104 protein-coding genes (2 of these 104 running past the window's edge) are annotated in these 112,733 nt (G+C 66.0%); 51 read left to right on the forward strand and 53 right to left on the reverse strand.

What is annotated here, in order from left to right; genetic code table 11:
• Together V3B30_RS00760 and V3B30_RS00765 are read left to right on the forward strand one after the other, a co-directional pair.
• Positions 1–316 carry the 3' end of an ATP-binding protein gene (locus V3B30_RS00760; RefSeq protein ID WP_262082481.1) on the forward strand. 2,354 nt of this gene lie to the left of the window's left edge, so the window shows 316 of its 2,670 coding nt (coding positions 2,355–2,670); the start codon falls outside the window, past its left edge; it ends in the stop codon at positions 314–316.
• Between the two features lie 32 nt (positions 317–348).
• Entirely contained in the window at positions 349–3,732 is a 3,384-nt protein-coding gene (locus V3B30_RS00765) for an ATP-binding protein (protein WP_262082482.1), read from the forward strand.
• A 23-nt stretch (positions 3,733–3,755) separates the two neighbouring features.
• Here V3B30_RS00765 and V3B30_RS00770 read toward each other — a convergent pair whose 3' ends face one another.
• A complete protein-coding gene (locus V3B30_RS00770; protein WP_100472594.1) occupies positions 3,756–4,409 on the reverse strand; it encodes a response regulator transcription factor in 654 nt (217 codons plus the stop codon).
• Between the two features lie 89 nt (positions 4,410–4,498).
• Here V3B30_RS00770 and V3B30_RS00775 point away from each other — a divergent pair, with 89 nt between their 5' ends.
• The 12 genes from V3B30_RS00775 to V3B30_RS00830 all read left to right on the forward strand — a co-directional run bounded on the left by V3B30_RS00775 (position 4,499) and on the right by V3B30_RS00830 (position 16,181).
• Positions 4,499–5,164, forward strand: a complete 666-nt coding sequence (locus V3B30_RS00775) for a response regulator transcription factor (protein WP_100472590.1) — start codon at positions 4,499–4,501, stop codon at positions 5,162–5,164.
• Positions 5,157–5,477, forward strand: a complete 321-nt coding sequence (locus V3B30_RS00780) for a hypothetical protein (RefSeq protein WP_201116209.1) — start codon at positions 5,157–5,159, stop codon at positions 5,475–5,477. Before V3B30_RS00775 ends, V3B30_RS00780 begins: the two co-directional genes overlap by 8 nt.
• Before the next feature lie 167 nt (positions 5,478–5,644).
• A complete protein-coding gene (locus V3B30_RS00785; RefSeq protein WP_262082483.1) occupies positions 5,645–6,013 on the forward strand; it encodes a hypothetical protein in 369 nt (122 codons plus the stop codon).
• 249 nt (positions 6,014–6,262) lie between these two features.
• The gene (locus V3B30_RS00790) at positions 6,263–7,165 is read left to right on the forward strand and encodes a hypothetical protein (RefSeq protein ID WP_262082484.1); all 903 of its coding nucleotides are present in this window, start codon (positions 6,263–6,265) and stop codon (positions 7,163–7,165) included.
• A 76-nt stretch (positions 7,166–7,241) separates the two neighbouring features.
• On the forward strand, positions 7,242–7,925 hold the full coding sequence (locus V3B30_RS00795) for an outer membrane beta-barrel protein (RefSeq protein ID WP_262082485.1): 684 nt from the start codon (positions 7,242–7,244) through the stop codon (positions 7,923–7,925).
• A 165-nt stretch (positions 7,926–8,090) separates the two neighbouring features.
• Entirely contained in the window at positions 8,091–8,639 is a 549-nt protein-coding gene (locus V3B30_RS00800; RefSeq protein WP_262082486.1) for a fimbrial protein, read from the forward strand.
• Positions 8,640–8,703: 64 nt separating this feature from the next.
• Positions 8,704–9,456: a fimbria/pilus periplasmic chaperone gene (locus V3B30_RS00805; RefSeq protein WP_262082487.1), complete on the forward strand. Its 753-nt coding sequence runs from the start codon at positions 8,704–8,706 to the stop codon at positions 9,454–9,456.
• 90 nt (positions 9,457–9,546) lie between these two features.
• Positions 9,547–12,093: a fimbria/pilus outer membrane usher protein gene (locus tag V3B30_RS00810; RefSeq protein ID WP_262082488.1), complete on the forward strand. Its 2,547-nt coding sequence runs from the start codon at positions 9,547–9,549 to the stop codon at positions 12,091–12,093.
• A gap of 63 nt (positions 12,094–12,156) precedes the next feature.
• Positions 12,157–13,179 carry a fimbrial protein gene (locus tag V3B30_RS00815; protein ID WP_262082489.1) on the forward strand — a complete coding sequence of 341 codons (1,023 nt, stop codon included), beginning with the start codon at positions 12,157–12,159 and terminating at the stop codon, positions 13,177–13,179.
• A gap of 178 nt (positions 13,180–13,357) precedes the next feature.
• A complete protein-coding gene (locus tag V3B30_RS00820) occupies positions 13,358–14,134 on the forward strand; it encodes a molecular chaperone (protein WP_262082490.1) in 777 nt (258 codons plus the stop codon).
• Positions 14,135–14,248: 114 nt separating this feature from the next.
• Positions 14,249–15,268 (forward strand): fimbrial protein, encoded by a 1,020-nt coding sequence (locus V3B30_RS00825; protein WP_329809590.1) that lies wholly within the window; start codon positions 14,249–14,251, stop codon positions 15,266–15,268.
• Positions 15,269–15,815: 547 nt separating this feature from the next.
• Positions 15,816–16,181, forward strand: a complete 366-nt coding sequence (locus V3B30_RS00830; RefSeq protein ID WP_262082492.1) for a hypothetical protein — start codon at positions 15,816–15,818, stop codon at positions 16,179–16,181.
• Between the two features lie 143 nt (positions 16,182–16,324).
• Here the strand turns inward: V3B30_RS00830 and V3B30_RS00835 are convergent, their stop codons facing one another.
• Positions 16,325–18,523, reverse strand: a complete 2,199-nt coding sequence (locus V3B30_RS00835) for a TonB-dependent siderophore receptor (RefSeq protein ID WP_262082493.1) — start codon at positions 18,521–18,523, stop codon at positions 16,325–16,327.
• 239 nt (positions 18,524–18,762) lie between these two features.
• Here V3B30_RS00835 and V3B30_RS00840 point away from each other — a divergent pair, with 239 nt between their 5' ends.
• Together V3B30_RS00840 and V3B30_RS00845 are read left to right on the forward strand one after the other, a co-directional pair.
• Positions 18,763–19,362, forward strand: a complete 600-nt coding sequence (locus tag V3B30_RS00840) for a TetR/AcrR family transcriptional regulator (protein WP_262082494.1) — start codon at positions 18,763–18,765, stop codon at positions 19,360–19,362.
• A gap of 77 nt (positions 19,363–19,439) precedes the next feature.
• A complete protein-coding gene (locus tag V3B30_RS00845) occupies positions 19,440–20,528 on the forward strand; it encodes a crosslink repair DNA glycosylase YcaQ family protein (protein WP_262082495.1) in 1,089 nt (362 codons plus the stop codon).
• 172 nt (positions 20,529–20,700) lie between these two features.
• Here the strand turns inward: V3B30_RS00845 and V3B30_RS00850 are convergent, their stop codons facing one another.
• The 5 genes from V3B30_RS00850 to V3B30_RS00870 form a co-directional block, all read right to left on the reverse strand.
• A complete protein-coding gene (locus tag V3B30_RS00850) occupies positions 20,701–20,979 on the reverse strand; it encodes a DUF3325 domain-containing protein (protein WP_262082496.1) in 279 nt (92 codons plus the stop codon).
• Positions 20,976–22,586: a PepSY-associated TM helix domain-containing protein gene (locus tag V3B30_RS00855; protein WP_262082497.1), complete on the reverse strand. Its 1,611-nt coding sequence runs from the start codon at positions 22,584–22,586 to the stop codon at positions 20,976–20,978. The genes V3B30_RS00850 and V3B30_RS00855 overlap by 4 nt, the downstream gene beginning before the upstream one ends.
• The gene (locus V3B30_RS00860) at positions 22,583–22,882 is read right to left on the reverse strand and encodes a DUF3649 domain-containing protein (RefSeq protein ID WP_100472551.1); all 300 of its coding nucleotides are present in this window, start codon (positions 22,880–22,882) and stop codon (positions 22,583–22,585) included. Before V3B30_RS00860 ends, V3B30_RS00855 begins: the two co-directional genes overlap by 4 nt.
• Positions 22,883–22,934: 52 nt before the next feature.
• Positions 22,935–25,112 carry a TonB-dependent siderophore receptor gene (locus tag V3B30_RS00865; protein ID WP_262082498.1) on the reverse strand — a complete coding sequence of 726 codons (2,178 nt, stop codon included), beginning with the start codon at positions 25,110–25,112 and terminating at the stop codon, positions 22,935–22,937.
• A 195-nt stretch (positions 25,113–25,307) separates the two neighbouring features.
• Positions 25,308–26,144, reverse strand: coding sequence for a siderophore-interacting protein (locus V3B30_RS00870; RefSeq protein WP_262082499.1), 837 nt, complete (start codon positions 26,142–26,144; stop codon positions 25,308–25,310).
• Positions 26,145–26,312: 168 nt separating this feature from the next.
• Here V3B30_RS00870 and V3B30_RS00875 point away from each other — a divergent pair, with 168 nt between their 5' ends.
• Entirely contained in the window at positions 26,313–26,921 is a 609-nt protein-coding gene (locus tag V3B30_RS00875) for a TetR family transcriptional regulator (protein WP_100475201.1), read from the forward strand.
• A 59-nt stretch (positions 26,922–26,980) separates the two neighbouring features.
• Here the strand turns inward: V3B30_RS00875 and V3B30_RS00880 are convergent, their stop codons facing one another.
• The 3 genes from V3B30_RS00880 to V3B30_RS00890 form a co-directional block, all read right to left on the reverse strand.
• Positions 26,981–27,907, reverse strand: coding sequence for an ABC transporter six-transmembrane domain-containing protein (locus V3B30_RS00880; RefSeq protein WP_100472544.1), 927 nt, complete (start codon positions 27,905–27,907; stop codon positions 26,981–26,983).
• Positions 27,908–28,107: 200 nt separating this feature from the next.
• Positions 28,108–29,184 carry an ATP-binding protein gene (locus V3B30_RS00885; protein ID WP_262082500.1) on the reverse strand — a complete coding sequence of 359 codons (1,077 nt, stop codon included), beginning with the start codon at positions 29,182–29,184 and terminating at the stop codon, positions 28,108–28,110.
• A gap of 3 nt (positions 29,185–29,187) precedes the next feature.
• Complete coding sequence (locus tag V3B30_RS00890) at positions 29,188–29,904, reverse strand: response regulator (protein ID WP_262082501.1); 717 nt, start codon at positions 29,902–29,904, stop codon at positions 29,188–29,190.
• 276 nt (positions 29,905–30,180) lie between these two features.
• Here V3B30_RS00890 and V3B30_RS00895 point away from each other — a divergent pair, with 276 nt between their 5' ends.
• Together V3B30_RS00895 and V3B30_RS00900 are read left to right on the forward strand one after the other, a co-directional pair.
• Positions 30,181–31,362, forward strand: coding sequence for an efflux RND transporter periplasmic adaptor subunit (locus V3B30_RS00895; RefSeq protein ID WP_262082502.1), 1,182 nt, complete (start codon positions 30,181–30,183; stop codon positions 31,360–31,362).
• Between the two features lie 2 nt (positions 31,363–31,364).
• Positions 31,365–33,308, forward strand: a complete 1,944-nt coding sequence (locus tag V3B30_RS00900; protein ID WP_262082503.1) for a MacB family efflux pump subunit — start codon at positions 31,365–31,367, stop codon at positions 33,306–33,308.
• Between the two features lie 49 nt (positions 33,309–33,357).
• Here the strand turns inward: V3B30_RS00900 and V3B30_RS00905 are convergent, their stop codons facing one another.
• Both V3B30_RS00905 and V3B30_RS00910 read right to left on the reverse strand, forming a co-directional pair.
• Entirely contained in the window at positions 33,358–33,759 is a 402-nt protein-coding gene (locus V3B30_RS00905) for a hypothetical protein (RefSeq protein ID WP_087922672.1), read from the reverse strand.
• A 486-nt stretch (positions 33,760–34,245) separates the two neighbouring features.
• On the reverse strand, positions 34,246–35,955 hold the full coding sequence (locus V3B30_RS00910) for a diguanylate cyclase (protein WP_262082504.1): 1,710 nt from the start codon (positions 35,953–35,955) through the stop codon (positions 34,246–34,248).
• A gap of 231 nt (positions 35,956–36,186) precedes the next feature.
• On the opposite strand from V3B30_RS00910, the gene V3B30_RS00915 reads away from it, so the two are divergent.
• Positions 36,187–36,594 (forward strand): hypothetical protein, encoded by a 408-nt coding sequence (locus V3B30_RS00915; protein WP_262082505.1) that lies wholly within the window; start codon positions 36,187–36,189, stop codon positions 36,592–36,594.
• A 49-nt stretch (positions 36,595–36,643) separates the two neighbouring features.
• Here the strand turns inward: V3B30_RS00915 and V3B30_RS00920 are convergent, their stop codons facing one another.
• Together V3B30_RS00920 and V3B30_RS00925 are read right to left on the reverse strand one after the other, a co-directional pair.
• Positions 36,644–39,301, reverse strand: coding sequence for a hypothetical protein (locus V3B30_RS00920; protein WP_262082506.1), 2,658 nt, complete (start codon positions 39,299–39,301; stop codon positions 36,644–36,646).
• Positions 39,302–39,433: 132 nt separating this feature from the next.
• Positions 39,434–40,078 (reverse strand): TetR/AcrR family transcriptional regulator, encoded by a 645-nt coding sequence (locus V3B30_RS00925; RefSeq protein ID WP_262082507.1) that lies wholly within the window; start codon positions 40,076–40,078, stop codon positions 39,434–39,436.
• A 123-nt stretch (positions 40,079–40,201) separates the two neighbouring features.
• Here V3B30_RS00925 and V3B30_RS00930 point away from each other — a divergent pair, with 123 nt between their 5' ends.
• Positions 40,202–42,490 carry a TonB-dependent receptor gene (locus V3B30_RS00930; RefSeq protein ID WP_262082508.1) on the forward strand — a complete coding sequence of 763 codons (2,289 nt, stop codon included), beginning with the start codon at positions 40,202–40,204 and terminating at the stop codon, positions 42,488–42,490.
• Between the two features lie 17 nt (positions 42,491–42,507).
• On the forward strand, positions 42,508–43,410 hold the full coding sequence (locus V3B30_RS00935) for a tyrosine-protein phosphatase (RefSeq protein ID WP_262082509.1): 903 nt from the start codon (positions 42,508–42,510) through the stop codon (positions 43,408–43,410).
• Between the two features lie 100 nt (positions 43,411–43,510).
• Here V3B30_RS00935 and V3B30_RS00940 read toward each other — a convergent pair whose 3' ends face one another.
• From V3B30_RS00940 to V3B30_RS00950, 3 genes are read right to left on the reverse strand one after another with little or no spacing between them, the layout of a single operon-like run.
• Positions 43,511–43,768, reverse strand: coding sequence for a hypothetical protein (locus tag V3B30_RS00940; RefSeq protein ID WP_100472512.1), 258 nt, complete (start codon positions 43,766–43,768; stop codon positions 43,511–43,513).
• Positions 43,765–45,117: a hypothetical protein gene (locus tag V3B30_RS00945; protein WP_100472509.1), complete on the reverse strand. Its 1,353-nt coding sequence runs from the start codon at positions 45,115–45,117 to the stop codon at positions 43,765–43,767. Before V3B30_RS00945 ends, V3B30_RS00940 begins: the two co-directional genes overlap by 4 nt.
• Positions 45,118–45,137: 20 nt before the next feature.
• On the reverse strand, positions 45,138–46,277 hold the full coding sequence (locus tag V3B30_RS00950; RefSeq protein WP_100472506.1) for an SPFH domain-containing protein: 1,140 nt from the start codon (positions 46,275–46,277) through the stop codon (positions 45,138–45,140).
• A gap of 747 nt (positions 46,278–47,024) precedes the next feature.
• On the opposite strand from V3B30_RS00950, the gene V3B30_RS00955 reads away from it, so the two are divergent.
• The gene (locus V3B30_RS00955; protein WP_262082510.1) at positions 47,025–48,518 is read left to right on the forward strand and encodes a helix-turn-helix domain-containing protein; all 1,494 of its coding nucleotides are present in this window, start codon (positions 47,025–47,027) and stop codon (positions 48,516–48,518) included.
• Between the two features lie 61 nt (positions 48,519–48,579).
• Here the strand turns inward: V3B30_RS00955 and V3B30_RS00960 are convergent, their stop codons facing one another.
• The 15 genes from V3B30_RS00960 to V3B30_RS01030 form a co-directional block, all read right to left on the reverse strand.
• Complete coding sequence (locus V3B30_RS00960) at positions 48,580–48,993, reverse strand: hypothetical protein (protein WP_238381571.1); 414 nt, start codon at positions 48,991–48,993, stop codon at positions 48,580–48,582.
• A gap of 29 nt (positions 48,994–49,022) precedes the next feature.
• Positions 49,023–50,102 (reverse strand): hypothetical protein, encoded by a 1,080-nt coding sequence (locus V3B30_RS00965; protein ID WP_262082511.1) that lies wholly within the window; start codon positions 50,100–50,102, stop codon positions 49,023–49,025.
• A 20-nt stretch (positions 50,103–50,122) separates the two neighbouring features.
• The gene (locus V3B30_RS00970; RefSeq protein ID WP_100472496.1) at positions 50,123–50,470 is read right to left on the reverse strand and encodes a hypothetical protein; all 348 of its coding nucleotides are present in this window, start codon (positions 50,468–50,470) and stop codon (positions 50,123–50,125) included.
• A gap of 47 nt (positions 50,471–50,517) precedes the next feature.
• The gene (locus V3B30_RS00975; RefSeq protein WP_262082512.1) at positions 50,518–51,105 is read right to left on the reverse strand and encodes a RebB family R body protein; all 588 of its coding nucleotides are present in this window, start codon (positions 51,103–51,105) and stop codon (positions 50,518–50,520) included.
• Positions 51,102–51,338 (reverse strand): RebB family R body protein, encoded by a 237-nt coding sequence (locus V3B30_RS00980; RefSeq protein ID WP_100472490.1) that lies wholly within the window; start codon positions 51,336–51,338, stop codon positions 51,102–51,104. Before V3B30_RS00980 ends, V3B30_RS00975 begins: the two co-directional genes overlap by 4 nt.
• Before the next feature lie 70 nt (positions 51,339–51,408).
• Positions 51,409–51,681, reverse strand: coding sequence for a RebB family R body protein (locus V3B30_RS00985; RefSeq protein WP_005416651.1), 273 nt, complete (start codon positions 51,679–51,681; stop codon positions 51,409–51,411).
• A gap of 60 nt (positions 51,682–51,741) precedes the next feature.
• Positions 51,742–52,008, reverse strand: a complete 267-nt coding sequence (locus V3B30_RS00990) for a RebB family R body protein (RefSeq protein WP_100472488.1) — start codon at positions 52,006–52,008, stop codon at positions 51,742–51,744.
• A gap of 26 nt (positions 52,009–52,034) precedes the next feature.
• Positions 52,035–52,304, reverse strand: a complete 270-nt coding sequence (locus tag V3B30_RS00995; RefSeq protein WP_005416649.1) for a RebB family R body protein — start codon at positions 52,302–52,304, stop codon at positions 52,035–52,037.
• Positions 52,305–52,347: 43 nt separating this feature from the next.
• A complete protein-coding gene (locus tag V3B30_RS01000) occupies positions 52,348–52,638 on the reverse strand; it encodes a RebB family R body protein (RefSeq protein ID WP_005416648.1) in 291 nt (96 codons plus the stop codon).
• 299 nt (positions 52,639–52,937) lie between these two features.
• A complete protein-coding gene (locus tag V3B30_RS01005; RefSeq protein WP_100472486.1) occupies positions 52,938–54,230 on the reverse strand; it encodes a transporter in 1,293 nt (430 codons plus the stop codon).
• 49 nt (positions 54,231–54,279) lie between these two features.
• Entirely contained in the window at positions 54,280–55,029 is a 750-nt protein-coding gene (locus V3B30_RS01010; protein WP_262082513.1) for a hypothetical protein, read from the reverse strand.
• A gap of 13 nt (positions 55,030–55,042) precedes the next feature.
• Positions 55,043–55,747 carry a C39 family peptidase gene (locus V3B30_RS01015; RefSeq protein ID WP_100472481.1) on the reverse strand — a complete coding sequence of 235 codons (705 nt, stop codon included), beginning with the start codon at positions 55,745–55,747 and terminating at the stop codon, positions 55,043–55,045.
• A 99-nt stretch (positions 55,748–55,846) separates the two neighbouring features.
• Positions 55,847–57,163 (reverse strand): adhesin, encoded by a 1,317-nt coding sequence (locus tag V3B30_RS01020; RefSeq protein ID WP_262082514.1) that lies wholly within the window; start codon positions 57,161–57,163, stop codon positions 55,847–55,849.
• Between the two features lie 43 nt (positions 57,164–57,206).
• Positions 57,207–57,776: a hypothetical protein gene (locus tag V3B30_RS01025; protein WP_262082673.1), complete on the reverse strand. Its 570-nt coding sequence runs from the start codon at positions 57,774–57,776 to the stop codon at positions 57,207–57,209.
• Positions 57,777–57,817: 41 nt separating this feature from the next.
• Positions 57,818–58,348, reverse strand: a complete 531-nt coding sequence (locus V3B30_RS01030; protein ID WP_100472477.1) for a hypothetical protein — start codon at positions 58,346–58,348, stop codon at positions 57,818–57,820.
• 396 nt (positions 58,349–58,744) lie between these two features.
• Between V3B30_RS01030 and V3B30_RS01035 the strand changes: the two genes are divergently transcribed.
• A complete protein-coding gene (locus V3B30_RS01035) occupies positions 58,745–60,100 on the forward strand; it encodes a sigma-54 dependent transcriptional regulator (RefSeq protein ID WP_262082515.1) in 1,356 nt (451 codons plus the stop codon).
• Between the two features lie 19 nt (positions 60,101–60,119).
• Here the strand turns inward: V3B30_RS01035 and V3B30_RS01040 are convergent, their stop codons facing one another.
• The 3 genes from V3B30_RS01040 to V3B30_RS01050 form a co-directional block, all read right to left on the reverse strand.
• Positions 60,120–60,662: a hypothetical protein gene (locus V3B30_RS01040; protein WP_315973617.1), complete on the reverse strand. Its 543-nt coding sequence runs from the start codon at positions 60,660–60,662 to the stop codon at positions 60,120–60,122.
• Positions 60,663–60,724: 62 nt separating this feature from the next.
• Positions 60,725–61,606 carry a hypothetical protein gene (locus tag V3B30_RS01045; RefSeq protein WP_262082517.1) on the reverse strand — a complete coding sequence of 294 codons (882 nt, stop codon included), beginning with the start codon at positions 61,604–61,606 and terminating at the stop codon, positions 60,725–60,727.
• Positions 61,603–62,643, reverse strand: coding sequence for a hypothetical protein (locus V3B30_RS01050; protein WP_262082518.1), 1,041 nt, complete (start codon positions 62,641–62,643; stop codon positions 61,603–61,605). Before V3B30_RS01050 ends, V3B30_RS01045 begins: the two co-directional genes overlap by 4 nt.
• A 91-nt stretch (positions 62,644–62,734) precedes the next feature.
• Here V3B30_RS01050 and V3B30_RS01055 point away from each other — a divergent pair, with 91 nt between their 5' ends.
• Entirely contained in the window at positions 62,735–63,661 is a 927-nt protein-coding gene (locus V3B30_RS01055) for a LysR substrate-binding domain-containing protein (protein WP_262082519.1), read from the forward strand.
• Complete coding sequence (locus V3B30_RS01060) at positions 63,658–64,119, forward strand: AraC family transcriptional regulator (RefSeq protein WP_100472464.1); 462 nt, start codon at positions 63,658–63,660, stop codon at positions 64,117–64,119. Before V3B30_RS01055 ends, V3B30_RS01060 begins: the two co-directional genes overlap by 4 nt.
• Positions 64,120–64,161: 42 nt before the next feature.
• Here the strand turns inward: V3B30_RS01060 and V3B30_RS01065 are convergent, their stop codons facing one another.
• Entirely contained in the window at positions 64,162–66,639 is a 2,478-nt protein-coding gene (locus V3B30_RS01065) for an aminotransferase class V-fold PLP-dependent enzyme (RefSeq protein ID WP_262082520.1), read from the reverse strand.
• Between the two features lie 244 nt (positions 66,640–66,883).
• Here V3B30_RS01065 and V3B30_RS01070 point away from each other — a divergent pair, with 244 nt between their 5' ends.
• Together V3B30_RS01070 and V3B30_RS01075 are read left to right on the forward strand one after the other, a co-directional pair.
• Positions 66,884–67,303 (forward strand): VOC family protein, encoded by a 420-nt coding sequence (locus tag V3B30_RS01070; protein ID WP_262082521.1) that lies wholly within the window; start codon positions 66,884–66,886, stop codon positions 67,301–67,303.
• Positions 67,304–67,305: 2 nt separating this feature from the next.
• Entirely contained in the window at positions 67,306–67,536 is a 231-nt protein-coding gene (locus V3B30_RS01075; protein ID WP_100472457.1) for a hypothetical protein, read from the forward strand.
• 7 nt (positions 67,537–67,543) lie between these two features.
• Here the strand turns inward: V3B30_RS01075 and V3B30_RS01080 are convergent, their stop codons facing one another.
• On the reverse strand, positions 67,544–68,239 hold the full coding sequence (locus tag V3B30_RS01080; protein WP_262082522.1) for an HAD family phosphatase: 696 nt from the start codon (positions 68,237–68,239) through the stop codon (positions 67,544–67,546).
• A 131-nt stretch (positions 68,240–68,370) separates the two neighbouring features.
• Between V3B30_RS01080 and V3B30_RS01085 the strand changes: the two genes are divergently transcribed.
• Complete coding sequence (locus V3B30_RS01085; RefSeq protein WP_262082523.1) at positions 68,371–69,276, forward strand: hypothetical protein; 906 nt, start codon at positions 68,371–68,373, stop codon at positions 69,274–69,276.
• Between the two features lie 18 nt (positions 69,277–69,294).
• On the opposite strand, the gene V3B30_RS01090 is transcribed toward V3B30_RS01085, so the two are convergent.
• On the reverse strand, positions 69,295–70,035 hold the full coding sequence (locus V3B30_RS01090) for a DNA/RNA non-specific endonuclease (RefSeq protein WP_262082524.1): 741 nt from the start codon (positions 70,033–70,035) through the stop codon (positions 69,295–69,297).
• Between the two features lie 311 nt (positions 70,036–70,346).
• Positions 70,347–71,360, reverse strand: coding sequence for a hypothetical protein (locus V3B30_RS01095; RefSeq protein WP_262082525.1), 1,014 nt, complete (start codon positions 71,358–71,360; stop codon positions 70,347–70,349).
• Between the two features lie 160 nt (positions 71,361–71,520).
• Between V3B30_RS01095 and V3B30_RS01100 the strand changes: the two genes are divergently transcribed.
• Positions 71,521–73,095, forward strand: coding sequence for an alpha/beta fold hydrolase (locus V3B30_RS01100; RefSeq protein WP_329809595.1), 1,575 nt, complete (start codon positions 71,521–71,523; stop codon positions 73,093–73,095).
• Positions 73,096–73,303: 208 nt separating this feature from the next.
• Here V3B30_RS01100 and V3B30_RS01105 read toward each other — a convergent pair whose 3' ends face one another.
• From V3B30_RS01105 to V3B30_RS01115, 3 genes are all read right to left on the reverse strand, one after another.
• On the reverse strand, positions 73,304–75,151 hold the full coding sequence (locus tag V3B30_RS01105; RefSeq protein ID WP_262082527.1) for a hypothetical protein: 1,848 nt from the start codon (positions 75,149–75,151) through the stop codon (positions 73,304–73,306).
• Between the two features lie 50 nt (positions 75,152–75,201).
• Positions 75,202–76,203 carry an NUDIX hydrolase gene (locus V3B30_RS01110; protein WP_262082528.1) on the reverse strand — a complete coding sequence of 334 codons (1,002 nt, stop codon included), beginning with the start codon at positions 76,201–76,203 and terminating at the stop codon, positions 75,202–75,204.
• A 289-nt stretch (positions 76,204–76,492) separates the two neighbouring features.
• On the reverse strand, positions 76,493–78,133 hold the full coding sequence (locus V3B30_RS01115) for a fatty acid--CoA ligase (protein WP_262082529.1): 1,641 nt from the start codon (positions 78,131–78,133) through the stop codon (positions 76,493–76,495).
• Between the two features lie 127 nt (positions 78,134–78,260).
• Here V3B30_RS01115 and V3B30_RS01120 point away from each other — a divergent pair, with 127 nt between their 5' ends.
• A complete protein-coding gene (locus V3B30_RS01120) occupies positions 78,261–78,935 on the forward strand; it encodes a response regulator transcription factor (protein WP_100472436.1) in 675 nt (224 codons plus the stop codon).
• A 4-nt stretch (positions 78,936–78,939) separates the two neighbouring features.
• Here the strand turns inward: V3B30_RS01120 and V3B30_RS01125 are convergent, their stop codons facing one another.
• Genes V3B30_RS01125 through V3B30_RS01140 form a run of 4 tightly spaced genes read right to left on the reverse strand, consistent with a single transcriptional unit; the run spans position 78,940 to position 85,902 of the window.
• Entirely contained in the window at positions 78,940–82,275 is a 3,336-nt protein-coding gene (locus V3B30_RS01125; protein WP_262082530.1) for a PAS-domain containing protein, read from the reverse strand.
• 35 nt (positions 82,276–82,310) lie between these two features.
• Positions 82,311–82,796, reverse strand: a complete 486-nt coding sequence (locus V3B30_RS01130) for a MaoC family dehydratase (RefSeq protein ID WP_262082531.1) — start codon at positions 82,794–82,796, stop codon at positions 82,311–82,313.
• On the reverse strand, positions 82,793–83,671 hold the full coding sequence (locus V3B30_RS01135) for an alpha/beta hydrolase (protein WP_262082532.1): 879 nt from the start codon (positions 83,669–83,671) through the stop codon (positions 82,793–82,795). Before V3B30_RS01135 ends, V3B30_RS01130 begins: the two co-directional genes overlap by 4 nt.
• 32 nt (positions 83,672–83,703) lie before the next feature.
• On the reverse strand, positions 83,704–85,902 hold the full coding sequence (locus V3B30_RS01140) for a TonB-dependent receptor (RefSeq protein ID WP_262082533.1): 2,199 nt from the start codon (positions 85,900–85,902) through the stop codon (positions 83,704–83,706).
• Positions 85,903–86,099: 197 nt separating this feature from the next.
• Here V3B30_RS01140 and V3B30_RS01145 point away from each other — a divergent pair, with 197 nt between their 5' ends.
• The 4 genes from V3B30_RS01145 to V3B30_RS01160 all read left to right on the forward strand — a co-directional run bounded on the left by V3B30_RS01145 (position 86,100) and on the right by V3B30_RS01160 (position 89,597).
• Positions 86,100–87,104: a PHB depolymerase family esterase gene (locus V3B30_RS01145; RefSeq protein WP_262082534.1), complete on the forward strand. Its 1,005-nt coding sequence runs from the start codon at positions 86,100–86,102 to the stop codon at positions 87,102–87,104.
• A gap of 201 nt (positions 87,105–87,305) precedes the next feature.
• Entirely contained in the window at positions 87,306–87,914 is a 609-nt protein-coding gene (locus tag V3B30_RS01150) for a hypothetical protein (protein ID WP_262082535.1), read from the forward strand.
• 172 nt (positions 87,915–88,086) lie between these two features.
• Positions 88,087–88,902, forward strand: coding sequence for a trypsin-like serine protease (locus V3B30_RS01155; RefSeq protein ID WP_262082536.1), 816 nt, complete (start codon positions 88,087–88,089; stop codon positions 88,900–88,902).
• A 125-nt stretch (positions 88,903–89,027) separates the two neighbouring features.
• Positions 89,028–89,597 (forward strand): hypothetical protein, encoded by a 570-nt coding sequence (locus tag V3B30_RS01160; RefSeq protein WP_262082537.1) that lies wholly within the window; start codon positions 89,028–89,030, stop codon positions 89,595–89,597.
• Here the strand turns inward: V3B30_RS01160 and V3B30_RS01165 are convergent.
• From V3B30_RS01165 to msuE, 3 genes are read right to left on the reverse strand one after another with little or no spacing between them, the layout of a single operon-like run.
• Positions 89,554–90,588 (reverse strand): methionine synthase, encoded by a 1,035-nt coding sequence (locus tag V3B30_RS01165; RefSeq protein ID WP_262082538.1) that lies wholly within the window; start codon positions 90,586–90,588, stop codon positions 89,554–89,556. The two genes, V3B30_RS01160 and V3B30_RS01165, sit on opposite strands and share 44 nt — an antisense overlap.
• Before the next feature lie 39 nt (positions 90,589–90,627).
• Complete coding sequence (locus V3B30_RS01170) at positions 90,628–91,605, reverse strand: DUF1852 domain-containing protein (protein WP_262082539.1); 978 nt, start codon at positions 91,603–91,605, stop codon at positions 90,628–90,630.
• Positions 91,606–91,661: 56 nt separating this feature from the next.
• A complete protein-coding gene (gene msuE, locus V3B30_RS01175; protein ID WP_100472419.1) occupies positions 91,662–92,243 on the reverse strand; it encodes an FMN reductase in 582 nt (193 codons plus the stop codon).
• 175 nt (positions 92,244–92,418) lie between these two features.
• Between msuE and V3B30_RS01180 the strand changes: the two genes are divergently transcribed.
• Positions 92,419–93,333 carry a LysR family transcriptional regulator gene (locus tag V3B30_RS01180; protein WP_262082540.1) on the forward strand — a complete coding sequence of 305 codons (915 nt, stop codon included), beginning with the start codon at positions 92,419–92,421 and terminating at the stop codon, positions 93,331–93,333.
• On the forward strand, positions 93,333–94,202 hold the full coding sequence (locus V3B30_RS01185; RefSeq protein WP_262082541.1) for a methylenetetrahydrofolate reductase: 870 nt from the start codon (positions 93,333–93,335) through the stop codon (positions 94,200–94,202). Before V3B30_RS01180 ends, V3B30_RS01185 begins: the two co-directional genes overlap by 1 nt.
• Here the strand turns inward: V3B30_RS01185 and V3B30_RS01190 are convergent.
• Positions 94,184–95,290 (reverse strand): serine hydrolase domain-containing protein, encoded by a 1,107-nt coding sequence (locus tag V3B30_RS01190; RefSeq protein ID WP_100472410.1) that lies wholly within the window; start codon positions 95,288–95,290, stop codon positions 94,184–94,186. The genes V3B30_RS01185 and V3B30_RS01190 overlap by 19 nt on opposite strands.
• A gap of 238 nt (positions 95,291–95,528) precedes the next feature.
• Here V3B30_RS01190 and V3B30_RS01195 point away from each other — a divergent pair, with 238 nt between their 5' ends.
• The 11 genes from V3B30_RS01195 to V3B30_RS01245 all read left to right on the forward strand — a co-directional run bounded on the left by V3B30_RS01195 (position 95,529) and on the right by V3B30_RS01245 (position 108,561).
• Positions 95,529–96,056: a DUF6622 family protein gene (locus tag V3B30_RS01195; protein WP_100472407.1), complete on the forward strand. Its 528-nt coding sequence runs from the start codon at positions 95,529–95,531 to the stop codon at positions 96,054–96,056.
• 213 nt (positions 96,057–96,269) lie between these two features.
• The gene (locus V3B30_RS01200; RefSeq protein WP_262082542.1) at positions 96,270–96,680 is read left to right on the forward strand and encodes a hypothetical protein; all 411 of its coding nucleotides are present in this window, start codon (positions 96,270–96,272) and stop codon (positions 96,678–96,680) included.
• A 556-nt stretch (positions 96,681–97,236) separates the two neighbouring features.
• Positions 97,237–97,923: a sigma-70 family RNA polymerase sigma factor gene (locus V3B30_RS01205; RefSeq protein ID WP_262082543.1), complete on the forward strand. Its 687-nt coding sequence runs from the start codon at positions 97,237–97,239 to the stop codon at positions 97,921–97,923.
• Positions 97,920–98,963, forward strand: a complete 1,044-nt coding sequence (locus tag V3B30_RS01210) for a FecR domain-containing protein (protein WP_262082544.1) — start codon at positions 97,920–97,922, stop codon at positions 98,961–98,963. Before V3B30_RS01205 ends, V3B30_RS01210 begins: the two co-directional genes overlap by 4 nt.
• A gap of 108 nt (positions 98,964–99,071) precedes the next feature.
• Positions 99,072–101,528: a TonB-dependent siderophore receptor gene (locus V3B30_RS01215; protein ID WP_262082545.1), complete on the forward strand. Its 2,457-nt coding sequence runs from the start codon at positions 99,072–99,074 to the stop codon at positions 101,526–101,528.
• A 46-nt stretch (positions 101,529–101,574) separates the two neighbouring features.
• Entirely contained in the window at positions 101,575–103,458 is a 1,884-nt protein-coding gene (locus V3B30_RS01220) for a PepSY-associated TM helix domain-containing protein (protein WP_262082546.1), read from the forward strand.
• Positions 103,459–103,627: 169 nt separating this feature from the next.
• Positions 103,628–105,823 carry a TonB-dependent siderophore receptor gene (locus tag V3B30_RS01225; RefSeq protein ID WP_100472390.1) on the forward strand — a complete coding sequence of 732 codons (2,196 nt, stop codon included), beginning with the start codon at positions 103,628–103,630 and terminating at the stop codon, positions 105,821–105,823.
• Positions 105,824–105,893: 70 nt separating this feature from the next.
• Complete coding sequence (locus V3B30_RS01230; RefSeq protein WP_262082547.1) at positions 105,894–106,175, forward strand: hypothetical protein; 282 nt, start codon at positions 105,894–105,896, stop codon at positions 106,173–106,175.
• Entirely contained in the window at positions 106,162–106,461 is a 300-nt protein-coding gene (locus V3B30_RS01235) for a hypothetical protein (RefSeq protein WP_071227836.1), read from the forward strand. The genes V3B30_RS01230 and V3B30_RS01235 overlap by 14 nt, the downstream gene beginning before the upstream one ends.
• 11 nt (positions 106,462–106,472) lie before the next feature.
• Positions 106,473–108,083, forward strand: coding sequence for a PepSY-associated TM helix domain-containing protein (locus V3B30_RS01240; protein WP_262082548.1), 1,611 nt, complete (start codon positions 106,473–106,475; stop codon positions 108,081–108,083).
• 244 nt (positions 108,084–108,327) lie between these two features.
• Positions 108,328–108,561 carry a hypothetical protein gene (locus V3B30_RS01245; RefSeq protein ID WP_049422290.1) on the forward strand — a complete coding sequence of 78 codons (234 nt, stop codon included), beginning with the start codon at positions 108,328–108,330 and terminating at the stop codon, positions 108,559–108,561.
• A 6-nt stretch (positions 108,562–108,567) separates the two neighbouring features.
• Here V3B30_RS01245 and V3B30_RS01250 read toward each other — a convergent pair whose 3' ends face one another.
• The 3 genes from V3B30_RS01250 to V3B30_RS01260 form a co-directional block, all read right to left on the reverse strand.
• Complete coding sequence (locus V3B30_RS01250; protein WP_100472383.1) at positions 108,568–109,137, reverse strand: isochorismatase family cysteine hydrolase; 570 nt, start codon at positions 109,135–109,137, stop codon at positions 108,568–108,570.
• A gap of 3 nt (positions 109,138–109,140) precedes the next feature.
• Positions 109,141–109,779 carry a DUF6766 family protein gene (locus V3B30_RS01255; protein WP_262082549.1) on the reverse strand — a complete coding sequence of 213 codons (639 nt, stop codon included), beginning with the start codon at positions 109,777–109,779 and terminating at the stop codon, positions 109,141–109,143.
• Between the two features lie 99 nt (positions 109,780–109,878).
• A complete protein-coding gene (locus V3B30_RS01260; protein ID WP_005409707.1) occupies positions 109,879–110,067 on the reverse strand; it encodes a hypothetical protein in 189 nt (62 codons plus the stop codon).
• Between the two features lie 148 nt (positions 110,068–110,215).
• On the opposite strand from V3B30_RS01260, the gene V3B30_RS01265 reads away from it, so the two are divergent.
• The 3 genes from V3B30_RS01265 to V3B30_RS01275 form a co-directional block, all read left to right on the forward strand.
• A complete protein-coding gene (locus V3B30_RS01265) occupies positions 110,216–111,379 on the forward strand; it encodes a zinc-dependent alcohol dehydrogenase (protein WP_262082674.1) in 1,164 nt (387 codons plus the stop codon).
• Positions 111,380–111,389: 10 nt separating this feature from the next.
• Positions 111,390–111,896 carry a hypothetical protein gene (locus V3B30_RS01270; protein WP_262082550.1) on the forward strand — a complete coding sequence of 169 codons (507 nt, stop codon included), beginning with the start codon at positions 111,390–111,392 and terminating at the stop codon, positions 111,894–111,896.
• A 102-nt stretch (positions 111,897–111,998) separates the two neighbouring features.
• Positions 111,999–112,733, forward strand: the 5' portion of a protein-coding gene (locus tag V3B30_RS01275) for an acyl-CoA dehydrogenase (protein WP_262082551.1). 207 nt of this gene lie beyond the right edge of the window; 735 of the gene's 942 nt are visible here — the first part of the coding sequence; the start codon lies at positions 111,999–112,001; its stop codon lies off the right edge, out of view.

Here is a 112,733-nt window from a genome sequence, read left to right on the forward strand (position 1 = left end):
CGGGCCATGGCGTGGGGAGCTGGAAAGGCGGCTGCGCAGCTGGGGCGCGTACGTGCATCCCATACAAAGCCCGGCGGCGGATGCGGCGCCCGCGGCGGCGTGGGTGCTGTTCGAGGCGCCGTACGAAGACGCCCGCTGGGTGTGGCGCAGCGGGCAGCCCTGGGTCCGGGTCTGCCGCGAGGGGCCCTTGCGCCCGCAGCCAGCGCACGGTGGCTGGGCGGTGTCCTGCTACGCCAGTGAAGCCCTGCGCCAGGCACTGCTGCAGGCGCTGCGCCGAAACGAGTCAGATACGCCAGCTACTGACGCAATCGGATAAATTGCATGGGCACCCACCTCAGGATCACGTTTATGGCAGGTACTGAAGCCGCGCAGCGCCCCGGCGGTCCGGCGGTTGCCGCGCGCCTGGACGACCTGCGGCGGTTGCGCCGCCGCCTGCTGTTCGGCGGCGGTGCCCTGATCACGGTGCTGGTACTGTTGGCCGCCATCGTCAGTTCCATTGCCGATGTGGAAGAGTTCCATGCCCGCGAACGGCAGTCCTTCCTGGAGGCCCGCGCGGCGCTGGACTACTTCCTCTACCAGCGCGACCGCGCCTACGCCACCTCGGTCAATGGCAACGACGTGCTGTGGCGCGACCAGCGCCCCGCGCTGACCGCGGTCGGAACCCCCCTGGCCGAGCGCTTCCACGCCCAGGGCGCGGAAGTGGTGGTGCGGGCCGAAGGGCGTACCGCCGTGCCATGGCTGGTGCTGGGCGCCCGTGACAATCCGTTGCCGCCCGAGGAGCTGAAGGCCTACCTCGGCATGATCGACATCTACTCGGCCTACACCGCCGATTCGATCACCTCGCAGGATGCGCCCGGGCCGGTGGCCATGTTCGCCTACGAGCCGCAGGGGCGGCTGCTGGCCGTGTCCAACATCCGCGACGAGGCCCAGCTGCTGCAGACGCTGGGCGTGGCCACCCGCCAGCAGGCCTTCGCGCGGTTGCTGCGTGACGAGCCCGAGGTACGCAAGCTGCTGCCACGCCCGGGCCCGATCCGCTCGGCCTCGCGCGAGGGGCGGTTGCTGTCGCGCTTTGCAGTCAACCCGCTCAACGGCCAGCGGTCGCTGGTCGGCGTGGTGACCATGGCCGAAGGCACCACGCCGTACTTCCGGCGCGTGGTGTTCGAGTCGATCGACACCATCAAGGCCCGGCTGGAGGCGCGCGAAGAAGGGCGCTACCTGGTGATGGCCGGCAATCGGCAGGTGGTGCTCAGCAGTGGCGGCTTGACGCTCCAGGAGCAGGCGCTGCTGTTGGGGGCGCTGCCCGGCGCAGCGGCGACCAAGCCCGCACGACAGCATGCGCAGGGGCGCTTCATCCTCAGTTGCAGCCTGCCGGGCGTGGACTGGACCCTCAGCCACGTTTACGACTGGTCGGACATCTGGAAAGCGCAGGGCCCTTATCTTCTGGCGCGCAGCCTCAGTGCCCTGGTGATCATCGGCCTGCTGTGGTGGCTGCTGCTGCGCATCGACCGCCGCGTGTTCAAGCCCGCCCTTGCCGACGCATCACGTGTGTATGAGAGCGAGGCGCTGAGCCGCGCCATCATCGGCACCGCGCCGATCGGGCTGGCGCTGATTGCCCGCGACACAGGCATGCCGCTTCTGCAGAACGAAACTGCACGGCAGCTGGTGGGCGACCAGGCCGATGAAGACGGCAACGCAATCGCAACACTGTATGCGCGGTTGGCCGAGCTGGGGCGCAGCAGCCACGGCGAGGAGGCGTTGGAACTGCAGTGGTCACCCGAGGAAGAGGGCGCCGGCACCCAGCTGCAGATCAGCATGGCGCTGGCTACCTACCACCACCAGGCCGTATGGGTCTGTGCCCTGCGCGACGTCACCGCCCAGGTGGAACTGGAAGACACGCTGCGCCGTGCCCGCGAGGATGCCGAGGCTGCTCGCCAGGCCGCCGAAGCGGCCACGCGTGCCAAGTCCGCCTTCGTCGCCACGATGAGCCATGAGATCCGTACCCCGCTCAACGGCGTGCTGGGCCACCTGGAACTGCTGGCCCGTTCGCCCCTGCAGCCGGGCCAGCGCGAACGGCTGGACCGCATCCGCTTCTCGGCCGACGCACTGATGCGGATCATCAGCGACGTGCTGGATTTCTCCAAGATCGAAGCCGGGCAGCTCGATGTGGAGCCGGCACCGTTCGCGCTGCGCCCGCTGATCGAAGGCGTCGCACTACTGTATGCGCCCGATGCCCTGCGCAAGGGCGTGCGCCTGTTCTTTGCGGTGGACGCGCCGGCCGGGCAGGACTGCATTGGCGACGCACACCGCATCCGCCAGATCCTCAACAACCTGGTCAGCAACGCGGTCAAGTTCACCGAATCCGGTCGCATCATCCTGCGGGCCGAAGTGCAGAATGTGGACGGCAAGGGCACGCTGCTGCGCGTGCAGGTGGTGGACTCCGGCATCGGCATGAGCCCGCAACAGGCCGGGCAGCTGTTCCAGCCGTTCCAGCAGGCCGATGCCAGCGTCTCGCGCCGCTACGGCGGCAGCGGCCTGGGCCTGGCGTTGTGCCAGCAGCTGGCGCAGGCGATGGGCGGGCAGGTGGCGGTGGAAAGTACCGAGGGCGTGGGCAGCAGCTTCAGCCTGCTGTTGCCGGTGCGCCTGCAGCCCGCCGCAAACCCGGCGTCGCAGCCGCTGCGTGGGCAGCGCATCACCGTGCTGTCGTCCACGCCGGAGTGGCGCAACGAGATCGGGCGGCTGCTGACGGAGTGGGGCACCGAGCCCGTGCTGCTGGACGCCCCGCAGGCCGACGCGACGGGTGACGTGCTGCTGATCGTGGGCGACCACCGGCCGTGGACCCGCGAGGAGGAACAGCACCTGTCCGCGTCCCATCGCCACGTGGTGTTCGCCCATGCACAGGGGCCGTTGACCCCCGAAGTGCGCGGCGACCGTACCGAAGTGACCTGCTATGCCAGCGACGCCTTGCTGGCCGCCATCGGCACGGAACCGCACAGTGCATCCTCGCTCCCGCCAGTCGAGCAGGCGCCAGCACCACGCTCGCGCGGGCGCGTGCTGCTGGTGGAAGACAACGCCGTCAATCGCGAACTGATCCAACAGCAGCTGGAAGAACTCGGCTACGACGTGGATGCCGCCGAAGACGGTGCCGCCGCACTGGCGGTGTGGCGCAACGACGCCTACGTGGCGGTCCTCACCGATATCAACATGCCGGTGATGGACGGCTATGCGCTGGCGCGCGCGCTGCGCCAGCGCGGGCAGTCGCTGCCGATCCTGGCCATCACCGCCACCGCACTGGCCAGCGAACGTGAGCGCTGCCTGGCGGCGGGCATTGACGACCTGCTGCTGAAACCGCTCAATCTGGATCGGCTGGAAGCCGGGCTGGGCAAGGCCAGCAAGGCGGCGGTTGCGCCGGTTTCCCCCGCGCCAACGCGTCGTGCACCCAGCAGGGTATCGGCGGCCATCCGCCGCCTGTTCGTGGAAACCGGCGACAAGGATCTGCAGGCCATGACCGAAGCGCGTGCCGGCAACGACATGCAACGCCTGCTCGATCGCGTGCACGCCTTCAAAGGGGTGCTGCAGATGCTGGGCGAGCAGTCGCTGGGCGAACACTGCGGCGAGGTGGAACAGGCGCTGCGCGACGGCCTGGCAGTACCGCCATCGCAGCTGGATGCATTGCAGGCGGCGTTGCGGGCATGCCTGGATGACTACCGGCACGAACTGGAGCAGGAATCGTGACCTGCCCAGGAAAGAACGTACGCTCAGCGCTTCGGGTCAGTCTCCTTCAATCCAAGATCGGCAGCGAACGAGAAGATCTCAGAATCCTTCACGATGCCGAGCTTGCGCATGGCGTTGACTTTCTGCGTGCTGACGGTCTGCTTCTTGCGTTTCAGGCGTTGCGCGATCTCGGTGACGGTCAATCCGTCCAGGAACAAGGCCACAACCTCCAGTTCCTTCGGCGAAAGCGTCGTTACCCGGCGCTGCTCCCTGTGCCGCATCATGTCCATCACGGACGGGGAGTAATAGCGGCGATGCGCATAGGCCGCCATCACCGCTGCCTTTATCTGAGAGGGGTCGTCGGACTTGCTGAGGATGCCAGCCACACCGCTGTCATCAAGCCGGTGGATCAACCCGGGTTGATCCAACCCGGTCATCACCACAATGCGCAGGGAAGGGAAGTGCAGCGTCAGGTAGCCCAGCAGTTCCAGCCCATCGCCGAACGCACCGCCGGGCATCGCGTAGTCGGTCACCAGCACATCGCAGGGCTCACGTTCAAGCAATGCCACCAGCTCGGTCGAGTCGGCCACCGCACCGATGCATTGGATGGCCGGCGCTTCCTCAAGGGTCCTCCGCACTCCCAGGCGGATCACCGGGTGATCGTCAGCAACGGCAACGCGAATGGCCAGCGAGTTCATCAAGGCGGGTATCCGATGGAAGCAGGAAGGAACGGCGTGCCGGCTACCGGCACCGACAGAACAGTGAAGAACCGCAAGGACATCATGTCATGAACATCCGCATTGTCATCGCCGATGACCATCCCGTCATTCTTGCCGGGGTGCGTGAATCGCTGGCCCAGGAGCCTGGAATCGACATCGTCGCCACTGCCGGCGATTCTACGGCATTGGTCGAGGCCCTGAGCAAGCATGGCGTGGATGTGGTCGTGACCGACTTCTCGATGCCGGGCGGCGAGTATGGCGACGGCGTGGCGATGCTGGGCTTCCTGCGGCGGCGCTTCCCGAAGCTGCCGCTGGTGGTGCTGACCAGCATCTCCGGCGTGCAGGTGCTGGCCAGCATCGGCAAGGCGGGCGTGGATTGCATTGTCGGCAAGCTGGATCCTGCAGCGGACCTGGCGCTGGCCATTCGCGCCGCATTCCGCCGCGACGGCTATCTGTCCGCCAGTATCGTGCAGCAACTGGAGCAGTTGCAGGACGTCGCGTTGACCAAGCGCGAAATCGAAGTGCTGCGCATGATCGCCCATGGCATGAGCCAGAAGGAGATTGCCGAACAGCTCAAGCGCAGCCGGCAGACCGTCAGCACGCAGAAGCACTCGGCCATGCGCAAGCTGGGCCTGAAGCGTACCAGCGAGATCTTCGACTACGCGCTGGACCAGGGCATGGTCTCGGCCTCGCAGGTGGCACGTGGCCTTCCCGAGGGCAGCGATGATGGATGAGCACCTCGCAACCCGACATTGTCCGATGGAATCGCAGGATGAGGGCGCTACGGTGGACGCATCGATTGCCGACCTGCGTGGAGTCGCCGTGCCGTCACTACTTGATGCCCATATCGCGTCGCTGATGTGGAGCTTTGCCCAGCTGACTCCGAGCAGGCAGAAGCGCTTCATGGAGCTTCTCAACGATTATCTGTATGCCTCGCCGCTGAAGCGCAGGCAGATGCGGGGAGAATGGGAAACCGAACTGGCGGCGCCGTGTACCTGTGGGCATGAACCACACCCGATGCCATTGCGCACGCGGCACAAGGCGTGAGCGCAGATTGGGAATGGGACAGGTCAGATAGCATCATTGAGTGATTCGGCGCACGTTGGCGATGCCGGTGGCAGCACAGGTACGTCGTGGCGTCTGGCGGCCGGCATCCCCTCAATGGAGCCGTCTTGACGAAGAGCACACGTTGCACTGGCCTGGCTGTGGCGTTGATGGCAAGCCTGTCCCCAGGGCTGGCCTGGGCTGCAGACGTCCATCTGACGCCTGCAAGCAAGGACGGCAGTGGCGCCTCCCGTGCGGCCGCACCGGCGTGCCTGGATGCCGCGGACTCAACGCTCCCGGCGCTGGAGAAAATGACCTCGCGCCCGCTGACGCCCGCACCCGACGAGCATGACGCGACCCTCCAGGCGCGCGGCCTCACCCTCATCCAACTGCACGACAAGGGAGGGGCGCACACGGTGCTCAGGCTGCCGGTGCAGGCACCCGCCGACGCACAGCCTTCGCCCGGCGGCACCGAGCGCAACGACATCGAGCTTCGAGACGGCAGTGACGCGGCGGGTCGTCGGCGGTGCCGCGAGTGAGCAGCGGAATCCACGCCCTCCATTTCGATGCCCGCAGGAAAATCTGGATGCTTCAGCCGAAGTAGGGGCGTTGGCGCACGCAGGCGTGGCCGTTCCTGGTGCCGCCTGCATGCAGTGAAGATCGGGTGAAAATTCGGACGAGTCAGACAGCTTGAAGGGAGGGATTCGGCCATCGTGGCCGGGCTGTGCACTGCTGCACGCGCTGCGTCGCAGAGTGCCGGCCTATCCCGTATCGAGAGAACTGTTCTGATGAAGAATTCGCGTCGCAATAACCTGCTCGCCGCCCTGCTGGTGTGCCTGGCCCCGGCCGCCGCTTCGGCCGCGGAAGGCTACCTGACCCCGTCCACCAACAACGGCAGCGGTAACATGCCGTCGGGCTACACGAAGCTGTACTTCGAGCTGGCCTCGAATGACTTCGCTGCCGAACTGGCGCTGCCCGCCAATCCCCGTGACCATGACAGGGTCATCCTCAGCACCCTGGCCGATCGCAATAGCCGTCTGAATGCCAAGGGTACGTCGGTGGAAGACCTTGTCTACATCCCGGTCGACTCGCTCAGCAACTTCGAACTGATCAAGACCACCTACGCCGGATGGGGCGCGGCGGGTGGCCTGAGCGCCGGCCGCGTGGTCCTCACGAGTGGTGAGCACGGCGTTGCACCGATGACGGAAAAGCTCATGACCGACATCAATGTGGGCGGCAACGTAAAGACTGTCCAGCTGCCGGCCTCGGCACCGGCAGGCGCGGTGGCCGGCGTGCAGAGCTTCAACGGCCAGGACGTCACCATCACTGGCCTGGCCGGCGGCGCTTCGGTCTGCCTGCAGTCCACGACCTGTGGCTTCGTGTTCGACGCTGCGGATGGCCGCTGGCACGCTCGCCGCGGCCGAGCACATTACCAGCCGACCACTTCGCAACTGCCGAAGATGGAGCAGCGCTGGACCGACATCGTCACCGGCAGCCCGGCCGAGGATGTCACGACGCCGCAGCACATGGTGCTGCCGACCTCGGCTGTCGAGGGAGACATCATCCAGCTGACCGATCCGTCCAATTCGCGGTTCTATACCGTCAATAATGCGACCTCCTATCTGAGCTCGCAGCCGCGGACCTACCGCTACAGCTCCCAGGCCGGTCGCTGGATTTACCAGAAGCCCTGAGTTCCCTTGAATCGTACCCAGGCCGGGCGCATCAGCGCCCGGCTTGCTGGCCGTTTCTATTCCGCAAGGATCCCCCATGAAAATTCGCCTGTTGACCCTTCCGGTCATGGCGGCCTGCTGCCTGCCGCAGTTGGCCAGCGCTGAAACCCCCAACGATTACTACGCCACTGCCCGCATCATCGATGCCGACCACCGTGCCAACAACATGGATGCCAGCGCCCGCCCGGGCATCGGCCGCTTTGTTGCGGGCGACGAGCACCAGCGTTTCGTCACCGGCGCCATCGGCTTCGGTCATGCGCATGGCAATGGCTGGCGCACCGAAGGCGAATACACGCTGCGCCGCAACGATACCTACACCAGCGGCTCCAGCCTGTTCGCCACCAGCTTCAACAACCATGAAGTCAGCTCGCAGCGGCTGATGCTCAATGCGTATCGCGATTTCGCCATCAACGATGCGTGGTCGGTATACGGCAGCGCCGGTGCCGGCCTGGCCCAGCTGAAGTCCGGTGGCTGGCAGGGCAACACCAGCCGCCGCTACGACACCACCACCCGCACCGGCTTGGCGTGGTCGGTCGGCACCGGTGTTTCGGTGGCCGCCTCCGACCGCATGACGGTCGACCTGGGGTACCGCTATGTGGACATGGGCACGACCGAAAGCGGGTGGAACACCTTCGGCAATGCCCGTGGCCTGCAGGACGAAAAGATGCGCCTGGACCTGACCTCCAGCGAGTTCCACCTGGGCGCTCGCCTGGCTTTCTGAACGGCCTGCCGTGCATGGGCAGGTGCGACATAACTCGTCGTTGTCCTATGCCTGCCCACGCGCGGCATCCGTAGCATTTCCTCTCGAAGGGAATGCCCTTCGCTCAAGCCCACGAACGCGCGGCTTGAACGCAAAACCACAAACCCTAAACAGGAATTCAACAACATGAACAAGCTTGCAATTGCTCTGTCCGCCGCGCTGTCGCTGGGCGCTGCTGCTTCGGCCAATGCCGCGGATGGAACCATCACTTTCACTGGCCGTATCGTTGCCGCGACTTGCGCCATTGACTACTCAGCAGGCAGCACGATTGCTCTGGGCCAGATCAGCTCGGGCAACCTCGACAGCAACGCAGATGCTGGTAATCGCACCTTTGACGTGACCCTGAAGGCCGGTACGGGTGGCTCCAGCGCAACGTGCTCGAAGGATAACGCCAAGCTGCACATCGACACCGCCGCCAGTGATCTGGATTCGAACGGATACATCGCGAATACGCACACCGATGCCGCAACCATCGCTGTGGCGCTGTACCGCACTGATGGCGGCTCCGAGGAACTGTTGGACCTCGGCAGCATCACCGATGAGCTGGACCAATCCAAGAGCGGTGGCGAGTTCAAGTACTCGTTCCTCGCCCGCTATAAGAAGACCAAGACTGGTGGTGATTTCGTTGAAGGTGACTTCGAAGGAAAGCTGGTCTTCGACATCGAGAACTACTGAGCCTCCTCATGTTGGGGGCGGCGATCCGCCCCCATCAGCCACTTCACCCATTGGGAACTTCCTCATGAACATGATCGCTCGCAATGCTCTATGGCTCGCGCTGTGTACGTCGGCGGCCATCGTCTCGCCGCAGGCAGACGCACGAATCGCTATCGAGTCGACACGCGTGATCTACCCTGAAGGAGCAAAGGAGGCCAGCGTTCGAATTGAGAATGCGGGCAGTGCGCCTTCGCTGGTTCAGGCCTGGGTGGATGAGTACGGGGCCAAGGGAAATCCGGCTACCTCGAAGGCCCCCTTCGTGCTGCTTCCACCGGTGGTCCGTGTGGATGCCGGGAAGCAGCAGGTGTTGCGCATCCGTTTTACAGGTGCCGGCCTTCCGCAGGATCGCGAGAGTGTTTATTCCCTGAACGTATTGGACGTTCCGGCGCGTGGTGATGCAGCACGCGAGGGCGGATCGATGCTGAACATCGCGGTCCGCAATCGAATCAAGCTGTTCTATAGGCCGCAGGCGATAAGCAAGATCAACCCAACGACGGCGGTCGACAGCCTGCATTGGAGCATCGCCCGCAGTGGCAACGCTTGGGTGCTGCGGGCCCGCAACGAAAGTCCGTTCCACATCAGTGCGGTGGCGGCCACCGTCGTTGCAGGTGATCGCAGCGTCGAGGTTGCAGACATCAGCATGATTGCGCCGAACTCCAGCAAAGATTTCCCTCTTGCTGGCGGCTCTTTGCAGCATCACGGCGCACTGGTCAAGTTCAAGTTCATCTCCGAGTACGGCTCGGTCATCGAGCGCACCGCAGATCTCCAGGTCGATTAATCGGCCGTCGAACTTCGCTCAAATCCGCTCGAACCACGTGCTGGCCCTGGCCGGCAAGGGCGAGCTTTACCCAATCTTTGGATGACTGTCATGAATCGACATCGCCTGCATCTAGCTCCTTGCCGCGCCCCTCTGGCGGTGGCAGTCGTGGCTGCGCTGCTGCCCATGTCTGCAGTGGCTGCGCCCAAGGTTGAGTTCAATGCCGATATGCTGTTTGGCGGGAGTGCAGGGTTGGATCTGGCTCGTTTCGAACGAGGCGACCTGCTGCCTGGCACGTACAACGCTGACATCATGATCAATGGTGCTCTTGTTGGGCGTCAGGATCTGGTGGCCCGATTGAATGAGCTCGATGAGGTCCGCATTTGCCTTGATCCCGCATTGTTCGAGCAGATGGGGCTGAATCGAGCCCGCCTGGACGCCTTGCGGGAGTCCGGTGCCGCCGAAGGGGGCACCCTGCTTCCGTTGCCCGAAGAGGCTACGTGCCGTCCGCTTTCGGCTTATGTGCCGGGTGCGAGCAGCGAGTTCGACGTGGCCGAGCAGACCCTGCGGCTGACCATTCCGCAACTGTACCTGAGCCGCAATCCGCGCGGCTGGGTCGACCCGGCGCTGTGGGAACATGGAATCACCGCCGCAACACTGGGTTACAGCATCAGCCACAGCCGCCAGCAAAGCGGTGGCCAGGAGCGCGTGCACACCAGCATGACCGTGGATGCCGGTCTGAACATGGGCCAGTGGCGCCTTCGCCACAGTGGCTACCTGCAGCATACCGCCGAAGGAACGAACTACTCGGCCGGCAATACCTATGTGCAGCGCAACCTGCCGAAGCTGGGGGCCCAGCTGCGCCTGGGCGATTCGTCCACCCAGGGCGACATGCTGCAGTCGGTCAACTATCGCGGCATCAACATTAGTTCGGATGCGCGCATGCTGCCGGAATCGCAGCGCGAGTTTGCGCCGGTTGTGCGCGGCGTGGCGCAGACAAATGCGCGAGTTACGGTCCGTCAGCGTGACCATGTCATCTATGAAACCACCGTTGCGCCGGGGCCCTTCGAGATTGACGATCTCTATGGCACCGGCTCCAGTGGCGATCTGGAAGTGGAGATCACTGAGGCTGACGGCCGTGTGGAGCGATTCATCGTCCCGTACACGGCAATGCCGCAGCTGCTGCGGCCCGGCCAGCTGCGCTACAGCCTGACGGCTGGCCAGCTGCGCGACGAGGCCTTTGGCGACGATCCGGGCTTCGTCGAGGCCACGCTGCGCCGGGGTCTGAGCAATCAGTTCACCGGCTATGCCGGTGGCACGGTGGCGCCAGGCTACAGCGCACTGGTGCTGGGCGGCGCCTGGAACACGCCGGTCGGTTCACTCTCGGGTGACGTCACCTTCAGTGATGCCCGACTGCCTGGCAACGATTCGGTTTCGAGCGAACGCCGACGTGGTCAGTCGTATCGCGTTGCCTTCAACAAGGCGCTGTTTGGTGACAGCACCAACATCACGCTGGCGGCCTACCGCTACTCGACCAGCGAGTACCTGTCGCTGAATGATGCGATGCGCCTGCGTGCGCAGCCGCGCACTGAAGACTATGACCTGACCGGCCGGCAGCGAAGCCGCCTGGATCTGACAGTGAACCAGCGCCTGAGCGAGGGCAGGGGCAGCCTGTACTTCAACGGCAGCACCACGGATTACTGGAGCGACAACCGCCGCCAGACCAACTACTCGCTGGGGTATAGCAACCGGCTTGGCCGTGGCAGCTATTCCATCAGTGCCAGGCGCACGCTGGAGTCGTCGTTGTTCTCAACGGGTAAGGCAAAGGCCAGCAACAGTGTGTATCTCAGCTTCAGCATGCCGCTGGGAACGCCGCCGGCTGCGCCACGGGTGAGCGCCAGCCTGAGTCGCGACAGCGATGGCCGCAGCGGCCAACGCCTGGGCGTGACGGGGGCGATTGGTGACCAGTGGCAAGGCAGCTACAACGCCTCGTTGGCCAGGGATGATGGTCGCACCAGTTTCGGTATCGGGGCGAACTACCAGTTGCCGACGGTGAATCTGACCGGGTCCTACAACCGGACCACGTCGTCCAGCCAGCTGGCCCTTGGCGCGTCTGGCGGCCTGATGTTGCACAGCGGCGGCTTGACCCTGGCCCAGCGCATGGGCGAGACCATGGGGCTGGTACATGTTCCCGATGCAGCGGGGGTAGGCGTCGGACAGATGACCAACGTAAAGACCAACTCGCGTGGCTATGCGGTGGTGCCCTATCTGAGTCCGTTCCGTCGCAATGAGTTGAGTGTCGACCCGACCGGCCTTTCGATGGATGTAGAACTGAGTGCCGCGTCGGTTTCGGCGATTCCGAATGCCGGTGCCATCGTGAAGATGGTGCTGCCGACCGAGAGTGGCCGCAACGCTTTGATTGAAGCATTGCTGCCGGATGGTGCACCGCTGCCGTTCGGTACAGACGTGACCACGGCCGACGGCAGGATCGTTGGTGTGGTTGGGCAGGGGAGCCGGTTGTGGGTGCGTGGCATCGATGAGCAGGGTGAGCTGTTTGTCCGTTACGGAATGGAGGAGGGACAGCAGTGCCGCATCAATTACGACCTCACATCCTCGGCGTCCGGTGACGTACTCATGAGCATGTGCGCGGTGCAGTAGAAATTTTCCAGTATCCGTGAGGAATGCCGCTGATCAACGCCTCACATCCGGGAGGAACTCCTTATGAAGAACAAATCCAATCGTCTGCGCCGATCTGTGAAGCTTCTTGCAGTGTCGATGCTTGCAATTTCCTTTACCGGCACCGCATATGCAGCGTGCTCCAACTATGGATCGGCTTTCAGCTTCACCATCTCCGATTTGCGATTGGTGGGGAACGCGGCAGACATCGGTGAAGCGATCTCGCCCTGGTATTACTCCAACCGAACCGAAACCATGGCTTGTGGAACCATGGGTTCGTATATTCAGTCAAATACCTACACCGGGCTTCCGCCTGAGATTGGAACGCACACCATTGGATCGACAACCTACGGGCTATTCCAATCATCCGTTCCTGGTGTCGCCTTCATCCTGGCTGCGGACGTTGCAACTGGAGCAGTTAATCATTTCGTGCCTGTGCGAGGAGCGATTGAATCAAGTAAAAAGATGTTGGAGGATGATACGCTGATCTATGGCGCGATAGCGGTCCGCTTCATAAAGGTAGGTGATACCCAGGACGGCTCCTACTCCGTGGCGGGCTTCCCGGCATTTACCCTCAAGCACTATCAGCCGGCGTCGACCAAGAAATTCGAGCAGCAGCATACGCTGGAGCCGTTCAATATTGAGGTGGTGCATGTGCCGCTGTGCCACGTGCAGAGCAAGACCGTCTATATGGGACTGGCAAACCTTGATCAGTTCAAGACTCAGGGGGCGGCGGCTCCGAGCCGTCCCTATTCGGTTGAGATCGACTGCGAGGCCGGCGCCGGTCGGGTCAATTACTATCTGGAACCGAGCTCTGTGGAGGTGTACGACCGCACTCGCGGAATTCTGGAGGTCGAGGGTGGTGCGAAGGGCATCGGCCTGCAGCTGTTGGACGAACATGACGTTCCAGTAGCAATCGGGCCTGCGCACCCATTTGGCAGCAGCACAGCGGACGGAGTGCGCAGTGAGACATTCCGCGCACGCTACATTCGTACCGCCGGCAGAACGGACGATCTTGAAACCGGGCCGGCCAACGCCAGGATTCGCTACCGCATTGATTATCCGTGAGGGTTGTTGCCCGCCAGGCTGTTAGTCGCAGAAGCGTGCCGTCCCCGGAGGGCGGATGGCTCCGAGCATTAGTTTGACCTTCGTCAGGCAGCCTGTAATGTACTTGAGCCAGCTGGGGTCTTGCCGCAAGTGGGCCTCTCTGCTGGCGCTCACAACATGTAACTGAACCGAGCGGCCCATGAAGAGCAGATTGTTCCGAGAATTGAGTACATTGCCTTTCAATTCGGGCATTCGGCGTATCTGTGCCTGCGCTCTATTGATCGGCGCTTCCATTGCGGGAATTGCCACCGTGCAGGCGCAGATTGCCATTCCCTCAACGCGCGTGGTCTACGCTGCCCCGCAGAAAGAAGTGGTCGTTCCGATCAGAAATATGGGCGACGCTCCAGTGCTGGTGCAGGCCTGGATTTCGGATGGCGATCCAGACCAGCCGCCGGAAGCGTCGAAGGCCCCGTTTGTGCTTGCGCCACCTGTAGTGCGTCTTGACGCCGGAAAGGACAACCACCTTCGCATCCGTGGCATTGAAGGCGTTGCCCCCAACGACAACGTCGAGCACCTCTACTGGTTGAACATTCTGGCCATTCCGCCTCGCGTAGCAGATGCAACACAGGGCGTTCTGGAGCTGGCGATTCGCAGCCGCTACAAAGTGCTGTATCGACCCAAGGGCCTTCCGGCGCCCGGGTTGGACCGGACGGGGGAGTGGGACTTCAGCCTGAAGTCTGACGGGGAGGGTCGACGATTACATATTGCCAATCGCTCTGCGTACGTAGCGAACCTTGGTACGTTGACAGTAGTGCACGATGGGCGCAGCATGGAATTGGATAATCCCTACGTGCTGCCGATGGCAGGTGTTGACGTTGAACTGCCTTCCCGCGTTGAACCGCCGTTGGAGGTCCAGTTCCACTGGATCGACGATGAAGGTCGGCTTCACCCAGGCGCCCGGTCTATTGGGCGCTGAGTTGCGGCAGGGAGGCTCGGGCCTGCCCGCGGATGGGAGGCAACACTGAGGCTGGAGGATTTGTAGCGATTTACGGAACATAGGGACGTTCGCAGAGCACCTGAAGGGGCAGTCATGCGCGGTCATCGTGAGAGCTGGGTACTGCTTCCTCCAGTGTCGATCATTGCCATCCTGGCCGGATGCTTCCTGTCAGTGCCAACCATGGCGGCTTGCTTTCGCGATGCCTATGGACGGTCTGAATTCCAGATCAGGGGGCCTGTACGGTTGGCGCCGCGGGGAATCGCAGTGGGGGCTGCACTGTCGCCATGGCTGGATACGGACCGCATCTATTCGCCAGTGTCCGACCTGGTGTGCGACAGCGCGAGCGACAACGTCGAGTTCGGAGTGGAGGGCCAGGCTGGCGCGGTGGGATCCTACAGCGAAGCCGGTATTCCCTACAGCGTCTACTCCACCGGCGCGGCAGGAGTGGGGATTGTGATCCGCGCTCGCCCGATTTCCCATGCAGGCCGATCGGGTGGATTCGAGTCTGGAAGTCTTCAGTCGCTGCTGGTTGGAACTGGCATCACCGGAAATCTGCTGACGGTGGTGCAGGTGAAATTTGTACGGCTTGCTGGTTCGCTGTCTGGTGGCCAGTTGATGAGATTCCAGATCGGCCGCTTCTACGCCAGGTACTCAGGCACGCGATTCGCCTATAAGCCCGCCTTTCTTGAGCAGGCGTCGCTGGCCATCCAGGATGAGCCGGCGTGCTACGTGAACAGCCAGTCGGTCTATATGGGCGAGATCTCGGTCGGGCGATTCAAGGGTCTGGGTTCATCGTTGCCTCCGGTTCCCTACACGGTGACTCTGAACTGTGACGCAAGCGTTGGCCGGGTGGACTATCAGATCAGCTCCGTCACGCCGGTGATGGACGAAGCAGAAGGCATCGCAGAGGTGTCCGGAGGCGCGTTGGGGGTTGGTATCCAGTTCCTCGATGATAAAAGTGCACCGATGTCCTTCTATCGAACGCACACTTTTGGAGACGCGCGACTTGGCGAGACCAGCCGAATGTTTCAGGCGCGATACCGCCAGACAGGGGGGCACGTGGAACCTGGCGAAGCCAATGCAATGCTGACGTTTGTCTTTACCTATCCCTGACGCACGTCGGAAACGTGATCAATCCTGGGGGCGAACCAGGGGAAGAGCGGGAGCGCCATCAATCGGGGCCGCAGGTTCTGTTCTGAGGACTGTCGTGGTTGGCACACAGCGCCGCGCCTTTCACCTGGAGCCGGGATGACCGGCGGTGTCGCGAGCAGGCGAGGCCGACGCGTTCTGGGCCTTGAAAACAAGGGGTATTTGCGGCTTCGGCAGTGTGCGACAATGCCGCCCGCTGCAACGATGTCTCCGTCTGAATCTCGCGCTGGCTTTGCTTCTGCCAAGCAGTCTTGTACATGATGGGGTGCCACCGAAAAAGGGTGGCCGGGCCTGGAAACCCGTAGTGACTGTAGGAATACGCTTGCCAGCCGGCGTCGCCTTGTGCGGCGCCGGCTGGCAATCCGTCTGCGCGTTATGGCGGGGCGGTGCGTGGGGGTGCGTGCAAGCGCGCCCGCCGGCAATGACTACAGTCCTCCGGTTTCCAGCCATGCGCCGTCCCGCCGCCTTTGTTAAGGCGGCTGGCTCCTTATGCCTTGTACGGAGACCTGCCATGAACGCATCGGATATTCCCCATCTGCGCGCCCAGTACGCCCCGGCCAATGCCGAGGAGGGTGGCGCGGCAACACCTGATCCCAACAACCTGATCGCGTTGCTGCACCAGATCGGCCGGGGCGCGGCGGCTGACGGCCAGCCTTGGCCAGAGCGCCATCAACTGCCCGGCCGATGCCTGGCGCTGGCCGATGCCGATGGCGCGTTGGCGGGCCTGCGCGTCGTGCAGGAAATTTCGCTGGCGGCCGAACGCGCCCGGCAGAATGGCGGCCCCGAGCAGTACGTAGGCGACCGCGTGATGGAAGGGCTGAAACTGGCCGCGTTGGCGTTGACGAACCACGCCATCTACCGCCTGCACCCGGAATGAAATGGGTGGCCCAGGTTCTGTAGAACCATGCCATGCGTGGATGCTTTCGGTGGATCAACGTGTTGGAAGCCAGGCATGGCCTGGCTCTACCGATGAGCGAGGTGGCGCGTATCCAGTAGATCCACGCCATGCGTGGATGCCTTTCAGAAATCCATCGTGGCCGACAACAGCACCGTCCTCGGTGCCCCCAGCGCCAGGCTGGAAAGCAACGGCATGCCCCAATACGCCTTGTTGGTCACGTTGTTCACGCTCGCTCTCAGGGCAAGCGGTCGGCCCGCCACCGTCGTGCTGTAGCGCGCCCCCACATCAAACAGCGTGCGCCCCGGCACCGACAGGCGGTTGTCGGCACTGATGTACTGCTTCGACATCGCCGTGGCATTGCCGGTCAGGGTCACGCCTTCCAGCGCAGGCACATCCCATTCCACACCCAGCTTGGCCTGGCGCTGCGCAACCGCCGTGGCGATGCGGCCTTCATTCACGCCGCCGGCCGTGCGGGTCAGCTTCGGCTGCACGTAGGCCACGCCGCCCAGCAGGCGCACGCCGTCCATTGGGGAACCGAAGAAGCCCCATTCCACGCCGCGGTTACGCTGCTCGCCACCGAACGAGAAGATATTCGTGACCGGGTCGGTGTAGCTGCTCGGGCGTTTGATCTCGTACACGCTGAAGGTGTGCGCGAAGCCGCCCAGGTCCAGCTTCAGGCCCAGTTCCTTCTGCTTGGTACGGAACGGTGCGAACACATCGCCGGCATTGGCGGCGGTCATTGGCGCGGTGGCGCCCTGGCTCAGGCCTTCGATGTAGTTGGTGTAGACCGAGAGCGTGTCGGTGGCCTTCACCAGCAGCGCGGCCGCCGGGGTGGTGGCGCTCTCGTCATAGCGCGAGGTGCGTGCGCCGCTGGCCACGTTGAAGGTCTCGCTGACCACCTGCTGGCGGCGCACGCCCAGTGTCAGCTGCACGCGGTCATCGGCAAAGGACAGGGTATCGGCGACGCCGAGGCTGTCCAGCCGCAGCTCGGTGTGCGAGATATGCGGTGCAACGAAGGGTGCGGCCGGGCCCCACACCGGGTTGTACAGGTTGGTGGTCCAGTCCCAGCCCGGCACGCTGCGGCGGCCATAGTCGTTCTGGGTGTGCTGGTAGTGGGTCACGTTGGCAGCCCACTGGTGGCCGACAGCGCCGGTGCGGAAACTGCCGCGCAGGCCGGCGTCACCGGACTGCTTCTTGATGTCGAAGGCCAGCTGGCCCATCACCGTGGTGAAGTCACCGGCCGGGTTGAGGATCTGCGCGCTGATCGAACCGTTGTAGCGGTAGTCGGTCTTGCTGGTGCCATAGGCCAGGTAGGCCATCAGGTGATCGTTGATGTCCAGCTCACCGCGCAGCATCGCGCCCTTGTCCTGGCTGTCCACGTAGGCCCAGTCCGGGTTGATCAGGGTGTCGCCACGCGGTGGCCGCGGAATCGCCACGCCCGGTGCCAGGCCGACACCACGGGCAGGCCCATCAACGCGGTCGTCGGCGCTGTACAGATCGGCCGACAGCCGCGCACGCTCGCCACGCCAGTCCAGCGCCAATGAACCCAGCTGCACCTTCTTGCGCTGCTTGCCCACCGCGCCGTCGCCATCACGGTAGGCACCGTTGAAGCGGATGCCGAACTGCTTGTCGGCACCCATCCGGCGGCCCGCATCCACATGGGTGCCGAACTGTGCATCGGAGGCGAAGTTCGCGCTGACCCGCAGCAACGGCTGATCGCCGGCACGCTTGGGCACCAGGTTGACGCTGCCGCCGACCGAGCCGCCCGGTGGCATGCCGTTGAGCAGGGCGGAGGGGCCCTTCAGCACCTCGATGCGCTCGAACATCTCCGGCGAGGTGCGGTAGTACGGCGCCATGCCGCTGAGGCCGTTGAAGGTGGTATCACTGGTGCTGGAAGCAAAGCCGCGGATGGCGTAGTTCTCGCTCCAGGCGCCGGTCACGCCGTTGCTGAACACCGTAGGGTCGGTGGCGGCGATGATGTCGGTGAGGTCCTTGGCCTGGCGGTCGCGGATGAAGGCTTCGGTGTAGCTGACCGTACTGAACGGCGTGTCCATGAAGTCCTTGTCGCCGAGCAGGCCGACCCGGCTACCCGAGGCCACCTGGCCGCCGGCATAGTCGCCGGTCACCCGGCGCTGTTCCTGCACCTGCACCGAGGGCAGGGTGGACGGCGCGGAGTCGGCCAGCGCAGCAAACGAGGCCAGCAGCCCCAGTGCCAGGGCAGTCACCCGGTAGCGCCGGGCCACGCCCGGCGGATGGTTCAGCACGCGGGTCGTACCGGCGGCGGCGCGCTGCAACGGGGAGGGAAGGTCGTACACGGTCATGCCAGGTTCCTGTGAATCGCAGGTGCGAACGCGCCTGGCGCGCTGCCGACGGCAAGCACGGGGGAGGGCGCAGCGCAGGGTTGTCGGCTGGGTGGGGACCTGGCGGGAAGTGAGCCATCGGCTCGATTGCGGACGGCGGCGGGGTTGCGAACCCGGCGCATTCCGAATTAGTTGAGTAAAGTAAACTAAATCAATGGAAGCGGACAAGAGGGTCCCTTTGCTGGCACCCTCAGCAGGGTATGAACACACCCCGTAAGAGCACGTACCCCGATCCAACGGCGCCGACCCGTGGCCGCCCGCCCACCATCACCCCGGAGCGCTTGGCCGACATCGGCATCCGCCTGGGCCTGCCCAACCTGACCATGGCCAACGTGGCCGCCGAACTGGCGGTGACCCAGGCGGCGCTGTACAAGCGCGTGGCCAACCTGGAGGCACTGAAGCGCCTGGTGGCGGAGGCGGTGTTCCAACGCTGGCAGATTCCGCGCGCGTCGGTCGACGCACCGGGCGGGCTGGAGGCTTACCTGATGGGGTTCGTGGAGTCCCTGTGCGAGGTGGTGAAGGCGCATCCCGGGCTGCCTCCGTACCTGCTGCGGCGCACGGTGGCGACCGCACCGATGCTGGAGAAGATCGCCTCGCATCAGGCGCACGTGGCCGAGGTATTTGGCCTGCCGGTGGACAAGGCGCGCTGGCTGCTGGCCACGATCGCCTTCTACTGCATCGCCGGCGCCGACACCATCTACGCCATCGCGGACGACGAAGAGGGACAGGTGATCACCGAGTTCAAGCAGGGCATGCGGGCGCTGGTAATCGGTTCGCTGGAAGTATCGCGGCTTCGGTAGATGCACGCCCTGCGTGGATGCCGTTGCACGGTTCGCCACGGCCCCATCCACGCAGGGCGTGCCTCTACAATGCGGCCATGCCTGCCACGCCCACTCTCGATGATCTGCGCCGCTACGCGGTGGCGCGCACGTTGTTCAAACCAACCACGCTGTTGACCGCGCTCCGGCGCCTGGGCTTCGTGCAGGCCGACCCGATCCGGGCACCGGCACGCGCGCAGGACCTGACCCTGCGCCACCGCGTGAAGGACTACCGTGCCGGCGATCTGGAGCGGCGCTACACGCGCCTGCCGGTGGAAGAAGATTGCCTGGTGAACTATGGCTTCCTGCCGCGCGAGCATCTGGCGCTGATGCATCCGCGCGTGTCCAGGCGCGCGTGGGACGCCGAGACCCAACGCCGCGCGGCGGATGTACTGGCCTTCGTGCGCGAACGCGGCAGCGTGCATCCGCGCGAGGTTGACCAGGCGTTCGCGCATGGCCGGGTGACCAACTACTGGGGCGGCACCAGCAATGCCAGTACGCACCTACTGGACGGCATGCACTACCGTGGCCTGCTGCGTGTGCAACGGCGCGACAGCGGCACCCGCATCTATGCGGTGGCCGACCACGCCGAGGCGGATGCCAGCGAGCAGGCGCAGATCGAACGTGCCGCCGCCCTGATCGACCTGGTGGTACGCAAGTACGCGCCGCTGCCATCGGCCAGCCTGACCTATCTGGTACGCCTGCTGGGCTACGGCGCACCGCATCTGGCCGAGCAGACCCGGCAGGCGTTGAAGCTGGCCAAGCAACAGCTGGCCAGCTGCACGCTGGACGGAACCACCTGGTACTGGCCGGCCGACGAGAACCCGCGCTCGCGCCGGCATGCGCCGGACGAACAGGTGCGCCTGCTGGCCCCGTTCGACCCGGTAGTGTGGGACCGCCGCCGCTTCGAGCTGCTGTGGGGCTGGGTCTACAAGTTCGAGGCCTACACGCCTGCGCCGAAACGCCAGTACGGCTACTACGCACTACCGGTGCTGTGGCACGATCAGGTGGTGGGCTGGGCCAATCTCAGCGTGCGCGACGGTGAACTGGCGTCCAGCGTGGGCTACGCCGGCAAGTCACTGGCCCGCGACAAGGTGTTTCGTGGCGCGTTGGAAGACGAACTGCAGCGCATGGCAGCTTTTCTGTAGAGTCGAGCGGCGCATGGGTGCCTGCAGGTCCAGGTAGCCGCCAACCTTGGTTGGCGCCGCGATGCATCGGTGCCCACCAAGGTGGGCAGCTACCAAAGCAACGCCGCTCAGGCCCGGTAGTCGCCAACCTTGGTTGGCGCCGTGGTGTATGGGTGCCCATTAAGGTGGGCATCTACCGATTCCACCGCCCATGCGCCACCATCACCAGCACGACCACGCCCGCTGCAATGCTGGTGTGACCGGACAGCGCGGCGAGACCGAAACCCAGCCCCAACCCGCGCATGGCAAACACGCTGCTGAACACCAGCAGCGCCCAACCTATGGCCCGCAGCTGCTGGGTTGCCTGCGCGCTCAACGCACGACGCAACACGTCCCGCTGATGGCGCTCCATCGCCAGTGCCAGGCAGGCGAACGCGACCAGCGACAACACGAACAGAATGACGTGGATCATGCGCTGGCCTCCGGTGCCGCAGTGCGTGACGCGGCAGACGGCCGCGCGCGTTTCACCTTCGGCGCATGCCGCCAGGTGCGCCAGGCCAGTAGCATGTGCAGGGCGGCCAATGCCAGCAGGGTAAGGTCGGTGCCGGCAAACGCCCAATCGCCCGCGGCCAGCGTGCGCCACAGCGGATGCAGCGTGGTCATTGCGGTCAGCACCGGCAGCAGCGCCAGCAGCAATGCCGCCAGCAGGAACTGTTCGATCCATGCACGCTTCGGTGTGCGCAGCGTGGCGTGCACGAACATGGCCGCCCAGGCCAGGAAGAACACATGCACCTCCCACGCCGCGCGCCCGTCCATGGTGAGGGGCAGCAGGCGGTTCGCCCACAGATAGGCCGCCATCGCCACCGACAGGCCCGCGACGGTGGCGATGTTGAGCCGTTCGACCAGGCGGAAGCCGAAGTAGGGTCGCTGCGGATCGGGCAGCTGCGCACGGCGCTTCACCGTCCACAGCACCAGCCCAGTGCCGACCATGGCCGTGCCGGCCAGGCTGACGATGAAGTACAGCCAGCGCAGCGCAGCGTCGGCAAAGCGTCCCAGGTGCAGGCCATACAGCACGCCCTGGGTATCGGCGGCTACGCCCGAGTGTTCCTTGATCTGCAGCAGCTGCCCACCGCTGCCGTCGAACAGCAGATAGTTCGGCGTGGTTGAAACACGGCTGGACTGCGCACGCACTACGGCCACGCGTGCGTTCTCGTCGCCGGGATTCTGCACCTGCACGCTGCCTACAGCGCCGGCTCCCCAACGCCGCTCGGCCTGTTGCACCAGCGCACCGACATTGGTGAGCGGAGCAGGGTGGCCGGCGGCCTTCTGCGGTGGCAGGAACAGGCGCATCTCGCTGACCACCTCGGCCTGCTGGCGCTTGTCCGGCAGTTTGGCCAGGCCCCACGGCATGTACAGCACCGCCAGCATCACCAGCCCGCTCCAGGTGATCATGAAATGGAAAGGCAGCCCGAGCACCGACAGCGCCGCGTGCCCATCCAGCCATGAGCGCTGGCCCTTGCCCCAGCGGAAGGTGAAGAAGTCGGCGAAGATCTTCTTGTGGGTGATCACGCCGCTGACGATGGCCACCAGCATGAACATCGCACACAGGCCGACGATCCAGCGGCCCCACATGGCCGGCATGTAGTGCAGGTTGAAGTGGAAGGCGTAGAAGAAGTCGCCGCCGCCGGTGTCGCGTGCCAGCAGCGGCGCGCCGGTGCTGGCGTCGAACAGGCCCGAGTCGAAACCATGTCGGCCTCTTCCACCCGGGCTGGCCCACATCGCCGACACCCACGGCATGCGCGTGCTCGGCAGGCCCAGGTTGATCTGGCTGGCCGCAGGCGTGTCGGCCATGATCGCCGTGACGGTGCGCTGCGCGACCACTGCGGCGTCCGGCAACACGGACGGTGTGGCGATTTCCGGGCGGGTGTAGCGCGAGAGTTCGTCGCGGAAGTAGCTGGCGGTGCCGGTGAGGAACATCGCGTACAGGATCCAGCCGGCCAGCAGCCCGACCCAGATATGCAGGTCGGACATGGTCTGGCGGATGCCGCGTGGCTTGGGAGTGCGATCGACCGTGCTCATGCAGCGCCTCCGTTGCCGACCGTCTGTGCGATCAACCACAAGGGCAACGCGGCGATGAGCAGGCCCAGCCACGCGCGCCACGCCGAGCGCACCGCGAACACCCAGACCACGGCGCCGGCGTACAGCAGGAAGCTGGCCAGCATGCCGGTGAACACGGCCTGGCGACCATCGATGGGCAGCGCCAGTGCGGCGATGCTGCACAGTGCGGCCAGCACATAGCCGCCGAACAACGCGGCGATGATGCGTGAGATCAGGGGCAGCCAGGTCAGCACGGGGGTGGTACGGGAAACGGTCAAAGCACTTCTCCAGGACACCACGCGCAATGGCGTGGTGCCCTTGAAACGAGGATCAGAAGTCGACGGTGGCCGACAGCAGGGCGGTGCGCGGCGTGCCCAGGCCGGAGCCGAGGCTGCCCGCCCAGTACGCCTTGTTGGTCAGGTTCTGCACGGTGGCGCGCAGTACCAGCGGGTGGCCGGCCGCTTGCGTCGCATAGCGGGCACCCAGATCGAACACGGTGCGGCCCGCCACCCACTGGCTGTTGTCAGCATTGATGTAGCCCTTGGACAGGCTGACCGCGTTGCCGGTGAGGGTGAGGCCGGCAACGGTCGGCACGTCCCATTCCACGCCCAGCTTGCCCTGCCATTGCGGTGTGGCCGTCGCCAGCCGGCCTTCGTTGATGCCGCCCTGGGTGCGGGTCAGCTTCGGCTGCAGCCAGCCGATGCCGCCCAGCACGCGCAGCTGTTCGGTGGCCTGGCCGAACACGGTCCATTCCATGCCACGGTTGCGCTGCTGGCCGCCGAACGAGAACACATTGTTGGCCGGGTCGGTATAGGAACTGGGCTTTTCGATCTCGTACACGCTCAATGCGCTGGCCAGGCGGCCGAAGTCGAACTTGGCACCGACCTCACGCTGGCGGGTCTTGAACGGCGGGAACACGTCGCCCGCGTTGGCGGCGGTGGCCGGGGCGGTACTGCCCTGGCTCAGGCCTTCAATGTAGTTGGCATACACCGACAGTCGATCGCTGGCCTTGAACAGCAGTGCACCGGCCGGTGTGTTGGCGCTGGCGTCGTAGCGCGCGGTGCGCTTGCCTGTGCCGCCATCGAAGGTATCGCTGAGCACGGTCTGGTGACGGATGCCCAGGGTCAGCTGCACGCGATCATCGACGAAGGACAACGTGTCGGCGATGCCGAAGCTGGTGGTACGCACTTCCGCGGTTTTCGGCAGCGACGCATCACTGAAGCTGCGATCGATGGCCGGCCCCCACTGTGGGTCGTACAGGTTGGTCACCCAATCGCGGGCAAGCAGATTGCGCTTGAAGCCGAACTTCTGGTCGTGCTGGTACCAGGCCGCACTGATCGCCAGCGCGTGATCGACCGTGCCGGTGCGGAAGCGTGCCGAGAGGCCGGCTTCGGCGGTGTCCTTGCTGTAGATGAAACGCTGGTGGGCGAAGTTGTTGCGGAAATCGCCGGCCGTATTGGTGATCAGCGTGGTGGCACTGGCGATGGAATCGAAATCAGTATGGCCGTGGCCGTAGCTGGCATGCGCCTGCAGGTGGTCATTGATGTCGAACGACCAGCGCAGTGCGGCGGCCTGGTCCTTGACGGTGCTGAAGGTCCAGTCCGGTGCAAACAGGGTGCTGGCCTTTGGCGGGCGGGGCACGGCCAGCCTGGGCGCCAGCGAGACGCCACGGTTGAGGCCATCCACATGGTCGCGGCTGCTGAACAGGTCCAGCGACACCTGCGAGCGCTCACTACGCCAGTCCAGGCCGAGCGAAGCCAGCTGCGCCTTGTGCTGCTGGTGGTCGGTGGCGGTGTCGCCGTCGCGGTGCACGGCATTGAGGCGTACGCCGAACTGCTTGTCCGCGCCGAAGCGGCGGCCGACATCCAGATGACCGCCCCATTGCGCATCGCTGCCGTAGCTGGCGGTGAAGCGGGTCAGCGGCGTGTCGCCGGCACGCTTCGGCACGAGGTTCACCGCACCGCCCACCGAGCCACCGGGTGGCATGCCGTTGAGCAGCGCAGACGGGCCCTTGAGCACCTCGATGCTCTCGGCCAGTTCCGGGGTGACGCGGTAGTAGGGGATCAGCCCGTACAGGCCACCAAAGCCGATATCCGACGCGGCGACACCGAAACCGCGAATGTTGAAGTAGTCGGTGATGCCGCCACTGGAGCCACTGCTGTAGACGCTGGGATCGGTCAGCGCGATGACCCGCACCAGGTCCGGCGCCTGGATGTTGTCGATGAAGTCGGCGGTGTAGCGGGTGGTATTGAACGGCGTGTCCATGAAGTCGAGCTCGCCGAGCAGGCCGACGCGGCTGCCGCGGGCCACCTGGCCACCGGCGTAGGCATCGGCAGGCGTGGTCTTGTCGGCGCGCACGTTCACCGTTGGCAATTGGCGGGCGTCATCGGGTGCGTCGCTGGCGTGGGCGGCGGTGGCGATCAGCAGGGTGGGCAGCAGCGCTGCACGGGCGGCCAGGGACAGCGCGGAGCGGCGCGGGAGGGACAGGGTTCGCAGGGGGAGGGACATGGCAGTTCTCGTGTGATGGGTCGTGCGATCGGCCAGCACGGCGCCGTCGGTGACCTGCAGGGGCAGGACGACGCGGGCTGTGGATTGGCTGGCAGAGGGCACGGCGCTGCCGCTGTGGCAGTGCTTCACGCGAGGTGCGTGGGCGATCTGTGGCTGGGTGGAACGAAGCGCGGGGCGCGGATGCTGCGGGGTGGATCAGATATCGTCGGCGAGGTCGTCGAGGTCCTGCAGGCCACCGCCGCGCGCCAGCACGCGCTCGTAGTTGCGGCGGCGACGCTGGTCGGTCTCGGTGGTGGTCTCGCCACGCTTCCAGTAGCCGGCCACGGCAACATCGGTGCGCGGCAGGCCGACCGTGTCGATAAAATGGCGGCGCAGGGCGCGCATTTCCTCGCGCTCGCCTGCCGCCCAGACCGTGCTGCCGGGTTCCGGCTGCAGTTGGCGCGCCTGTTGCAGCAACGGCGCGTCACCGGTGGCGAGGCGGTGTACGCAGACGCCTTCGATGGCGGGCAGTTCGTCTACCGGGAACGCATCATCCGAGGCGATCCAGGCCTGCGCGTGCAGGCCGGTGGGCCACTGCTGCAGCAGCGCAAACAGGGCCGGGATGGCGCTTTGGTCGGCGAACAGCAGGGCGCAGGTGCCTTCGCGCTGCGGCACCTGCAGATGAGGGCGCGGCCCGGTCAGATCGAAGGCATCACCGGGACGCAGTGCACGTACCCAGGCCAGCATCGGCCCCGGCGCCTCGTGCAGCACCACGTCCAGGGTGAACTGGCGGGTGTTGGGATCGAGGCTGCGCACGGTGTAGATCCGTGACACATCGCCGAAGGCGGCACCCAACTGGATGCGCACAGCGGTGTTGGCACGCTGCCAGGGCGCGAGTCCTGCATGTTCCGGCAGCTGGACCACGAGGCGCAGCAGGCTGGCGCACGGCTGCGCAACCGCGACCACCTGGACCTGCAGCGCCTGCAGGCCGCGATCGTGGTCGGCGCCACGCAGCGGCCCGGCCGGGGTGATGGAAGTGGGGGACGCGGACATCGACGACGATCCTGGACACTGCAGATGCGAATTAGTTACATCATAGTAAACTAAATTGATTGCGCTGCAACCCGGGCCTGTCCAGCGGGCGCGGATGCGTTGACCACGGCGTCGCTGCGCACCACCATGACAGCCCTTGCCCGCGCACCGCGCAGGAACCGTTACCGCATGGCTGCACCGAAAAAGACCGCTGCCCGTGGGCGGCCGCCCACCATCACCCGAGAGCGCATCGCCGACGCTGGCATCGCGATGACGCTGCCGGGGCTGAGCTTCGTGGGCGTCGCAGCAGCGCTGGGGGTCAGCCACATCGCGCTGTACAAGCATGTGGCGAATCTGGCGGCGCTACGCGAACTGGTGGCTGAGGTGATCTTCGAGCGTTGGCAGGCACCGCCGCTGGATGCCGACGCCGATGTTTCCATCGAAGTGGACCTGCGCGCATTCCAACGTTCACTGCGGGCGCTGGTGGATGCCAATCCGGGCCTGGCGCCATTCCTGGTCAGCCACGGCGCGAAGACACCGGAGATGCTGGCGCGCATCCAGCGCCACCATGCCGAATTCAGTCGCGTGCACGGCCTTCCGCTGGAGCAGGCGGCGTGGCTGTTGTCCACCGTGGCCTATCACGCCGTGGCCTTGGCTGACACCGTGTATTCGCGGCACGCAGTGGTAGATACCACGCGACGCCCGTTGGATCGGAAGGCGCAGGAGGCCGAGTTCGACCGCAGCATGGAAGCGTTGATCATCGGTGCGTTGGCGATGTGCGGGCGCACGGCAACGTAGTCGCCAACCTTGGTTGGCGCCGCGATACATCGTTGCCCAGCAAGGTGGGCATCTACCGGTCACGCGGCATCCTTGCGCTCCGCATCTTCCATGCCAGGGCTGACGCGGCGACCGATGTCCTTCAACCGCGCCAGCTGATCCACCATCGACGGTGCATCATCCAGGCTGCCGACGAACGTCCACAGATAGGTCATCACCGCGTACACATGGCCCGGCGTCACACCGTCGGTAGTGGCGAGACGGCCGATGGTCAACGCGAACAGCACCGCTGCCGCCGCGCCCACCACAACGAAGGCCCCAGCTTCCCGGTCCGAGAGCAGGATGCGCAGCCGCGACAGCGTTGTGTAGTGGCGACGCAGCACCGACGGACTGACCCGGTCGACCAGGCGGATTTCATGTTCCAGTCGGTTGTTCAGGCGGCCATGCAGTTGCTCGTTGCGGCGTGCGAACGACGGCATCAGCAACACTGCGCCAAGCAGTGCGATCAGGCTCGCGGCGCCCACCAGTGGTTCGATCACCAGCAGCATCACCGCCGCACCGAACATCGATACCAGCGCGGTGGCGATGATCGGTACGTGCTTCTCGAAGAAGTCGACGAACTCACGGGCCAGCACCACGCGTGCGGCCGAGGTGGAGGTGGCCTGGCCCAGCCTGCGCTGCGCCTGCACCACGTTCACCGCCAGGTCGGCATAGATGCGGGTGAAGGTGCGGGTATCGACCGCACGGCGGGCGGCGCCGACCAGCCAGAACAGCAGCACCACGCCGGCGTAGGAAATGGCGTGGCCGATGTCGCCGCGGATGATCGCGTCCACCGCGAAGCCGGCAAACAGCGGATACGCCAGCAACAGCGCATTTTCCAGCGCCACCAGCGAAAAGGTGCCGGTGAGCTGCCACGGGTAGGTGCGCAGGATGGCCTTGAGGGTGGCGGCCGCGTTCTGCTGGCCGATGCTGCCGGCGGCGGCCGCCGGATCGTGCGGGTGTTTCATGGGGATGCCTGGGCAGGGTGGAGACAGGGCAGGGGGCTGGATACCTGCCGCCTCCCTGGTCACGCCCAGTATCTGCAGCCCTTTGGAGCGGGCATGGAGGGACGATGGAGATTGCGTGGAGAAACCGGCGCCGTTCAGCGATGCGAATGCCCACCAAGGTGGGCCGCTACCAGAGCAGCGTCTGCCGCAACGTCGCCCCCTCAACGACGCGCATGCACTGGCCAGCGGATCTCGAACGAACTGCCACCACGTTCGGTGGCCCGGCACTGTGCTGTTCCGTGATGGGCAACGGCAATCGCACGCACGACCGCCAGGCCAAGCCCGGAGCCACCGCTCTGCCGCGAACGCGAGACATCGGTGCGCTGGAACGCCTCGAAGATGCTGTCGCGCAGCTCGTCCGGCACGCCGGGGCCGCCGTCCTCCACCGCCACCGTGCAATGGCCCTGCGCCAGCGTGACGCGCACCCGCAACGGGCAGGGAATGGCATGGCGTCGTGCATTCTCCAACAGTGCCAGTACTGCCTGGCGGATGCGTGCAGGATCGCAATCCGCCAGCGATGGACGCGCGTCCAGCGTCACCGAGAAACCGCTCTCGGTCAGCGCCTCGGACATCGCTTCCACCACCGCGGCCACCTGCACGCGGACATCGCTGCGCTGCAGGTGCAGATCCAGATGGCCGCTCTCGGCCAGGCTGACCACGCGCAGGTCCTCGATGATGCGGGTGAGGCCCTCCAGCTGGGTGAGCATGCTGTTGAACTGCTCCGGCCCCGGTTCGAACACGCCTTCGGCGATGCCCTGCAGGCGGCCGCGCAGGATGGTCATCGGCGTGCGCAGTTCATGTGCGATCGCCGCGTTCCAGAACACCCGGTTCTCGGACATGCGGCTGAGCCGCTCTGCCATGGAATTGAAATCGCTGACCAGCGTGGCCGCTTCGACCATCGTGGTGTCACCGCCGCGCGCACGCGCGTCCAGATCGCCGCTGGCGACCCGGCGCAGGCTCTCGGCCACCGAGTTGAGCGGGGTGATGATGCGCCGGGTCAGGCGCGAGGCAACGAGCGTGGCGAAGATGACGACCACGGTGGCGGTCAAGCCGATCCACAGCCATTCCAGCCCGGACGGCATGATTGTTTCCGGCTCGTCATACCAGCGCGGGTAGAACACCTCCATCAGGTAATAGAACAGGTAGAAGCCGCTGATCGACAACACCGTCGAACACAGCGAGGCCACCGTGATGGACAGCGTGATCTGGCCGCCGATGCTCTTGCCTTTGGGGTTCATCATTCAGTCCAGGAAGCGGTAGCCAACGCCGCGGAGGGTGGCGGGGATGCCGACCACGCCCACATCCTCCAGCTTGCGCCGCAGTTTGCTGACATGGCTGTCGACGGTGCGCTCCTGCGCATCGCCTTCGGGCAGGCAGGCATGCAGAAGATCCACCCGCGCATGCACCTGCCGCGGTGCGCGCGCCATGTGCACCAGCAGCCGGAATTCGGTGAGGGTGACGTTCAGTGCATGCACCTGCTGGCCATGGCGCACCGTCACCTCGTGGCTGCGCAGGTCGATCTCGAACGGGCCCTGGCGGATCAATCCGTTGGGTTCTTCGACGACGGCGCGGCTACTGCGGCGCAGCACGGCCTGGATCCGGGCGACGATCTCGGCCGGATTGAATGGCTTGGCCACGTAATCGTCGGCGCCCACGCGCAGCCCGGTCAGCTTGTCCACGTCCTGGTCGAGCGCAGTGAGCATGATTACCGGGGTGTTGCCGCGCCGCCGCAGTTCGCTCAATACCTGCCAGCCGTCCAGCTTGGGCATCTGCACGTCCAGCAGCACCAGGTCCGGGCGTAGTTGGCGGTGGCGGGCCAGCGCTGCCTCGCCGTCGGCGGCACGTGTAGTGCGCAGGCCGGAACGGGCCAGGTAGGCGCCGAGGATATCGGCGATTTCGCCCTCATCTTCGGCAATCAGCACCAAGGGTGCCGGTCGGTTATGGCGATCGTGCTTCATTGCGTGCTGCGGTTTCGAGGCTGGGGCGGGCAAGGGCGGTGCCGTAGGCGGGCAGTCGGCGAGGCCGACGAGGCTAGCGGCCGTTGATGGAGAGTTGGTCGAGATTGTGTCGAGATTGCGTGGGCGCGCCGCTGCGTTCAGGCCCGGGGTTGCTGCCTGAACGGCCGCCGCGCCTCCATGCAATCTCCACGCTGGCTACAAGGAACGTCCATCAGGGGCTTCCACACTGCGGTTTCGGCGGTCGCACTGGGCGACTGCATGCAGCCGGGCGTTTCGATGAGCAACCGCAGGACCTGGATGATCGCCGCCGCCGTGGCCACGTTGGCCGGGGGCGCTGGATGGTGGGCGTTTGCCGGCGGCGATGATGCCGCGCTGATCACCGCACCGGCACGGGTGGCGGATCTGGAGAAGACCGTACAGGCGGTTGGCCGGGTCCATCCGAAGGAGCTGGTGGCGGTGGGTGCGCAGGTGTCCGGCCAGGTCAAGCGCCTGCATGTGGTGCTGGGCCAGCGCGTGCAGGCCGGGGACCTGATTGCCGAGGTCGATTCGCAGCCGCAGCGTATCGCGCTGCGCAGCGCCGAGGCGGCCACCAACACGCTGCGTGCCCAGCATGCGGCCAGCCAGGCCCGCTACGCGCAGGCCAGCCGTGCCTACGAGCGGCAGTCGCAACTGGTGGCGTCGCGCCTGGTGTCACAGGAAGGCTTCGAAGGCGCACGCGTGGCACGCGATGCGGCACGTTCGGAGGTGGCCGCGCTGCAGGCGCAGATCGACCAGGCCGTGACCCAGGTCGAAACCGCACGGATCAACCTGGGCTATACCCGCATCGTGTCGCCCAGCGACGGCTACATCGTGGCTATCGTCACCAAAGCGGGGCAGACGTTGAACTCGATGCAGACCACGCCGACCATCGTGATGCTGGCGCAGATGGATACGATGACCGTGCGTGCCGAGATCGCCGAGGCCGATGTCGAGCTGGTGGCGCCGGGACAGGCGCTGTGGTTCTCGACACTGGGGCCGGGCGGCCGCCGCTATGAATCCCACCTGCAGCAGTTGGAGCCGGCGCCATCCTCGATTGCCGACGCTGCTTCCGGCAATGCGGGCGGCGCTGCGCAGACACCGAAGGCGGTGTACTACGCCGGCCTGTTCGACGTGGCCAATCCCGGCCTGAAGCTGAAGCCTTCGATGACGGTGAAGGTGACCGTGCAGCTGGCGCGGGTCGCCAACGCGTTGCAGGTGCCATTGACGGCGCTGGCCGAGCCGGAGGGCAAGGACGGCAATCGCGCCACCGTGCGCGTGGTCGATGCCAAGGGTCGCCCCCAGCAACGTGCGGTCACCACCGGCCTGCGCACCGCCACCGCCGTGCAGATCCTGTCCGGCCTGCGCGAGGGTGAGAACGTGGTGGTCGGCCAGGCGCCCAGCGGCGGCGATGCCGAACCGACCAGCCTGCTGGGGATGTGAGCATGGCCGATGCACTGCTGGAACTACAGGGCGTATCACGCGCCTATCGCTCGGCCGCCGGCGAGGTGGTGGTGCTGAAGGAGGTGTCGCTGCGCATCGATGCCGGCGAGTTCATCGCCATCATCGGCCCCTCGGGCTCGGGCAAGTCAACGCTGATGAACATACTGGGTTGCCTGGACCGGCCGACCGAGGGCAGCTACCGCGTGAACGGCGAGGCCACCGAGCAGATGGCGCCGGATGCGCTGGCGCGGCTGCGCCGCGAGCATTTCGGTTTCATCTTCCAGCGCTACAACCTGATGGAGAACCTGAGTGCCACCGAGAACGTGGCACTGCCGGCGGTCTATGCCGGCGTGGATGCCGATGCGCGCGCCGCGCGCGCGCGCAGCCTGCTGGAGACACTGGGGTTGGGCGAACGCACCGCGAACCGGCCAAGCCAGCTGTCCGGTGGCCAGCAGCAGCGCGTGTCCATTGCCCGTTCGCTGATGAACGGCGGCGCGATCGTGCTGGCCGACGAACCGACCGGCGCGCTCGACCACGCCAGTGGCCAGCAGGTGATGGCCGAGCTGAAGCGCCTGCACGCGCAGGGCCACACGGTGATCCTGGTGACGCACGATGCGGCGATCGCCGCCAACGCGGCACGGGTGATCGAGATTGCTGACGGCCGGGTGGTGGCCGACCGCGGGGGGCGTGGCGCGCGAGCTGCCGCTGCAGGAATCGCGCCCGAACGCGGACCTTCGCCGGCCACCGAGCGCCGCGCACGCACGGATGCGGTTCGCGAAGCGGCACGCATGGCCGTGCGCTCGATGCTGGCCCATCGCCTGCGCACGCTGCTGACCATGCTCGGCATCATCATCGGTGTCGCGGCGGTGGTGACCGTGGTTGCGCTGGGCAAGGGTGCACAGGCACAGGTCGAATCGCAGATCAACGAACTGGGCGCCAGCACGCTGGAGATCTTCCCGGGCGCCGACTTCGGTGACCCGCGCTCGGCGGAGATCGAGACGCTGGTGGTGGGCGACGCGGACCACCTTGCAGCGTTGAGTTACGTGGACAGCGTTAGCCCGAACCTGAGCGGATCGGTGGCCGCGCTGCAGGGCAACCGGCGCGCCAACACCCAGGTGCTGGGCGTGGGAGCCGACATGCCGCGCGTACGTGGGCTGCGGCTGAAGGCCGGCCGCTTCTTCACCGACGCCGAAGTGGAGGCGCACCGTGCAGTGGGCGTGGTCGACCAGAAGGCCGCCAAGGCGTTGTTCACCGGCAACCCGATCGGCAGCACGGTGCTGCTGGGCGGCATGCCGGTGGAGGTGATCGGTGTGGTGGGGGCCACTGCGTTCGCCGGTGGTGCAACCCCCACGGTCTACGTGCCGTACACTTCGGCGGCCTCGCGTCTGCTGGGCAGCCAGCGCCTGGAGAGCATTACCGTGCGCGTACGCGACCACGTACCCACCAATGCCGCCGAGGCCTCGCTCGGGGCCGAGCTGGAACGCCTGCATGGCCGACGCGATTTCTTCATCTACAACGCCGACCAGATCCGCAAGGCGGTGATGAAGTCCAGCCAGACCCTGGCCGCGCTGGTCTCCGCCATTGCCGCCGTGGCGCTGGTGGTGGGCGGGGTGGGGGTGATGAACATCATGCTGGTCTCGGTGAAGGAGCGCGTGCGCGAGATCGGCATGCGGCTGGCAGTGGGCGCGCGGCAGGGCGACATCCTGCGCCAGTTCCTGATCGAGGCCGTGCTGATCTGCCTGTTCGGTGGCGTGCTGGGCGTGCTGTTGGCGTTCGGGGTGGGCGCGTTGTCCAGCCTGCTGTCGTTGGGTGTGCCGTTCCTGTTCACCGCGGGCCCGGTGCTGGTGGCATTGGCGTGCTCTTCGGCCATCGGGCTCGGGTTCGGCTACTTCCCGGCACGCAGCGCGGCGCAGCTGGACCCGATCCAGGCGCTGGCGGCGGAGTGACGGCCTGTCCACCCATGGGGTAGCGCCGGGCAATGCCCGGCGCGATCGGTCAGGCCGCGTAGACCTGCGTGTCCACGTACTCCGAAAGCCCTCTGCAGGCCAGCAGCAGGCCCTCGCGCACGTCATTGCCCACCTGCTGCGCTTCGTCGCCATCCACGCGCACGCGCTCGCTGGCATGCAGCAGTTCCAGCAGCACCGTCAGGCCCGCGTTGGCCCGGTTGATGCGCGCCAGCGCGGTGCACTGGCCCGGCGCGCGCCCCTTGCGCTGCAGCGGCTGGCCGTCGGCCGCGTCCACTTCGCGGATGCGTTGCAGGCACGCCAGCAAGGTAATGCCGTTGGCCGCGGGGTTGGCGGCAAGGGTGGTTTCCAGCGGCCGGGCAATGTCGTCGGGCAGCTGGCGGGCGGCATCGCCCAGCGTGGCGAACAGGTACGGGTAGCGGTTGGCGCTCATGGCGGCTTCCTCATGTAGATGACGAAGGTGCCACCCGGCTTAACAGCAAGGTGGCGGACAGTGCGTGGTTGCAATACCGGTGACAATTCATGCGAAACGCCGGCGGGCACGGGGCCCCCACGCACCGCCCGCCATAGGTGCGCGGACAGAATGCCTGCCGACGCCGCTCCACAAGGAATGAGCGACGCCGGCAGGCAAGCGTAAACAGCATGAATCATCAAACGGGATTGCAAGCCCGTGCCACCCGTTGTCGGTGGCCCGACATGATTTGCATGCAGCACCATGGCTGCCAATGAGAATAATTGGAAAGTTCGAAATTATTGGAAATCCAGCGCCGGGGCGCGAGAGCGGGATCAGGCATGCCAATCGCGACATTTCCAGTGGCGCCGAGCCGATGGCCGGCTGCTCTCCGGCGAGGCCACGATGAACCCTGCGCTGCGCGCAGCACGCCGAGCATTTCATGGGCTCGGTTCTGCAGCTGCGGTCTCAGGATGCGGGGCGGGGATGCTGGCGCACGCGCGCGCGCTCGCGATACAGGCGGCTGTCGGCACGCTGCAGGGTATCGGCCACCGATTCGCCCGGGGTGTGGTGGGTCGAACCGAGCGAGAACGGCGTGGGTGACTGCCCCGCCTGCTGCACATACCACTGCTCCAGTGCGGCCAGCCGTCCCGGTTCTGGCGCGGTCAGCACCACCATGAATTCGTCGCCGCCCATGCGCACCACGTGCTCGGCCGCAGCCAGTGGCGCGCGCAGGAAGGCGGCAAACTCGACCAGCACCGTGTCACCCCGCGCATGGCCCTGGGTGTCGTTGATCTGCTTGAAATGATCCAGATCGAACATCAGGCAGGCCCAGGGCTGGTCGACCAGTTCGTCCAGGCGTGGCAGGAAGCGGCGGTTGTAGCTCTGGGTGAGCGGGTCCTTGAAGGACATCTCGCGCAGCTGCTGCTCCTGCATCCGCAGTGCCGTCACGTCCTGTGCATGGCCCAGCACGTAGGGCGGATGGGCCTCGCTGTCGAGCACGTTGTGGTAGGCCCAGAAATGCCGGGTGCCATCGGCGGCGATCAGTTCGATGACGCCGGCATCGGTGTGGTTGACTGCGATGCGATCGAGATAGGCCTTGAATGCGGCCTGTTTCTCCGGCGGCATCAGGTCGCAAAGGCTGCGCCCGATCATGTAGCTCTCATCGAAGCCCAGCGACTGCACGGCCGCCGGGTTCACCGACGTCAGCACGCCATCGAGCGTGTGCGTGCAGATCAGGCCGAGGCTGTAGTGAAACAGCCGCCGGTAGCGGGTTTCGCTGGCCTCCAATGCATCCAGCGCGGCACGTTCCTCGGTGATGTCCTGGATGGCGCCGACCAGCCGCGGCCGGCCATCCACCTGCTGCCGGCTTCCAACCACGCGGGTCCAGATCGCGCGGCCGTCAGCGGTGGTCATCGGCAGCTGCACTTCCCAGGATGTTCCTTCGTCGATGCAGCGCTGTACCGCAGCCTGGATGATGTTGCGGCTGTCCTCGCGATAGAACGACAGTGCGGTGTCGAGCGTCGGTTCGAAGTTGCTGCGCACGCCGTGGATCAGCTTGGTCTCGCGGGTCCAGCGCACTTCGTTGCTGGCCAGGTCCATCTCCCAGCCGCCCACCCGCGCCGCGCGGTTGGTGCGTTCCAGGAAGTCCTCGCTGCGCTTCAGCTCACGATGCAGGGCCTTGGCTTGGCCGACCTGGGCCATCAGCGTGCTGCGCTGTTCCAGTACCTGCGTGGTGACCCGTGCCAGGTGCACCATCAATTCGCGCTGCGAGGGAGACAGCACGCCCGGCATCGGGTCGAGCAGGCACAGTGTTCCGATACGTGCGCCGTGCGCCGAGCCGAGTGAGATGCCCGCGTAGTGGCGGATGCGCGGGCCGCCGGTGACCAGCGGATTGGTGGCGAAGCGCGGGTCCTGGCGCGCGTCCGCAACCTCGAACAGCGTGTCCTGCTGGATGGCATGCGTGCAGAAGGAGATCTCGCGTGCGGTTTCGCTGACGCCTTCCAGCCCGATGTTGGCCTTGAACCACTGGCGTTCCTCGGCGACCACCGAGATCAGCCCCATGGTCATGCCGGTGGCGGCGCGGGCGGCGGCGACGATCGCGTCGAACACCGGCTCCGGGGGCGTATCGAGAAGGTGAAGCCTTTCGATTTCGAGCAGCCGTTCGGTTTCGTCCATGGTGTCTACGAGGCGAGGGCAATGCCTGGGAAAGCGGGCAGCCGGGCGGTGCAGGAACCCACGTCGCCAGTCTGTCCCGCAGGTGGTGAAGGCTGCGCAGTGCCCATGTCAACATCCGTGGACGCGCAGGGACGCGCTGGGCCTGAAGTGTGATCTGGTACCTGTCCTATGGTTTGCAGGGGGCGCTGTTCCTAGGGTGCATGCCATGTGCACTCACTCGTCTGCGCCGGCATGACTGGCCTTGATCCTTCTCGAGCCAGCAAGCTGGCGTTGACCGTGCTGGGCCTGCTGGCGTGGGCGGATGCGCTGTATTTCGCCCTTGATGCATCGCCTTCCCGCGGCCACGCTGAACGCCAGGCCATGGCGCTTCCGGCAGCGGGAGACGCCCCCGATCTGGCAGCGCTTGCAGGCGTCACGCGCGCCCCTCGGCGCGGAGGTGAATCGGGGCCTGCCAAGCCGGACGCCCTGCGCCCGTCGCAACGGGGTCTCTCCTGGAGGCAGTCGCGCCGGGAACAGGTGCGAAGCCGCCTGCCGGGCACGCCGCAGGACACCACACGCCGGTCGACGTGGCCCTGGTGCGTGCTGCCCGTGTCTGGCCTGCTGGTTGGGCTGGGCGCGATGCTGCTGTGGGCGGCCTGAGCCACCGTGAACGCAGGATGCGGGCGTGGCGCCCGCATCCTGCGGCGTATCAGCGGAAGCGGTAACCCACCTGCAGCTCGGCGCGGGCATCGTTCTGCCCCCACAGGCGCTGCTGCAGCACCTGGCCGCCCATCGACAGGCGATCACGGCGATAGTCCACGCCCAGCGCCAGCTGATGGTCCAGCCCATCGGCGCGAACACCCGGCAGCAGGAACGCGTTCGACGACGCGCCGAGCAGCGATGCTTCGCGGGCGTCGCCGCGTACGGCAATCGAACGGGTGACCGAGGCGTCAGCGCGCAGGCTCAGGTTCGAGGCCAGCGCGTAGTGGAACTGGCTGCCCACTTCCATGCGCAGGCCGCGGGTCTGGCCAGCGGCCACCTGCAGGCCGAAGCCGCCGGCGCCGTTTTCGCTGAAGGCCGCCTCGCGCAGCTGGAACGCACTGGCCTTCAGGCGCGGCTGCCAATGCAGGTTGCCCACGCGGGCGTCATGGCTGATCGTGCTGGCCAACAGCATGCGCTGCATCCGCCGCTGGCTGCCGGCCACTTCGCGGGTCTGGCCCCATGCCAGGCTGCGCTGGCCCTGCAGCTCGTGCCGTTCGAAACCGAACTGGTGGCGCAGGCGGACGCTGCCCCAGTGGCTGGCCAGGCCCACGCCGGTGAAGCGCGAATGACCGCGGTCCTGGCCGCTGCCGGGTTCACCCTTCAACGCACCACTCATCAGTTGCAGCGAGTGGCTGCCCTTGAGGGCAACGGCAACCTGCGCAGCGGAGCCTGTGCCCTGGATGCCAAAGGCATTGGTCGTGCCACCCCCAAAGGCGACCACGCTCGAGCGCTGTGCGGGCAATGCCGCCAGTTGCGCCCACAGCGCATCGCCGTTGCTGGCACCGCGCATGCTGCGCGCGGCCAGATCGGCACCCGACAGCTGGTGCAGTGCATTCTGGAACGTCGCCTGGTCGGCAACCTCCAGGCTGTGGAACAGTGCATCGTTGCGATAGCTCTCTTCCAGCGCGGCGGCGATTGCCGCCTGGTCCTGGCCTGCCAGGCTGCGGTAGTCCTTGCGCTGCATCGTCACATCAATGCTGCCGTCGGCCTGCTGCTGGGCGTCGGCCTTCCAGACGACAGTGGCACTGCGCACGTTCGCGGCGCCACCGTCGGCCCCGGTGATCACATCGTGCAGGGTGATGCTGGAGGCATCGGTACCGCGGGTGAAACCGGTATCCACAGCCACATCTTCCAGCGTACCGCCGCCATGCAGGTTCAACTGGCCGGCCGAGCCGTCTTCATTGGTACCCACCGTGTAGTTGGAGATGGAGCGCGGTGCCTGCCAGCCGAGGTCGGCACCGCCGATGGCGCCTGCGGCGGCGGTGGTCGCGTCGGCATACATGCCGCTGCCCGCGCCGTAGACGTTGACCTTGCCATTGTTGACCAGCCGCCCGCTGCCGGTGCCGGCCTGGAAGGCGTACGAATCGGCCGCGTGGATGTTGATGGTGCCGTTGCGGCGATTGTTCAGGGTGGCGCTGCCATCGGACTTCATCGCCACCAGGCCACGGCCCGCAGCGTCGGTCGCCGTGCCCAGGTTGATGATGCCATCGTTGATGAGCGTGGCGCCGCGGGCACCGGACATGGCCACTGCGCCGTCGCCGGTGACAGTCAGCGTACCCTGGTTGAGCAGGGTGGCCTGCGCACCCTCAGCGTGCAGCAGATTGCTGCGCACTGCACTGCTCTGGACGGTTGCACCGCTGCGGTTGATGGCGTTGCTGGCGAAGGTGTCGGCCACCATGCGCAGCACGCCGGCGTCGCCCTGCATGTTGATATGCCCACGGTTGTCGAGCACGGTGATGGCATCACGATCGTTGCCATACTGGCTGGTGACGGCGTCGAACAGCACGCCCTGCGCGAAGCTGCCGGCGGCGGTGAGGGTGCCGCTGTTCTCGATCTGGGCACGCCCGCGCAGCTGGAAGGCGGTACCGGTGATGGCCAGCGTACCGCCGCGGTTGTTGTCGAAATTCGAATCGCCATTGAGCGCCCATTGGCCGCCCTCCAGGGTCATGCGAGCGTGATTGTCGACCTCGGCCTCATGGCCGAGCGAGACGGATGCGGCGGTAAAACTGGCGTTGCTGTGGTTTTCCAGGCTGCCTTCGCCTTCCAGGTTGAGCGCGCCCTGCACATGCAGCGCGCCGAAGTTTTCCAGGTCGCCATCGCCGTCCAGGCGCAGCGTTGCGGCCTGTCCGATGTTCAGGCTGCCGTTGTTGCGCAGCTCGCCGTCGCGGGTGACGTGCAGCGAACCATTGACCAGCCGGAGCTCACCCTCATTGCGGGCGTCACCGGTGACGCGGGTGACCACCGGCTGGTTCCACTCGGTGCGTGCTCCGGCACTGGCGAGGATGCCGCCCGCGCCAAAGCTGCCGCCTTCGGCGCCCGGCGTCGGGCCGCCGCCGCCGCCACTACCACCGCTACCGCTACCACCACCAACGCTGCTACCACCGCCGCCACCGCCACCGCCACCACCGGCAGCAGCGCCGAGGCCCAGCGCGGCAAGACCGCCCCACAGCCAGGCGCGGCTTTTCCGGGGGGATTCACTGCACTGCTCGGTCGTGGCGTCGCACTCGGTCGAGGGGGCGCCCGCGGCAGCCGCAGGAAGCGGTGACAGCAGGGCCAGGGAGATCATCAGGGCCAGGGGGCGTTGCGAAGGGGCAGGTGATTTCATGACATTCAGCGGGACACGCGCGTTATGGAGTTGAGCGCGTATCGTCTGAGTCGAGGGCGTAACGGTTCCATAGGACAGGTACGGTTAGGCTGGATCCACCGGCTGGCCCGCGGCCTGTAGAGGCATACGCACTCAATCGGCCATCACCCGCCCAATGGCATCGGCCAGCAGGGCCCGCACCCGTTCCGGCGGCAGGTCCGGGTCGCGCACGGCGCGCATGGCCAGGCCTTCCACCAGCAGCCGCAGCAGCAGGGTGCGCCTGGCAATGCCTTCCTCGTCAACGTGCCGGCCCGCACTCGCATCGCGCTGGCGCAGCCAGGCATGGATGGCGCCGCTGGTCTGCTTGTCATGGGTGCGTAGCACCTCGGCCAGCACCGGGTCGCGATGCGCCTCGGCGTTGATTTCCGCATACAGCGCCACGCTGGCAATGGCATTTCCATGGATCGGCAGTACCTCGCCGCGCGCCCATTGCAGGTAGCACGCGAGCAGGCCATCGACCAGATCCGAGGCGGCCGGCATCTCGCTGATCGACGCCTGGTCGTGGCGCAGCTGGCGCTCGATCAGGGCCAGGATCAGCGCACGCTTGTTGGCGAAATAGCGGTACATCAACCCCTGGCTGATCTCGGCCTCGGCGGCGATATCGCCGATGGAACCGGCATGGAAACCGCGGGTGATGAAGCACTTCTGAGCAGCATCGAGGATGCGTCGGCGCTGGGCTTCGGCGTGGGCGGCGGCAGGGGCGTCGGCGGATAGGGCTGCAGCGGTTTTTGGCGTCATTGCGAGCGGTCGGGGCGTCCAGTGGCGGGATAGTACGTCACAAAAGGTGTGAATGAACGGTCATTCATTTGTAATTCGCGCCTCCCAGACTGCGCCGGCCTCCTCCTTCCGCGAATGAGTCCGATGCGCCACGTTCCGCTGCACCGCCCGTTGCTCACCCTCGCCATCGCCGCCGCTCTACCGGCGCTGGCCCATGCCGAAGACGCGCCCAGCGCCGACGCTGCCACAACCGCCGATACCGCGCGCAGTGTTGTTGCCCTTGACCAGGTGGTGGTGACCGCGCAGAAGCGCGCCACCAACCTGCAGGAAACCCCGATCTCGGTATCGGTGGTCGATGCCGAAGCGCTGAAGGACCGCAGCGCGATCTCGCTGGGCAGCCTGTCCGATGGCTCCATCCCATCGTTGCGGGTCACGCCGTTCGCTACCCGCAGCTCGGCGTTGAACATCGGCATCCGTGGCATCGGCGCCTCCGGCGACGCCAACCAGCCGGCCCGCGATGCCGGCGTCGGCATCTACGTCGATGGGGTGTTCATGGGCCGCGCACAGGGCCTGGGCAGCATGCTCTACGACGTGGAACGCATCGAAGTGCTGAAGGGCCCGCAGGGCACGCTGTTCGGCCGCAACACCGAAGGCGGCGCGGTGAGCATCGTGACCAAGGCGCCCACCGGTGAATTCGGCGGCAGCGTCAGCGCCGGCGTGTCCAATTTCAGCGGCTACAACAGTGCGCTGCACCTGGATTTGCCCAAGGTGGGGGACGTCAGCTTCAAGATCGATGCCGTGCAGGCCAAGCGCGGCGGCACCACCGACAATCCGATGCGCGGCGAGCGGGACTTCAACAGCTACGACAAGCGAGGCGCTCGCCTGAGTGCGCTGTGGCAGCCGAGCGATGACTTCTCTTTGTTGTACGCGTTCGATCGCTCCTATGACGCCACCACGCCGTACCACACCCAGGTGCTGGTGCCGGGCGCCTACCTCAGCCCCCTGCAGAAGGCCGGTGCCAGCCTGGATCGCCGCGACAGCGCCATCCTCGGTGGACCGCAGGAAGACAACATCGGCCGCACCAGTGGCCATCTGTTGAACCTGTCGTGGGTGTTGAATGACAACCTTGAGCTGAAGTCGATCAGTTCCTACCGCGAACTGACCCAGGGCCAGTTCGACATGGGCCTGGTCGATGCGATTTCCGCTTACGGTGGCGCAGGGACGCCATTCGGTCGTTACAGCCTGGCGCAGGTCTACCAGCACCAGTACAGCCAGGAATTCCAGCTGATCGGCAATACCTCGCAGGTGCAGTTCCTCGGCGGTGCGTTCTACTACCACGAAACCGCCGGTGACAATGCGCAGACCCCGAACATGCTGGTCTGGGGGCCGGGCGGCAACAGCTATGCGCTGAACCCGGCAACCAATCCGCTGGATCTCTCGCGGGTACGCATCGACCGCGCCAGCAAGGCGTGGACCGACAGCCTGGGTGTGTTCGGCCAGGCCACGTGGACGCCGGAAGCGCTGCAGCGCCTGCACCTGACCGCTGGCGGCCGCTACACCCGCGATGACAAGAAGGGCAGCCTGTACATCGTCAACGGGGCGGCGACGAACCTGGCCTTCAAGGACCGCTGGAGCCGCTTCGACCCGATGGTCAACATCGCCTACGACCTTGGCGAGCACGCGATGGTCTATGCCAAGTACAGCACCGGCTTCAAGGCCGGCGGTGCCAACTCGCGTTCGACCAACTACAGCGCCTTCGGTCCGGAAGAGGTGACAGCGTACGAGCTGGGCTTCAAGTCGCAGTTCTGGGACAACCGTGCGCGCCTGAACCTGGCCGTGTTCGACTCGACCATCACGCACAAGCAGATGGACTTCTCGCTGCCGTTCGACCCGAACAGCGGCGAAACCCGCACCACCATGGTCACCACCAACGCCCTGAGCGATGGCAAGTCGCGTGGTGCGGAGCTGGAATTCAACGTGATGCCGGTGGACAACCTCACCCTCGGCCTCAACTACGCCTACACGAAGATCGATGCGCAGACAGCCACCGACCCGTTCGGCGCTGGCGTGCAGGTGACGGTGCAGCCGCTGCTGGCCCCGAAGAATGCCGGCAGCCTGTCGCTGGACTACCTGGTGCCGTTCGCCAACTTCTCGGCACTGAAATTCCACGTGGACGGCAACTGGTCCGATGGCTACTACACCAGCGAATACGACCAGATGCTCACCGACAGTTCGTTCGTGGTGAACGCACGGGTGGCGCTGGTGGATGTGCCGGTCAACAGCACCGGCACCACGATGTCGTTCTCGCTGTGGGCACGCAACCTGCTGGATGAGCAGCACCTGTTCTACAAGCTCAACAGCGCGGCGCTGGGCCAGACCGGCATCTTCAACGACCCGCGCACCTTCGGCCTGGACGTGGCCGTCAACTTCTGATTCGTACGGAGAACCCCATGAAGCACCGCTCTACCGAACTCGCCCTGGCCCTGATGCTCAGCCTGCCGCTGGCCGTGACCGCGGTTGCCGCCGACGCACCGCAGGCCCTCGCCGCGAAGCCGACGACCACGGCCACGGCCAATGTACAGCCGGTCGCTGCCGATGCGCAGCGCGTGATCCCGCTGCAGGGCGCCTGGAACGTGCGTACCTTTGCCGGCCTGCATGGTCGCCATGGTCCGATTCCGGCCGATGCGTTCGTGCGCACCGCCGACCTCGGCCGCCTCACCGATGCGGACCGGGATGCCCTGGCCGCTGCCGGCGTGAAGCTGGACATCGACCTGCGCACCGCCGATGAGGACGCGCAGTCACCAGACCTGCTGGCCAAGGATGATCGCTTCGACTACCAGCGCATCTCGCTGATGGGTACCGAGAAGATGGACCTGCAGAAAATGATGACCAGCTTCCCGGATTCGCTGGGCGAAGCCTATGTGCAGTGGCTGGGCCACAGCCAGCCGCAGTTCAAGCAGGTGTTCCAGCGCATTGCCGCGCAGCAGGACGGTGCGGTGCTGTTCCATTGCACGGCCGGCAAGGACCGTACCGGCATCATCGCCGGCCTGCTGCTGGACCTGGCCGGCGTTCCCAAGACCGAGATCGTCCACAACTACGCGATCTCCGCGCACTACCTGGAAGGGCAGCCGAAGGACAGTGCGATGAACGCGCAGATCATGGCGCTGATCAAGCAGAACCCCGGGATCGCCCGCAAGATGGCCGGCATGTCCGGTACCGCACCGGACAACATGGAGCAGTTCCTGGCGGCGCTGCACAGCCAGTACGGCGGTGCGGAAGGGTACCTGAAGTCGATCGGCGTGAGCGAGCAGGAGATCCAGCAGCTGAAGGTACGGCTGGGGCAGGCGGGCTGACAGGTAGTGCCGGCCGCTGGCCGGCTCCTCTTTGATGTCCAGAGACCGAGGGAATGCCGGCCAGCGGCCGGCGCTCCCCGCAGCCAGGCATGGCCTGGATCTATTGATCGGGCTTCACCCTTACCACCCGTTTCCGGTACTCGTACACGTTGTCACCGCGGATGCGCTTCTCCTCGGTGCCCGTCACACGGCCCACCTGCTGGTCCGAGCCGGTCACCGGCTGGGCGTCGATCTCGGTTTCGTGTTCGAAGGAATGCGATTTATCGGTATTGCGGTAATAGCGGTACAGCGCCCAGTACAGCGCGGTTGCGCCGGCCGGACCTGCCGCCAACAGCCAGAGGCCACTGTCATCACTCATGTCGATGCCACCAGGAAGGCAATTGCGAGGGCTTCAATGATGGTGCCGGTGGCCAGCGCCGCCAGCAGCATCTTCCATTGCTGCACGGGCACGCTGCCCATGGTTTCGCCGGTACGGCCGTTCACGGCAATGTAGTGCAGCATGCCGCCGTTCCTGCCGGGTTGGTGGTACGAATACAGCCACACCGGCAGGTACATCGACACCCAGCGCGTGCCATGCACCTCCAGCTGCTCCTGTTCCCAGCGTACGCCACGGTTGTAGCGCTTCACCGTTCCTTCCACCTGCGCGCGTGCGATCGACAGCAGCTGGTCTTCGAGCCGCGGCCGCAGCTTTTCCACGTCCAGGTTGCGCTTTTCAGAGGTGAAGCCGGCCAGGTACGAGGCGTTCCACTTCACTGCGTTCTTGGTATCGAAGGGCAGGATGGTGTTGATGATGTTGTTGGTGTTGGCGCGGCTATCCAGGTTGCCGCGTTCTGCCGAGGATTCCAGCGGCAGGTCATCGACGGTGAAGTCCACCTGGCGTTCGATCTGGTAGACATCGGCGTCGTACAGGGTGCGCTTGTTCTTCTCGCTGCCCACCGTGTACTGCCGGGTCTGGATCTCGCCTTTGCCGGCCACCGCCGCGCTGACATTGCTGTCGACGATCATGTAGGGCAGGAACACGCCCACCACGTTTTCCGGGGTGAACTGCTGCTTGAACGCCTTCAGCGCGAACATGCGGCGCTTGTCGACGAACTGGCGGATGCGCGCGACGGCGTCGTCCTTCCTGATGTGGAAAGGCAGCACCGCATCGGGCACCGCGCCATTGGCGATCTGCTCGTTGACGCCGAATACGTGACGGCACCAATGGCAGCGCGCCGTCATCGTACTTTCGGTATTGACCGTCACCTCTGCACCGCAACCGGTGCATTTGAACGTCATCAGCGCTGAGGTGTCGGCGTCGATGTCGCGTGCGCCGGAGGCGATGACGGTGCCGCGCAGCTGGTCGATGGCTTCGCCCAGGCCGAATTCTTCCTCGACCCGCGCGCCATGCCATTCGTGACGGCAGTACAGGCAGACCAGGATGTCGGTGCCGGCCTTGGGCCGGATGTCGGTGGCGCCGCACTTCGGGCAGCGGTTGAGGCCGTCCTTCAGCTCGCTGGCCGAGGTGTCGATGGCCATGGGATCGGGCGCTTCCACTTCATCGCGGATGGCCTGCGGCAGTGTCGAGGTGTCCAGCGGGAAGCTGCCAGGCGGGGGCGGGACGTCCTGCGGCGAACCGGGCCCATCCAACGACGCCGCCGGCAAGGGCGGCGGCGTCGCGGGCGCGGATCCGGGCAGCGGCGGTGGGCCGTTTCGGGGATCGGACATGTTGGGTGTGCGTCCTGCCGTTACAGGCCCAGTGCCTTGGCCTTCAGGGCGTCATAGTCGCCCTGGGTGATCAGGCCCAGATCGAGCATTTCCTTGGCCTTCTTCAGCTTGGCGACCGGATCGTCTGCGGCCGGGGTGACCGGCTGCTGCATGCCACCGACACCGAACATGCCCGAGGCCATTCCGACACCGACCAGGCCGGCCGCGCCGCCGTTCTCGCCGGCCGATTGGATGCCCTGGGCGACACTGGCCTGCAGGTTGGAATTGCCGCGCGAACCGGACAGCGCATCGGCGCGCTGCACGGTCTTCAGCAGTTCGCGGGTAGTGGCGTCGTACTCGATGGAGACGATTGCGGTCTTGACGATGGCCAGGCCGCGATCGGACTTCCACTGGTAACCCTGCTCAACTGCTGCCGACAGGCTCTGCGCGAAGCCCAGCGAATCCTGCTGCAGCTTGGTGATGCGGTTGCCCTTGCTGGGATCGTTCGTATACAGGCTGAAGGCGGGAGCCAGCGAACCGACCACTTCATTGAACAGCTGGCTGGCGGCGGCGTTGTCCAGGTCGGTGAAGTCGAACACCTGGCCCGGCTGCAGGTAGCTGGCCGGCACGAAGTTCTTCACGAACAGGATCGGGTCGACGATCTTCAGCGTGTAGGAACCACGCGTGACCGCGCCCACCTGGGTGTTGAGGAAGCCGTCGTCCCAGTAGATTTCCGACTGGGTACCGAAGCGGTTGTCCGGCAGTTCCTTCAGCGATACGAAATAGGCCGCCTGCTGCGAGCCCGGCTGGCCGCCGAACTTGAAGCGTTCCCAGCTCTGCTTGATGAAGGTGCTGACCAGGCCGTCACCGGCGAAGATCGACTGCGAGTTCAGGTCGTCCGAGCGCCACTCGTAGCCGCCCGGTTCGGCGACGAAGGCGGTGATCGCGCCGTCCTGGAACAGCAGCAGGCCGTAGCCCTCCGGCACGATGATCTTCGAGCCGTTGGTGATGATGTTGGACGAGCCGCTGGTGTTGGAGCCGCGGCCGGCATTGGTGCCACGCGGCACCGCCGCGAACAGGGCTGCCGTCGAGGGCAGGCCTGTGGGCACGGTGTAGAAGTCCTTCCATTGGTCGGCCAGCACACCACCGACCGCACCCTTCACCGCCTGTACCAGACCCATGTCCAACTCCCTGTGATTCGAGGGCAGGCACCATGCCTGCCGAGCTGGACTGACTATAGAGGAGCGGGATGGGCCGCCGCCACCGTCGCACGCGCCTCCCATTCATCATGGTGCGACGAGGGCAGGAGGACCAGGCCATGCTGCGCTTGATCAGGGCAAGGCCGATCAACAGTGCCCGGCACAGCGGGAGGGTGAAGAAGGACGTGATCCCGACTGCTGCCTTGGAATCGTCGGGCGGTTGAAGCGCGGCTGCAGGGTCGAACCGGTGGAGTCGCTGTCATTACGACGCAGGTGCGTGTGCGTGCGGTGCGGGCTTTCATGCTGATTATCCGCGTGCGCGGGATGAGGCGCTTCGCCTTTACCCACTTTCGGGAAAGCGGCGCAGCGGCAGGTGCGCGCCAAATATCCGGCGCGGATATTCACGTCATTATCATGCTTATTTTCTGGAAACTCGTTTCCCATAATCCAGGGACGCGATGGGCGCAACACAGGGAGCGGCGCGCCACGGTCAGTGCCGCCCGGTGGTACACGACCCAGGCCTGGACGACGTCCGCTTTGCCGGCCTCCAGCAGCGAAGGCAGTTCCCGGTACATCGGGAGCGGACAGCGTGCACGGCAACAGCGGTGCGACCTGCGGGCACGGCGTGCGGCGTGGACGTCGCAGCATCCCGCGATGACGCCGGACGGCCTGCATCGCGAGATCGCCCGGTGCAGTTGCATCGGGTTGCCATTCCAAAGGGGAGTTTCGATGCACAGGCAAGTCAGTGAGATGCTGCAGCGCGCTTATCGGCCCTATCCGTCGTTGCCCGAGCTGCTGGGTGCGTTCGTCAAGGAGCTGTCCGAGCACAAGGTGATGCGTGGCGGACAGGTGCGGCTGCGCAGCGCGGTGGCAGGGGCGACGGCGGCGCTGTCGCCGGCCGCCGGGGACAGGGGAGCGGGTTCCTTGCAGCGGGTTCCCATCCGCTATGGGGGCGAGGTATTGGGTGAACTGCATCTGGAAGGTGAAGCGGGCCGCCTGGATGGCAGTGCCCTGGCGTTGGGGGAGCAGTTTGCCCAGCGATGCGCGCACCTGATCAAGCGCTACGAAGCCAAAGACTGGGCCGAACAGGCACTGAGCCGGCCGCTGCTGCTGGTCGGCGCCGGCGAGGCGCTGAAGCAGATGGACGAATTCGTCGAGCGCGCGGCGGCCAGCCCGCTGCCGGTACTGCTGCGCGGTGAGTTCGGGACCGAGAAGATGGAGCTGGCCGCCGCCCTGCACAGTGGCGGCCCATACCGGCAGGGCCCGTTCGTCGAGGTGAACTGTGTCCACCCGCAGGGCGAAGCCTGCGACTGGTTCGCGCGTGCACAGGGCGGAACGCTCTACTTCCATGAAGTCGATGAACTGCCGGTGCCCCTGCAGGGCCAGCTGTCACACCGGATGCGTGGGCTGCCGGCTGCACATGCCGAGGCACAGGCGGCCGGTTCGATACGGGTGATCGCCTCGACCAGCGCGGACCTGGAGCAGCGGGTGCGGGAGAAGCAGTTCTCGCGCGCACTGCTGGCGGGCCTGGAGTTCCTCACCGTGGATATCCCGCCATTGCGCGAACGGGTGGAGGACATCGCCGCGCTGGCGGCACGTTCGCTGGAGCTGCATGGGTTCAATCCGCATGTGCTGGGTGAGGATGTGCTGGAAGCACTGTGCGCGCATGACTGGCCTGGCAACCTGCTGGAGATGGAGCGGGTGGTGGTGCGGCTGGCGGTGATGACCGGTGGCCGCTGCATCCGTCGCGAGGACCTGGTACGGCACGCGCCGGATCTGGCAGCAGCCAGCGCCACCAGCGATGCCGGGCGCGTGCAGCAACTGCCGCCCGGGGTGGAGCCGGCGGCCGCGCCTGGGCCCGGCCGGGAGGAGATGCTGCGGGCCGCGCATGAAGGCCTGCACGATGGCCTGAAACGCGCCCTGGCCTATCTGAAGGACCATGCTGCGGAGCCGCTCACACTGGGCGACCTCGCTCGACAGGCGCATGTCAGCCAATCACACCTGGGCTTCCTGTTCCGCAGCGAACTGGGCACGACCTTCAAGCTGCTCCTGCAGCAGTTGCGCATCGAGCACGCCAAGCAGCTGCTGCGCGATGGCCAGCGCCTGCGCATCACCGATGTGGCGCTGCAGGTCGGCTTCGGCGACCTGAGCCACTTCGAAAAGAGCTTCCGGCGCGCGGTCGGGGTCAGTCCGCGCAGCTACCGGCGAACGGCGGATCAGTAAACGGATACGCCCCGGTGCAGGCCTGGGCCTGCCCCGGGGCGCTGGGATGGAACATCAGGCGTTAGCGCGCGTTCGCTTCAGCAGCGCGCTGGACGGCCAGCTCGGCGGCTTCATCCGCACGGCGGGCGGCCACGTTGGCGGCCTCGACCGCGCGTTGCGAAGCCTCCATCGCGGCGCAGATGCCCTTTTCACTGGCGGCCATGGCGGCATCCGCGAGTTCCTGGGCGATTTCCATCGGGGTTTTTCCCGCCGGATAGGCGGGGGTGGGCATGCCGGGAAGCGGGGTCGGGAAGGTCATCGTCGGTGCTCCTGCTGGGGATGAGGGGGGAACACCGTCGTCACGTTCCCCCAGGATATGGCGCAATGCGGACTGGGCATCGGCCAGGATCTTCTGCGCCTGTTGCCGGGCCGCCATGCGTCCGGCGGCAACGGCCGCGCCGGCTGCCGTGGCGAGGGCCTCCGTCGCTGCCTGCACGCCATCGCGTTCCGGCGCCGGAGGCGGGTTCACACCGTACCCGCGCGGTAGCCCACCTGTGCTTCATCGCCCAGGTAGTGACGGGTGCGGCGGTAGTCCTGCAGGGTGATCACATTGTCCTCCACCTGTATCAGCGCCTGCCCTCTGGAGCCATCGATCGCGAACTGCACGCTGGCACCATCCTGCCCGAGCTGGCCACGGGAGACCGGGTGTTCGTTGAGGAATTCCTGCGCATCACGCAGCTGCCACTGCGCGGCTTCGCGCAGACTGTGGTCATCGCGCAGCAGGTCGGGGCTGTTGTCGAAGCACAATGCCATCTGCTGGGCGGCCAGTGAGATGCGTGCATAACCGATCTGCCGGTTCGCGGCCAGGCTTGCGCCAATCGCCTCGCGCACCTGCTCCGGCGACGGCAGCTGTGGCAGCTGCGGCCCGTCCAGGAAGTCGAACAGCATCGGCAGCAGCTGCTGCAACGCGCCGGTGGCACGACTCATTCGATGCTCGCTGCTTCCGCCCCCTGCGCTCACGTGCTGGTAGAAACGGAAATAGTCGGCAAACTCGATGGGCCGGCGCGCGTGCAGCAGCGCGAAGCGGGCGGCGTCGGCCAGATCATCGCGCCCTGCGGTGGTCATTCCCACTTCACCGGCCAGCTGGTGGAGCGCCACCGATTCACGAAAATCCAGTTGCTGCAGCAGCGGAGCATCGGCTGCGCCAATCGAGGCGAGGAAGGGCCGGAAGGCACCGAGTTCGTTGTTGGTCAGCAGCCGGTGCCTTGCCAGCACATCCTGTGCCTCGATGTGCGACAGGCGTGTCTCTTCGCCCAGTTCGATGTTGCGCAGGGCATCGAGGTCGCTGGCAGTGAGGCTGAGCAGCTTGATCGGGCCGATCTGCAGGCCGATGCGCGGCAACCAGGTCATGCGCGAGCCATGCAGGCCCTGTTGCACCCCATCAAGCATCGTGCCCTCGTCGGAGAAGGCGTAACGGTGTTCATGGGATTCAATGGCCCACCTCAACCAGTGCTCGCCACCGTCGATGAACTGAAGGACCCGCCGGCACGATTGGCTGAGCAGGTTGGCCTGGGGAATGGAACGACCGGCAATGAAAACGCTCATGCGTGGCTCTCCTGGCGGCCTCACTGGGCCGGAAAATCCTTGAGGACGGTCGCGGCGGCACTGCCGACCCGGCTGAAGTCGTTGGTGGCTCCCTGCATCATGGTCTGCGCCTGCGTGAGCACCCTTGCATACTTCTCGTCCCCCGTTGCCAGGTACTGGGCCATGGCCACACCGGCTGCGGTGGTCGCGATGGTTGAGACGTTGCGCAGGGCATCGGCGGCATCCTGCACGGCGATCGCCGCGGACTGGGCCACCGACTGGTAGGCCTTGCCGGCGCCACTCGTCTTCACCACGGACGCGGACATGGTGGCCGTTTGCACATGGTTGATCACATCGATGACCTGGGCGTTGACGTAGCTCGGGTCCATACGGGCTCCTTGATGGGCGGGTGCGGCCGCAGGCGGCCTGCGCGGTGTCAGGCCCCGGCGTCAGCGTCGCCTGTGGCCGGGGAAGGGGAAGGGGAGTCTGGCGCGGGATCCTGGGCGGGACCCGCGGCCGGATCCGGACCGGACGCGGGGTCGGGCGCAGCACCGGGCGCGGGCGCTGCCGCATTGCCTGCAAGCGTTTGCAGTGCATGCAGGCTGCTGGTAGCGGCCGCAGCGTCGGCAGTGGCACCGTGGGTCTGTGCCTGCAGGACGCTGATGGCGGTCTTTCCTTCTGCGGTGGCTGCGGCGATCACTGCCGCAGGCGAAGGGGGCGCCGGCACCGGGCCGGGCAGGGGGATGACCTGCGGCGGTGGCGGCGGAGGCGGTTCCGGCGCGGGCGGCGGCACCGGCCAGGGGGCATTGATCATCTTCGCGCAGGTGGCGGTCACCGCTGCGTTGCTGACCATGCCCGCACCCTGCTGGCGCGCGACGGCGTTGTGCATGGCCGTGCCCAGCGTTTCCAGCATCACCATGTCCAGCATGCTGAAGGACTGCGCCGGCCCCTGGGCCACCAGCAGGGTCGACGCAGCGGTGACGCTGTCGACGATCTGGCTGTTGACGGTGTTCTCACTGTTCATGACGGAACGGTTCCCTTCTGGATGATCAGGGCCAGGACCTGGGCCAGGCTTGCGCCGGCGGTCACCTGGCCGCGTTGCTGGTTGGCCACCGCGTTCTGCATGGCAAGGCCGAGGCTGTCGGCCATCGCCAGGTACGTGGCGGACATCGCGAACGAGGGGGCGAGGGCGATCGCCACCCCGGAACCGGTGCTGGTTGCGGCCAGCAGGTAGCCGGTGGCGGGCGATGCGGCCATCGATCAGGGGCCCGGCGTGACGCCGCCCTGAGCGGGGGCGCAGTGGTTGGCGTCACGCCGGGCCGACACGTCAGCGCAGGCCCAGGATTTCGCGGGTGGCCACGCCGTTGGAGGCGGTGTCGATCGCATACAGCGTGGACACGCCCTGGGTGGTCGACGCCTGCATGGTCACGTAGGACTGCTGCTGGTTGTTGGTGGCGTTGTGCGCGGCGTTGGACAACGCCTGGCTGGTGGCCACGAACAGGTTGCCCATTGCGATGGCCGGCGCATCACCAAGCACCTTGGTGTTGACCTGCGAGACCGAATCGGTGATCTGGCTGTTGACGGCGGTGGGAAATGCCATGGTGGAAGCTCCTAGGGTGGACAGCACTACAGGAACGGAGATTGCCGGCACTCAATGGATTCAGCCGAGAATCTTCCGGGTGGCGGCGCCGGTGGCGCCGGTATCGACGGCGTAGAGCAGCGCGACACCCATCGTGGTCGCGGCCTGTGCCGTGACATACATCTGCTGCTGGGCGAGCGTCGCGTTGTGGGCGGCATTGGCCAGCGCCTGCGCGGTGGCCTGGTACAGCGTGCCCATTGCCGTGGCAGGCGCCACGCCCAGCACCTGCAGGTTGGCCTGGCTGACCGCGTCGGTGATCTGGTCGTTGACGGCCGTGGGAAATGCCATGGCTCAGCTCCTTGCCTGCCGGCGCATCACGCGCCGAGGATCTGCTTGGTGGCCACGCCGGTGGTGGCCGTGTCGATCGAGTACAACGTGGCCACCCCCATGGTGGTGGCCGCCTGCGCCGTCACATAGGACTGCTGCTGCGCATTGGTGGCGTTGTGGGCGGCGTTGGCCAGCGCCTGCGCGGTGGCCTGGTACAGGTTGCCCATGGCCACGGCGGGCGCGTCGCCCAGCACCTTGGTGTTGGCCTGGGTGACCGAATCGGTGATCTGGTCGTTTACAGCGGTCGGGAATGCCATGTCGATCTCCTTGGGGTTGGCGGGTCAACTACGGAACGACGGATCAGGAACCCAGGCCGCGAACGCGGGTGCTGAGGATTTCCTTGCTTGCCACGGCGGTGGTCGCGGTATCGATCGAGTACAGCGTGGCCACGCCCATGGTGGTGGCCGACTGCGCGGTCACGTAGGACTGCTGCTGCGCGTTGGTGGCGTTGTGGGCAGCGTTGGCCAGCGCCTGTGCAGTGGCCTGGTACAGGTTGCCCACCGCCACGGCGGGCGCGTCGCCCAGCACCTTGGTGTTGGCCTGGGTGACCGAATCGGTGATCTGGTCGTTTACCGCGGTTGGAAATGCCATGTCCTGCTCCTGCGAAAGGGTGGAAGTGCGAGGTATCCAGTCTCACGGTGCGTCGCCTGCAGCGGCCTGGGCTTCACCGTGGGGCCAGAGTAGGAAATGGCGTCGCCGCCGGATTGGCGGAATCGACGGAGAATGCGGGCGGATCACCGTGAAGGCGTGGCGTGAATACGGCGGAACTGATGATCAATGCCGTCATCGCCAGCGCGGGCGCGCTGCCCGGGAGGACACACTGGGCCAGCCGCGGCTGCCGCGATTCGGCGGCGACGGGCAGCGGCCACGTCGTCGCCAAATCGGGCGGGTCAGAGCATGTAGGGAATCTTGAATGCCAAGGTAAAGTCCGGTGCATCCGGGGTCAGCCCGATGCCCAGCAGGGTCACCAGCGTGGTGTGCTGGTTGAGTGCATAGGTCACCCCCAGATTCAGTGACGCAGCGTTGGCGTCGCTGCCGATCACCTTCATCCACTTGCCGCCCTGGAAACGGGTGGACGCGCGGGTGCTGATGCGGTCGCTGAAGGACAGGCTGAGGCTGGTGCGCTCGTTGAACGCAAAGGCCACGCCGGCACCGAAGTAGACCGAGCCGCCCAGCTTCACGTCACCCGGGTTGACCGTGTCGGGATTGCTGTCGATGTCACTGAAGCCACGCGGGAACGAATGCACGTAACCGAGGTTGGCGAACAGGATCGCCGGATCGGCGGTCTTGACCATCGACAGGCCGACGTTGGCCTGCCACACGCCATTGCCGGTGGGTTGCTCCCTGGGCACGGCGAAGCGGATGTAGTCATCGTCGTCGCGCTCGATCACCTTCCAGTCCAGGCCGTAAGGCGCGCGCCCGGTGGGGGCGGTCACGCCGGCGGTGAGCACGGTCTCCGGGCGCCAGCCGCGTTCGCCGGACAGCCGGTAGTTCGCGCTCAGGCCGATATCGCCCAGCCCGTTGCCATTGGTTTCTTCCTGCGCGATCGCGGCCGCCGCACCGCCGGCACCGCCCTTCTGGTAGACCGTGCGCCGCGCCAGGTAAGGCACGTCCAGGTTGAGCGTCAGGTTCGGGCTGACACCCCAACGGGCGGCCAGGTTGTAGGTGAGCGAATCGGATTCGACGTTCTCGATGGCGATGTTGCCGAGGAAGATCGCGTCCAGTGCCAGGAAGCCGTTGAGGGTGAGCTGCTTGCGGTCGTAACGGGCGTAGGTGAGGCTGTTTTCGATGGTGAACCGGCGCGAGAACAGCGCCGATTGCTGTTGCTTCACGTCGTCCACGCTGCGCCGTGCCTCCTGCTTTGCCTGCTGCGCTTCGGCGGCGCTGCTGGCGTAGCCCTCGTTGCCGGGAGGAACGGCTGCGGCCGCGGCCTGTGCCAGGGGCGCTGCGGGAGCGACCGCATCCGGGCCGGCCCGGCCCGCCAAGCGGGCCTGCATCGCCTGCACCTGCATGTCCAGCTCGCGCAGCCGCCGCACTTCCTGTGCGTAGTTGGCTTTCAGCTGTGCCAGCTGGTTGGCCAGCGCCTGCACATCGGCGCCCTCGTCCGCCGCCGGTGGCGCAGCGAAGGCGGTGCCCGCCAGCGCCGCCAGCGCCAACGGGGTGATCCTCATCAGGGTGTGCATGTTCGTGTCCTGCGTTGTGGAGCGCTTCCCCCAACGCCGTGCCGTGGTGCTACCGGCCCGGCCCCATGCCGCGGTTCATTGCAATCGCCTGGGCCACGTTCTGGCTCAACGGCAGGTTGCCGCCCGCGGTGTCACGCACCAGCTCCAGCCGCAGCTGGTTGCTGGCGATCTGGCCGTCACCGCTCAGGGCGATGCCCTGGCCGACGCTGCCGTTGCGGATCCATTGCTGGACCAGGCCCTGGCCATCCACCTGCAGCTGCAGGCGAGCCTGGTTGCCGTCGAGCACTGCAGAGGCTGACATGCCTGCCTGCTGCGCACTGAGCGAATGCGTGCCGTCACCCGGCAGGGCCGGCACCGCGCCATCGCGGACCACCAGCGTGGCCGCATTGCGTGCGACGTTGCCATCGCCGGCCACCTGCACGCTCTGCACCAGGCCGCTGGCATTGGCGAGGCCACTGCTGTCGATGTGGCGGCCCTGCGCCTGTGGCAGCGGCGCGTCCGCAGCGGTCACGCGTACGCTGGGCTGGAAGCTCAGTTTCGGGCCGCCGGCGCCGCGGAAGTCCATGCCCAGGGTCAGCGCGCCCTGCAGCATACTTCCGTTGCCGGCCTGCCACTGCGAGGCCATCGTTACGCCGAACCAGGCCACGGCATTGCCGCCCACGGTGTAGCGGCCGCGCATCAGGTTCAGTTCGGGATCCGGGATTTCCTGCAGGCCGCGGCCGGGCGCGGCATACGCTGCCTGCAGGGGCAGGGCGGGGCTCACCAGCAGCAGGACCATTAGCAAAGGGTGGCGGAACATGGCGGAGCCTCCTTCAGAACAGGTCGGCGTGACTGAAGCCGAAGTCGACCAGTTCGGCATCGGTGATCGGCCCCTGCCGCGCGTAGAGGGCGCGGGCACTGGGCCGTTCGCTGGGTTGCAGCAGGACCGTGTTGCGATCGAAATCGCTTCCGATCACCACGAATACCGCACGTGATGGCCAGGCTGCCAGGAACTCGGGCAATGCCAGGCTGCGGTTGCCAAGGATGGGATCAGCCACCTCGGCCACACCGTCGCGCACCTGCTTGAGCACCACGAAGTGGCGGAAGCCGCGCACGTCCATCAGGACAAGGCCGGGAACGCGCAGGGTGCGCAGGCGGGCCTCGTCGATGCGATACCCGCGCCCGCGCATGCCCAGCGATTCCACGTAGCGCTTGATGTCGAGCAGCGAAAATCCGCGCTCGGCCACCAGCGCCGGATCGGAGACCCCCATCATCCCTTCGATCACCGTCGCCTCGTCGGTATCCAGGTGGTAGGCATGGCGCAGGATGGTTGCCAGGGCCGCGGCGCCGCAGCTGTAATCAGTGTGCTGCCGCACCACGTTGCGGTAGCGCCGTTCCTGCATGCTTTCCACGTTCTGCTGCAGCAATGCGCCATTGGGCAGCACGCCGGAGAAACGGACCTCGCCCGCCCACGCCGATGCCGTGCCCAGCAGCAACAGGCAGGCCAGCAGGCAGGTCGAAAGGCGGTAGCGTCTCATCGTGCTCTCCAGCTGCAGGAGGGAGCCCCTGTCCCAAGGGGGAGGAGGAACAGGGGCTCCCGGGAACCCGGCCATTGGCGGACGGCCGGGGTAGTGCGCTTACTCGCCGCTGCCGCCACCGCCGCCGGTGCTGGGCTGGGCGACTGCCAGGGCCAGGCTGTTGGCCTGCAGGTTGCCGGTGCCGGCCGCAACGTTCACGCCGATGTTGCCGGAGGCGCCGGAGAAGGCACTGCCGGACAACGCCGAGGTATTGGTCGCGTTGACGTTCACCCAGCGCGTGGTGCTGACCGTGCCGCTGAGGCTGGCGTACAGGTCGGCCACGCCCAGTTCGACGAACTGGCTGGTGCCACTCTCACGAGTATCGAAGCCCAGGCCGCCCACCCCCGGCCGGTTGGGGTTCATCGTGGCGTTCTGGATCTCGTTGTCCAGATCGATGTGGCCGGTGCTGTTGCCGTCCGGGTGCGGCAGCTCGCCATTCCAGGTATCCAGGTAGTAGTTGGCCATCTGGTAGGCGTTGCCGGAGCCGCGGTAGGTGCCCGCGCCATAGGCCAGGGTCAGGCCGCTGACGCCACCACGCATGCCCACCTGCACGGTATCCGTGTAGGACTGCACGAAGCCGGCATTGCTGACCGTGTTGCCGGTGGAGACCTGGTTGGAGCTGATGCTCGACTGGGCCACTGCGGTGGTCGCTACCGAGGCGGCGAGCGCGTTCTTCTGCTCGTTGTTGTTGCCCGAGGCGATGTTCACGCCGATGTTGCCGGACGCACCGCCGAAGGCATTGCCACCGAGGCCTGCGGCATTGGTGACGCCGGAGTTCAGGGTGGCGTTGCCGAAGCCGGCCTGGTTGACGAACACCTCGGCGTCGGCCATGCCGAAGCTGAAGGAGGCGTCGGCAGCGGACAGCGATGCGGCATTGTCCTGTGCGTTGTTGTCACCGGAGACCACGTTGAAGCCCAGGTTGCCCGATGCACCTGCACCCACGCTGTCACCGATGGAGGCGCTGTTGGTGACCAGGCTGTTGCTGGTAGCGTTGTTGCTGATCGACTGGCGGTTGTCGATCACCGCGATGGCCGCAGAGTCGAGATCGATGTCGCCGGTGATGTTGGGGTCGCCGGAGAAATCGACGTCGGTGCTGAGGCGCAGGTCCTTCTCCAGGTTCACGTCGACGCCGTGGTTGTTCTTTTCCTTGCGTTCGTCGGCCTGGATGTTGCTGTGCTTCTGCACATTGGCGTTGACGGTGCGGTTGCGCACGTCGTTGTCAGTGTGGTTGTGCGTGTCGTTGCGGGTTTCGCTGACGGTGTGGTTGTGGTTGATGTTCGCGTTGGCGTTCTGGTTGTCCCAGCCATTGGCCGCGGCGGCGGTCGAGGCAGTGGCAATCGCCATGGCGAGCATGGTCCGTTTGACGGTCGCTTTCATGGTGCCCTCTCTCTCATCAGGTGGTGCATCGGTTGGGTGGTTGTCACGGGCGGTCCTGCACGACCAGGCCCAGCACATTGGCCGTGTCGTTGCCGCTGCCCGCGATCTGATTGAGTTGCAGGACCCCGTCGAATCCCCGCAGCGCAGTGCTGGTGACACCAGCGCTGCGGGTGCCCGTCGCGGCGCCGTGACCGGTGCCGTCCCGCCCCCCTGCCAACGCGGAACCTTCGGCGGCCAGCGCCGCATCGTCGGTTTCGCGTATGCCCTGTCCGGCCAGCGTCGCGCTGACGACGTTGAGCGTCGTGTTGGCGATGCCACTGGCCTGGTTGATGGATGCGATGCCACTGGCACCTGCCAGCGCGCTGCCGTCGACGACGGCGGTGGCGTGCAGTGCTGCGCCGAGTACGCGGTTGCCACCCTGCAGTTGCCGGTTGGCGATCGACACGCCGGCACGTTCGCCCGTGGCGATGCCGCGCAGGTTGGCCTGCAGGTTGAGGTCGCCGGCGGCCTGGTTCACCGCGATGGCGCCGTTTGCACCCGCCAGGGCGCGGCCGTCGATGCGGGCGACGTCGAGGTAGACGAGCATGCCGCTGTAGTCGTCGGCCTGCGCCATCAACGGCGCGGCGAACAGGACCAGCAGCCAACGTGCCCGCTTCACTTGCCACCTGCCGGGGCCGGGCCCTGCAACGGGAACTGGGCGAGTGCGCCGCGCACGGTATCGCCGATGCCGCGGGTGCTGTTGCCGACCGCGCCGAGTGGGCCGCCCAGCGCGCTGCCGAGGTTGCTGCCGACCATGCCGTCACTGCTGCGCCCCAGCGTGCCACCGAGGGCCTGCTGGGTGACCCGTTCAACGGTGGTGCCACGCGGCGAGGCGACGGAGGCCGCCTGGCCGGCACCCATGCCGGCATAGTCCTCATCGCTCAGCTCATCCATGCCGGTCGACGGCCCCCCCGCGCCCAATGCGCTGGCAATCTCGCGCTGTGGTTTCGGGTCGGCGATCAGCGCCATGCCGGGGGGCGCCATGCGATAGGCCGGGCGTGCGGACACGTCCCGCAACAGGACGATTTCGCCCGGTTGCGGCTTCACGCCCTGACGGGCGCCGGATGCAGCGGCGTCCGCGCCAACCGCCAGCAGGGTCACTGCCAGCGCTGCGGCCAGGCCGCGAAACAGGATGGTGCCGTCCATGCCGATCTCCCGCGATGGGTGCGGCGGAACCACGCATCAACCGTGCCAACCCTGAAAGGCCTGTGCGCCCTGCCGGCAGCCGCTCGGCGGAGTGGGGCGCTGCTGCCGGGCTGTTACAGCGGCGAGGGAAAAATGTTGGGATTGCGCAGCGCCAAGCGCCACAGGGCAAGGCGGGCGCCCGACTGTCGCAGGGATGTTACAGGCGGCGCCGCAGACTGTAACGACGCCGCTTCAGCCAGTGTTTTCTTGACGCGCCGCCCATTGCGCCGCTGTTTAGCAAAGCGCTAGGATCCGCCCAACAAAGGCCGCCGTGGTGGCCGTAGGGGTCCCGGCGGAGGGCGGCACGCCGGCGATTGGCTCATAGCCCGCCGACGGTGTCCGGATGCTGGGGGAAGCATGGCAGCGGTCCCGGAAGCTTCTGCGTCGCGTTGCGTCCTCTGGTTTGGCCAGCCGCTGGCGAACGAGCGCAGCGCGATGGCAGCCGCGGGTTGGTATGTACGCAGCATTCAACCTGATCCTGCGATGGCGATCGGCCTGCGTGGGCGCGATCGCCTGCTCGCCGTTCTGGATCTGCGCCATCTGGACGCAGCGGCCTTGCAGCTGCTCAGTTCCTGGATGGAGCAGCACCTGCATCTGCCCTGGCTGGCGGTACTGCCACCCGGCGCGGGGCCCACGCCTGCGGCCTGGTTGCCCCTGCTTCAGCGCTGCCTTGCGCGGTTCACCCTGCCGTTCGGGCTGCAGGACCTGGTCTGCGCCATGCGCCAGCAGTTCGATGCAGATGATCCTGGGGCCGACGACGCCTGTGGCGGGCAAGGGCCACGTGCACTGATTGGCGAAAGCCCGGCGCTGCATGCGGTGCGCACGGTGCTGCACAAGTTCGCACCGGTGGACCTTCCGGTGCTGGTCACTGGCGAAACCGGCACCGGCAAAGAGCTGGCAGCGCATGCGCTGCACGCCCTTTCGGGACGCGCGGGCAAACCGTTCATCGCGGTCAACTGTGGTGCCATTCCAGCCAATCTGGTGCAGTCCGAACTGTTTGGCCACGAGCGCGGCTCGTTCACCGGCGCCGACAAGCGCCAGATCGGCGTGTTCGAATCGGCGCACGGTGGCACCGTGTTCCTCGACGAGGTGGGCGACCTGCCGCCCGAGGCGCAGACCAGCCTGCTGCGCGTGCTGCAGGAGGGCACCTTCGAGCGCGTTGGCAGCAGCCAGCCGTTGCGCGCGGATGTGCGGGTACTGGCGGCCACCCACGTCGAACTGGAACACGCGGTGGCGCAGGGGCGGTTCCGCAGTGATCTCTACTACCGGCTCAACGTACTGCGCCTGCCGATGCCGCCACTGCGCGAGCGCGGTGCTGATGTGCAGCTGCTGGCCGAACACTTCCTGCGCTGCTTCCGGCTGCGCCATAGCGTGCGTGCGCGTGGTTTCGCACCGGCGGCGCTGCAGGCGCTGCGTCGATTCGGCTGGCCCGGCAACGTGCGCGAGCTGCTCAATCGCGTGCAACGGGCAGCGATCATGGCCGAAGGCGAGCTGATCAGTGAACGCGATCTGGAACTGGGCGAGCCCGCGCAGGCGCTGCCGAGCCCGATGCTGCACGATGCCCGCGGCCAGGCCGAGCGCGATGTGCTGCTGCAGACGCTGCGCCAGACCGGCTACAACGTCTCCGAGTGCGCGCGGCAGATGCAGATCTCGCGGGTGACCGTGTACCGGTTGTGCCGCAAGCACCGGCTGGAACTGCCGGCGCAGCGCTGATCACCCGGCCGCGACATGCTCAGGCATGGGTATCTCCCGCGACGTCGATGCGTGGGCTGCGGAAGCCCATCGCGATCCAGGCCGTCATCAGCCGTGCATAGAACCGCAGCGACCGGGTCTCCAGGTTCGGCACATCGTCCGGAAGGGCAGACGCATCTGGAAGATCACTGACCATCGTCCGCATCTCCACGGCGGGTCTTGCCGATGCCGGCCACAGCAGGCCATACAGGCTCAGCCAATGGCCACCGCTGAACTCCAGGAAGAGTGGCGTATTGCAGCAGCCCGCCAGGACGCGGCGACTGCCGCCCCTGCTCGACAACCGCAATGCGTGCAGCAGGGTTTGCCCTGCGTCGAAGCGGACGCGATCCTTGCGCTGCATTACGAAATGCGTCTGGCCGTGTGGTCCAAGTACCTGCGCCGCTCCAGGCATCGACTGCAGCTGGGCGCCGGCCCTGCGGCAGCTGTCGCAGCAGCATTCGACGGTGGCGATGGGGCGACCGATGATGGTCAGGCGGACCTGGCCGCAGGCGCAGGCGAGGGGCTGATGGGAGGGCATCTGCATTTTCTCCTGGGGTATTCATCCTCTCGACGAACCCGGGCTCTGGAAATCGACACCGCCTGCCTTCAGGGCCGCGTCATCCGGTAGCGGACGCGGTACAGGTCCAGTCCCTCGCCGCCTACGCGGCGCGCTGAGTAGGTCAGCGTATCGCGGCGCGAACCATCCAGCATCGCGCCGTAGCTGTCGCTGCCGGGCTCGTTCATGGGCGAGGGCAATGCATGGCCCGCGTCATAGTGGCCTCCACGCTCGTAGGCGATGAACTGGCGGACCGGGGCACTTCCGAAGTCCAGGGCACGGGCAAACACCACCGTGCGGCCATCGCCCAGGAAGGTGGCATCGAACTCCTGCGCTGCGGTATTGAGGTCCCCCGCCAGCGGCCGCGCGGGCTGCGCCACGCCACCGAGCATCACCGCCACGTAGAGGTCATGGCCACCCGCAGCGCCGGCACGATCGCTGGAATACAGCAGCGTGCCTGCGTCCGGCGAGAGCATCGGCGCGAACTCATCGGCCGCGCTGTTCACTGCGGGGCCGAGATTGACCGGCGTGCCGAATTGACCGTCGCCCCCCATGCTGACCCGATACAGATCGTCACCGCCGTAGCCACCGGCACGATCCGAACAGAAATACACCACCCGTCCATCCGCGGAAAACGCTGGATCGAAGTCACGGCCCGGTGTGTTGAACGAAACCGGCGCCGCCGGCCGCCAGCGCCGCCCATCGTGGCGCGAGATCCAGATGTCATACCCGCCCGGACCGCCTGGCCGGTTGCGGCTGAACCACAGCGCGGTCTTTCCGTCCGGGCTCAGGGTCAGTCGAATCTCGTCATGTTGCGTGGATGCAATGCCGGGGGCAAAGCGTTCGGCGGGGCCGACGATCTGCAGCCGTTCTGAGGGCGAAGTGAGAGACGATGCAGAGACCAGCAGCATCACCGCCAGCAGCGCCCTCATGCCTGTCGCTCGAAGTCGCTGACCCAGTTGGTCTCCCAGCTGCGTCCGCCATCGGCCGAGGCCGCCTGTTCCCAGCGCGCCGAACGCGGGGTAATGCGTGACCAGATCACCCGCGTCTGGATCGCTCGTCCGTCGTGCTGGTCGTCGCCGAAGAAGCGGCCGACACCGGCGTCGAAACCACCACGCAGAGGCGCGCCGATCCGGGTCGGCTCCCGGCCATCCAGCCACCAGCTCAGCCACTGCCGCTCCGTTGCATTCCAGGCGCGGATGCCCATGCCGCGCAGCGGCGCTCCAGGCACGTCCATCAGGTTGTCGCCCACGTTGCCGAATCCTCCCAGTACCGGCCAGTTGTGCAGGGTGCCGTTGAACGCGTCCCAGGCATCGCTGCCAGCCAGCCGCGCGCGCAGGCGACGATGGCGAACGCTCCAATGGCCCACCAGGAAATCAAAATCGCGCGGTGCATCGGCCAGCTTCGGAAGCGGCGAGGGGACCGCAGCGGTGCGACGGAACCAGTTGCGCCAGTTGACCTCCCAGTGCTCGCCCGCATCGGCAGAGAACGCCTGTTCCCACCATGGTTCCTCGCCATGGATGTCATGCCAGCGGAACCACACGTCGATCGGGCGTCCGTCGATCCGGTCGCGGCCGCGGAAGCTGCCGGCAGTGTTGTTGAAGCCCCCGCGCACCGGCGGCTCGATACGGCCTGGGGTGCGACCGTCGATCCACCAGATCGACCACAGGGACGACACCGGATCAAACGCACGCACACCCAATCCCCTGTAGGGGCCGGAGGGCAGCGCCATCAGGTTGTCATCGATGGTGCCGAGCCCGCCCAGGGTCAGCCAGACCGCGCTGGAGCCGGTGAAGGACTCCCAGCGGGTGTCTCCCACCAGGCGCTCCTTGAGGCGCTGGTGCCGGACCTGCCAGTTGCCCTGCAACCATTTCCAGTCTTCGTTGTGGCTGGCCAGGGCCCATCCGGCGGGCACGGCGGCGGATGCTGCCGCGGCGGCCAGGGTGGCCAGGAACTGCCGTCGATCCATGTGCGTGATCCCATGCCGGAGGTGCCGCCATCGTTGCGGGAAAAGGGGGGATTGACCACGCAGATATCGCGGCTCAGGCTAAGCCACACTTATGGTCACCCAACGCCAGCTGCCATCGCTTGCCGCCATCCGCGCCTTCGAGGCGGCGGCGCGGCTGGGCAGTTTCGCCCGTGCCGCCGAGGAGCTGGACACCAGCGCGGCATCGGTGAGTTACCACGTGCGGCGGCTGGAGGCGCAGACCGGCACCTGCCTGTTCCTGCGCCACGCGCAGCATGTGGAACTGACGGATGCCGGAGCCAGCGTCGCGCAGGAGGCCACCCGGGCCTTCGACGCGCTTCGTGCCAGTTTCATGCGCGCCGCGGATATGGATGCCTCGCGACTGCGTCTGTCTGTACTGCCAACACTGGGCACCAGTTGGCTGACGCCGCGCCTGGGCAGCTTCCGTGCGCGCCATCGGGACATCGTGCTGGAACTGGACCTGTCGGCGGAGCCGCAGGACCTGGCAGCGGGGCGTTTCGACGCGGCCATCCGCAACGGGCATGGCCACTGGCCCGGCCTGCAGGCCACGCCCTTGTTTCCCAGTGTATTCACACCGCTGTGCGCACCGTCGCTGCTGCCCGCCGCACGTGACCTGGGCCGTTGCGGGCTGGATGTCGCGCTGCTCGGGCGGCCAGACTGGTGGGCATTGTGGTTCTGCGCGCATGGGCAGGTTCCACCGCCGGCACTGGACAGTTTCGTAGCGCCGTTTGCTGCGGAGCATCTGGACGTCGGTGCCGCGATTGCGGGGCAGGGGATCGCCATCGGTTCGCCGATCCTGTTCCAGGCGGAGCTGGACAGTGGGCGACTGGTACAGGCGCATCCAGGCGTGGCCGGTGACGGCCGCAGTTTCTGGTTCGTGGCCCCCACTGCGCGCAGCCGCAGCGCCAAGGTCGTCGCATTCGGTGACTGGCTTGGCGAGCAGGCAGCTGAGGCACGGCACGCAGCACGGCATCACCTGGCACACGCGGTGATGCCGTGAACCAGAGCCCCGAACTGCTGCGGCGCCTGCTGCGTGCCAAGGACCGGATGGACCACGCCAGCCACGAAGACTGGCCGGTGGCGCGGCTGGCCGCGGTGAGTGCCGTGTCACCTGCGCATTTCGCGCGCTCGTTCAAGCAGGCATTCGGCCTGCCACCGCACCGCTACCTGCTGAGCCGGCGCATCGAACGGGCCGTGGCGATGTTGCGTGACACCGACCTGCCGGTCACCGAGATCGCCGCGCAGACCGGCTGGAGCAGCCTGGGCACCTTCGGGCGCATCTTCCGTGACATCACCGGCGACAGCCCGGGCAATGTGCGCGAGCGTGAGCGCGCCGGCCAGATGACGCCGGCCAGCGTGCCGGAATGCCACGCACGTGCCGCGCAGCGACCGGACCTGAACATCGCGGTGCTGGAAAAGCGCCGCCGCGCCGCGGTTGCCGGCGAAGGTGCCGCGTAAGCAACCTCCCGTGATGCGGTCGAGGGCGCTCCTGGCGGAGAATCAGGCTGGCACGGTACCGGTGGTCAACGTGTCCGCCATTGCCGCTGGCGTGTCCCCTGCCAGGTCCTCCAGCCCGGAAACATCCGTATCCAGCAGGCAGCTGGCGAACAGGTAGAAGCAGTAAGCATCGGCGAAATTGGATCCGAGGCCGAATGAAATCCTGACCGCACCGCAATCTCCCTTTTCAAGGATCTTCTCGTCGAACGTCTTGCAGTCGAGGATCTTCCCGGTCTTGTCCAGTTCACAGTGTTCGGCACCTGCTGTGGCGTAGGTCGCCTGCTGCACGGCGCCGAGGTTGCAGAAACAGCCGTTGCGCAGGGTTATGCCGAAACGGTCCGCGGCGCGCTTGATGCGCGCGTGCGGCATGATCGAGCCATAGCAGTCGAAGAAGTTCAGCATCAGTGTTGCGCCCCTGAGTGCGGGAGGGGGGCCATAGACCCGGCACAGCGGCCGGTCGCCCTTGATGCGGTGGCGAAGGGATGACAGTCGTGCGTCTGTCCACGCCGCGAGGGCGCTTGAGCGCCGGGCCAGCGCTTCCACGCCACCCATCGCGGCGATGAATTCGAAGCCTCTGGCGATCGCCGGGAATGCCGCATAATTGGGCGTGCCGACTTCGAAACGCTGGCCGGCGTCGCGGTAGAGCAGGCGGTCGGTGGGCGACCACGGCCCGGAGTAGTAGCACACGCCGCCGCCCGCGAAGGAGGTCGGCTTGAGCATGTCGAGCGCGGCCCGCCGAGCGAGCAGGCAGCCTGCGCCGGTGGGGTAGCCGAAGATCTTGTAGAAGGACGCTACGACAAAATCGGGACGATGGATCGTGCAGTCCAGCCGCGATTGCGGTACCCAGGCCGCCGCATCGCACAGCACCCATGCGGCGTGCTGCTGGGCTCGCGCGATCCACCCCAGATCATGGCGGACGCCGGTCGCATTGGATTGCGCCGGGAATGCCAGCAGATGCGTTGCACCGGGCTGCAGCCGTTGCAACGCACGCTCCATCAGTCCGTCGTGCAGCCGCAGATCATCGTCCAGGGGAATGTACTTGACCGTTGCGCCCTTCGATGTGGCGTACTCCCGCAAGCCGTGCACCGATGTGTGGTTGTCCTTGGTCAGTAACAGCTGCGAACCCTGCTGGAAGGGGAATGACTCGGCCACCAGCCGGATCGCGCTGCTGGCATTGGCGGTAAAGATGATCTCGTACTCCTCCGGGGTGCATCCGAAGAAGGCGTAGATCTCATCGCAGGCCTTCTGGAAGGCAGCATGGGAGGCCTTCGATCCACTGTGCGGGTTGCCGAGAATCGTGCGCTTGAGCGCCTGGTAGTCCTGCTCGAGCAGGCTGTCAGGTGGCAGCGTTCCCCCCACATGATCCAGGTACGTCACCTGCTGCTCATCCAGCCGCGCGTACTCATGCTGGCGCATTGCCTCGACCAGGTGTTCGGGATACCCGGGATGGTCGGCGAGGAACTGCGCCTTTGCATCGTGGAAGGCTGACATGGCCCGCGCGCAGGATGGGGCCGGCGAGCCAGCAGGGCACGGCGGCGAGGGCAGTCGCGAGAGGTTGCGGAACTCGAGCAATGGACGGAAGTCCGCGGGCGGAACGACCGTTGGCAGTGCCGTACCCGTTGCGTCCGCCACGCCGCGTATCAGCCAAGCCTCTACGCGATAGCGCTGATCGGGCACCTGCTCACGCAACGCGTCCATCATCGCATCGAGGTAGCGTTCCCGGCTGGCGGTATCGCACTGATTGAACTCCTCCAGCAGGATGCAGGCGTTGAAGAGGAACTCGCGGGCATCTGCTTCGCCAAGCGAGAACGCGAGCGGATGCAGCGCGGCGGATGCACCTTCGCCGCGGTCCAGCCCCTCGATCGCGAAGGCGCGCGTGATGGGGGAGGGATCGGTCAGGCTCAGGGCCGCATCCATCAGTCGCGATGGCATGCCGAAGTGATTCTGCGACTGCTGGCGAGCCAGTTCAAACAACTGGTTGTAGTGGAACGCCGTCGCGTAGACCCGGCCCCCCGGGCGAAGCACGCGCCGGAACTCGCGGGCAACCCGGGCTTTGTCGGGAGGGAACATCAAGCCGAAACCACAGACGATGATGTCGAAGCTGTTGTCCGCGAAGGGCAGCTCGGCCATGTCGACGTCGGGAATCAGTGGGACGTCGCGTTGGAGCTCGGCGCTCAATACGTTCCGGGCCACGTCCACCGCGATCGCCGACAGGTCCGTGGCGACCAGGCGGAGGCCCAGCGGCTTGGCCAGGTCCTGGTACAGGTTGGCCGTTATCACCCCTGTTCCACAGGCGACTTCCAGGATGTCGGTGGCACCGGGTGCTGCGCGGATATCCGCAGCGATCTCCCGCGCCAGCAGTTTTCCGTAGGGACTGAATATTCGTGGGCTCAGCACGCGCTCATAGAATTCCATGAAAGTGCTGAGTGACCAGTTGCGTTCGGATACCACCTTGCATCGGTGCGGCGAGACATCCTGCATGGCGCGCTCCAGGGAGGTGCAGAGGTGCAGAGGTGCGGTGGGGTGGTTAATCGCGGCCGTTATCGCATGCTTGTCGAAATGCTTTGAGTGATTGATATCACATAATGTTCACTTAATAATTCCAGTAAATGCGCCTCGTCACGCATTCCCGCATTCATGGATGCGCTCGGCGGCCAACATCGCAGTTTTGGAGAAGCGCCACCGCCGGGTGATTGCTATCGTGGCCCCACCTGAGGGAGGTCCCATGACAAACACTGTGAACACGGTTGGCCTGTATGTGCGCGACCAGGATGAAGCGCTTGCGTTCTACGTCGGCACGCTCGGCTTCGAAGTGCACACCGACGTGCGCAATGGCAGCTACCGTTGGCTGACGGTCCGGAGCCCCGGCCAGGACGGCTTTCAGCTGGGGCTGTTCATGCCGGGCCCGCCCACTCATGACGCGGCCACCGCGCAGGCACTGCAGCAGCTCGTGGCCAAGGGCGCGATGCCGCCGCTGGTGCTGGCCGTCGATGACTGCCAGGCACGCTATACGCAATGGCGGGCGCAGGGCGTCGAGTTCACCCAGGAGCCGGTCGAACGCTACGGCGCCGTCGATGCCGGCTTCCGTGACCCGTCCGGCAATGGCTGGAAGATGATCGAAGCCCGCTCCGAAGCGAGGCGCTAGCAATGAGCCGGGGTAGCTGGGCGCGGCCCGTGCATCGCTGGACCTCGATCGTGTTCACCCTGGCGGTGATCGCCAACTTCGCCGTCCGTGGCCTGGGGCAGGGCGAGCCTGCGGCGTGGATCACCTATTCGCCGTTGCCACCCCTGTTCCTGCAGCTGTTCACTGGGCTGTACCTGTTCGTGCTGCACTACGCCGGGAAACGCCGCCGCGCCGCGCCGGACGCTGCTGGCTGAAGCGGCGTCAGGCGACCGCGCTGGCCGCGTAGGCAGCAAGCAGTGCCGGCAGCTGGTCCATGCGCTGGAAGATGACCTTCGCACCGGCAGCGCGCAGGGCCTCCGGCGTGCTGTGGTGCGGGCCGCCCTCGCTGAAACCAAATACGGTCGCACCCGCCGCGACGCCGGCGGTCGCGCCGGTCACGGTGTCTTCGATCACCGCACAGCGGGCCGGGTCCACACCCAGCGCAGCAGCGGCGGCCAAGTACACGTCCGGGTGGGGTTTTGTGCGCGGCATGTCCTGGCCACTGAAAACGTGGTTGCCGAAGGCATCGAGGATGCCGACCTTGCCCAGCTGCAGCTTCACCTTGAACAGGTCGGCACCGGACGCGCAGGCAATGCGGCCACCGGTCGCCGCGGCGATCGCACGCACGGCCTCGGGTGCCCCCTGGATCGCCTCAAGGTCCTGTTCCAGCGCACGGTTCCGCTGCTGGCGGAATGCTTCCAGCCATTCCTCGGTGAACGGCTTGCCGGTGCGCTCTGCGATCAGCCCGGCCAGATGGGCCACGGATTGGCCGAGAAAGACCTCGCCCGCCTGCGCCGGGGTCAGCGGCCAGCCGCGTGCGGTCAGCATTTCCGAGAGCACACGGGCCACCAGCGGCTCGGAATCGACCAGCACGCCGTCGCAGTCGAACAGCACGGCATCGAAGGGGAAACGGGACATCTACTACTCCGGGAACAGCCAAAGGGGCAACGTGCCCGCCATTTTCCCATAGCGGGACGGGCAGGGCACGCTGGCCACAGGAACGCTAGACTGCCGGGCCACCCCGCCCAGCGCCTGCACGGGAATACGCCTTGAACCGATTGCGAACATTCTTCAGTGCGTACCCCATCCAGTTCGCGATGGCCGCCAAGCTTTACGTGCTCTGCCTGTATCTGCCCGTTGCCCGCCGCCTGGTCGAGTCCGGGCACCGCCTGGGGCCGCCCGAGGCCTCAGGAGAAATCGGCTACGCGCTGGCGGAGCTCGGCTTCAGGCTGAGTCTCTTCGCCGGAGCGGCGGTACTGGTGTCGATGCTGCTGTTCGGGCGTCGGGGTGCGCTGCAGATCCGGCACCCGCTGATCGCTTCGATCGCCTTTTTTGGGTTGCTGATCATGCTGGATCGCGCGATGCGCATTCCACTGGCGCAGGCGCCGTTTGCCGTCCACAGCGCCGCCGCCATCAGTCTGGGCCTGCTTGCGCATGCACTGTTCCTCACGCTGCTGGCATTGGTGCCAGCGCTGCTGATGCAGCGACGCGCACGTGCCGAGGGCAGGCACCATCACCTCATCAGTGCCAGCATGGCCGGCGCCCTGACGCTGATGGCTGGCAGCTCCGTGGTCCCCATTTTGGTGTTGCAGCTGCCTGTGGGATTCTCGCCAGGTGAGTTCATCATGCCCGTTGCCGGCGGCGCCGCGCAGCTGCAGTTTGCGAGCCTGATCCTGCTGGTGGCCTGCGCGCTGGCCACGTTTGCCGGCCTATGGGCCAGCGCGCCGTCGCCGGAACCCGCATCGACGGCGCGCACGATGGGGGTGTCGCTGATCCTGCTTGCCACGACGCTGCTGATCATCCTGGCCAGCATGGCGTACCTGCTGCGAACGCTGTCCGCTGGGGCGCCGACGATAGGGCGCGGGCTTGTCGTTGCCACCGTCGTCGGCGCCGCATTGCAGTTCGTGTTTGCGAGAGTGCTGGCGTCACGATGGCTGCGCGTGCAGGCATCGTGACGTTCCTCTGCCCGCCGGTCAGCCCAGGTCACACCCGGCCGGCTGCGGCCAGGTGGTGGCCGGCAGCATGTTCTTCAGCGAGGCCGGTGCGTTGATCGCCACATAGCTGGCGCCCAGCAGTTCCTCCAGATCGGCAATGGTCACCAGGTAGTTGTCCAGGCTGCCCAGGTTGGCCTCGTTGGGAATGATCCAGCTGATCGCCTTGGCCGTTCCGGTGTGCGGATCACGGGTGATGATCGTCTTCCAGAAGAACTCCGGCGTCGGAATGCCATGGCTGGCCAGGAAGTAATCGTTGGCGGCATCGCCGTAGACCACGCCGCCGTAGACATCCACCGGCGCGATGTCGCGGTAGCACTCGGCCACGTTCTCGGCCTTCACCCAGATGCCCTGGTTGAAGCCGGATACCTGCGGCACGATGTTGGTCATGTAGTTGGCGCGGCGGATGTAGGTGGCGTTGTAGTCCATGTGGTTGGACGTGACCAGATGGCCACGGTCATAACCGGACTTGATGCTGGCATAGGACGCGGTGCTGGCCTGGCCCAGGCAACCCGCCGGCAGGTCCGGATCCTTGTAGAAGCTGGACGGGCGCGCGGCGGAACCGGTATCGGCGGTGAGCGTGTACTCGTAGCGGGTGGCACTGTGGATGCTGCAGTCGTAGGTGAGCACGAAGCCGCCCTTGTTGAGGGTGACCACCTGGGCCTGGGCGGCGCCGGCGAAGGCACTGAGGACGAACGCGAAGAAGAAGCTTGCAAGGCGCATTTCGATTCTCCAGCAGAGGATTCGGGACGCAGCCGTCCGTCACGACCTGGCCGGGGCGAGGACATGCGGGGATGCTGCGGAGACGGGTGCTGCGGGTTGCGGTGGGACCTGGCCGCGCTGTTGGGCCATCAGCCACGCGGTGGCGTAAGCGTCACAAGCTGTCGCCTTGTGGTCAATGACGAAAGGACGAAGCTGTGACCATGCGCAAGCACTGGTGATATGTCAGATCACACGGCGCGTGGATGACACGCGCGCGTGCTAGGCACCTGGCAGACGTGCCACCTGCGTGCCTGAACCTGCGGTGGCGAGCACTACAAGGAAGCTTCCTGCTCTTCGTCCGGCGCCAGGCAGGCGGCCTTGCTTTGCTCGCTGGAATCGGCAATGACCGCTTCGCCGAAACCATTGCGGCTCAACCACAGGCGATTCCACCGGTCCAGGGCGTCGCCGTCGCGCGCCCAGCAGGCGAAGCGGGTAATGGTCTCCAGGTTGTCGATGGTCGGGTAACGCTGCGCGATTTCGTCCAGGCCCTGGCGCATCAGCGGCCAATCGAGGGCCGCCGCGCGGAAGTGATCGGCCGAGTACGCGGTGGCCGACCAGTACAGTCGTGCATAGCGCATGGCCCGCTTTTTCTTCGGGGCACTGGCCATCGAGTGCCGCGCGAAGGCTTCCATCTTCTGTGCGTTGCCACCCCAGGCCGGCGTGAAGTGCTGCATGGCAATGAAGTGAAGTGGCTCGTAGTCGGGGAAGGCCTTGGCGGCACGGTCGACAAGCTTCAGTAATTCTTCGTCATCCGCGCTTTCGCGCTGCGCGATGAGGACGGTCATCTCGTGCCAGAACGGATCGCCGCCGGCAACGCCCTCATGCGATTGCAGGTAGGCCTGCGAAACTGCGTTGTACTCATGGAACTGGGCCCAGTCTTCGGCGCTGACGGTGTTGGCGTAACCGTTGCCGCGGTAGCTCCAGGCCAGGTTGAGCGGAATCCGTGCAGTCATCAGATGGGCCGCCGGCGACTTCGGCGCGTACTGGACCCAGCGCGCCGCCCACGCCGACCAGTGGTTCCAGGCCTCCACCTCCTGCCGCGCCGTGCCGATCGCACGCGACATGCAGAGGTAGAAACGGCCCAGCCGGGATTCGCCTGCGGCGTTGAGCTCGCCCGTGCGGAAGCGCGCGGCCATCGCGTCGAGTGCCGCGAAGTCGTCGTTGGCCATCCATCGCGCGATATCGGCGCAGTCGTTCGTCGGCTCGGGGGCCGCTCCGGCCATGGCGGAAGGGGCGAACAGACTGGCCACGCTGAAGAGCGTGCCGACGAAGAGCGTCCTGCGCATCGGGGGGCATCCTTGCATTGATGGGAGCCTGCGGAGGGCCCGCAGCGCCGGGAAGCATAGCAAGGTGCGATTTGCGCCATGCTGCGTCGCAAGGTGCCAGCTACCATTCGCACTGGTACGGTCCGACCCGTTGCACCACCACCGACGGGGAGAGACAACGATGCGCAAGGTTCTGCTGCTGTTGATCCTGCTGACCGGGCTGGCGCCCACCGCTTGGGCAGCCACGGTCAAGACCACCCATCGCACCATCCCAGGCTGGGATGGCACGCCCCTCGGGGCCTTCGTCATCGAACCGCAGGATGCCGGCAGTGGCCGCTACCCGCTGCTGGTGATGCCCAGCAGCTGGGCGGTGCCCAGCGTGGAATACGTGGGGGTGGCGCAGTCGCTGGCGCAGCGTGGCTATGTGGTGATCAGCTACAGCTCGCGCGGCTTCTGGGAGTCGGGCGGCAGCATCGACATTGCCGGGCCCGCCACGGTCGAGGATGTCAGCGCGCTGATCGACTGGGCGCTGGACAATACCCGCGCCGACCCGGCAAGGATCGGTGTTTCGGGCATTTCCTACGGCGCCGGCACCAGCCTGCTGGCGGCGGCGCGCGACCCGCGCATCAAGGCCGTTGCCGCACTGAGCGGTTGGGCCGACCTGCAGGCGTCGCTGTACAGCCATGACACGCCCAGCGCCCAGGGCATCGCCCTGCTGGTGGCTGCGGGCCTGGCCACCGGCCGGCCCGGCGCGGAGCTGGCCACCATCAACCGCAATGTGCTGGCCGGCAATTACCAGGGGGCGGTGGACTCGCTGCTGCCGGTGGCGGCACAGCGCAGCCCGGCCAGCAGCCTGGACGAGATCAATGCCAACCAGCCGGCGGTGTTCCTCGCCAACGCCTTCAACGACAGCCTGTTCCCGCCGGGCCAGCTGGTCGACTTCTTCAACCGGCTGAAGGGCCCCAAGCAGCTGCAGCTGCGCCACGGCGACCACGCCCTCAACGAAGCCTTCGGCGCGCTCGGCATTCCCAACGAGGTCTATGCCGCCGTGGGCAACTGGTTCGACCACTACCTGAAGGGCGTGGCCAATGGCATCGATCGCCAGGCAGCGGTGCAGCTGAAGTCGCAGAAGGGCAGCTGGAGCCGCTACCCGGACTGGCAGGCCACCAATGCGGGCGCCGTCAGCTACGGGCTGACCGCGCCGACCGGGTTGTTGCTGCCTACCGGCGGGCTGGCGGAGAACGGTGGCCGCACCGGCTGGGACTACCGCATCGGCAGCGGGCTGCTGACTGCCGCCAACTCCGGCGTGGTGATGGCGTCCGGCGCGCTGCAGATGTTCAACCTGCCGCCGGGCGCCTATGTGCCGTTCGTTGGCCGCGCCGCTGCAGGTGTCGGGCAGGGCCCGGTCTACTGGAGCGCACGCCGCCTGGATGGCGCACCGGAAGTGCGGATGACGGTGACGCCCAGCCGGGCCAACACCACGCTGTATGCGTACCTGTATGCCGAAGACGTGCTGGGCAACGGCCAGCTGATCAGCCACAAGCCGTACACGCTGCGCGGAGCCACGCCCGGCCAGCCAAAAACAATCGATCTTCGGTTGGAAGCCAGCAGCTGGAACCTTCCAGCCGGCAGCCGCCTGACCCTGGTGGTCGATACCGTGGACCTGCGCTATGCGGGCATCAGCCAGCTGGGCGGTGCGGTGACCTTCAGCTCACCGGCCAACGCGCCTTCGGTGCTGAAGGTGCCGCTGCATTGATGGGGCGCCGCGCCCGTTGCGGCGGGCGTGGCGCAGGGTGAGAGCACGTTGCGGGACTGGGGAGCGATCCAGAACGGGAAGGGATCCATCACCAATGCACGGTCCCGTGCGCCCCAGGTCGACAGCAGGGATGGCCGCTGTGGCGCGAGCCGGCTGATGCGCCGGCCAGGCCGGTGCGTCTACCTGCTCCGGTGGTTCCAGATCGCATTCACATGCCCTGCGGCAGCAGGGCGCTGATCATCTCGTGCTGCCTGGACAGGTTCGCCCGTTGCACGAAACCCTGGATGATCGAGGCCGCCACCTTGCGCTGGTTGTCCATGTCCAGCAACGGTGCGATGGCCTGCCCGGAACCCTCGGGGCAGTCACGGAACGGGCAACCGACCGGGCCTGCAGTGGTGAATGTCAGGATCGCCACGGCCACGCGCGCCGCCGGCGAGTGCGGCGCATCGAAGATCACCAGCGTTCGCTCATAGCTGATACCCGTCGAACGCACGGTTGAGTGCAGGGAATCCTCGATGGTCATGTTCGCGCCGAGGTCCCGGGCAAGTGCAATGAAGCAGTTGGCCGCCGTCGCCTTGCGCAACGTTGCATGGTCGGTGCGGATGATCATCGCGCAGTCGACGCCGGAGATCGGCACCTGGGTGACATCCAGGTACGGGTTCTGTGCCAGTGTCCCGACCAACGCGAGATCGTCGCTGTAGCCACAGGATGCGACAGGTGCATTCAGGCATCGCAGCAGCGTTGCGATCCGCTGCGCACCCCACTGCCGCCCAAGCTGCAGACGCTGCGTGTGGATGGCCGACAGGGCGCCGTGATCAAATCCCGAGGATGACGCCTGCATGCGCGCCTTGACCTCACGCATGCAGGTATCGACCTGCTGCATGCAATCCCTGTCGTCGCTGAACACCGGTGCCGCCGAGATGCCATCGATCACCCGGCCGAACGTCGCCAGGTCGCCCTGCTGGTCGCGGTACCAGTCGTAAATGCGCTTCACGTTGCGGCGGCGCTTGTCCAGCTTGTCCGCACCCGGCCAGCCGGGATAGGCAGCGATCTCGCACAGCATGGTCAGGCCTTCCCACAGGTGGTACTCCATGCTGGGCAGCGGCAGCCGCCAGCGCTCCTCCGCGCCGGCATCCTCGGCAATCACCAGATGGTTGCGGATGATGTCCGACCACACTGTCACGGCCTCCACGGTATCGCGGCGCGGCGTGGTCACATCGATCAGTTCCATCAGGATCGGCCGCGGCGTCACCGGGTCATCACCGGCAGGCGCCTTCGGATCCTTCACCCAGCGCGCGTGCCAGGTGTAGCCCATGCGGTACAGCACGAAGGGTTTGATGCCGTCGTTGAGGATGATGCCGGGTGGCGGTGGAGGGGTAGGCGGCGGCTGCACGGGCTGTGGCGTCGGCGGTTGCGGCAGCACCGACGGGTTCGTCACCGGCGTCGACGTGCCAATGCCCTTCAGCGGCTTGCTGGTGAACAGATGCAGGCCCGCACGGTCACGCTCGTACACCTTCCGGAACGTCTGCGGATTGTCACATGTCACCAGGCACTGCTGGCCGGGTGGCACGTGGATGTCCACCGTTGAAAGGTCCACGACCTGGCCAGCCAGGGGGCTCTGGGCGGGTGCGCACACGCTGATCTCCAGCGCGATGTTGAGGCCGGCACCGAGCATCACCTCGATCACGATGTCTTCGACACCGCCGTGCAGGGCATCCTGTGCCGGGATCGGGATCCAGGGGTTGATCACCACCTGCGTATCCCAGTCGGACCTGCCGAAATCGAACAGCGTCGGCGGCGGGTCGGCCGGGCGTTCCAGCAGCGCGTCCAGTGCATTGCCGCCCTTGACGTAGAAGAACATCAATGGCTCACCGGGCTTCAGGCTGTAGTCCCGCCGCACCTTGCTGGACAGGCTGCGCAGCTGGTCCTTGATGTCCGACAGTGCCTTGACCACGACCGAGCGGACGTCGGGATACAGCTGGGCGTTGTTGATCTGCACGGTGAGCTGCTTGCTGATGTGGCGCCGGGCCTCGCGCTCGGGCGTGCTCTCTTTCATGGTGGGCCTCGCGGGGGGGGCAGGGGATCACACGGGTGAGCGCTGGACGCTCAGGCGGGTGACAGCAGAGCGGCGATCTCCCGGTACCAGTTGATCTCCTGGCTACCTGGCCGGGCGCTGGCCAGGGCCTCGTCAACCTCCAGTGTTCCTTCGCCTGGAACCTCCACCCTTACCCCCAGGACATTACGCAGATTGGCCACCGGCACCCGTCCGACGCTCGCCACCTCCCAGTCGGTCACCAGGCAGGACTGGGGGCGCGCAGGGCTGCTGGCACTGGCCTGGACATTGTTCTCGGCCTCCTGCGCCATCCGCAGAAGCTCCTCGGCCGTTGTGCGGAAGCGAACCAGGGAGAAGCTGCCTCCCCCATCCGGAAACAGCCGAGCACGCAGATCGCATGCGGCCCGTCCCTGCCCAAGCCAGATGCCAAGCTCCTCTTCGAACTCGCGGCGCGCGGCGCGCTCCTTGCGTTCGTTGTTCAAGCGGCCACCGCCGGGCAGGGCCCATTGGCCCGCCTGGTTCACCAGCGCCGGGGGCAGGCCATCCGACCACGCACCGACTTCCGCCACCAGGCGTTGTGCGAGCATCAACGCAGCGGCCCAGTTCGGAGTGCCCCGGGTGGACGGCGGCAATGCGATGGCGAGCTCCCGCAAGGTTGCACGCGCAGCACTGAACGGGGGAGGGGTTCTTGCGTCCTCGCGGAACAGGCTCTGCAGAGCGGCCAGCGTCTCCATGGCGACGTCATCGGTTTGCGGATGCGTGCGTTCGGCGCTTTCAAGCGCTCGGTCCAGGGCGTCCATCGTGCGGGGCAGCGTGCGCTCGCCGCGGTAGGCGACTGACCCCGCGGCGCGCCAGGCGCCGGAAAGCAGCTTCCTCAGCAGATCCCAATCCTGCTCTGTGCCACCGCCGGACGCGTTGCGGATGGCCAGCACAGCGGCCATCGCTTCGGCAGAAAGTACGACAACGGAATTGCTGCCCCACCAGCTGTTGAGCACACGTTTACGGACGACCAGATAGTGAGCTCCATCCCAGACTGCGACGTAGACCTGGCTCATGGTGCACCCCCTCGTTCAACCTGCGTGGAGGGCGCTGGGCGCATTGCCGCTGTGCCAGCGGTAGTCCGGGAAAGGCATGCCATGTCTCGCTCCTGTGGGCTCGAAAGAGTGGGGGGCTTGGTGGCGTTGCCATCGGCTTGCAGGCAGTGCGGCACCGTGGATCCACTGTAGGAGCGGGGGGCGAGGGAAGATCGGCGCCAGCGACGATGTATGCGGTGGAACCCACGGAACAGGAGAGCAGGGCCGTTGATTCCCCCGCATTGGCGCGAAGCTCGTGGCCGCGCAGGCGTCAGCGGCTGCCGGCGCCCATCTCCGGGTCGTGCAGGCCCCGCAGCTTCTTCTTGTTGATCTTGCCGACGCTGGTGCGCTCGATCGCATCGACGAACCGCACGCGGTCCGGGATGGCGTAGCGCGAGATATCCCCCGAGCGGCTGCGCGCTGCGACCAGCGCGATGATCTCGTCTTCGGTCACGTCACTGCCGGGCTGCCGGACCACCAGCGGCAGCGGCCGCTCTCCCCATTTCGCATCGGCGATGCCGATCACCGCGACTTCGTTCACTGCAGGATGCAGGGCGATGATGTCTTCCAGCGCCAGCGAGGAGATCCATTCGCCACCGGTCTTGATCACATCCTTGATGCGGTCGGTCACCCGCAGATACCCATTCGCATCGATGTTGCCGATGTCCCCGGTGTGCAGGTAGCCACCGGCCCACAGCGTCGCTGAAGCGTCGGGATCATGCAGGTAGCCCTGGGTGAGCCAGGGCGCGCGCACCACCACCTCGCCGGTGGCGACCCCGTCGTGGGCGACATCCCTCATCTCCGGGTCGACGATGCGCAGGTCCACCAGCGGCACCGGAATGCCCGCCTTGGTCCGCAGTGACAGCGCCTCGTCCGACCCCGCCAAGGTCCCGGCATCAATCTGCGCCAGGGTGAGCAGCGGGCAGGTTTCGGACATGCCGTAGCCACCGAAGATATCGATGCCACGCGCAAGTGCCCGCTGCGCCAGCGCTCGTGGCAGGGCCGCACCGCCGATGATCACTTTCCAGTTGCGCAGGTCGGTCTGCGCGGCGTCGGGGTGGTCGAGCAGCATGTGCAGGATGGTCGGCACGCAGTGCGAGAAAGTCACCTTTTCGCGGGCGATCAGCGCCAGCAGGTTTCCCGGCAGGTAGCGGCCCGGATAGACCTGCTTGATGCCGAGTAGCGTCGCCACGTAGGGGACGCCCCAGGCGTGCACATGGAACATGGGCGTGATGGGCATGTAGACGTCGCCGCGGTGCAGCCGCCCTTGGCTCGATGCGCTGCCCAGGGCGGCCATCGCCGCCAGGGAATGCAGCACCAGCTGCCGATGGCTGAAGTACACCCCTTTGGGCAGGCCGGTGGTGCCGGTCGTATAGAACACCGTGGCGCGGGTGTTCTCGTCGAAGTCCGGGAAGTGCTCGATGGGCGTGGCCGTGCGCAGGCCGGTTTCATATTCCGTCACGAAGCCCGATGGCAGTGGTCCTTCCGCGTCGTCCAGCAGTACCCGGGCGTGCAGGTCTGGCAGTTGTGCCGCCAGGCCCTCCAGCAGCGGCAGGAACTCGCGGTTGGCCAGGATCACCCGCGCGCCGCTGTGGTTCAACGTGTAGGCAATCTGTTCCGGCGCCAGACGGATGTTCACCATCATCAACACCGCACCGATCATCGGCACGGCGAAGTAGGCTTCCAGGTAGCGGTTGCTGTCCCAGTCCATCACCGCCACGGTGTCGCCCTGCCGGACCCCAAGCGATGCCAGCAGTCCGGCCAGCTGGCCGATGCGTGCCTGCAGCGTGCGGTAGTCGAAGCGGACCTTGTCGCCGTAGACGATCTCCTGCCCTGGATGTGTCGCCAGCGGCGTGAGCAGCAACTGCTTGATCAGCAGCGGGCAGGTATCGGCGGCAGGGGGGAATGACATGGGGGTTCCTTGTGGGCGGCGTAACGATCGCCGGTCGTCACTGCCCACACTAGCCATCCCCGCGGACCACGCCAGCGTACCTAGGTCCCCTGTCCACGCCGGTGCGATTTGCTAATCTCGCCTCGACATGCCAAGCCTGCTTATCGCCGATGACCATCCCCTGTTCCGTGCGGCGCTGCATCGCGCGGCGGAGGAGGCCGTCGCCGACCTTCAGATCTGCGAGGCCGATTCGCTGGACAGCGTGCTGGAAACGCTCGAGCGCCAGCCGGTCGACCTGATGCTGCTGGACCTGCACATGCCAGGCAATCACGGGCTTGCCGGATTGGCGACCCTGCGCGCATTGCAGCCGGGCCTGGCGATCATCATCGTCTCGGCCAATGAAGAGCCGCAGGTGATCCGCCGTGCCATCGACCTGGGCGCCGCCGGCTATCTGCCGAAGAGTTCGGGGTTGAGCGAGCTGCAGTCCGCGCTGCATTCCGTGCTGGAGGGCGAGCGCTGGATTCCGGCACTGCTGCGCGAGCCCGTGGCGAGGGCTGCGCCTTTCAGCAGGGATGCGGATCTCGCCGCGCGCCTGGCCAGCCTGTCGGCGCATCAGTACAAGGTACTGAGCCTGGTGGCCGAAGGCCTGCTCAACAAGCAGATCGCGGACCGTCTGGGCGTGCAGCTGCGCACGGTCAAAGCGCATATGACGCGCATCATGGAACGGTTGGGGGTGCGCAATCGAGCGCAGGCCATCCGCGTACTGCACGAGATGGGGTTGGCCGATCCATCCCGGCAGCTCGAAGCCCCCCGGGACGCCTGAAACTTCAGGTCGCGGCCGCACCCTGCGTAGCCAACAGATGGTTGATCGCCCAACGCAGTGCCAGCGGCTTGAACGGCTTGTTCAGCAGCGAAAGCCCGGCTTCACGTACCGCTTCGCGGGTATCGCTGCCGATGTCGGCGCTGAGGATCACCGTGGGTCGCGCACCATGCACGGCGCTCAGCCGCTTCCATGCCGCCACGCCCGTATCACCTCCATCGAGGTGATAGTCGAACAGCCACAGTGCCGCCTCACCCGCTGCCGGCCCGATCGATGCGGCATCACCCACTGCGGTGACATCGCAGCCCCAGGACGCCAGCAGTTGCTGCATCGCCGCCCGCGCCTCCAGGTCGTTGTCGACGACCAGCACGTGGATGCCTTTCAGCGTGCTGCTACCTGCAACCGTCGGCAGAGCGCACGGTGCGGCTGGCTGAGCAGCCCGTGGTACCCGGATGGAGAATGCCGAGCCGCGCCCGGGCATGCTCCGCAGCTGCAGTGGCGCGTCCAGCAGGCTGGCGACGCGGTGCGCAATGGCCAGCCCCAGGCCCAGCCCCTGGCCATTGCTGCGGTCGCCGCGATGGAATTCCTCGAACACGATTGCCTGCTGCTCCGGCGCGATGCCAGGGCCGCTGTCATGCACGCCGATCGCCAGTGAGGTGCCTTGGCGGCGCACGCCCAGCAGTACGCCTCCACGACGGGTGTAGCGGATGGCGTTGGCCAGGAAGTTCTGCAGCACCCGGCGCAGCAGCAGCGGGTCGCTGTGCACCCAGGCGCGGGTCGGCACATAGCCGAACTGCAGGCCACGTGCCGCCGCCAGCACGGCGAATTCCTGCGCAAGCGGGTCCAGTACGGTGGACAGCGCGAACGGGCGCGGGTCGGCCACCCAGCCGCCAGCGTCCAGCCGCGACATGTCGAGCAGGCCCGACAGCAGGTCATCGGTGGAATCCAGCGCGCCGCGGATCTGGCGCAGGAAGCTCGCCAGGAACTCGGACTCGATGTGCTGGGACATCGCATCGGCCAGCAGCTGGGCCGCATGCAGTGGCTGGATCAGGTCGTGGCCGACCGCAGTCAGGAACCGCGTCTTGGCCACGTTGGCGCGCTCGGCGTCGTGCACCGCCTGTTCCAACCGGGCCGTGCGGTCCTGTACGCGGCGCTCCAGCATTTCATTGCTGCGCCTGAGGGCAACTTCCGCGCGGCGGAACGCGGTGACATCGGTGAACGTGGCCACATAGCCGCCGCCCGGCATCGGATTGCCGCGGATTTCCACGATGGTGTCGTCAGGGAAGATCCGCTCGGACAGGTGCGGTGTGCCGCGCCGCATGTGGGCGACGCGGCGCTGCAGCGCTTTTTCGGGCGAGTCGCCAACGGCAGCGCCGATACCCAGCTGGCCCAGGGCCCACGCAGTAAGATTGACCACCGGCTGCCCCACCTGCAGCAGCTCCGGCGGGAACTTGAACAAGGCCGCATAGCGGCTGTTCCAGGCCACCAGCTGCAATTGCGCATCCACCACGCTGATGCCCTGGCTCATGTTCTCCAGCGCGGCTTCGAGCAGGCGCTGGTTGAAGCGCAGCACCTGGGTGGCTTCACCGACCGCGCGGGTGACCGCCTCCAATGGCGCGGCGCCACCCTCGCGCGCGGCCTCCACCAGCAGCCGGGCCATGCCTGCGCCGACCACCGCCGTCAGCTCGCGTTCCACTGCGATGACCCGATCGTCATCCAGCATGTTTCCTGCATGCCCGTCGAGCAGCTGTCGGGCCCTTTCCTGGCCGAGGAAACGGCCGGCGGTCTTGCGCAGCGATGCCGTGGCCACCGCATCGCGCTGGCGTGGCAGCGACGGGCGCACCGCGCGCGACACCAGCACCACGGCAACCAGGTTCGCCGCCAGGCTGGCGCCCATGCTGATGGCGATATGCCCCGGTTGCAGGCGCAGCGACAGCAGGGACAGCCAGTGCAGCCCGTCGGGACGGAGCGACGGCGTTGCAGGGGGCACGATCATGGGAAGCAACACCAGCCACAGCCAGACCAGCGAGCCGACCACGATGCCGGCAATGATCGCCGGCGAGGGTGTGCGTGGCCGGTACACCGCCAGCAGCACGGCCGGCGCCAGCTGCGAGAGGGCGGTGAAGGACATCAGGCCGAAATCGCTGAGCGCCTCGGTATCGCTCATTGCCCTGCTGTACAGCCACGCCATCAGGAACACGGCGAGGATGCCGGCGCGGCGCAGGGCCAGCACGCGCGGGCGCAGGTCGCCGGCGGCAGGGCTGCCATCGATGCCACCCAGCAGTCGCGAGCCCACGCCGTGGTTGCCGAGCATGATGGACAGTGTCAGCCCGGACAGGATCATCATGCCGGTGGCCGCGCTCAGGCTGCCCAGGTACGCCACCAGGGCCAGCAGATGGTGGCCGCCGGCCTGCGGCAGGGCCAGTACATACAGATCCGGCGAAACCGATGCCGGCAGTTGCGCGGCACCGTACAGCGCCATCGGCACCGACGGCAGCCCGATCAGCAGCAGGTACACCGGGAACAGCCAGCGTGCCGTCTTCAGGTCGGAGGTCTGGCGAAGCTCGACCACGCCCACGTGGAACTGGTGGGGCAGGGTGAAGGCGGAGATCGCGCCCAGCGCCACCATCGTCAGGTAGTCCGGAATGACCGCGGGCGGCGGCAGGTGGGCCATCTTTTCCAGCAGGGGCGTGCCGGCGCGGTGCACCGCCAGTCCGGCATACAGGCCGATCGCCAGCAGTGCCACCAGCTTCAGTACCGATTCCAGGCCCAGTGCCACCACGATGCCGCGGTTGTGTTCGGTCGCCGAGGCCTTGCGTGCACCGAACAGCAGGGTGAACGCCGCCATCGTCAGCGCGAACCAGAACGACATGTCCAGTTGCCAGCCGGCAGGTGCGAAGCGATCGCCCAGCAGGGCGCCCAGGCCCTGGCTGACCGCTTTGAGCTGCAGCGCGATGTAGGGAATGATGCCGAACAGCGCGACCAGGGTGATGGTGATGCCCAGGCCCTGGTCTGCGTGCAGCCGCGCGACCACCAGGTCGGCGATGGTGGCGCTGTTGTGCTGCTTGGCCAACCGCGCCAGTCGCGCCAGGAACGGCAGGCCGAAGGCAAAGATCAGTGCCATGCCGACCAGCGTCGGCGGAATCGGTAAGCCCCATTGCACGCCCTGCGAGGCCGCCCCGTAGTACGTCCAGGCCGTGCAGTGCACGGCCAGCGACAGCGCATAGATGACCGGCCAGATCCGTGCCAGGCGATGCCCCCGGCGCTCGCCCCACAGGGCCACGCCAAACAGCAGGACGGTCCACGCGATGCAGGCGAACAGGACGATGGAGGGCGTCAACATCGCTCCAGTGTAGAGAGAAGCGGGGCAGGGAGGCGCTAGGCAGGCACCACGATCAGTGACAACTGCTCGGCGACCACTGCAACCTCGCCATCGGCAGCCAGCTCCACGGTCTTGCGCTGGGTCAGCAGCCACTGCCCCGGTTGGCGCGGCTGGAGGGACACCAGCTGCGAACGCACCCGTATGTCCGAGCCGCTGGGTACCGGCGCCAGGAAGCGCACCTTGTTCAGGCCGTAATTGAGCACATGCGCGATGCCGGGAAAGCCGGCCAAGGCGGCCACATCCTCTTCCACCGTCAGTGACAGCAGCAGGAAGCCGTGGGCGATGGTGCGCCCACCCGGCAGCTGCGCCCGTGCGCGCACCGGGTCGACGTGGATCCAGTTGTGGTCACCGGTGGCGTCGGCGAAGGCGTTGATCCGCGCCTGCGAAACTTGGGTGATGCTGCCCAGCCGCTCGCCGGCCGCCCATTGCTGGAGAGGGCGCAGGGCGGCCGGCAATGCCTCGGTGGAGGCGGCTGTGCTCACCGCACGTCGTCCAGCAGGGCCAGGATGGCATCGCGTGCTTCCGGCTCGTTCAACATCGGCGCATGGCCCACGTCCGGCACTTCAACCAGGCGTGCGCGAGGCGATGTCGCGGCCATCTGCCGGGCGACATCGGCAGGCAGGATGTCGGACAGGGCGCCGCGCACCACCAGTACCGGCACGCGCGCGGTCAAGCCGCGAACCGCGCGCCACAGCAGCGGGCGCAGCAGCCACAGCAGCCACGGGCGGGTGGTGCGGATCACCGCCGGGTCGTAGTCCAGTTCCAGCAGCCCGTCTTCGCGCTGGCGGAACGTACGCAGGGCCATGGCCCGCCAGTCCTCCACGGTGTAGCGCGGGAATGCCGCCTTGCCGATGGTGCCCATGTAGGCGGCGGCCTGCTGCAGATCCATCGGCGGCACGGGCTTGCCAGCGTACTTGCCGATCCGTGCCAGCGCCTCGCGCGGCACTTTGGGGCCGGCATCGTTCAATACCGCCGCAGCAATCCACTGCGGTGCGCGCGAGGCCAGGGTGATGGTCACCAGCACGCCCAGCGAGGTGCCGACGAACACGGCCTTGTCGATGTTCTGCGAGCGCAGCAGTGCGACCATGTCGTCCGAATAGGTGCGCGGGTTGTAACTGGATGGATCCTGAGCACGTTCCGACCCGGCACGGCCACGCAGGTCGACGGCGATCACGCGCCAGCCCATGCCGGTGAGCACGTCGGCCAGTGCATCGAAATCGGCGGCATTGCGGGTCAGGCCGGGAATGCACACCACGGTGCCGCGGGGCGCCTGCCCGGCGTCCGGTGCATGGTCACGCGCATGCAGGCGCAGGCCATCGTCGCTGTTCCAGTACAGATCTACGTAAGACTGCATCATGCAGGGGCTTCCTGGAAATCGTAACGGATGCGCTAGAAATCGTAACGGACGCTGAGGCTATATTGGCGTGGCGGGCCATAGAAGCCAATCAGCGTGCCGACCGCCGGAATGTTGTAACCGGTGGTGCGGTATTCCTTGTCGGCCAGGTTGGTGCCCTGCAGGGAGAACGTCCACGCGTCATCCAGCCGCCAGATCACACCGGCATTGACCAGGCCGTAGCCATCCTGCTTGATCACCGGGCTCAGGTCGGTGGTCGGCCACACCTCGCTCTGGTAGCTGTAGCTCACCCGTGCCGACAGGTTGCCGCCGTTGGCCAGGTCGGTGCGGTACTCCACGTTCAACGCGCCCGAGAACTCCGGCGCATTGGTGAACTTCATCTGCCGGGCCACGTTCATGCCACGATCGATGTACTCGTCGTACCTGGTGTCCAGCCAGGCCAGGTTGCCGGAAATCAGCCAGTGCTGGCTGGGCAGATACTGGTACTCGACCTCCACGCCCTTGACGGTACCCGCGCCGGCATTGGTGAAGTCGCCGAAGAAGGAATCATCGACGCCGTCGCCATTGGTATCCAGCCCAGTGAACACCGACAGCTGGATGTCCTTGTACTTGTTGTAGAAGGCCGACAGATTCAGGAACAGGCGCTGGTCGAGGAAGGCCATCTTGCTGCCGACCTCGTAGCTGTCCACGGTCTCGTCATCGAACGGCTCGGCCGAGCGCGGCACCGCCACCGCGTTGGCACGGATGTTGTAGCCGCCGGATTTGAAGCCGCGCGTTGCCAGCCCGTAGACCATGATGTCCGGGGTGACCTGGTAGTCCAGGGAAACCTTGGGCGAGACGTTCTTGAAGTTGGTCTTCTTGTCGAAGTCCGCGGTCACCGCCAGCGGCCGGCTGAAGCCCGGGTCGGCGTAGAGGCGGTTGAGGACGATCGCGCGCTTGTCCTCGTCGGTGTAGCGGGCGCCCACATCCAGCTTGAGCCTGCTGGTCAGGTCGAAGGTCCAATCCGCATACAGCGCGGTGCTGTCGGTCAGTACCTTGCCCTGGTTGTCGGCGAACTGCGCGCTGAAGTAGTTGTTCTGGATCTGCCCACCGGCCTCGCCACTGAACTGGTACAGGCCCACCACGCCGCGCAAGCGTCCACCGGCATCGTAGTTCAGCTGCACCTCGTTGCTGACCTGGTCATCGTGGTAGGTGCCCCCCACATCGGCCAGCTTGACCGGCGTGGTGTCGAAGTCGATGTTGGCTTCACTGTCCGATTCGCGCTTGGCCACCACGTACTTCACTGCGATGTCGTCGTTCGGCCGCCAGTTCGCCGTGGCCGAAGCGCCCTTGGTTTCCACGTTGTTGAGGTTGCGCATGCCCGAGCGGATGTCGTAGCGGCTGTCCATCGGCGGGTAGGCGCGCAGGAACGGATTGGGCGCGAGCATCTTCGAGCCGCGCATGCCGGACTGGTCATCGATCCAGTCCAGCGCGAACTGCACATCGAAATCATCGCCCGCATACGCCCCCAGGTTCAGGCGCGCCGCGTTGACCTGCTTGTCGCTGACCGGCTGGCCGTTGAAGGTGTTCTCGCCGAAGCCATCGTGGTTCATGCTGGCCATCGCCACGCGTGCACGCAGGCCGCTGTCGGCGCCACCGATCGGGCCGCCGATCGCCGCCTTGGCATCGAGCTGGCTGTAGTTGCCCACGGTGATCTGGGCGAAGCCCTCGGTCTGGGTGGGCAGGCCGCGCGAGATGTACTTGATCGCACCGCCGATGGTGTTCTTGCCGTACAGCGTGCCCTGCGGGCCGCGCAGCACCTCGATGCGCGAAACGTCGAACACATCCAGCAGCGCGCCCTGCGGACGTGCGATGTAGACGTCATCCAGGTAGATGCCGACGCCCGGGTCCGCGCCCCAGGTGGGATCGGACTGGCCGACGCCACGGATGTAGGCGGTCACCGTGCTGCTGGCGCCGCGTGCGGCGTAGATGGTCAGGTTGGGCACCTGCCCATCCAGGTCGCTGATGTCCTGGACATTCATCCGGTCCAGCGCCTCGGAGGTGAAAGCGGTGACTGCCACCGGCACTTCCTGCAGGGTTTCCTCGCGCTTGCGCGCGGTGACCTTGATGCTGTCCAGATTGGTGGGTGAGGCGCTCCTGGCCACGGGCGCCGCCCCCTGCGCCGCATCCTGTGCCAGTACCGGGCCAGACGCCAGCAGCGCGCCGATCATCAGGCTCAGACAATTCCGTTTCATTCATTCCTCCCCAGGGCATGTCCATTGCAGATGGCCCGATGCCACCCCTGCAGCCAAGGCTAGCGGTGTCATCGGCCAGCAGCGAGTGGACCTAGGTCCAGTCGGCAGCGGCCGCCGGATGCGGATACTGGGCTCGCCCCCAGCCGGACGCGTTCCCGGTACTCCTTCATCCACGACTCACCCCTGAGGATCTGGTCATGAAATCCGGAATCGATTCGATCAAAGCGATGGCGCTGGTGCTGTGCACCTGGCTGGCAACGGCGGGCAGCGCGCTTGCAGCCAGCCCGGCAGGGCATTGGGATATCGGCCTGTACGGCAACCTGTTCGGCGCCCGCGAATACCAGGTCTGGGTGCCGGCCGGCTACGACGCGGCCCAGCCACTGCCCCTGCTGCTGGTGCTGCACGGCTGCGTGACCGGCCCGAACCTGATGGGCGAGGCTTCAGGCTTCAACGAGGTCGCCGACAGCGAGGGCTTCATCGTGGTGTATCCGCGCCAGAACGTCACCTCCAATCCTGCGCGTTGCTGGAACTGGCAGCTGCCGATCAATCAGGCGCGCGACAGTGGCGAGCCATCACTTCTGGCCGGCATCGTGGACAAGGTGAAAGCCAGCTACAGCATCGATCCGCACCGAGTCTATGTCACCGGCATTTCTGCCGGCGGCGCGATGACCTCGATCATGCTGGCCTGCTACTCGGATGTGTTCGCCGCCGGCGCCATCCATTCCGGTGGCATGTACAAGGGCGCGACCACCGTTTCCGGTAGCGCCTACGCACTGTTGGCCGGCAGCATCTACTCACCGGACAGCAACGGTCGGCTGGCCTGGCAGTGCTCGGGTTCGCCTTCGCCGCGGCCGCTGCCGGTGCTGGTGTTCCATGGCAGCGCTGACCTCACCGTCAACCCGGTGAACGGTGAGCAGGCCGTGCGCCAGTTCCTGCAGACCAACGACCTGGCTGACGATGGCCTGGACAACGACTCGGTGAAGTACGTGCCGACCAGCACCCATCACGGCCAGGTGCCGGGCGGGCGCGCGTACACGGTGGACACCTACGCCTACGGTGGCAGGACGCTGGTGCAGCACTATGTGGTGCAGGGAATGGGGCATGCGTGGAGTGGCAGCCAGTCCGGCCTGCCGTTCACCGATCCGAAGGGGCCCGATGCCACGCTGATCACCTGGTTGTTCCTGAAGGACTACCAGCGCTGAGCCTGGACGCCTGTATCCGTTCAGTGGGCGGATGCAGGAGCAGGCCAGTTGCGCAGAACCACGGACGCCACCGCCCCACGAACCGCCTCGCGGGACGGTCGGAGGGCTCAAGAAATACTTAAGGTGGTCGCTAATGCGCAGGGGGGGGCATGGGGCCCGCTCAATTGGGCACTTCTGTTCCAGATATAAGGATGTAGTTCTGTGAGAGTTATTGTTGTTCTGGCGTTGGCGTTGTCCATCAGTGGGTGCGGGATGCTTCCGAAGAAGGAAACGCCCGAGCAGACGGTGGCGGCATCCCGCTTCTATCCCGGGAAATCGATCGACCAGGTCAGGGCTGCTTCGATCGAGGTCTTGAACCTGCTAGCGCCCGGGAAGATGGAATTCGATGCTGGCGCGCCCGGTATCGCAGCGAAGCGCACCTATGGGTACGTCGAACGGCGCATGGGCTACCAGGGCACCATGACGACGTTCTACAACGTCAACATGACGGCGATCAGCTGGTACACCGTTGCGCTTTCTGAAGAAGCCGGTGGTACGCGGGCCCGATTTGCGCTGCAGACGCGTGCCGACGATCATGCTTCGTACTGGGCCAACCCTGCTATCCCAGCCATTTACACCAGCTTCCGCCACGATATTCCGCTGGACGGACGCCAGGGCACGGCCGATCTGAAGCTGTTCCATGATCGCGTCGAATATGTGCTGGGGCTGCGTCCGAATTGGGTGTCATGCGGCGAAGTGAATGAGCCAGGCAAGGTTCTCGAGCTCTGCGATAGCAACGGCATCAGCGACGTCGGTCCGATCCGATCCTGACCGTTCCCGGGCCGCTCCTGGGTTGATACGCAGGGCGGCTCGTGTAGTAACGTGAGTTTCATTTCCCGATTCTGCCTCTTCATCGACCCGTGCCAGGGTCTGGTCGTACGACATCCCCATGCTGGATGTGTTCGGCTAGGCTGGTCTGATGAAGACAAGGATGAAAGCAATCATGAACCGCTGGATTCTCCTGGCATTGGCCACGCTCCCCTTCGCCGCCGGTGCCGTGGTCATCCGCGATGATGTTGACGATGCCAGGTACCAGATCGACGCATCGGTGTTCCCGGCACTGGCGGACATGCCAGGCGAGGGGCACGGCGTCCTGATCGCATCGCGCTGGGTGCTGACCGCCGCGCATGCCGCACCGATGGAGGGGATGGGCGCCACCATCACCATCGATGGGAAGGGCTACGGCGTCGAGCGTGTCTTCCTGCATCCCGGCTACCGCAGGATGCCCGAGGCGCTGGGCGAGGAAGCGATGGCAAAGGGGAGTGCGTCGAAAATCCACGCGTTTCTGGCGGTGTCGGATGACATTGCACTGATCAGGCTTGCCTCACCGGTGAGCGACGTACAGCCGGTCGCGCTCTATCGTGGCAGCACCGAGGTCACCCAGGTCGCCGCCTTGATCGGCAAGGGCGCCACCGGCAACGGTGCGACGGGAGTGGTACCCGGCGGGCCGCATCGTACGACCCTGCGGCGTGCCTGCAATGCGATTACCGGCGGCAACGCGCGCTATCTCTGGTACCGGTTCGACCCGCCTCCGCAGGGCCTTCCCCTTGAAGGCGTACTTGGCAACGGCGACAGCGGCGGCCCGCTGCTGATCAATGAAAATGGGACCTGGCAGCTGGTTGGCCTCGGCTCCTGGATCACCGCCGTTCCCGAGCATGCCCTTGAGGCGGGCTTCTATGGCCAGGTTGTCTACAACGTCCGCGTGTCCCGCTACCTTGACTGGATCGAAAGCACCATGGGGCGTGACGCGTCACATTAATGCCCGCGGCGCGACTGTACGGAGCGGGCGCAGCAGACAGAAGCACGCCTAAACGATTCATGGTCCCGGACAACCGCATGGCTCGGATCTCAGCCGTTGCGACGGGCGCTCGTATCCTTCCCGCCATGAGTTCCCCATTCGATCTTCCAGATTTCATGAAAGTCACCCGGCCCTCCGGCTGGGTGCAGAGCGGCGAGCGCTGGGACCTGTGGTGGAACGGGCGCTCGGTGGCCAACATCGTGCCGCATGCCGTGCTTGGCTTCCGGGTGTACCTGGACGCACGCAAGATGTCCCAGACCAAGGTGGTGGCCGCCACGAATGTGCGTCAGGCCAGGCGCTACGCAGAGCGCTGGTGTGCCGCGCGGCTCTGCCCGCAGCTGCGGCTGCGCGAGGCAGTGGCGCGCCTGGTGGACGTAGCGCCGGAAGCGAGCGCTGCGCCGTCGCCCGCACTTTCGGCGGAGCAACAGCAGCAGGCCCGCCGCCTGGCCGAGGCCGGGGCAGGGGAGGTGGCACGGATCAAGCAGGCGCTGGCACCGCGACCGCCCGCGACGAAGGCCAGGCCGGAGCTGCAGGGGCGAGGTGGAGCCTGGTCGATACCCGGCCAGGCGCCGTCAAGCCGCCATTCGAACGGCAATGCCTCCCCTGCCGGGGTTATGCCGAGAGCTCCTCGCGCACGATCCTGGCTCCTTCGCTGAGCGCACGCAGCTTGCCCCGTGCCACGTCACGGGCCAGCGGCGCCATGCCACAGTTGGTGCTCGGGTAGAGCTTGTCGGCTTCCACGAACTGCAGCGCCTTGCGCAGGGTGTTGGCCACCTCATCAGCCGTCTCCACCGTGCTGGAGGCCACGTCGATGGCGCCCACCATCACCTTCTTGCCGCGCACCAGCTCGATCAGGTCGATCGGCACGTGCGAGTTGTGGCATTCCAGCGAGATGATGTCGAGGTTGGAGGTCTGCAGCTTCGGGAACGACTCTTCGTACTGGCGCCATTCCGAGCCCAGTGTCTGCTTCCAGTCGGTGTTGGCCTTGATGCCGTAGCCATAGCAGATGTGCACCGCGGTCTCGCACTTCAGCCCTTCGATTGCACGTTCCAGGGCGGCCACGCCCCAGTCGTTCACCTCATCGAAGAACACATTGAAGGCGGGCTCGTCGAACTGGATGATGTCCACGCCGGCGGCCTCCAGCTCCTTCGCTTCCTCGTTGAGGATCTTCGCGAATTCCCAGGCCAGCTTTTCGCGGCTCTTGTAGTGCGCGTCGTACAGGGTGTCGATCATGGTCATCGGACCGGGCAGCGCCCACTTGATCGGCTGCGTGGTCTGCCGGCGCAGGAACTTCGCATCCTCGACGAACACCGGCCTGGGGCGGCTCACGGCGCCGACCACGGTCGGCACGCTGGCATCGTAGCGGTTGCGGATGCGCACGGTTTCGCGCTTCTCGAAGTCGACGCCGCTGAGATGCTCGATGAAGGTGGTGACGAAGTGCTGGCGGGTCTGCTCGCCGTCACTGACGATATCAATGCCGGCATGCTGCTGTTCCTGCAGGGACAGGCGCAGGGCGTCCTGCTTGCCCTCGATCAGGCCTTCGTCCTGCAGCTTCCAGGGTGACCAGAGCTTCTCGGGCTCTGCAAGCCAGGAGGGTTTGGGCAGGCTGCCTGCGGTGGAGGTGGGGAGCAGCGTCTTCGTCGGCATCGTGTGGTGTGTCCTTGGGGCGAATGGGAAATCGATGGATCAGCGGGCGGCCCACTGCTCAAGCACGGCGCGGTACGGCTTGATGAAGTGTTCTTCGGTGAACCGGCCCTGCTTGACCGCCAGCTGGCTGCGCTCTTCGCGGTCGTAGACGATGCGGGTGGAGGAGTAATCCTGGTGCTTCAGGCTGGGCTGGTAGACCTTGCCGGCCACGGAATTGGCGTTGTAGATCTCCGGGCGGTAGATCTTCTGGAAGGCCTCCATGGTGCTGATGGTGCCGATCAGTTCCAGATTCGAGTAATCGCCCAGGAGGTCACCCTGGAAGTAGAACGCCAGCGGCGCGACGCTGCCCGGCGGCATGAAGTAGCGCACCTGCAGGCCCATCTTGTCGAAGTACTGGTCGGTGGGGGAAAACTCGCCCTGGCGGTACTCCACGCCCAGGATGGGGTGATGGTTCTCGGTGCGGTGGTAGGTCTTGCTGCTGGAAACGCTGATGCAGATCACCGGTCCCTTGCTGAAGTTGGCACGGTAGGCGTCCGAGCCCAGGAAGTGCTGGAACAGCTTGCCGTGCAGGTCGCCAAAGCCTTCGGGAATGCCGAAGGTGGCCTTGCCCTCGTTGCTGGCCGGCAGCACCACGCTGAAGTCGTAGTCGCGCACGTAGGACGAGAAGTTGTTGCCGACGATACCTTCGGTGCGCACGCCGGTCTGCGTGTCGACGATGGTCGGCCGCAGCACTTCGATCAACGGGAACGGATCGCTGCCGTCGGCACCGTCGATGTGCATTTCCACCGAGATGATGTCCAGCTCGACGGCATAGCGGTCCGCGTTCGGGTTGTCCCAGTGCGCCAGGTCGTTGAAGCGGTTGTTGATCATGCTGATCGTGTTGCGCAGGTTCTCCTGCCGCGACGCGCCACGGGCCAGGTTGGCGAAATTGGTGGTGATGCGCGTGCCCTCGGCCGGCTGGTAATCCTCGTTGAAGGGGATGCGCGTGATGCTGAAGGTGAAGGTGTCGGTCGTCATGGGCGGCGTTCCGGGTTGCGGGGTGACATCCGAATGCAAGTGCGGGCATTCGGTATTCAAAGGACTGCAGCGGCCTCGGCAGTGGCAGGCGCTGCGCGATGGGACAGTGCCAGCAGGGGCATCGCCCGCTGCACCGCCAGCCGTGCGCGCTGGATCAGGGCGTCGTTGTGCACGCGGCCATCGGCGAAATCACGGTCGGTGGCGTAGACCCCCAGCGGCAGGGTGCGGGCCTGGAAGAAGCTGAAAAGCGGACGCAGCTGGTGGTCGATCACCAGCGCGTGGCGCTCGCTGCCACCGGTAGCGGCCAGCAGGATCGGGGTATCGACCAGTGCATCCTGGTCGATGAAGTCGAAGAAGTGCTTGAACAGGCCGGTATACGAACCGCGGTAGACCGGCGTGGCCACCACCAGTACGTCGGCCTGTTCAACGGCCGCCAGTTGCCGCTCCACCGCCTCGGGCAACTGCGAGCGCCACAGTGCACCGGCCAGTTGAGGCGCCAGTTCACCCAGTTCGATCAGGTGCGGCTCGCAAAGTACGTCTTCGCCGATCAGGCCCAGCAGGTGCTCGGCCAGGGTCGCAGCACGGGAGGGGCGCTGCAGCCCGCCGGAAACGGCGACGATACGGAGGGGGCGGGTCATCTGTTCGCTTTCAGCAGGGGAGGGGCTCCTTCGGGCGATCTGCGGGGGCGCAGTCCTGCAGGCCGGCGAGGTGACCGGGCGGGCAGGCAACCGAAGGCATGACCCGATGCTAGTCACGCCCTTCCATGACGTAAAATGGTATTACTTCACCAATCCATGAGCGGGATTCATCGTCATGCTGGAGCGGATCCACCTCAGCATCGTGCAGCAGGTCGAGCAGCAGGGCTCGCTGACTGCGGCCGCCGGCGTGCTCAACCTGACCCAGTCGGCACTCAGCCACAGCATGAAGAAGCTGGAGCAGCAGCTCGGCACCGATGTCTGGCTGCGCGAAGGCCGCAGCCTGCGCCTGACCCAGGCCGGACAGTACCTGCTGGCGGTCGCCAACCGGGTGCTGCCGCAGCTGGACCTGGCCGAGGAACGGCTGGGCCAGTTCGCGCAGGGCGAGCGCGGTGCACTGCGCATCGGCATGGAGTGCCATCCCTGCTACCAGTGGTTGCTGAAGATCGTCTCGCCGTACCTGGCCGCGTGGCCGGACGTGGATGTGGACGTCAAGCAGAAGTTCCAGTTCGGCGGCATCGGCGCACTGTTCGGCTACGAGATCGACCTGCTGGTCACACCCGATCCACTGCTGAAGCCGGGCCTGAAGTTCATCCCCGTGTTCGACTACGAGCAGGTGCTGGTGGTGGCCAGCAACCACGCCCTGGCCAAGGTGGACCACGTAAAGCCGCGCCAGCTCGGCCAGGAAGTGCTGATCAGCTACCCGGTGCCGTTCGAGCGCCTGGACATCTACAACCAGTTCCTGCTGCCGGCCGGCATCACGCCGCGGCGGCACAAGACCATCGAAACCACCGACATCATGATGCAGATGGTGGCCAGCGGCCGTGGCGTTGCCGCCATGCCGCGCTGGTTGGTGGAGGAGTACGCGGCGCGCATGGATGTGGTACCCGTGCGCCTCGGCGCCAAGGGCATCCCCAAGCAGATCTACCTGGGGGCGCGCGAGGCCGATACCGGCATCGACTACCTGCAGGCCTTCATCGAACTGGCCCGTAACAGTTCGCCGCTTGCTGGCAATGCGCGTGGAGCGCGTTGATGCCGGCAGGTACTTCATCGCAGGCGGACGCCTTCATCAACGCCTTTTCACTGGAAGTCAGCGCAAAGGCCATGCCGGCACTGCGTGCCGAGGCGGCCCGCATCCCGCGAGGCACGGTCATCTCCATTCCCTGGCTGGCCAGCGAGGACGACGATGCACGCCTGGCCGCCGCACGCACGGTGCGCGCGCTCGGTTTCGAGCCGATGCCGCATCTCTCTGCCCGGCGTATCCGGTCGCGTGCGGCGCTTGAGCGGTTCCTGGAACGCGCCGCCAGCGAAGCGGGGGTGGAGAAGTGCCTGCTGATCGCCGGTGATCTTTCCGTGCCCGCAGGGCCGTATGCCGACAGTACCTCGATCATCGAGACCGGCCTTCTTGAGCGTTACGGCATCAAGGTTGTTGCCATGGGCGGGCATCCGGAAGGGCATCCGGTGATGAACACCGAGGATCGGTGGCACGTACTGGAACATAAGTGCCAGGCCATCAAGGCGAGAGGCATGGCACCGCTGATCATCACCCAGTTCGCCTTCGATGCCGATATCGTGCTGGCCTGGCTGGATGCGCTGCGCACCCGTGGCATCACGGTTCCAGTGCTGGTCGGCGTACCGGGCCCGGCCAGCATTGCGCGGCTCGCCCGCTACGCTGCGATGTGCGGCGTGGGTGCCAGCGCATCGATGCTGGCGCGGTACGGCATCTCGATCGGCCGGCTGCTCGGCACGGCGGGGCCGGAGGTGTTCGTCGATCGGCTGGTGAAAGGGCTGACGGACGCCCATGGTCCGGTCAGCCCCCATTTCTTCCCGTTTGGCGGCATTGCGCCGTCGCTGGAGTGGGTAGCGCAGTACCGGCGGAGTGTTTACAGCAGCGGCGGCTGAAAATCAGGGCAGCTGCTCGTCCCAAGATCGAGGCGCTCTGCAATGCGCTGGGGATTGATGTCTCCGGCGCGATTGATCAGGACGACGACCGTTCTTCGCTGCGCGGGAACGTGCCGAAAATATCCGGTAAAGCCTGCGGTTCCGCCCCCGTGACCGACTACATTGCCGTCATCGGCAACCTGCCAGCCGGCCCCCCAGCCCGCCTTGCTTCCGTTGGAAAGAACCGTGTCGCACCACATGTGTCTCAGCGCGGCATCGGGTAGCAGCCGACCCTGGTCCAACGCCACAGCAAGGCGTGCCATGTCATCGATGCTCGCCAACAGGCTGCCGGCCGCCCACGCCGAACCCGGAGCAGTGGGCGGTGGGTCGTGCCACTGGCCATCCTGGAATAGATGCCCCTGGGCAATCCGGCGCCGATCCTCTGAGCGGCGCGGCCCCGCGTCGCGCATGCCCAGCGGCGACAGGATCTCTTCCTGGAGGACGTTCCAGTAATCCATGCGGGTTGCATGTTCGATGGCCAGGCCGAGCAGAATGTAGTTCGTATTGGAATAGGCATGCCGCGTACCGGGCGCAAACTCCAGCGGCATCTGCTCCACCCCTGCCAGCAGTTCACGAGGGCGCGGACTCGTCGGCATCAATCGCAGGAAGTTGGCTTCATTCAAATAATTGGGAATGCCGGAGGTATGGCTCAGCAGCCGCAGCAGCGAAATGGATGCCCAGGCTGAAGGCAGTCCCTCCACATACAGGCCGATGGGCGCCGTTACGTCGAGCAACTGCCGCTGCTGGAGCCGGAACACCAGCAGCGCCGTGAACACCTTGGTGATCGATCCCAGCTCGAACACGGTATGGCGATCAATCGGTGAGGGCCGGGTGTCAGTGCGTCGGCCCGCTGCGGATAGTGCGGCGATGCGCCCATGATCTACCACAACGGCCGCCAGGCCAGGCTGTTGCTCGGCCTGCAGCAGCCTGGCCAGCGAGCTGCAGCTGCCTGAAGTACTCCGGCTCGCCAGTGCAGACCGGGCAGGCAGGCCGCAGCCAGCAGCCAGAAGTGCTGCACACAGGTGGCGCCGGACAGGATCGTTGCGCATGGCGTATCAGCTCGCAGCGGCGTTGTGGCAATGGTATCGCGGGTCGAGCAGGCCGAGCGGATGAGGCGGGTGTCCCGGGTGGGTCTGCCCTGCGGCTTCTGGCAGCGTGGCGTGCCGACACATCACCCACGAAGGCTGACAGCTGTCACTGGCTGCGACCCGGGCGGAAGCGAATAGTGGGCGCCAAGGCGAGGGCACCTCGCCACCACTCAGCTACCACTCGCCAAGGGGACCGCTCATGAACATGCTCCAGCAACTCACCTCGCAGACGCCGATCTGGGTCTGGCTGCTCCTGGCCTTCCTCGTCACCCGTGGCATCGCCGCCATGAAGCCGGGGGAAACCTCGCTGCAGAAGCTGGCGATCGTGCCTGCGCTGTTCACCGCATGGGGTGCGTGGTCGATCAGCCATCGTTTCGGCACGTCGCTGAGCGCCTGGGGTGAATGGCTCGCCGGCATCGGCACGGGTGCCGCGCTGGGCTGGCTGCTGCTGGATCGGCTGAAGCTGACGATGGACCGCAGCACCGGCAAGCTCTGGCGCAACGCGGACTTCAGCCTGCTGCCGCTGCTGCTGATCACCTTCCTGGTGAAGTACGGCTTCGAAGTCGCGTTTGCGGTGTCGCCGTCGCTGACCGCCAATGCTGGCTTCAGTGCAGCCTACCTGCTGCTGGCGGGTGGATTCACCGGCCTGTTCATTGGCAAGTACTGCCGGTACCTGGCCTCGCTGCGGGTTGATGCGGCAGGCAAGGGGCTCGAAACCGCACGCTGATGGATCTGGTAGCGCCGGCCGCTGGCCGGCTCCTCACGTCACAGGCAATCGAGTTCGGCGCTACCATCGGAGCGGCTGCGCCTCCGGTGAGAGCCCGGGATGGATGGAACCATCTGAACAGGAATCGATAATGGAAGCGATGTATCCGGTCGGCGTTGTAGGGGAAAGCGGATCATCTGGTTCGCCTGGGTATCAGGTGACCATGATCGGGTGATGTCCAGCAATGGAAGGCCTGTCTGCGATAACAGCAAAGAAGGGCTCGAGGGTCAGGTCGCCGCTCGCGGCCGAGTCCTGGACTGGGAAGGAGAATCCATCATTGACCTCGACTCGCTGGTCTCGTCTGTAGATTCAGGGAGGGAGGTTGACCCCGGGAAGGTCGTGGATGCATGGAATTTCATGACTGACCTCTTCAGGGTGATCGGGAATGCCCCCAAGCAGCTGTTTCACGCCGAGTTGATGGATAGCTATGACGCCTTCTTCTCGCAGTGCGAGGTCACTCAATCGCTTGGTCTGAGATCGATTTCCATTGCACGGCGCGATCTGGATCGGACGCTTGTCAGGCGCGCAGCGGCTTCTGGAAGAATGGTCCATGCAGGCGGCCTGATTGATGGGGGGGGGGGGTAGCGCTACCGGGGATCGCCTGCAGCAGTGAAGGGCGCCGCAGGATCCATCGATTGCTTCTGCCCGCCCAGCTGATCAGCAGCACGGGCTGCGCCGCTCGCACTCGCATCCAGCCCGTGCACGCACCGGGACGTGTGTATCGAAACCTTTGCCTCGGTGAGCCAGCAGGGCCTGCGATCAGCTGCAAAGTCCGGGCTCGCCATCACTGTCGCTCTTCAGGATGACATCCAGGATGGCCTGGTTGCTCCACGCTGGCGATGGCGCGTCTTCGGTCCGTGTACTCGGCGCAGTGGGCTGAATCCCAGCGACCGGACAGTACGCCTGCTAGCGGGCGGCAACGGATATCAGCGTGCGCTGGACGAGTTGATCTCCCCGCACGGCCTGAATTCGCTTTCGCATCACGGCAAGAGCGGGTCAGGGGAGTTCCAATCGCAAATGACTCTCACTACACTTGCGGCATCCCACCCCTTCCGCCGCCTATGGCGGTCAGAACTCCGGCTCCCAACGTGAATTCCCCGCCCCACCTGTGCAGACCGCAGGCATTTGCCCTGAGGGTGATGTGTCCACGCTAGGCCGGGGCACGGGCAGCAGCGCGGAACGGGCCTCTCCCACGGAGGCAGGCATTCCGGAAGACGCCTCGCCAACGGGCGGGAACCTCCTTGCGAAAGCCTATGCCCGTTGGCGCGGGCCCATTCTGCGCAGCCTTGCGCGTGTCAGGGGTGCGGACGGTGAGGATGCCCTGCACGACGGTGCAGTCAAGTGGCTGGCGGCAAATCCTGCACTGGCGTCGTGCGACCAGCAAGGTGCCTATTTCCGGCGAACGGTGATGAACACCGTGGCCGATGAATATCGTGAGCACACCGCAGGCCGCCGTCTCCAGACGCTGCCGCTGGCAGATGCAGAGGATGCGGGCCAGGCCATCGCCAGCGATGAATCACAGTGCCCGTTGCAGCTCAGCGCCCAGCGGCAGCGCCTGGAGCGCCTGCGAGAAGCACTGGCCGAGCTGCCGGAGCGCCAACGCGAGGCTTTTGTGCTCTGCCGCTTCGATGGGCTGACCCAGGAAGACGTGGCTGCTCGCATGCAGATCTCCCGCCGCATGGTGGTCAAGCACCTGTCGCGAGCGGTTGCCTACTGCGAAGTGCGGGTACGCTATGCGTCTCTGGCACAGATGCAGGAACTGCATCGCCCGATCAAGGCGGGCGAGGCGTTGGCGCCTGCCATCGATGCTGATTTTCCCTGCCGATGACCGATCTCCCTTCTGCCGCAGGTTCCGACCCGTTTGCCCTGCATGAGGCGGCCGCCGCGTGGATGGTGCGGCGGCAGGATGCGGACTGGCAACCGGAAGAAGAGGCGGCCCTGCAGCACTGGCTGGCCGAGAGCGAAGCGCACCGACAGGCGTTCGCCGACGTGGCCAGAACCTGGCACGACCTGGGCCAGTTGCCGCGCCCCGTGCTGGCCTCGGACGCGCGTGCGGTGATCGCCCCAGCAGTACCTTCACCTGCCGCTCCACGCCGGGGCAGGGCGGCGCGGCGTGCACGGTCGTGGCGCCTGCCACGCGTTGCGGCGGCTGCGGCCGTGGCGATGCTGGCCTTGGGGTACGTCGGCTACGGTTGGTACACCGCGCCCAGCTACGTACAGGACGTGGTCACCGGTGCGGGCGAGATACGTGATCTTCAATTGCCGGACGGCACACGGATTTCACTCAATGCACGCAGCACGCTGGCGGTGCATTTCTATCGATCCCGTCGTGAAGTGGTACTCAGCCAGGGCGAGGCGTACTTCGAGGTCGCCCCGGCGGCCGACCGGCCCTTCACCGTCGATGCCCAGCGTAGCCGGGTGACGGTGGTCGGCACGGCCTTCAATGTGCGCAATGGCCCGGGCGAAGTCGTGGTCAAGGTGCTGCATGGGCACGTGCGGGTACAGCCGGATCGCGCAGAAGGTGCCTCGCCGGTCAGCCTGCACGCCGAACAAGGCCTGGCCGTTACCACGCTTACAGCCGCCTACCGCTCCATTGCCGCCAGCGCAGACAGCATTGGCGGCTGGCGCAACGGGCGCCTGGTGTTCCGGCGCACCCCGCTGGACGAAGTGGCGCAGGAGGTCGGGCAGTATCTGGGCCATCCCGTCACGCTGGGCCAGCCAAGGCTGAAGTTCCTGCCGGTCTCCGGCTACGCAGCCACCGATGCCCCAGCCACCTTCCTGGAGGCGCTGCCGGATCTGTTGCCCGTGCAGGTGACCCGCACTGCCCAGGGCGGCTATCGCATCGACGAACGGCCTGTTGCCCGCTGACCCCGGAACGAAAATTTCTACCGGGGCGGGTTCCCACCCCACCGCCGTTTTCCGTTTACCCCAGTGAGGCCAGTAGCGGCCAAGCATGATGGAGCGGTAATGGGGTACATGAAGATCAAGCGCGCACTTGTTGCTGGCGCGTTCTCTACGGGGGTACACGCCAAGCGACTGCCGTTGCTGGCACTGTGCATTTCCAGCGCGCTGGCAGCGCCGGCCATCGCACAGGCGCAGCCGGCTGCGCGCGTGCCGTTCAATATTCCGGCGCAACCGCTTGATGCCGCGCTGCGCCGCTTTTCCGAGCAGTCCCGGCAGCAGGTGCTGTTCAGCGAATCGGCGGTGGCGGGCCGTCGCGCCCCGGCCTTGACCGGCAGCTACACACCGCAGGAAGCACTGGCGCGCCTGCTGGAGGGCAGTGGCGTGCGTGTCAATGCCACCCGTCCGGGCGTGTTCACCCTGGCGCAGGAAGCAGCAACACCTACGCGCAGCAAGGAGGCCCAGACCACCCTGCAGACGGTGAACGTGACCGCCAACGCGCCAAGTGATGGCGCCTACACAGCACGTGAGCTGAGCCTGGGCAAGCTGGAGCAGAGCATCCGCCAGACCCCGCAGTCGGTCAGCGTGATCACCCGCCAGCAGCTGGACGACCGCAACCTCACCACGCTGGACGAGGCGCTGGCGCAGACCACGGGTGTGACCAAGACCGCCCGCAACTTCGGCAACCACAAGTTCTCGATCCGCAGCTTCACCGTGGACGACAGCAACTATCTGGTCGATGGCGTGGCCGGCATCGTCTATGCCCCGGTGGGTTGGCTGCCGATCGACACCGCGGTGCTGGAGCGGGTTGAAGTGCTGCGCGGTGCCGGTGGCATGATGCTGGGTGCGGCCGACCCCAGCGGGGCGATCAACATGGTGCGCAAGCGCCCGCGCGACCAGGCCCATCTCGATCTGGCGGCAACCGTGGGTTCGTGGGACAACTACCGCGTCGAGGTTGATGGCGGCGGCCCGCTCAATGCCGCCGGCAGCGTGCGCGGCCGACTGGTCGCCGCCTACCAGGACCGCGATTACTTCCAGCGGGGAACCTCATCGAAGACACCGGTGGCCTATGGGGTGATCGACGCCGACCTGGGTGCGGACACCACGCTGACCTTCGGCCTGCGCCACCAGGCCAGTGACACCGACGGCTACTGGCTGTTCGGCCTGCCGCGCTACACCGATGGCGGTGCGCTGGACATCAAGCGTTCCACCTCGCTCATCCAGGACTGGAACCGGCAGGAGGGCTCCGTTGAAGAAGCCTTCGCAGAAGCGGAGCACCGCTTCAACGAACGCTGGAAGGCGCGCCTGTCGGTGAACCGCACCGAATCGGACCTGGACCAGCGTGTCGCGGTTCCGCTGGGCGGGGTGGACCGCGCCACCGGCATCGGTTCGCGCTTCTATGACATCTATTTCAACCGCTCGCGCGTGCGCAGCGATGGCATCGACCTGCACACCACCGGCAGTTTTGAAGCCTTCGGCCGCAGCCATCAGGTGCTGCTGGGCGCCATGTGGTCGCGCCAGCGTACCCGCCAGAGCTCGGCGGACCTGGCCATCGACGTGCCGATCAATGTCTACGCACCCGACCACAGCGCCATTGCGCAGCCGCTCCAGCCAGCCTGGGACTGGTCAGAAAACGCCCGCGCCCAGCAGAGCGGCGTGTACAGCAATCTGCGCCTGCAGCTGGCAGAGCAGCTGCACCTCACGCTGGGTGGCCGGCTGAGCTGGGTGAAGTACCAGTCCAGCGATGGCTTCACTGGCGCCAAGAGCCGTGACTACGAACAGAAACACGAATTCACCCCGTATGCCGGCCTTGTCTACGACCTGGGTCCACAATGGTCGGTCTACGCCAGCTACGCCGACACCTTCCAGCCGCAGAGCTCGTACGTCACCGCGTCCGGCTCGGTGCTGGATCCGGCCATCGGCGCCAACTACGAGCTGGGCGTGAAGGGGGAATTGAACGATGGGCGCTTGAACCTTTCCGCTGCGGTGTTTTCCATCCGCAAAACCGGCAACGCCGTGGTGGACGAATCCGACCCGGGCAGCTGCCGTGGCTCGCTGGCGTCGTCCGATTGCTACCGCAATGGAGGCAAGCTGCGCAGCAAGGGCTTTGAATTGGAAGCCAGCGGCGAACTGGCACCGGGCTGGCAGATGATGGCGGGCTATACCCACGTCACCAGCCGCGACGATGAGGGCGCGACCATCAGCGCCGAGACACCTCGCCACCTGTTGCGCCTGTCGACGTCCTACCAGCTGCCCGGCAAGTGGAACGCGTTCTCCGTGGGTGGTGGTGTATCGGCACAGAGCAGCTACTCCTATCCGGCCTACGACGACCCGGACTGGCGCATGGGTGCAGCAGGACGTGCTGTGTGGGACCTGCGTGCCGGCTACCGGATCAATCCGCGCTGGAGCGTGGGCCTCAACGTGGCCAACCTGTTCGACACGCGCTATTACGCGATGATCAGCCAGATCCGCCGCGGCAACTTCTTCGGCGAACCCCGCAATGTAATGCTGACGCTGCGCGGCTCGCTGTGATCTTCCGCAACCGGCGGGGCAACGGCCTGCCCGTCACGGGGCAGGCATGAAGGCAGGCTTCCGGCAGAGCATGTCGTGGCTGCACACGTGGTGCGGCCTTACCTGCGGCTGGCTGCTGTGCGCGATCTTCCTGACCGGCACGCTCAGCGTGTTCCGCGAGCCGATCACGCGATGGATGGAGGCCGGCCCCGTGCCGGCCTCCTTGCCGGCGGTGGACACCGCAACGCAGGCGGTGCGTGCGCAGCACTGGCTGGCCGCAAACACCACCGATGCCCGGGCATGGCAGATCCGTTGGCCTGCGCAGCACGGCTGGCCGCTGGAGCTGTCATGGGAGGATGGCGACGGCAACGCGCACGAACGCTGGGTGGATGCCAGTACAGGCATGCCACAGCCTCCACCTCGTCTTCGGGAAACCGAAGGCGGGCGCCACTTCATGTCCTTCCATTACACCCTGCACGGTGGCATGGCCGGCTACTGGCTGGTCGGCTGGATCACCGCCTGCATGCTGCTGGCGCTGGTGTCCGGCGTGGTAGTGCATAAACGCATCTTCAAGGACTTCTTCACCTTCCGCCCGGGCAAGGGACAGCGCAGTTGGCTGGATGCGCACAACCTGAGTGCCGTGCTGACCCTGCCGTTCCTGTTCATGATCGGCTACACGGGGCTGACCTTCTTCTACAGCAGCTATCTGCCGTGGCCGGTGCACGCCGCCTATGGCGATGCGGATGGCGCCTATGCGCGCTACGAAGCCGAGCTGGCGCCTGCACCGTTGGCTCCGCCCGGCATCCTGGTATCCACCGCGCAACTGCCGGACCTGCCGCAACTGCTGGCACGCGCGCACGCCATCAGCGGGCAGCCACCGGCACTGGTCGTGATCCAGGCGCCCGGCACCGTGCACAGCGTGGTGGAGGTGATCGGCCGCAAGCCCGAGGGGGGCGCGGACAGGCATCTGCTGACCGAAGCCAGCCGGGTGACGTTCGATGCTGCCAGCGGCACGCTGTTGCAACAGCATGGCGCACGTCCGCATGCCATTGGCGCCGTACAGGTGCACGAAACCATCGAAGCACTGCACAAGGCAGATTTCGGCGGCTGGCCGATGAAGTGGCTGTACTTCATCAGCGGTCTGCTCGGCACGGCGATGATCGCCATCGGCACGCTGCTGTTCTCCATCAAGCGGCGCAAGCGCAGCGAGCATGAGTTCGGCGCGGCCACGGCGGGCATCTATCGCTGCGTGGAAGCGTTCAACGTCGCATCGCTGGCCGGGGTGGCACTGGCAAGCATCGTCTACCTGCACGGCAATCGGCTGCTGCCACTGGAAATGAGCGATCGCAGCGCATGGGAAATACGCATTTTTCTTGCTGCCTGCGCGGCCTCGGTGGCGCACGCGCTATGGCGCCCACCGCGCCTGGCCTGGATCGAGCAGTTGTGGCTGGCCGCAGCACTGTGCCTGGCACTGCCGCTGGTGAACATGGTAACCACCGGGCAGGGCGTGCTGATGTATCTGCAGCGGGGTGCATGGCAGCAGGCCGGCGTGGAGCTGGTCGCACTGGCATTCGGGTTGATGCTGGCAAGAATGGCCCTGATGTTGCAGCGCCGGTGGCCACGGGCGCAGGAGGCGGCGCGCACGGCCAAGCCTCCGGCCGGGCGGGGAGCAGCCCATCGCTGGCAGGTGGCGAGCCGTGTGCTGGCCGCCTCGCTGGGCGGCTACGTGTTCACCGCGGTTACCGCTACGGCGCTGGCGTTGTTGTTGCCCGCGCTGGTGGGGGTAAGGACGTCCGTTTCGGTCCTGGCCAGTTCACTGCTGGGGTTCGTGCTGTTCATTGCCATCGCTGTGGGCGTCTTCAGCGCCCGCAGTGTTGGGAGGGTATGGCTGAGTCTGGCGGCGGGGAGTGCCCTGATGGGGTTGCTGATGGCGATGCTGAGGGCAGGCTGAGGGCAGGGGCACTCCCGAAAAAGCACGGAGGGTGCGGAGATGCTAGTGCGAATGATTTGCGTTTGATACAATTTAACGTGAAATTAACGCCGCCGCAGCTGCCGCCTAGGGCGCACTTCCTACCGTAGGCCCTCCAATGTCCAAAATGATCCTTGCTTCCCGCGCTCCCATGCGCACCCTGTTGTCCACGTCCGTTGCGCTGATGCTGGCCTTGCCACTGGTGGGGCATGCCGAGGAGGCTTCGGCAGAATCGCCCGATGGCAGCGCCACCACCCTGGATGCGGTGCGGGTCAACGCCTATCGCACCACCACCCACACCTCCGGCGCGACCAAGACCGACACGCCGGTTGCAGAGATGGCCAAGTCGGTCTCGGTCATTGCCCGCGAGGAGCTCGATGCCCGCGGTGTGCAGAACCTCAACGAGGCGATGCGCTACGTGGCGGGCGTCGTCCTGGAGAGCGGCGGCATCGACAACCGGGTCGACGACTTCCGCATCCGTGGCTTCGACGCCGGCAGCTGGAGCAACAACGTCACCATCGACGGCATGCGTGCGCCGCAGGGTGGCCAGTGGAACCGGACCATGGTGGACAGCTGGAACCTGGACCGGGTCGAGGTGCTGAAGGGACCGTCGGCCGTCATGTATGGTCAGGTGGCTCCGGGTGGCATGGTCAACCAGGTCAGCAAGACCCCGACGCCTGACCAGCAGCAGGTGCTGCAGTTGGGTCTGGATGGGAACGGCCAGTACAGCAGCGCATTCGACCTGGGCGCGGCATCGGACGACAAGCGCCATCTGGGCCGCCTGGTGGGCCTGTATCGCGACGGTGACACGCAGATCAAGCACACCCAGCAGGAGCACTGGTTCCTGGCGCCCAGCTATACCTTCCAGATGGCCGAGCGCACGCGCCTGACGGTGCTGGGCCTTTACCAGCGCGACGACGGTGGCTCGACCTACCAGTTCCTGCCGATGGACGGCACGCTCAAGGCCACCCCCTATGGGCGCATGAAGAACACGACCTTCATTGGCGAACCGAACTGGAACACCTACGACCGCACGATCTGGACGGCCGGCTGGCTGTTCGAGCATGCCTTCAACGAGAACTGGACCCTGAGCCAGGGGGCTCGCCGCACCAACGTGGAATCGACCTTCCGCACCGTGGTGACCAATGGTGGCCTGAACCCGGATGGCCGCACGCAGAAGCGACGTGCCACCTGGGGCGAGGGGGACTCCCAGGGCGACACCATCGACACTCGTGTGACCGGCAAGTTCCAGACCGGCTCGGCTGAACACACGCTGCTGGTGGGCGTGGACTGGCAGAAGGCCGATTGGGACGCGGCACGCGGTGCGATGCGTGATCCGGCGCCGATCGACATCTTCAATCCGGTCTACACCGGCTATGTTCCGGTCACCAACAGCATCAGCTACTCGGGAGGCGTCAACCGCCAGACGGGTGCCTACCTGCAGGATCAGATCGCGCTCGACAAGTGGCGCTTCACCGTGGGTGGCCGTTACGACTGGACCAAGGACGACACCTGGACGCAGTCGTACACCGTGGCTACGAATCGCTACGGCGCACGCGCGCCGAGCCGCATCAAGAACGAAGCCTTCAGCGGCAACGCTGGCATCCTGTTCGTGGCTGACAACGGCCTGACCCCGTATCTGAGCTATGCGGAGTCCTTCCAGCCGGCAGGCAGCACGGCGACCCAGTCTTTCGACCGGACGCCGTTCGACCCGATCACCGGCAAGCAGTGGGAAGTGGGCGTGAAGTATCAGCCGTCTGGATTCGACGGCCTGATCACGCTTTCGGCCTACGATCTGCGCCAGCAGAACATCCTCACCAACGACCCTGATCCCAGCCACAACACCTGCGGCACGACTGGGTCCAGCCAGTGCCAGGTCCAGGATGGCGAAGGCCGCGTACGTGGCGTAGAGCTGGAAGGCCGCGTCACCCCGCTCGACGGCTTCAGCGTGATCGGTGCCGCATCGTGGATGGACTCGGAAGTCACCAAGAGCAACAACGGATATCAGGGCAAGCAGTTGGCGATGGTTCCGGACTGGACCGCTGCACTGTGGGGTGACTACACCTTCCAGGGCGGGGCACTCGCGGGCCTGAGCCTTGCCGCAGGCGTCCGCTACAACGGCGAAAGCTACGGTGACAGCGCCAACGTCTACCTGATTCCGTCCTACACGATGTGGGATGCGGCGATCCGCTACGACGTGGGCGCGATCGGGCGTGTGGGCACGCAGTTCGCGCTCAACGTCAGCAACCTGACGGACAAGCGTTTCGTGACCACGTGCAGCGGCGTCTCCTCCTGCTTCTTCGGCACGGGACGCACGGTCACGGCCACCGCCCGGTTCACCTGGTAACCCTTTTGCCCCGTGACCGGCCAGCCAGGTCACGGGGCTTTCGTATGAGACTTCCAGAATGTCAGTTGTGATGGCGTTGCTGGCCTCAGCCACGGGTGTGGTAGGGGCGTGGCTGTTCTACCTGGCGTCACCGAAACAGCAGTGGCGGCGCGCCGGACCTTGGCCTGTCCGTGGGAAATGGATTCCCGGCAGCATCTTGTCGCTGGTCTCGCTTGCCTTGTTCCTGTCTTTGATGGGAAGTGGTGCGGCCTTCTTCACCTGGTTGACGATTCTGATGCTGGTCTGGTCAGTGGCGCCGTTCCTGGGCGTCTGGCGTGGCCGTCGAGGTGGAGGCCCGCATGGCCAAGCCTGACAAGCTGCAGAGCCGCCACTGGTTCGGAAAGATGTGCGCAGGCGTACTCCTGGGCTTCGGGCTCTCCCTGGCCTTGTCCGGCCTGTTCGCGTGGTTCGGCCCCGGCGGCATCGATGGTGGGGGCGGCAAGGCCCAGTTCAACATGTGGCTGGTCGCGCTGCTGTGGGCGCCCCTCCTGTCATTCGTCTTCCTTTTCCGTAGCAGCGCAAGCGCCTGGCTGTGGCTGGGTGCTGCCAACCTGGTCGCCTTTGGCGCACTCTGGCTGGCGCGAAGCCAGCTGGGCTGATTGGACCCCGCATGAAGATCCGCAACGACATCATCAAGGTCTACAAGGACGTGCACATCTGGGTCGGGATCTTTGCCGGCCTGATGCTGTTCATTGCCTTCTATGCCGGCTCGATCACCATGTTCGAGAAGCCGCTGGAACGATGGGCAACGCCGCCGTCCGCGCTGTCTGCGCCGGTCCCGATGGAACGTGCACCTGACCTGCTGGCGGCGGTGCTCAAGAAGCATCCGGAAGCCGCGAAGAACTACAGCGTGATGGTGCAGACATCACCTGAAGCGCCTGCCCGCGTGATCTGGCGGGTACGTGGCGACAAGCCACGGCAGTTCACTGAGTTTGGCGCAAGCTTTGACGAGAAGGGCCACCTCCAGGTGGAGCAGCTGCGCAAGGCACCAGTGGCGCAGCTTGTCGACACCTTGCATCAGTTCGTCGGCCTGCCGTTCCCGGATGCGGTTTCGCGCCCCGTCATGGGCATCATTGCGCTGATGTATGCCGTGGCACTGATCTCCGGCGTCATCGTGCTGCTACCGACGCTGGTGAAAGACTTCTTCGCCGTGAGGGTAGGCAGGAACATCAAGCGCATGTGGCTGGATGTGCACAACGCGCTGGGCATTGTCAGCCTGCCGTTCCACCTGATCATGGCCGTGACCTGCGTGGTATTCGCGTTCCACGATCAGATCTACGACATCCAGGACAAGGTGGTCTATCCCAACGGCATCCAATGGGGCGAAGAGCACGATGCCAGGCCCGCTCCGGGCGCCCAGCCTCTGCCTGCTCCTGCACTGCTGGAAAAGGTAAAGGCACAACTGCCGGGCTTTGAGGTCTACAGCCTGGGCTTCCAGCAGAAGGGGAGTGTGGTCGAGGGGCGTGTGACCGGCCTGGATATCCGTTACGGGACGCGTGCCCGCACGTACATGAGCACCCATCTCGATCCCTACACCGGCGTGGTGGACACGCATGATCTGCCCGGGCACATGGATGGCTGGGATACGGCGGTCAATGCCTTCTTCATGCTTCATTTCGGCAGCTTCGGCGGAAACCCGGTGCGCTGGATGTACCTGTTGCTTGGACTCGGCGGCGCAATCGTGTTCTACACCGGCAACCTGCTGTGGATCGAATCACGACGCAGGAAGCAGCGCGATGCCAACCTGCCGGCGCAGAAGCGATCCACTCGCGTGCTGGGATCCTTGACGATCGGCGTGTCCCTGGGCTGCGTAACCGGCATCTCGGCGACACTGGCCGCCACCAAGTGGCTCCCTGGGCTGGTGGCCAATGTTTCGGCATGGCACGAAGGCATCTACTATGCGGCCTTCCTGCTGGCAGTCGCCTGGGCATTCCTGCGTGGGGCCGCGCGCTCCGCTTACGAGCTGCTGTACGCTGGCGCCATGGTGACGGCACTGATTCCGGTCGGCAGCCTTGCAGCATTGGTCGGCGTGCCAGGCACCTGGAACCATTCAAGTGCCGGCGTGGCTGTGGACGCGACCGCAATGATCGCCGCTCTCGTTCTCTGGCAGCTGGCGAGGCGTTCCAGGAAGCGCGCAAACACGGGTCACATGGACAGCGTTTGGGCCATCGACGGAAAGGCAACCACAAGGGCAGTGCACACCCAGGCGGCCGGGGAGTAGATCCGCCCCTGAAACGATTGCCAAGGCGGGCAGGTAGGCATTGGATGGAAAAACAGCCGTTGCCCAAGGCACCTTGGACGCGGCAAGATTTCGACCCGGCCATGAACAGGCCTGAACGGCCCGCTCTTCAGTTCGGCGAGGCACGTGTCATGGGTACTTTGCACGTACCAGGTACGCCGCATTCACGGCCACCGACACCCGCGCTCACCACACTGCCCCTTCCTTACACACGAAGGGGTGAGACATGGCCACCTGTGATGTCTGCGGCAACAACTACGACAAGAGCTTCACTCTGCAGCAGGGCGGACGCAGCGGAACCTTCGATTCGTTCGAGTGCGCGATCCATGCATTCGCGCCACGCTGCGCACATTGCGACTGCGCGGTTATCGGGCACGGCGTTGAAGGAAAGGGCCAGATCTTCTGCTGTGCACATTGCGCCGGTCATGCCGGTGTACAGGGTGTAGCGGACCGGGCCTGAGCCGCCTCATTTCCTTGCTGCAGATTGCTTGGAGATCAGCGATGAAAGTCGGGCGACCCGGGCTGCGCCCGAGTCCGCCAGCACTGCCAGTGCACGCCGTTTCTGGGAGGGCATCGCCGCCACGGCTTCCAATGCCACCACGACCTCGAACTCCCTGGCGTTGGCGTCCAGCGCCGTGGCGAGGACACACGAGTCGGCCGTCATGCCAGTGAGCCAAAGTCGGTGTACTCCCAACTTGGCCAGCAGGATCGGCAAGGGACTGGCGAGGAACGCCGAGTGCTTGGGCTTGAGCACGAAATAGTGGCCGGGCAGGGGGGAGAGGGCTGTGGCAATTCGGGCAGCCGGCCCCCCGTCCTGCTGGCACTGCTCCACTTGCTGGCGGAAATCCCGCTTCCAATCCGAGAAGTTGTCATTGGCATAGATGACTGGCCACCCCTGGTCATCGAAGTGATCCCTCAGGCGCCGGATCTGCCGGGCCGCCTTTTCTGCCGCTGGCGCCAGGGCGTCCGCACCCGGGAAGTCGAAACGACTGAACATGTCGATGATCAGCAGGGCGGTAGAAGGGGGGCGTACCATGCCTCAATCTCCTGTCTGGGCATGCGGCGCTTCGACCGGCTTGGACTGTGGCGAATCCTTCTGGCGCAGGAAGATGGTCAGCACAACCAGAGACAGCACGGCCAGAAACTCACTTTGCCAGTTCTGCATGGATTCAAACCAGAACGTGCTGCTGGCCAGGTGCTCGAGAAAGCCCGGCACTGGCAGGCCCTGCAGCTGCTGCTCGGCCTGCTCGGCTCGCCAGCTTCCCAATGCGTGCAGCGTAAAGCTGGTCAGGAACAACAGGCCGAAGGCGATGGCAAGCGAATGGCCATAGATGATCTTCCATGCGCCACCACGCCTGACGGGCCAGGGCGTGGGCCCCGGCTCGACGCGATTCTGTTCCTGCGCAGGATCCAGCGGCCGAGATTCGGCCGAGCCACGCTGGCGCAGGCTCACCGTCAGCAGCACGTACATCCCCATCTGCAGGAATTCGCTTTCCCAGTTCTCGAATGTGGCGCTGACAAAGTGCCCGGTCGCCAGGTAATGCCAGAGATCGATCGGCGCGCGTCCGTGCTGCATCAGCTCCTGGTTGTGCACGTGATGTCCCGCAACTGCCTGCCCACCGATGAATACGATGGTGAGCACGAGCAGCACCAGCGAGAGACCGTTGCGTTTCCACATGCAACACCTCGTTCAGGCTGTTCCAATGGCCGTGATGAAGCTTGCGCCGCCAGCGGGCCATGAGCTGTGAACCCGGCGCATCCAGGATGTGAGGCGGACTCAACGCTTGCCTGTTGGATCGGGATCAGGGCGCTCGTAATCCTCGGGTACGGCCTTGGGGCCATCGCCGTCGTCAGGCATGTCGTGCTCCTTCCACTTGGCCCGGTCATTGCGCCGCTTGTCCGGCGTATGTGCCTTCGACTGATCGTCCACATCCGTGGTCGGATTGAAAGGAAGCTTGTCGTTCACGGAGGGCTCCTGCGGCGGAAACCTGCACCCTGCACCGGGCTGGGTTAACGCCACGACGCCGCAGAATGAACGCCGCGCACACCGAGATGTCACCGCGGCGGGATGGCGGCCTTGCGATGCTGGAGATCCGAACTCCTGGAGACGCACGATGCAGGCATTGACCTACCACGGCCGCAAGGATGTACGTGTCGAGACCGTGCCGGACCCGGTACTGGCCGCAGACGACGACCTGATCCTGCGTGTCACCGCTACCGCCATCTGCGGCTCCGATCTGCATCTGTATCGCGGCAAGATTCCCGATCTGCACGACGGCGATGTGCTGGGCCACGAGTTCATGGGCATCGTGGAGGAGGTCGGCAGCGGGGTGACCCAGGTGAAGCCAGGTGATCGTGTTGTCATTCCCTTCGTGATCGCCTGTGGTGAGTGCTTCCACTGTCGGCTGGCCGAGTATGCCGCCTGCGAAACCACCAACCCGGGCAAGGGCGCCGCGCTGAATCAGAAGGGCCTTCTGCCGCCGGCCGCGCTGTTCGGATACAGCCATCTGTATGGCGGAGTTGCCGGTGGCCAAGCGGAGTTCGTGCGCGTGCCCAAGGCGAATGTGGGTCCGCTACGTATTCCGGAAGGCGTTGCCGACGAGCAGGTCCTGTTCCTGTCTGACATCCTCCCCACCGGCTACCAGGCCGCGCTGAACGCAGGGGTGAAGCCGGGCTCAACGGTGGCCATCTTCGGTGCGGGCCCGGTCGGGCTGATGAGCGCGGCCTGCTGCCGCCTGCTGGGGGCCGAGACGATCTTCATGATCGATCATCTTCGGTACCGCCTTGACTATGCGCGCCGGGCCTACGGGGTGACCCCCATTGATTTCAACGAGATTGACGATCCGGCCGATTTCATTCTTGCCCAAACCAGTGGGCGGGGCGTGGATGCGTGCATCGAGGCGGTAGGTTTCGAGGCCGAGGGCAGTGCGCTGGAGTCAGCGTTGACCGCTGTAAAGCTGGAAGGCAGCAGCGGCGTGGCGATCCGGCAATGTATTGCAGCCGCACGCCGCGGTGGCGTGGTCAGTATTCCAGGTGTCTACGCCGGCTTCATCCATGGATTCCTGTTGGGCGACGCGTTCGACAAGGGGCTGACGTTCAAGATGGGGCAGACCCATGTGCAGGGACTGATGCCGGAACTGCTCGACGCAATCATGGAAGGAAAGCTGGACCCGGGTGACATCATCTCGCACCGGATGCGCCTGGCCGATGCAGCGCAAGGCTATGCAATGTTTGATGCCAAGGACGACGACTGCCGCAAGATCGTATTGACACCCTGAGCATGCCGCAATGAGCGCGATCGTCATGGCATGCGTCTATGCGCTCTGGTTGGCCGCCGGTTGGCTCGACTTCCATTTCCACCGGCGTACCGACCTGCCGCACACCTCTGCGTTGCGGGAAAGCGCATTGCACGGGCTGCAGCTACTGCTGATTGGCAGTGGCGTGCTGGCATGGCTCCTGCTGGAGAATACCCGGTCACTCGTCGCGCTCCTGGCGCTTCTGGTCATCGCACACGCGATCACCGGCTATTTCGACACCGTCAGCGCGGACGGTCGCCGGCGTATCAGTCCGGCGGAGCAGCACGTGCACAGCGTGCTCGATGCCGCGCCTTGGGTTCTGCTGGGCTGGGTCGGCTGGCACGCGCAGCCGCGGTGGTCGCTGAGCGTGGATCCTGCGGTGCTTGAGGCCTGGTGGCTCGTTCTGTTGCCGGCGGTGGTACTGGTGGTGCTGCCATGGCTGTGGGAATTTCAGCAGTGCCTGTGCGTGAGGCAGCAACGGCGTGGGACAGGTGCGTGAGGATCACTGCGCAGGGCATTCATGTGCTCGCCACACCTCCAAGACAGTGATGTGACCGCCTGCCGCCTACGTTCATGACATGTCTTCATTGCAGAAGCCCTCATGCAGGATGTGACGCCGCCATCATCGTTGATCAACCGCGCCCGCCAGGTACTCGTCCAGCAGCCTGAACTGCCATTGCCGGGATGCGGGCAGACACTGGATCGTTGGAGGGCGCTTGCGGCGTTGGGGGGCGAAGATCTCTGCCTGGCCAAGGTGCTGGAGGCACACTACGACGCGCAGGCGATCATGGCCGAGTTGAAGGCCCCGTCGGCTGCCGAAGGCCAGCTGTGGGCGGTGTGGGCCGCAGAGGGTCCGGCGAGCACACTTCGCATCGACGCAGAGGGCAGGCTGCGCGGGGACAAGCCCTGGTGTTCGGGCAGCGCCTGGGTGGATGCCGCATTGGTCACGGTTCGCAGTGCTCAGGGGGTGTGGCTATGCCAGGTCGCGGCGGAGCACTGGACGACGCTGTCGGGTGAACCATGGCCCGCCGTCGGCATGGCCGGGATTCCGTCCACCACCGTGCGCTTTGATGCCGCGCCGATGGTGATACTGGGCGCGCGCGATGACTATCTGCAGCGACCGGGCTTCTGGCATGGAGGCGCGGGTATTGCGGCGGTCTGGTTTGGCGCAGCGGTCGCGCTGGCCGAGCGCATGCGATCCGCCTGCGCCGAGGGAAATCGTGCACGTCTACTGGGCGAAGTGGACCTCGCGTTGGCGCCGGCTGCGGCGCTGCTTCGCGAACTGGCGACAAGCATCGATGCCGAGCCCGAATCGGCGCATCGCGAGGACGTGGTG

The organism is Stenotrophomonas sp. SMYL41 (assembly GCF_036319965.1).
GTDB classification, from domain to species: domain Bacteria; phylum Pseudomonadota; class Gammaproteobacteria; order Xanthomonadales; family Xanthomonadaceae; genus Stenotrophomonas; species Stenotrophomonas maltophilia_R.

Excerpts from the sequence above, each read along its gene's own strand:
- V3B30_RS00765 (WP_262082482.1), top strand. The coding sequence starts at position 349 with ATGGCAGGTACTGAAGCCGCGCAGCGCCCCGGCGGTCCGGCGGTTGCC.
- V3B30_RS00770 (WP_100472594.1), bottom strand. The coding sequence starts at position 4,409 with ATGAACTCGCTGGCCATTCGCGTTGCCGTTGCTGACGATCACCCGGTG.
- V3B30_RS00775 (WP_100472590.1), top strand. The coding sequence starts at position 4,499 with ATGAACATCCGCATTGTCATCGCCGATGACCATCCCGTCATTCTTGCC.
- V3B30_RS00780 (WP_201116209.1), top strand. The coding sequence starts at position 5,157 with ATGGATGAGCACCTCGCAACCCGACATTGTCCGATGGAATCGCAGGAT.
- V3B30_RS00785 (WP_262082483.1), top strand. The coding sequence starts at position 5,645 with ATGGCAAGCCTGTCCCCAGGGCTGGCCTGGGCTGCAGACGTCCATCTG.
- V3B30_RS00790 (WP_262082484.1), top strand. The coding sequence starts at position 6,263 with ATGAAGAATTCGCGTCGCAATAACCTGCTCGCCGCCCTGCTGGTGTGC.
- V3B30_RS00795 (WP_262082485.1), top strand. The coding sequence starts at position 7,242 with ATGAAAATTCGCCTGTTGACCCTTCCGGTCATGGCGGCCTGCTGCCTG.
- V3B30_RS00800 (WP_262082486.1), top strand. The coding sequence starts at position 8,091 with ATGAACAAGCTTGCAATTGCTCTGTCCGCCGCGCTGTCGCTGGGCGCT.
- V3B30_RS00805 (WP_262082487.1), top strand. The coding sequence starts at position 8,704 with ATGAACATGATCGCTCGCAATGCTCTATGGCTCGCGCTGTGTACGTCG.
- V3B30_RS00810 (WP_262082488.1), top strand. The coding sequence starts at position 9,547 with ATGAATCGACATCGCCTGCATCTAGCTCCTTGCCGCGCCCCTCTGGCG.
- V3B30_RS00815 (WP_262082489.1), top strand. The coding sequence starts at position 12,157 with ATGAAGAACAAATCCAATCGTCTGCGCCGATCTGTGAAGCTTCTTGCA.
- V3B30_RS00820 (WP_262082490.1), top strand. The coding sequence starts at position 13,358 with ATGAAGAGCAGATTGTTCCGAGAATTGAGTACATTGCCTTTCAATTCG.
- V3B30_RS00825 (WP_329809590.1), top strand. The coding sequence starts at position 14,249 with ATGCGCGGTCATCGTGAGAGCTGGGTACTGCTTCCTCCAGTGTCGATC.
- V3B30_RS00830 (WP_262082492.1), top strand. The coding sequence starts at position 15,816 with ATGAACGCATCGGATATTCCCCATCTGCGCGCCCAGTACGCCCCGGCC.
- V3B30_RS00835 (WP_262082493.1), bottom strand. The coding sequence starts at position 18,523 with ATGACCGTGTACGACCTTCCCTCCCCGTTGCAGCGCGCCGCCGCCGGT.
- V3B30_RS00840 (WP_262082494.1), top strand. The coding sequence starts at position 18,763 with ATGAACACACCCCGTAAGAGCACGTACCCCGATCCAACGGCGCCGACC.
- V3B30_RS00845 (WP_262082495.1), top strand. The coding sequence starts at position 19,440 with ATGCCTGCCACGCCCACTCTCGATGATCTGCGCCGCTACGCGGTGGCG.
- V3B30_RS00850 (WP_262082496.1), bottom strand. The coding sequence starts at position 20,979 with ATGATCCACGTCATTCTGTTCGTGTTGTCGCTGGTCGCGTTCGCCTGC.
- V3B30_RS00855 (WP_262082497.1), bottom strand. The coding sequence starts at position 22,586 with ATGAGCACGGTCGATCGCACTCCCAAGCCACGCGGCATCCGCCAGACC.
- V3B30_RS00865 (WP_262082498.1), bottom strand. The coding sequence starts at position 25,112 with ATGTCCCTCCCCCTGCGAACCCTGTCCCTCCCGCGCCGCTCCGCGCTG.
- V3B30_RS00870 (WP_262082499.1), bottom strand. The coding sequence starts at position 26,144 with ATGTCCGCGTCCCCCACTTCCATCACCCCGGCCGGGCCGCTGCGTGGC.
- V3B30_RS00875 (WP_100475201.1), top strand. The coding sequence starts at position 26,313 with ATGGCTGCACCGAAAAAGACCGCTGCCCGTGGGCGGCCGCCCACCATC.
- V3B30_RS00880 (WP_100472544.1), bottom strand. The coding sequence starts at position 27,907 with ATGAAACACCCGCACGATCCGGCGGCCGCCGCCGGCAGCATCGGCCAG.
- V3B30_RS00885 (WP_262082500.1), bottom strand. The coding sequence starts at position 29,184 with ATGAACCCCAAAGGCAAGAGCATCGGCGGCCAGATCACGCTGTCCATC.
- V3B30_RS00890 (WP_262082501.1), bottom strand. The coding sequence starts at position 29,904 with ATGAAGCACGATCGCCATAACCGACCGGCACCCTTGGTGCTGATTGCC.
- V3B30_RS00895 (WP_262082502.1), top strand. The coding sequence starts at position 30,181 with ATGAGCAACCGCAGGACCTGGATGATCGCCGCCGCCGTGGCCACGTTG.
- V3B30_RS00900 (WP_262082503.1), top strand. The coding sequence starts at position 31,365 with ATGGCCGATGCACTGCTGGAACTACAGGGCGTATCACGCGCCTATCGC.
- V3B30_RS00905 (WP_087922672.1), bottom strand. The coding sequence starts at position 33,759 with ATGAGCGCCAACCGCTACCCGTACCTGTTCGCCACGCTGGGCGATGCC.
- V3B30_RS00910 (WP_262082504.1), bottom strand. The coding sequence starts at position 35,955 with ATGGACGAAACCGAACGGCTGCTCGAAATCGAAAGGCTTCACCTTCTC.
- V3B30_RS00915 (WP_262082505.1), top strand. The coding sequence starts at position 36,187 with ATGACTGGCCTTGATCCTTCTCGAGCCAGCAAGCTGGCGTTGACCGTG.
- V3B30_RS00920 (WP_262082506.1), bottom strand. The coding sequence starts at position 39,301 with ATGAAATCACCTGCCCCTTCGCAACGCCCCCTGGCCCTGATGATCTCC.
- V3B30_RS00925 (WP_262082507.1), bottom strand. The coding sequence starts at position 40,078 with ATGACGCCAAAAACCGCTGCAGCCCTATCCGCCGACGCCCCTGCCGCC.
- V3B30_RS00930 (WP_262082508.1), top strand. The coding sequence starts at position 40,202 with ATGCGCCACGTTCCGCTGCACCGCCCGTTGCTCACCCTCGCCATCGCC.
- V3B30_RS00935 (WP_262082509.1), top strand. The coding sequence starts at position 42,508 with ATGAAGCACCGCTCTACCGAACTCGCCCTGGCCCTGATGCTCAGCCTG.
- V3B30_RS00940 (WP_100472512.1), bottom strand. The coding sequence starts at position 43,768 with ATGAGTGATGACAGTGGCCTCTGGCTGTTGGCGGCAGGTCCGGCCGGC.
- V3B30_RS00945 (WP_100472509.1), bottom strand. The coding sequence starts at position 45,117 with ATGTCCGATCCCCGAAACGGCCCACCGCCGCTGCCCGGATCCGCGCCC.
- V3B30_RS00950 (WP_100472506.1), bottom strand. The coding sequence starts at position 46,277 with ATGGGTCTGGTACAGGCGGTGAAGGGTGCGGTCGGTGGTGTGCTGGCC.
- V3B30_RS00955 (WP_262082510.1), top strand. The coding sequence starts at position 47,025 with ATGCACAGGCAAGTCAGTGAGATGCTGCAGCGCGCTTATCGGCCCTAT.
- V3B30_RS00965 (WP_262082511.1), bottom strand. The coding sequence starts at position 50,102 with ATGAGCGTTTTCATTGCCGGTCGTTCCATTCCCCAGGCCAACCTGCTC.
- V3B30_RS00970 (WP_100472496.1), bottom strand. The coding sequence starts at position 50,470 with ATGGACCCGAGCTACGTCAACGCCCAGGTCATCGATGTGATCAACCAT.
- V3B30_RS00975 (WP_262082512.1), bottom strand. The coding sequence starts at position 51,105 with ATGAACAGTGAGAACACCGTCAACAGCCAGATCGTCGACAGCGTCACC.
- V3B30_RS00980 (WP_100472490.1), bottom strand. The coding sequence starts at position 51,338 with ATGGCCGCATCGCCCGCCACCGGCTACCTGCTGGCCGCAACCAGCACC.
- V3B30_RS00985 (WP_005416651.1), bottom strand. The coding sequence starts at position 51,681 with ATGGCATTTCCCACCGCCGTCAACAGCCAGATCACCGATTCGGTCTCG.
- V3B30_RS00990 (WP_100472488.1), bottom strand. The coding sequence starts at position 52,008 with ATGGCATTTCCCACGGCCGTCAACGACCAGATCACCGACGCGGTCAGC.
- V3B30_RS00995 (WP_005416649.1), bottom strand. The coding sequence starts at position 52,304 with ATGGCATTCCCGACCGCTGTAAACGACCAGATCACCGATTCGGTCACC.
- V3B30_RS01000 (WP_005416648.1), bottom strand. The coding sequence starts at position 52,638 with ATGGCATTTCCAACCGCGGTAAACGACCAGATCACCGATTCGGTCACC.
- V3B30_RS01005 (WP_100472486.1), bottom strand. The coding sequence starts at position 54,230 with ATGCACACCCTGATGAGGATCACCCCGTTGGCGCTGGCGGCGCTGGCG.
- V3B30_RS01010 (WP_262082513.1), bottom strand. The coding sequence starts at position 55,029 with ATGTTCCGCCACCCTTTGCTAATGGTCCTGCTGCTGGTGAGCCCCGCC.
- V3B30_RS01015 (WP_100472481.1), bottom strand. The coding sequence starts at position 55,747 with ATGAGACGCTACCGCCTTTCGACCTGCCTGCTGGCCTGCCTGTTGCTG.
- V3B30_RS01020 (WP_262082514.1), bottom strand. The coding sequence starts at position 57,163 with ATGAAAGCGACCGTCAAACGGACCATGCTCGCCATGGCGATTGCCACT.
- V3B30_RS01025 (WP_262082673.1), bottom strand. The coding sequence starts at position 57,776 with ATGGCGCAGGCCGACGACTACAGCGGCATGCTCGTCTACCTCGACGTC.
- V3B30_RS01030 (WP_100472477.1), bottom strand. The coding sequence starts at position 58,348 with ATGGACGGCACCATCCTGTTTCGCGGCCTGGCCGCAGCGCTGGCAGTG.
- V3B30_RS01035 (WP_262082515.1), top strand. The coding sequence starts at position 58,745 with ATGGCAGCGGTCCCGGAAGCTTCTGCGTCGCGTTGCGTCCTCTGGTTT.
- V3B30_RS01040 (WP_315973617.1), bottom strand. The coding sequence starts at position 60,662 with ATGCAGATGCCCTCCCATCAGCCCCTCGCCTGCGCCTGCGGCCAGGTC.
- V3B30_RS01045 (WP_262082517.1), bottom strand. The coding sequence starts at position 61,606 with ATGAGGGCGCTGCTGGCGGTGATGCTGCTGGTCTCTGCATCGTCTCTC.
- V3B30_RS01050 (WP_262082518.1), bottom strand. The coding sequence starts at position 62,643 with ATGGATCGACGGCAGTTCCTGGCCACCCTGGCCGCCGCGGCAGCATCC.
- V3B30_RS01055 (WP_262082519.1), top strand. The coding sequence starts at position 62,735 with ATGGTCACCCAACGCCAGCTGCCATCGCTTGCCGCCATCCGCGCCTTC.
- V3B30_RS01065 (WP_262082520.1), bottom strand. The coding sequence starts at position 66,639 with ATGCAGGATGTCTCGCCGCACCGATGCAAGGTGGTATCCGAACGCAAC.
- V3B30_RS01070 (WP_262082521.1), top strand. The coding sequence starts at position 66,884 with ATGACAAACACTGTGAACACGGTTGGCCTGTATGTGCGCGACCAGGAT.
- V3B30_RS01075 (WP_100472457.1), top strand. The coding sequence starts at position 67,306 with ATGAGCCGGGGTAGCTGGGCGCGGCCCGTGCATCGCTGGACCTCGATC.
- V3B30_RS01080 (WP_262082522.1), bottom strand. The coding sequence starts at position 68,239 with ATGTCCCGTTTCCCCTTCGATGCCGTGCTGTTCGACTGCGACGGCGTG.
- V3B30_RS01090 (WP_262082524.1), bottom strand. The coding sequence starts at position 70,035 with ATGCGCCTTGCAAGCTTCTTCTTCGCGTTCGTCCTCAGTGCCTTCGCC.
- V3B30_RS01095 (WP_262082525.1), bottom strand. The coding sequence starts at position 71,360 with ATGCGCAGGACGCTCTTCGTCGGCACGCTCTTCAGCGTGGCCAGTCTG.
- V3B30_RS01100 (WP_329809595.1), top strand. The coding sequence starts at position 71,521 with ATGCGCAAGGTTCTGCTGCTGTTGATCCTGCTGACCGGGCTGGCGCCC.
- V3B30_RS01105 (WP_262082527.1), bottom strand. The coding sequence starts at position 75,151 with ATGAAAGAGAGCACGCCCGAGCGCGAGGCCCGGCGCCACATCAGCAAG.
- V3B30_RS01110 (WP_262082528.1), bottom strand. The coding sequence starts at position 76,203 with ATGAGCCAGGTCTACGTCGCAGTCTGGGATGGAGCTCACTATCTGGTC.
- V3B30_RS01115 (WP_262082529.1), bottom strand. The coding sequence starts at position 78,133 with ATGTCATTCCCCCCTGCCGCCGATACCTGCCCGCTGCTGATCAAGCAG.
- V3B30_RS01120 (WP_100472436.1), top strand. The coding sequence starts at position 78,261 with ATGCCAAGCCTGCTTATCGCCGATGACCATCCCCTGTTCCGTGCGGCG.
- V3B30_RS01125 (WP_262082530.1), bottom strand. The coding sequence starts at position 82,275 with ATGTTGACGCCCTCCATCGTCCTGTTCGCCTGCATCGCGTGGACCGTC.
- V3B30_RS01135 (WP_262082532.1), bottom strand. The coding sequence starts at position 83,671 with ATGATGCAGTCTTACGTAGATCTGTACTGGAACAGCGACGATGGCCTG.
- V3B30_RS01140 (WP_262082533.1), bottom strand. The coding sequence starts at position 85,902 with ATGAAACGGAATTGTCTGAGCCTGATGATCGGCGCGCTGCTGGCGTCT.
- V3B30_RS01145 (WP_262082534.1), top strand. The coding sequence starts at position 86,100 with ATGAAATCCGGAATCGATTCGATCAAAGCGATGGCGCTGGTGCTGTGC.
- V3B30_RS01155 (WP_262082536.1), top strand. The coding sequence starts at position 88,087 with ATGAACCGCTGGATTCTCCTGGCATTGGCCACGCTCCCCTTCGCCGCC.
- V3B30_RS01160 (WP_262082537.1), top strand. The coding sequence starts at position 89,028 with ATGAGTTCCCCATTCGATCTTCCAGATTTCATGAAAGTCACCCGGCCC.
- V3B30_RS01165 (WP_262082538.1), bottom strand. The coding sequence starts at position 90,588 with ATGCCGACGAAGACGCTGCTCCCCACCTCCACCGCAGGCAGCCTGCCC.
- V3B30_RS01170 (WP_262082539.1), bottom strand. The coding sequence starts at position 91,605 with ATGACGACCGACACCTTCACCTTCAGCATCACGCGCATCCCCTTCAAC.
- msuE (WP_100472419.1), bottom strand. The coding sequence starts at position 92,243 with ATGACCCGCCCCCTCCGTATCGTCGCCGTTTCCGGCGGGCTGCAGCGC.
- V3B30_RS01180 (WP_262082540.1), top strand. The coding sequence starts at position 92,419 with ATGCTGGAGCGGATCCACCTCAGCATCGTGCAGCAGGTCGAGCAGCAG.
- V3B30_RS01185 (WP_262082541.1), top strand. The coding sequence starts at position 93,333 with ATGCCGGCAGGTACTTCATCGCAGGCGGACGCCTTCATCAACGCCTTT.
- V3B30_RS01190 (WP_100472410.1), bottom strand. The coding sequence starts at position 95,290 with ATGCGCAACGATCCTGTCCGGCGCCACCTGTGTGCAGCACTTCTGGCT.
- V3B30_RS01195 (WP_100472407.1), top strand. The coding sequence starts at position 95,529 with ATGAACATGCTCCAGCAACTCACCTCGCAGACGCCGATCTGGGTCTGG.
- V3B30_RS01200 (WP_262082542.1), top strand. The coding sequence starts at position 96,270 with ATGTCCAGCAATGGAAGGCCTGTCTGCGATAACAGCAAAGAAGGGCTC.
- V3B30_RS01210 (WP_262082544.1), top strand. The coding sequence starts at position 97,920 with ATGACCGATCTCCCTTCTGCCGCAGGTTCCGACCCGTTTGCCCTGCAT.
- V3B30_RS01215 (WP_262082545.1), top strand. The coding sequence starts at position 99,072 with ATGAAGATCAAGCGCGCACTTGTTGCTGGCGCGTTCTCTACGGGGGTA.
- V3B30_RS01220 (WP_262082546.1), top strand. The coding sequence starts at position 101,575 with ATGAAGGCAGGCTTCCGGCAGAGCATGTCGTGGCTGCACACGTGGTGC.
- V3B30_RS01225 (WP_100472390.1), top strand. The coding sequence starts at position 103,628 with ATGCGCACCCTGTTGTCCACGTCCGTTGCGCTGATGCTGGCCTTGCCA.
- V3B30_RS01230 (WP_262082547.1), top strand. The coding sequence starts at position 105,894 with ATGGCGTTGCTGGCCTCAGCCACGGGTGTGGTAGGGGCGTGGCTGTTC.
- V3B30_RS01235 (WP_071227836.1), top strand. The coding sequence starts at position 106,162 with ATGGCCAAGCCTGACAAGCTGCAGAGCCGCCACTGGTTCGGAAAGATG.
- V3B30_RS01240 (WP_262082548.1), top strand. The coding sequence starts at position 106,473 with ATGAAGATCCGCAACGACATCATCAAGGTCTACAAGGACGTGCACATC.
- V3B30_RS01245 (WP_049422290.1), top strand. The coding sequence starts at position 108,328 with ATGGCCACCTGTGATGTCTGCGGCAACAACTACGACAAGAGCTTCACT.
- V3B30_RS01250 (WP_100472383.1), bottom strand. The coding sequence starts at position 109,137 with ATGGTACGCCCCCCTTCTACCGCCCTGCTGATCATCGACATGTTCAGT.
- V3B30_RS01255 (WP_262082549.1), bottom strand. The coding sequence starts at position 109,779 with ATGTGGAAACGCAACGGTCTCTCGCTGGTGCTGCTCGTGCTCACCATC.
- V3B30_RS01265 (WP_262082674.1), top strand. The coding sequence starts at position 110,216 with ATGCAGGCATTGACCTACCACGGCCGCAAGGATGTACGTGTCGAGACC.
- V3B30_RS01270 (WP_262082550.1), top strand. The coding sequence starts at position 111,390 with ATGAGCGCGATCGTCATGGCATGCGTCTATGCGCTCTGGTTGGCCGCC.